Origin of the sequence: Streptomyces sp. 2A115, assembly GCF_052245575.1 — a bacterium.
Taxonomy (GTDB): Bacteria; Actinomycetota; Actinomycetes; order Streptomycetales; family Streptomycetaceae; genus Streptomyces.
Map to the genome: position 1 here is coordinate 1 of NZ_JBQQCG010000043.1, position 94,756 is coordinate 94,756.

A 94,756-nucleotide genomic window follows, 5' to 3' on the forward strand; every position below is an offset into this window, starting at 1 on the left:
GTCACCCGGGGTCAACTCGGCCAGCCTCTCGGCGACTTGAACGTACTCCTCGTACGGCGTCACCGTGAAACAGGTGTGGGTGAAGTCCGCCAGTTGCGCGGACGCGCGGCGTACAACCGCCTTCGCGCTGTTGCCGACCGAGGTCGTGGCAATGCCGGACGCGAAGTCGATCAGCGAGTTGCCGTCCACGTCCTCCAGCACGCCGCCTCCGGCGCGCGTGACGAACACCGGCAGTGTCACGCCGACGCCGTTGGCGACCGCCGCCGACTTGCGAGCCAGCAGCTGCTGCGACTTCGGACCGGGAATGGACGTGACGAGTCGGCGCTCCTGGGCAAGTTCGCTCATGACGGGCGTACTCCTTCTCCGTGCGGTGTTCGTGCCGTGGATTTCCCGCAGATTAGGCGGAGTTCCGATGGGCCCGCGCACTCCGACAGGGCGCGGTGGCGACATCGTCTTCGACGCGGCGGACGGTTCCCTTGAGTGCTGGCGCGTGCGGGTACGAATGCGAGGGGCAACGGGCGAGGGCTCGCTGGAACACCGCGTCGAACGCCTTCGACAGCGACTCTCCACAACACGTCAGCAACCCCAACCGGCCTGGTTTTCCTGACAGTTGACAGACCTCAGCCATTTCCCAGCGACCGCCTCTTCCGCCAAGCACGAACTCCGCCCGGTTCGCAAGCTCCACTTCGGACAATCGGTGGATGGTTGTCGTACGTGATGGAGCATGTACGAATTCCGAAGTTCGTCTCTAGCGTTGCTGCCCATGAGGCATCCGGGAAACTCCGCAATCCGGCTTGGACCCAGGTGATCTCGAAGAATCGAAACCGGCACGGAATCCGTAGCTCGCCTGCCTCCAGCAAGGCCACTCAGGCGCGTGCCTGCCTCTGACCTGCGGTAACGCCAATGTGTCGGACTCATAACGCTTGACCTGCTCATCGAACAAGACACGCAACGGAAACAAATCTGTTCGACAGTCGTCGTCGCGGTTCCGAAAAGCGGAACAGTTCAAAAGATCTAGAAATTTTTCCACGATTCGTGTCCCCGAATCCGGTCCTTCGCGCAACCCATAGGTATTGGCTCGCGCACAAAGCAGCAGGAGTTGCAGTGATATACAACCGGTACAGATTTATTGGCTCCGGCGTCGCACTGACCAGTGTCGCGCTGGTCTCCGCCTGTGGTGGCAACAGTGCGTCAGGCGGCGACAGCGGGACCGGCGCGATCAAGATCGGTGTGGTCGCGCCGCTGTCCGGAGACTCCGCCTCCGCCGGCACGGACATCGTGAACGCCGCCAAGCTCGCGGCCAAGGAGATCAACAAGGACGGCGGCCTGCTCGGCGGCCGGAAGGTCGAGCTGGTGGTCGTCGACGACGCCTGCGACGCGCAGACCGGCACCGCCGCGATGCAGAAGCTGATGTCGCAGAAGGTGGTGGCCGTGGCGGGCGGCTACTGCTCGGGTGCCGCCATCGCCGAGACCGTGATCACAGACAAGCGCAACGTCCCGTTCATCGCCGACGCGCAGACGAACGTGCAGATCACCGACCGCGGCCTCAAGCACGTCTTCCGCACCATCGGCCGTGACGACAAGCAGGGCGAGTTCGCCGCGAAGTACCTGGTGGAGTCCCTCAAGGCGAAGAACGTCGCGATCATCCACGACAACACGGCCTACGCGAAGGGCCTCGCCGAGGCGGCCAGGAGCAGCCTCGGAAAGCTCGGCGGCAAGGACGTGTACTTCGACGCCATCACCCCCGGCGCCAAGGACTTCACCTCCTTCCTGACCAAGGTGAAGAGCACCGATCCCCAGGCGATCTACTTCACCGGCTACTTCGCCGACGCCGGCCTGGTGCTCAAGCAGGCGCGCGAGCTGGGCATCACGGTTCCGATCATCGGCGGCGACGCGACCCAGGACGCGACCGTCATCAAGACCGCCGGCTCGGCATCCGAGGGCTTCGCCACCACGACCGCCCCGCTGCCCTCCTTCATCAGCTCGGCCGCGGGGTTCGTCACCGCGTACAAGAAGACGTACGACACCGACGCGGGGCCGTTCGCGCCCTACGAGTACGACGCGATAAAGGTGATCGCCGACGCCATCGGACGGGCGAAGTCCGCCGACTCGCAGAAGATCACCGACGCGCTGCACGCCACCAAGGACTACGCGGGCATCACCGGCACGCTCAACTTCGAGCCGAACGGCGACCGGAAGAACGCGGTCTATGTGACCGCCGTCGTGAAGGACTCCGAGTTCGTCCCCGGCAAGACCCTCGACGCCTCGGGCGCGTGGGTCGACGCGGGCTGACCGGGCCGGCGCACAGACCGACATGAACGAATTCCTTCAGTACACGCTCAACGGCCTGACGGTCGGGGCGTTCTACGCGCTGGTCGCGTTGGGCTACACGATGGTGTACGGGATCATCCGGCTCATCAACTTCGCCCACGGCGACTTCTTCATGGTGGGCGGCTTCCTCGCACTGGGAGTGCTCAGCCTGCTGGCCAACGGCGGCATGCCGGCCGGTGTCCTCGTCGTGGTCGCGCTCGTCGCGGCCACGGCGGTCACCGGCGCACTCGGTGTGGCTTCCGCCCGTATCGTCTACCTGCCCCTGCTCAAGGCCCCGCAACTGTCGCTGCTGGTCTCCGCCCTCGGACTGTCGCTCGCCGTCGAGTACGGCACCGCGCTGTCGCAGGGCACCGGCTTCAAGAGCGTCCCGCACATCGGCTTCCTCTCCGCCGAGAACGCGATACAGCTGACCGACAGCGTCCGGCTGACCTACGCCCAGCTGGGCATCTTCGGTGTCAGCGTGGTGCTGATGGCCGCGCTGTTCTTCTTCGTGCAGCGCACCGTCACCGGCACCACGATGCGCACTCTGGCGATGGACCAGGACGCCGCACGGCTGATGGGTATCAACGTCGAGCGCACCATCCTGCTGACGTTCCTCATCGGCGCCGGGCTCGCCGGCACGGCGGGCACCATGTACGCCCTGTACTACCCGCAGGTCAACTTCCTGATGGGCTTCCTGCTCGGCCTGCGCGCCTTCACCGCCGCCGTCATCGGCGGCATCGGCAACATCCCCGGAGCCATGGTGGGCGGCGTCATCATCGGGCTGCTGGAGTCCTACGCCACCGGCTATGTGTCCGGGCGGTGGACTGACGTGGTCGTCTTCGGCACGCTCATCGCCGTACTCGTCGTGCGACCGAGCGGTCTGCTCGGCGAGCGCGTGGCAGAAAGGGTGTGACAACGATGCGTGGACTTCTGGACTCACCACGGTTCAAGCTGCCCTCCCTGGCCGTGTTCGCCGTGATCCTCCTCGCCTTCCCCAATCTCGCGGGTGACTACTGGACCGACGTCGGCGTCAAGGTGCTGCTGTACGTCGTCCTCGGCTTCGGCATCAATGTCGTGGTCGGCTACGCGGGCCTGCTCGACCTCGGCTACTCGGCGTTCTTCGCCATCGGCGGCTACACCACGGCCATTCTGGTCGGCAACTACGACGTCAACTGGTGGCTCACCCTGCCGATAGCGATGCTGGTCGCCGCCATGGGCGGCTTCATCATCGGCTATCCCACGCTGCGGCTGCGCAGCGACTACCTGGCGGTCGTCACCCTCGGTTTCGGCGAGATCGTCCGGGTCACCGCCCAGAACCTGGAGTTCACCGGCGGGCCGGAGGGAGTCATCATCCCCTCCCGCCCGGTGCTCTTCGGCTACTCCTTCGACGACACGCTCAGCATGTACTACCTCGTGCTGGCGATCGCCGTCGTCGTGGGTCTTGGCGTCACCAGCCTCGCCCGCTCGAAGATCGGCCGCGCCTGGGAGAGCGTCCGTGAGGACGAGAAGGTCGCCGAGGCGGTGGGCGTGCCCTCCATCCGGGTCAAGGCGCTCGCCTACATCGTCGGCGGCGTGATCGCCGGCCTGGCGGGGGCCTTCTTCGCCACCTACATCGGCATCGTCAACCCGACCAGCTTCACCTTCCTCACCTCGGTGCTGATCCTGCTGGTGGTCCTCATCGGCGGACGCGGCAGCCTGGTCGGGGTGTTCCTCGGCGCGCTCGTCGTCCAGGGCATGCCGGAAGTGCTGCGGGGCATCGGCGACGAGTGGCGGATCTTCCTGTTCGCCGTGCTCCTCATCATCCTGATGTTCATACGGCCACTGGGCCTGTGGCCCGCGCGCACCCGGCGCGGGGCGCGGCTCGCGGACTCCGCGCAGGAACCGCCACTGCCGCAGACCGCCGTGACACCTGGCGAGCCGCTGCTCGAAGTACGCGGCCTGACCATGCGGTTCGGCGGGCTGCTGGCGCTCAACGATGTGGCCTTCACCGTTGGACGCGGAGAGGTCCTCGGCGTCATCGGACCCAACGGCGCGGGCAAGACCACCGTGTTCAACTGCGTGACGGGCGTGGTCGAGCCGACCTCCGGAGAAGTCCTCCTGGGAGGTGAGTCACTGATCGGGCGCCGTCCCCACGAGGTCGTACAGCGGGGCATGGCCCGCACCTTCCAGGGTGCGCGGCTCTTCGGCGACATGAGCGTCGTCGAGAACGTCCTCGTCGGCATGACCTCGCGGCTGAAGAGCGGCGTACTGACCTCACTGCTGCGGCTGCCCGCCCAGCGCCAGGAGGAACAGCGCGCCGGTCGCGAGGCCCGCTACTGGCTGGAGTTCGTGGGCCTGTCCGACAAGGCCACGCGCCTCGCACGCGAGCTGTCGTACGGTGATCAACGCCGCCTCGACATCGCCCGCGCACTGGCGAGCAATCCGCTGGTGCTGCTCCTGGACGAGCCCGCCGCCGGAATGAACCCCAGCGAGAAGACCGAACTCATGGAACTCGTCGCCCGTATCCGGGACCGGGGCGTCACCGTCGTACTCATCGAACACGACATGGCCTTCGTCATGGGACTGTGCGAACGGGTGCTCGTCATCGAGACCGGTACGCGGCTCACCGAGGGGCTGCCGGCCGAGGTGCAACAGGACCCCCGGGTGATCGAGGCCTACCTCGGGGTGGACGAGCACGACGATGAAGACGCCGAGGGCGCCGGCATCGGCCCCGACGCGTCCACCGCCCCGACTCTCGCGAAGGGCCACTGAGATGGCATTGCTCGAAGTCACGGACCTGGATGCCTCCTACGGTGCGATCGAAGCTCTGTCCGGGGTCTCGCTGCGGGTGGAGCCGGGAGAGATCGTGGCGATCCTCGGCGCGAACGGCGCAGGCAAGACGACGCTGCTGCGCACCCTCACCGGGCTGCACCGGGCGAAGTCGGGCAAGGTCCTGCTCGACGGACAGGACATCACTCGTACGCCGGCGCATGACGTCGTGGGCATGGGCTTCGGCCATGTTCCGGAAGGACGCCGGGTGTTCGCCGCACTCGAAGTCGACACGAACCTGACGATGGGTGGCTACCTGTCCCGCAAGGACACCGCGGCGCTGGCTCAGCGACGACAGCAGGTGTACGAGCTGTTCCCGCGCCTCGCCGAGCGGCGCGACCAGCTCGCGGGCACACTGTCCGGCGGCGAGCAGCAGATGCTCGCGATCGGCAGGGCCTTGATGAACGCACCGCGGTTCCTCGCCCTGGACGAACCGTCGCTCGGCCTGTCCCCGCTGTTCACCCGCAACATCTTCAAGATCGTGCGGCAGATCCGGGACCAGGGCACAGCGGTCCTCCTCGTCGAGCAGAACGCCCGCCAGGCGCTACGGCTCGCCGACCGGGCCTACGTGCTGGAGACCGGCCGGGTCGCACTGGAGGGTCCGGCCGCGGAACTGGCCGCCGATCCGCGGGTGAAGGCCGCCTACCTCGGCGGCACCGCGGAAGCCCCGCCGCAGGACGCGGTCGTCGACAGCGCCTGATCAAAAGCGCCGGGAACCCCGTCGGGGTTCCCGGCGCCTCTCATACCAGGCTGGCTACTGGCACTGCGGCACTGCGGCACTGCGGAAACCGTAGCTCGCCTGCCTCTACAAGACCCTGCAGGTGTGCGCCCGCACCTGACCTGCGGTAGCGCGTCTGGGAACCGCCAGTCCGATTCTCGAAGCGCACACGCACAGCCGCATCCTGCCCATCGCCCTGTCCCCAACTTTCAGGTGGGACGAACGAAACCCCCCTGGATCCTCGAACTACCCCTTTAGCCAAGGATGTTCATGAGTACGACGCACGGCAAGAGAGCCCTGTCGCCCGGCACCCGCGAGCAGACTCATCGCTCGGACGGTCTGCAGGCCGGACTCAAGAACCGCCATCTGTCCATGATCGCCATTGGCGGGATCATCGGTGCCGGCCTCTTCGTGGGCTCTGCCTCGGGCATCGCCAAGGCCGGACCCGGCATTCTGCTGTCGTACGCCCTGGTCGGTGCTTTGGTCGTCTGCGTGATGCGGATGCTCGGCGAGATGTCCGTGGCCAACCCGGCGTCCGGTTCTTTCTCCGCCTACGCCGACCGGGCGCTCGGCCGCTGGGCCGGGTTCTCGATCGGCTGGCTGTACTGGTTCTTCTGGGTCGTGGTGCTCGCTGTCGAGGCGACCGCGGGTGCCGTAATCCTCGAAGGATGGATACCGGCCCTCCCGCAGTGGGCCTGGGCACTTGTCGTGATGGTCGTTCTCACGGCCACGAACCTGGCATCGGTCGGCTCCTTCGGCGAATTCGAGTTCTGGTTCGCGGGCATCAAGGTCGTCGCCATAGCGGGGTTCGTCGTCATCGGCGGACTGGCGGCCTTCGGTGTGCTGCCCGGCTCGGACAACCCGGGGGACGGCTTCGTCAACCTCACCGCGCATGGCGGTTTTCTGCCCAACGGCGCTGACGCGATCCTCTCCGGCATGCTGTTGGTGGTCTTCTCGTTCATGGGCAGCGAGATCGTCACCCTCGCCGCCGGTGAGTCCGAGAACCCGCAGCGTGCGGTCACCAGGGCCATCAGCAGCGTGATCCGGCGGGTCGGCTTCTTCTACCTGGGCTCGATCCTCGTCGTGGTCTGTCTGTTGCCGTGGAATGATCCGGCGATTACGGAAAAGGGCTCGTATGTCGCGGCCCTGGACGAGATCGGCATCCCGCACGCCAGCCAGGTCATGAACGCCGTCGTGCTCACCGCTGTCCTTTCCTGTCTCAACTCCGGTCTCTACACCGCCTCCCGGATGGCCTTCTCGCTCGGCCAGCGCGGCGACGCGCCCAGGGCCTTCGCGCGCACGACCATGCGGGGTGTCCCGCAGGCCGCGATCCTGGCCTCCGTCGTCTTCGGCTTCGTCGCCGTCGGCTTCAACTACCTGTGGCCGGACACGGTCTTCCAGTTCCTGCTGAACTCCTCGGGCGCGGTCGCGCTCTTCGTGTGGCTGGTCATCTGCTTCTCGCAACTGAGGATGCGGAGAATCATCCTCCGCGAGAACCCGGAGAAACTTCTTGTCCGGATGTGGCTCTTCCCGTACCTGACGTGGGCGACCATCGCGGTCATCACATTCGTCCTCGGCTACATGCTCACCGACGACAGTGAGGGCGGTGGACGGATCCAGGTGCTGCTGTCGGTGCTGGTTGCCGTGCTGGTTGTGGTGGTCTCACTGGTACGGAGCGGTATCGGCCGAAACGCCAACGACGAAGTTGTCAGCCGCTGGTAGGTGCCGACGTGCGTTCAGCGGAGCCCCGGATGCTGCGGCGTCGGTATCCGGGGAGCCCACCACAGGAAGAACCGGAGCCCACTACAGGAAGAAAGTGACGGCATGTCCGCCTTCAGACGACGCAAAGGCAACTCTCCTCGCCTGGCCCCCGAACTCGACGACGTAGTCCTGGGCCGGGTGCGGCGGCGCCTTGACATCAGCTGGGCCCGCGGCGAACTCGACACCACGGTCATCGCACTGATGGAAAAGGTGATCCTGGACGCAGGGCAGGACTGGGACCGTAAGGCGCACCGCCTCGGAGTGCTCACCGAGGCAGCCGGGCGGGCACTGCCACAGATCTGGCTGCGCCAGGCCCCGCAGGACCCGGGAGCACTCCTGCTGCACGCCTGGTCGGAGGTGACGCACGCGCGGGCGCAGGGAACGCACGTGGACCTGAGCAGCATCCGGGAGGCCTGCTTGCGCGCGGCCGAGCTGATACCCGCCGACCCCACCCCCTGGACCGTGCTCCTGGCCGCGATGAGATGTGAGCAGGAACCTTACGGCGAGGTGGGGCCGGTCTGGCGGGAGATCAAGGCCCGGGATCCGTGGAATCGGGAGGCGCATCTTCAGGCCTTGGGCTATCTGTCACCGGACGAGTGCGGTTCCACCGGGCAGGTGCTGGACCTCCTCGACGGCATCCGTTCAGTGATGCCGGCCAGGGCTCCCACGGTCGGTTTGGAAGTCACCGCGTTCGTTCACGCCTACCAACGCGCCGTTTCCGCCGGCGGCATGGCGGCGCTGAACGCCGGGGACCACTGGAGCCGACCTGATGCGGCCGCGGCACTGAGCCGAGCGGCGCGTGACTGGCCGCTCCCTGGATTCCTCGGCCACGCGGCGGCACTGGCGGATCTCAACGTGCTGGCCTACGCGTTGGTCAAGGCCGCCCTGATGGACGAGGCCGTTGTCGTGCTGCGCGCCACGGCAGGCATGGCGACGCCTTGGCCATGGAACGCGGAGGGAGACCCCCTGGAACGTTTTGCGTACTGGCACGGCGCGATCTCACGCGCCCGGCCCGCGACCAGCCGACGATGACCGCGCGGCTACCAGGCCTCCTTGTCACTCACAACGGGCCGGAGGCTGTTACGCGTGAAAGCGAAGTCAAAATGCGGTCTCCGAGGTACCGGCCGAGCAGGTCTTCGACGTCATGGAGCAGTTCCGGCCGGATCGGCTCTGCCAGCTCCTCCCGGTTGCGCAGGTCGATCACCGCGCGACGACCGATCTCCTGTGGCCCGTCCTGCGTAACCATCATGGATGGGCGTTGATCGACAAGGACCGCCAAGATCCTCAAAGGACTCATAATCCGTCGGCCGTGGGTTCGAGTCCCACCCGCCCCACCTCAGATGTGCCCTGACCTGCGGAAACGTTCCTCGTGAGGTGTGGGAGCGTCAACTTTGCCTCAACGGATGGAATCCGCCGCTCGCGAGTTTGGCGCCAGGTCGGTCTGCCTCAGCTGATGTTCGTCCGACCTGCACGGATGTGCGCGGGCATAGAGCCGGTGAGGACTGCTCGGGTCGGCCATGCCCCGAGAGGGTGATGCACTGAGGCCGTCCTGAGGCCGACGGTATCGGGATCGCCATGCCATGACACGGGCGTTCCGCGATGCCGGGCCCGGTTGGCCGTCCTCACCTCGCCGATCTCGCTCAGCGGTGCTCGAACGCCGGAGACGATCACTTCTGTGATCACCACCTCCTGCCGATCGACCGGCGGCGGCGCCCTCCCGGACGGCCCGCCTGTTGACCATGGTGGGACGACGTGGAAAGCTGGTCCTACCAGTTGGTCCTACCGATGGCAGAGTGCGAGGAGTCCATGGCGTCACAGCAGTCGCAGGGCCGTCGGCGCAAGCCGGAGCTCGTCGCGGAGGCGTTGCTGGCGAGGATCCGGGAGGGAGAACTGCCGGTCGGCCGGCGACTGCCCTCGGAGCGGGATCTGGCGAGCGAGTACGGCGTGAGCCGGAATGCCATTCGTGAGGCGCTCGCCGTGCTCCAGCTCAGTGGCCATGTCGAGACTCGGCTCGGGGACGGCAGCTATATCGCGCAGCCGGAAGGCCCGGCCCGCGACGAGAACGACGCCGGGCTCGTCGCCGCGCTGAACATCACCGAGCTGCTGCAGACACGCGAGGCGCTGGAGCTTGCGAGTGCCCTGACGGCGATCCGCAGGGCGACCCGATCGGACCTGCTCAAGATGGATGCTCTCGTGGCGGAGATGGAAGAACATCTGGAGCAGGACGACTACGAGAGCTATCTGCGCACCACGATGGACCTGCACCGGGCGGTCGCCGCAGCATCGCGTACGCCGCTGCTGGTCACCCTGGTCAAGGAGCTGACCACAAAGCACCAGAGCCACGAATGGCTGCTGCACACCCGGTACACCCCGGCGATCGGCGCGTATTCGCTGGATGTGCACCGGGCGCTGGTCAGGGCGATCCGTGACAAGGACGTGGTCGCGGTGTACGAGGCGACGAGCCAGCATTATCACGACTATCCGGTGTTGCAGGGGCTGGGCCAGGGGTAGGGAAGGCCCCTGGGCCCGGCCGGTCTCACCGGTTGGCCGGGGCCACGGGACGCACCAGGTTCTCCGGGCTGAGAATCTCGGCCAGTTCCGCTTTGGTGAGCAGTTGCCGGGCGATCACCAGGGACAGGACGCTGCGACCGGTGACCAGGGCCTCGGCGGCGATGCCAGTGGCGGCGGTGTAGCCGATGTGCGGGTTGAGGGCCGTGATCACGCCGATCGAGTACTCGACGCCACGGCGCAGGTGTTCGGTGTTGGCGGTGATACCGGCGACGCACCGGTCGGCCAGCGTGTGGCAGGCGGCCGTCAGGTGGCTCAGTGACTCGAAGAGGCTGTGAGCGATGACCGGCTCGAAGGCGTTGAGCTGGAGCTGGCCCGCTTCCGCGGCCATGGTCACGGTGAGGTCATGGCCGATGACCCGGAACGCGACCTGGTTGACCACCTCGGGGACGACCGGGTTGACCTTGCCCGGCATGATGCTGGACCCCGCCTGGACCGGGGGCAGTCCGATCTCCGACAGACCGACCCGTGGACCGGACGACAGCAGGCGCAGATCGTTGCAGATCTTGGAGAGCTTGACCGCGATGCGCTTGAGTACGCCGGAGAGCGTGACGAACGACCCGGCGTCCTGGGTCGCCTCGACGAGGTCGGCGGCGGTGCTCACCGGCACCTGGGTGATCTCCCGGAGCCGCTGGCAGGCGAGTTCGGCGTAGCGGGGATGTGCGTTCAGCCCGGTACCGATGGCGGTGCCGCCGAGATTGATCTCGGTGATGAGGGCGGCGGCCTCCGTCAGTCGCTCGGCGTCCTCGCGGACCATGACCGCGTAGCTGCCGAATTCCTGGCCGAGGGTCATCGGGACGGCGTCCTGCAGCTGGGTCCTGCCCATCTTGACGACGTCGGCGAATTCCTCCGCCTTGGCCGAGAAGGCCGTGGCCAGTGCTCCCAGCGCCTCTCGGAGGTGCTGGACCAGTGTGTACAGGGCCAACTTGACCGCCGTGGGGTACACGTCGTTGGTGCTCTGGCCCATGTTGACGTCTTCGAGCGGGTGCAGGTGCAGGTAGTCACCGCGGGGCCGACCGAGGCGTTCCAGGGCGCGGTTGGCGATGACCTCGTTGGCGTTCATGTTGGTGGAAGTGCCGGCCCCGCCCTGGATGACGTCCACCGGGAAGTGCTCGTGCAGCCGGCCGGCCCGGATGTCCTCGCAGGCACCGACGATGGCCTCGGCCTTGCCGGGGTCCAGGAGGCCGAGTTCGCGGTTGGCTTCGGCGGCTGCCTGCTTGACGCATGCCAGCGCGACGACCAGTTCCGGGTGGTGACCGACCGGGATGCCGGTGATGGGGAAGTTCTCGGTGGCGCGCAGGGTGTGGACGCCGTAGTAGGCGTCGGCGGGGACGTCTCGATCACCCAGCAGGTCGTGTTCCCTGCGGTCGTCGGCCGGTGTGGTCACGGGGTCGCTCCAGGTGGTTCGGGGAAAGGGGTGGGTGCGTCAGACGGCACTGCGGTGCGGAAGGGTCCGCAGTCCCCGGCGCAGGAGGGCGGCCAACCGGTCGACGTCGTCGGCGTTGTTGTACAGGCCGAAGGAGACCCGGATGCCGTCGCGTACGGAGGAGAGCCGGGCGCCCTCGGCGGCGAGGAAATCCGCCCACGGTGATGCGGGCAGGTCCAGGACGTGGATGTGCGAGCGGTGTGCGCGCTCCCGCGGCCCGACCAGGGCGATGCCGAGGTTGTCCAGGTGCGCGATGAGATGGTCGCCCAGATCCAGTACGTGCCGCTCGATGTCCCGGACGCCCAGGACTTCGATGAGATCCAGCGCGGCGGCGAGCGCGTGGATCGCCGGGAGGTTGAAGTTGCCGATCTCGAAACGCCGGGCGTCGCTGCGTGGCTCCACACGTCCCGCTCCGACGACGACGTGCTCGTCGGGGTCGGCGACACCGGCCAGCGCCATGTAGGTCGGTCGCAGCCCCTTTGCCCCGTACGGAGTGCAGAGCAGACCGAGCCCCTGGGGCACCAGCAGACCCTTGTGGCAGCCGGCGGCGAGCGCTGAGACCCCCAGCGCGCGGGCGTCGACGTCGAGGACGCCGACGGACTGCATGGCGTCGACCACCACCTCGGCCCCGTGTGCGCGAGCGAGTCGGGCGATGCCCCCCACATCGTTGCGCTGACCGTTGTGGAACATCACATGCGAGAGGGCGATCGCACGGGTCCGGTCGTCGACGTACGCGGCGAAGGTGTCGGCGTCGGCCCACTTCTTCCGCCTGTCCGGCGGGACCATCCGCACCTCGAGCCCGTCCGGTTGCCGGTTGAGCCAGGCGTACGCGACGTTGGGGTGTTCGCCCTCGAGGAGCAGGACATTGTCACCCGGCTCCACGTGGAAGCCGTGGGCGGCGATGTTGATGCCTTCCGAGGTGTTCTTGGTGAAGGCGATCTCGTCGGCGCCTACTCCCAGGAAGGCCGCCAGTCGCGCACGTACCTCCGTCAGCCGTGCCAGCCAGCGCTTCTTCGGGCCGGCGGACTCCAGTGCCTCGTCATAGAAGGCGTCGAGGGCGGTACGGACGGGCACCGACAGGGGCGTCTGGTGAGCGGCGTCCAGGTACAGGAACTGCTCCGCCGCCGGGAAGTGGGAACGCAGGGGCGCGCTTGCTGTGGCACTCACTGAGCGATCTCTTTCCTCTGCTCCGGGTCGGGCGCCTCGCAGATTGGCCCAACCGGTAGGACCAATCCTGCACACGGTCTCCTTGGAGGTCAAGGGTGATCTCCAGGCGTTCGATCGAGGGGCGGGCGAAGGGCCCCTTGATGAGCCTGCTCAGGGCTGTTGTGAAGCGGATCCGCGCGCCTGTTGTGCAAACCGTTTTGGGTTCCTAGATTGGCCGCACCGGTAGGGCCAAAGGCTTTCAATTGGCGCCTGCTTCCTGGTTGAGGCGAGAGAGAGCACCGTCAGGGTTATTCGAGTTTGGTCAACTTTGACCGGACCCGTAACGCAAGCGTCACGGGCAATTCGGCGGCGACTCTTGACAGGCTCAACCGCCAGACCTTCCATTGGTCCGACAGGTTGGACCAAAATTCTTCCGGTCCCACCACTGCCGGTGACCCGTCCTCTTCACAGCTAGGTAGGAGCTCATGTCTTCCTTGGAGAACCACCAGGCCGTCGCTGTCGGCGAGGCACCTGCGGGTGGGAACGGCCGGCCCCCGCTGCTGTCCCTCCGCGGGGTCAACAAGCACTTCGGGGCGCTTCACGTCCTGGCTGATGTCGATCTGGACGTCGCCAGGGGAGAGGTCGTGGTGGTGATCGGCCCTTCCGGTTCGGGAAAGTCGACGCTGTGCCGCGCGATCAACCGACTGGAGACGATCGGGTCGGGGAGCATCACCCTGGACGGGAGCGAACTGCCCAGTGAGGGCCGGGAGTTGGCCGCACTGCGGGCCGACGTGGGCATGGTCTTCCAGTCCTTCAACCTCTTCGCGCACAAGACCGTGCTGGAGAACGTGACGCTTGGTCCCGTCAAGGTCCGCAAGACGGCGAAGGCCGCGGCGGAGCAGCGTGCCTTCGAGTTGCTGGAACGCGTCGGGGTGTCCGCCCAGGCCCACAAGTACCCTGCCCAGCTCTCAGGTGGGCAGCAGCAGCGGGTCGCCATCGCTCGTGCGCTGGCCATGGACCCCAAGGTGCTGTTGTTCGACGAGCCGACCTCGGCCCTGGACCCGGAGATGGTCAACGAGGTCCTCGATGTCATGACGTCCCTGGCCCGCGAGGGCATGACCATGGTCGTCGTCACCCACGAGATGGGCTTCGCGCGCCGCGCTGCCGACCGGGTGGTCTTCATGGCCGACGGCCGCATCGTCGAAGAGGCGCGGCCGGACCGCTTCTTCTCGGCGCCGAAGAGCGAACGCGCCAGGGACTTCCTGTCCAAAATCCTCAGCCACTGATCCCGGGCCCCTGCCCACCATGCCCTCCTAATCACTCAAGGGGAACACGATGACCCAGTACAGACACGCCCTCACGGTGGTGGCAGCGACCGCCGCCCTGGCCCTGGGCCTTTCCGCGTGCGGAAGCGGATCGGAGAACACCGCCGGCTCGTCCCCGGCCAAGCCCACGTTCACGGCCGGCACCACGATGGCCAAGCTGTCCGCCGCCGGCAAGATGACGATCGGTACGAAGTTCGATGTGCCGCTCTTCGGTCTCAAGGGCCTGGACGGCAAGCCGGCCGGCTTCGATGTGGAGATAGCCAAGATCATCGCAGGCGAACTCGGCATCGCCCCCGGAGACATCACCTGGGTCGAGACCCCGTCCAAGGTCCGGGAGGAGTATCTGGAGCAGGGCAAGGCCGACCTGATCACCGCGACCTACACGATCAACGACGAGCGCCGCAAGCGGGTGACCTTCGCCGGTCCTTACTACAACGCCGGCTCGACCCTGATGGTCAAGAGCGACAACAAGGACATCACCGGCCCGGAGTCGCTCAAGGATGCGAGCCTCAAGGTGTGTACGGCCACCGGGTCCGTCGACTCCGAGAACATCAAGCAGTACCTCAAGGACCCGGGCAAGCAACTGGTCCTGTTCGATGTCTACAGCAAGTGCGCCGACGCCCTGCGCACCGGCCAGGTCGACGCCGTCACCACCGACAGCGCCATCCTGCTCGGCTTCGTCTCGGCCTCCAAGGGCAAGTTCAAGACCGTCGGTGAGACCTTCTACGACCAACCCTTCGGCATCGGCATCAAGAAGGGCGACGTCGAGTTCTGCGAGTTCGTCAACGACGTGCTCACCGACGCGGAGAAGAACGGCAGCTACGCGAAAGCATGGAAGGACTCCGTCGGCGACGCGGCTCCGGAGGTCCCGCCCCTTCCCGACCTCGGCCCTTGCGAGTGACCCGCGCCTAGCTGTGCGATTCGGAGCAGACACATGAACGTGATCGTCGACAACGCGGGTCTCTTCTGGTCCGGTTGGCTGAAGACCATAGAAATCTGCATCTACGCGGCCGTCGGCTCGCTCGTACTCGGTATGGCCGTCGCCGTGGCCCGGGTCTCCCCGGTACCGCTGCTGCAACGCCTGGGCGCCCTGTGGGTCCAGTGCGTGCGCAACTGCCCCCTCACCGTCGTGCTGTTCTTCATGGCGTTCGGTCTGCCCGAAGTCGGCCTTCACGGCAGCTACTTCTGGTTCGGGGTGGCCGGGCTGATCTGCTACACGTCCGGCTTCATCTGCGAAGCCGTACGCAGCGGGATCAACGCGGTCCCGGCCGGTCAGGTCGAGGCGGCGCGCGCCATCGGCCTGCCGTTCGGCGCGGGCCTGCGGCTGGTGGTCATGCCGCAGGCCCTGCGATCGATGGTTCCGCCGCTGGGCAACGCCCTGATCGCCATGATCAAGAACTCGGCGATCGTCGGCGCCTTCGGCGTCGGCGGCGAACTCTTCAGCGTGGCCGACACTTTGACCTCGTCCCGGGGCCTTCCCGCACTGCCCACCCTCACCGGCGTCGTCGCCGGATACCTCCTGCTGATCCTGCCCTTCGGATTCCTGCTCAGCCGTTTGGAGCGCAAGGTGGCGATCGCCCGATGACCGCGACCCATGTCCTGTACGACGCCCCGGGTCCGCGCACCCGCCGGCGGATTCGCCGGGGCACCGCCGCCCTCCTGACGGCGCTGGCCGCCGTGCTGGCCCTCGTCGTCGCCAGGCTCTCCCGGCAGGGGCAGCTCGACGAGGCCAAATGGAGTCCCCTGGTCAACCCCTCCGACCCGCAGTTCGGACTGGTCTGGGACTTCCTCGGTGGCGGCCTGACGGCCACTCTGCAAGCGGCCGCCGTCTCCATCGTGCTGTCCCTCGCCCTGGGCAGCATGCTCGCCGTCACCCGGGTCACGGCCGCGGCGTGGTACCGCTGGGCGGTCGTGGGGTTCATCGAGCTCTTCCGCGGTGTCCCTGTGGTGCTGTCCGTCTTCTTCGCCGCCCGTGTGCTGCCGGAGATCGGCATCGACCTGCCGACCATGTGGTTCCTCGTCATAGGCCTGACGCTCTACAACTCGGTCGTCATCGCCGAGGTCATCCGCGCCGGCATCCAGGCCCTGCCCAAGGGGCAGGCGGAGGCCGCGTACGCCATCGGTCTCACCCGGGGCGCCACCCTGCGCCTGATCCTGCTCCCGCAGGCCTTCCGGATCACCCTCCCCGTGCTCATCGGGCAGTTGGTGGTCGTCCTGAAGGACACGTCGCTGGGCTTCATCATCAGCTACGAAGAGCTGCTGCGCCGGGGCCAGATCGCCGTCCAGACGCTGGAGAACCCGCTGCAGATGTTCTTCGTCATCGGGACCATCTTCATCCTGGTCAACTTCAGTCTCTCCAAGCTGGCCGAAGCCGTGCAGCGCCGGCTGTCGCGGCCCAGGCGCAGAAGCGATCCGCCCCCCGTGGCGGCCACCGCGACCGCTACCTGAGCCGGCGTGGGTTCCTGTGGGGGTGCGGTGAAGGAGCCGCGCCCCCACGGGAGGCCCGCGACGCCGGCCAACGGCTACCCCGGCCTCGCCCACACCGCCGGCTTGCTTTGGCTCGCCTCCCGGCCGAGGCCAGCGCGCTGACCCGGACCGGCATGGTGGTGGGCACGCCGGGGTTCATGTCCGCCGAGCAGCTGACCGGCAAGCCGGTCGGACCGGCCAGCGATGTCTTCTCGTTGGGGGCGGTGCTGGCTTTCACCGCCACCGGGGCCGGGCCGTTCGGGACGGGCTCGGCGCACGCCCTGAGTTTCCGTGTCGTGTATGAAGAGCCCGACCTGCATCAACTCCCGCCCGCCCTGCGGGCTGTGGTGGCCCGCTGCCTGGCCAAGCAGCCCGATCAGTGACCCACCGTGGCCGCGCTGCTGCACCAGCTGGCCTAGGCCATGAGCGACGAGCAGCCCGTCGCCCACACCCCCCACCCAGCCCGACTGGCTCCCTGAACCGGTCGCTGCGTCGGTGCACGCGCGCCGTCACCGCGCCTCGGCCTCAGGCTCCACCACTCGCATTGCCTGAGACGTCCGAGGCCTCGCCCACAGACCTCGTGCCGGCAGGACGCGGTGGCCCCTCAGCGCGCCCGGCATCGACCCGGCTGAGGGAGCGGAGCGGCTTCGTCCTCCCGCTGCTCGCCGAGCGGCTCCCGCTCCGGTCGTCCGCGAACCCCGTGGGACGCCCGACCGGGATCGCCCGCAGACGGGCCCTGCTCGGCCTCGGAGGCGCCACCGCCGCGGGACTCGGCTTTGCCGGCTGGAAGATCGGTGATGGCGGCTCCTCCACCAGAGAACCCGACTCGGACCCCACCCTCACTGCCCCGTCCGGCGAGCAGCGGTGGAGGTTCGCCACCGGCGGCAGCGTGTCGTCATCGACGGCCGTCGCCGACGGGGCGGTGTAGATCAATGTCTACGGAGACCTGTGCGCGGTGGACACCGCCACCGGAAAGCAGCGGTGGTCTCCCACCGGCAGCGGCGCAAACTTGTCGCGGGCTGTGGCCTGGACGAAGGCGGCGCGGGCGGGCTGGGTGGGGTGCTGCAGGTCCCCGGTGGCCTTCCACAGGCATTCGAGCACGTGTGCGAAGTCGGCGATGATGTCGATGTCCACGCCGCGTTCCGGCGGCTTGTTTTCCAGGCATTCCAGCTGGTGGTTGGCGCCGTCGACCAGCACGATCCAGCGGCGGCCGTGCGGCGGGTCGCGCTTTTCGGCCTGGTCGAACTGCATGGTGACCATGGCGGCGGTGGAGCGCTCCAGAGAGGCGTCGATCTGGCGGCGCGCGGTGGGCGGCCTGCTCCTGGCGCCGTCCGTAAACGTCCCTTTGCTTGAAAGCTTCATGGCTGCTGCGGCCGGAGCGCTCGTGCTACCCGCGTTCCAGACTTCGCCCTCTCCGTGACCGATACGGTGACAGATTCGCTTGCAGCTCGCTGTCCTTAGAGTCTGGCGTGGTCAGCGCACTCGCGCGCGCACCGCGGGAGACGACATGGCGACCGCGATCACCGAAACCGGAAGCCAGGACAGGACCCGCCGGGTCGGCACGCCTCCTGCGCACAGAATGCGTCGCCGTCTCAGGAGGAGCGCGACACGCGCGGGCGCCCGAAACCGTCGACCACAGCCGACTCACCGGAGGACCACATGGGCACGCCGCGAAGTAGCTCGCAGCCCGCAGGACACATTGCCGTCGAGGGCCACGCCGGGGTGCTTGTCGCTCGTATCGACGGAGGCCCGCATGCGTTGTTCGATCCCGAGATCTCCGAGCAGCTGAAAGAGTTGGTCGATCGTGCAGACCGCGATCCGGGCATCCGCGCGGTCGTCTTCACCGGTACGCATCCTGACCGCTTCTTGAGTCATTCTGATGTGCGCTGGCTGCAAAAAGGTGGCACTGGATTCCCGCCGATCAACACGCGCATGGCCAAGCTCGTAGCGCGCATGGCGAGACTCATCAACCGAGTACCGGTTGTCAGAACGCTCGCGGGGATGACCCGGCTCAAGACACTTCTGCAGCTCGACAGCTTCCATGCCACCTTCCTGAAGATGAATGCAAGCGGCACCATCTTCGTTGCGGCACTCAACGGTTCGGCACTTGCCGTCGGCGCGGAACTGGCATTTGCCTGTGATCTGCGCATCATGGCAGACGGGGAGCATGTCATCGGCCTGACAGAAGTCCTGCTCGCACTGACACCGGGTGGTGGCGGCTCTCAGCGACTGCCTCGTCTGATCGGTACTCAGCAGACGTTGGTCGCCGTTCTCGAAGGTAGGCCGTTCACGCCTGCGGAGGCTCTCTCGCTCGGCGCGGTCGACGAAGTGGTGCCACAGGAAAAGGTCCTCGCACGGTCGATCGAGCGCGCAGAGTATCTGAGCCTACGCTCGAAGAAATCTCTCGGAGCCATCAAGCGATCCATCTACTTCGGCAGCTCCCTGTCGCTCGAGGACGGCTTGCAGTTCGAGCACGCCGAGTTCCTGGTCAGAGATCAATCGAAGGAAGCTCAGGGGCGGATGCTTGACTACATCGCCACCACGGACGGCACTGGCGAGCTCCCTCTGATGAATCGTGAGACGTACGCGCGAGCACTCGCCGCCGGGCGACTCGGAGGTAGCCCGAGCGAGTAGATCGGGTCGATGTGGTGACCCCGTCTTGATCGGCGGTTCATCGCCTCGACGCCGTTGCTGAAGCCAGTGGCGGGACACATGCGGAACGGTGCGACGGGCCGAATAGCTGACGCGTGTCGGGGCGGCGATGACGGCGAAGCCGTACGAAATGTGGAGCGCCGCCGCCGTTGACAGCAGGTTGTCTCCAGTGGAGGTGACGGTGGAGATGTCGATGGAGACCACGGGGCGGCTGTTGAACGTCGCCGGTACCTGCCGACGACGGCATGCGTGTCAGTCCCGGCAGCTGTAGTTGTTGATCGTCCGCCCTGCACATCACGGGTGACCGAACTGGGGCGCCGCCGGATCCCTTCACCGTCTTCCGGGCGTGGAGCTGACGGTGTCTCCTCCACGCGGTGTGCTGCCCATAAGTGGGCGGTTCCCTTGCGGTGCCCGGGGGTTCCCGACGCCTTCGGCGGACAACTGGCGCCGGCGCTTCTCTTCTGGTGGGTGTCGTCAGGGCCCTCGCCCCAAGCGGCCGCTCCGTCCCGGGTAACGAACACCTGCAACGCCCGACGCGCCGAGGTCCGGCGCCGTGCCCGCGGGGACGTAAGTGCCAGGGTGTCGGACAGCTCCACCGGGGCCTCCCCAGTGACGGACTCCGGGGAGTCGCAGGTGAGCGCGGACCGATCAGCCCGGCCGAAGGTCCGTCGGTCAGCCCCGGAGCTGCCATGAGCATGGAGACCGGCCAGCCGCCAATGCCGCACCTTTTGAAGCGACACCCGGCCACCTCGATGATCCACCGCTCCCGGCTTGCACTTCCCCCAGGCAATTCTTGCTTTCACTGCCGAAGATCACTTGCCAACCACTCGTCTCGATGCTTAGAATTACGATCATAATTCGATGGGCTCTGGAGGCCGCAATGACTGCAACAACTCGGCCGGTGGCACTCGTGACAGGCGCGTCCACCGGTATTGGAAAGGCGGCCGCCCTCGCGCTCGCCGCAGCGGGTTTCGAGACGGTGGGAACGAGCCGGAAGACGTCGGGAGCCGACCGCCGTGACGGCGTGACGTTCCTCGCCCTCGACGTGGGCAGCGACGATTCGGTCGCTGCCGCGGTCGAGCAGGTGATCGGGCGGTTCGGGCGGATCGACGTTCTCGTCAACAACGCGGGCATCGGCTCCTCGGGCGCCGACGAGGAAAACTCTCTCGCGCAGGCCCAGCGCCTCTTCAACATCAACGTCTTCGGTGTGATGCGGATGACCAAGGCCGTTCTCCCGCACATGCGTGCCCAGGGAAGCGGGCGCGTCATCAACATCTCGTCCGTCCTCGGGTTCCTCCCCGCGCCCTACATGGCCAACTACTCGGCGTCCAAGCACGCACTCGAGGGGTACACCGAGTCCCTGGACCACGAGATCCGTGAATACGGGGTCCGGGCCCTTATCGTCCAGCCGGGCGGTACCAAATCCTCGTTCGAGGCGAACACCGTCGAGCCCGACATGCCCATGCAAATCTACGCGGAGCAGCGGCGCATCGCCGACAAGCTGGCGGTGGCGGTCAACGAGGAAGGCGACGACCCCGACGTCGTCGCGAAGGCGATCGTCGCGGCCGCCACCGACTCCAAGCCGAAGGTGCGGTACACCGCCGGCAAGAGCGCCCGGCTCCTCAGCGCGGCGCACCGTATCCTTCCCGCCGGGGTCTTCGACGGAGCGATCCGCAAGACCAACAAGCTCGCCGGCTGAGACCTGCAGACAGTGAACCACCCCGGTTCGGATGGAGACTCCGGACTGTTCCGAGTTGGCTGGAGTCGAGTTGTTTGGTTTCCGGCTACTGGTGGGGTGGGTGAGCATGCCCAGCGCGGAGTGTCTGCGCTGTCGGTTGTGGAAGATTTCCAGGTACTCGAAGAGTGCGGTGGACAGCTCGTCGGGTCCGCCACCGTCTGCGGTTGAGCAGTTCGACCTGGACCTGGGCCCAGAAGGACTCCGGGCAGCAGGCCGGAGGCCCTCGCGCGCTGGGTGAATGCCCAGGAGCCGAACTGCACTCCGTGGTCGGAGTGGATTATGGTGCCGCCCGGCTGCGGGGAGCGGTTGCCGATGGCCATGGCCAGGGCGTTGGTGGTCAGCGCCGCGGTGGGTGAGGCGTCGATCGACCAGCCCACCACGCGCCGCGAGAACGTGTCCACGACGACCGCGCAGTACACCTTGCCCTCAAAGGTGGGGTGCCCGGTGATGTCGGTGACCCATAGCTGGTCCCGGGCGTGACGGGTGAAGTTCCGCTCCACCAGGTCGGCAACCGACGGGGTCACGTGCTTGGAGCGGGGGCACCGGTTGCGGCGCCGCTTTCCTCATGCGGCAGCCCCGAGGTGTTGTGCATCGCCGAAGGCGAAGCGGAAGCCGATGCGGAAGGCGCCGGCATGGCGGATCGGGGACCAACGGCCTGCTCTCGCGCTGAGACGATCGTCCACAGAAGTGCTGCACAGAATGCTGCGCAGAAGTGTTGGCTTTGGCCGTCTAAGCTGCTGAAACACGCACTGCTTCTCAGGAAATCGGACACGGCTCGTGTTTTGGCGGGTCTGCACACACGGACAGGGGACGACGCATGGCGGCACCGCAGGACCGATGGAGCGCCTTGCTGGACTTGCTGACGCGCGACGGGCGGATCGAGGTCGAGGCCGCCGCGGAAGTACTGCACGTCTCCGCCGCCACGATCCGACGCGATCTGGATGAGCTGGCACGCCAGCAAATGGTCACCCGTACCCACGGCGGCGCCGTGATCAACGCCATCGCGTACGACCTACCGCTCCGCTACAAGGCCGCGCGCAACGCTCCGGAGAAGGAGCGGATCGCCAGCGCGGCGGCGGGCCTGGTGAAAGCGGGTGCCGTGGTGGGTCTGAACGGCGGCACCACGACCACCGCGGTCGCCCGGGCGCTGGCCATCAGGCCCGAGCTGAGCACGGAGGGCGCCGGGCCCTCGCTGACGGTCGTCACCAACGCGCTGAACATCGCCAACGAACTGGTCGTACGCCGACATGTGAAGCTCGTCGTCACCGGGGGAGTGGCCCGCCCGGCTTCGTACGAGCTCACCGGACCGCTTGCCACCGGGATGCTCGCGCAGATCACGCTCGACCATGCCTTCATCGGCGTTGACGCGATCGACGTCCGGCACGGGGCGACGGCCCAGGACGAGGGCGAGGCCGGCATAAATTGGGCCTTGGCCCGCCGTGCCGAACGGGTGATCGTGGTCGCGGACTCCTCCAAGCTGGGTCGGCGGGCCTTCGCCCGGATCTGCCCGGTGGAAGACATCCATGTGCTGGTGACCGACAAGGCGGCGGGCCCGGAGCTGACCGAGCCCTTCGCCGCTGCGGGTGTGGAGATCGTCCGGGCCTGAGTTCGTCCGGGCCTGAGCCCGCCCGGCCCTGAGTCCGCCAGTGCTGAGCCCGCCCAGTCCTGAGTCCGCCCGGGAAAGGGCGCAACGGATGGGCCCGGCAGGTCACTTGACGGTCACTTGATGCCCCCGGCCGTCAGACCGCTGATCAGATAGCGCTCCACGAAGACGAACAGGACGACGACCGGCACGATCGCGATCAGCGACGTGGCGAAGAGGTACTGCCACTGTTCCTGGTACGCCGTGACGAATCCGGGGATGGCCTTGGTCAGCGTCGTCCGGTCGCCGGACGAGGTGATGGTGAGGGCGACGACGTACTCGTTCCATGCCCCGATGAACGTGTAGACGAGCGCGGTCACCACTCCGGGCAGCGCCAGCGGCAGGGTGACCCTGACCATCGCGCCCAGCCGGCCGGCCCCGTCCATGTACGCCGCCTCCTCCAACTCCTTGGGGATGCTCGCGAAGTACGCGTTGAGGATCCAGATGCAGAACGGCAGGTTGAACGCCGCGTTGACCAGGATCAACCCCTCCGCGGTGTCGGTCAGATCGAGGCTGACCATCTCCCGGTAGATGCCCACCAGCAGTGCGGTAGGCGCGAACATCTGGGTGACCAGCACCAGCAGCAGGAAGGCGCCGCGCCCGCGGAACCGGTGGCGAGCGGTGTAGTACGCGGCGGGCAGCCCCACGGCGAGTGCGAGGAGCGTGGACATCCCGGCGACGTACAGCGAGAACAGGAGCGCGTCGGAGACCGGTGGATCCTTCAGCGACCACACGTCGGCGAAGTTGGACCACTCCCACTGCCGCGGCAGATAGGACGGCGGCGACTTCATCAGCTCCGGCGTCGGCTTCAGGGCAGTCAGCAGCATCTGCAAGTACGGCGCCAGGAATATCAGCGCCACCAGCCAGCCCACCGCAGTGAGTATGACGGTGCGCAGCCGGAGCGGACGCCGCCGCCGGGCCGTAGCGGATCGGGATGCTTCGGATTGGGACGCTTCGGATTGGACTGTGGTGGATCGGGCCGTGACGGCGGACATCAGCCGGTCTCCTCTCGCCTGCGGACGACGCGCAGATACACCAGCACGACCAGGAGGATCAGCGCGAAGTTCACGACGGCCATGGCCGCCGACTCGCCGACGGCCTGGTTGTCGAACGCGAGCTTGTACATATAGGTGGTGGTCGTGTCGGTGGCGAAGCCGGGACCGCCGCGGGTCATGGCCCAGATGACCGGGAAGGAGTTGAACACGTTGATGACGTTGATGACGGCTGCGACCAGCAGGGAGGGGCGCAGCAGCGGCAGTGTGACGGAGAGATAGGTGCGGGCCGGTCCCGCGCCGTCCAGGCGGGCCGCCTCGTACACCTCGGCGGGGATGGTCCCCAGACCGGAGAGGATGACGAACGCGGTGAACGGCAGGGAGACGAAGACCGCCACGGCCATCATCCAGGCGAACGCCTGGGCCGGGTGGGCCAGCCAGTTCACCGGTTTGTCGAGGATTCCCATGTCCATCAGTACGCGGTTGACGACGCCGTAGAAGTTGTTGAGCATCCAGCGCCACGTCAGCGCCGTCATCAGGACCGATGCGGCCCAGGGCACGATCAGCGCCCAGCGGACCATCCGGCGCCCGGGGAAACGGGAGTTGAGCAACTGCGCCAGTGCCAGCGAGACGGTGATGGTGACCGTGACCACGCCCACCACCCAGACCAGGGTGCGCAGCACCACGCCCGGCAGGTCAGGCTCGGCGAACAGCTCGGCGTAGTTGTCGCCACCCGCGAAGCCGCGGGTCAGTCCCGTGGAGCTGATGTCCATCAGGGACGTGCGGACCATCTCGACGACGGGCCAGATGACCACGGCCAGGATCAGCGCGAGCGCGGGGCCGAGCCACAGCAGAGGCTCAAGTGCCCGCAAGCGGCGGCCGTTCCCGGTGTGGTGGGAACCGCGCGCCGGTGCCGCCGGCGTCCGTTCCTCCCCAGCCCCAGCCCCAGCCCCGGCGGCGGTGCGCGTGGTGACGTCGTCCTGTACGGCCACCCCGTCAGCCGTCCTTCTCGGCGGTCTCCTGGATTTCGCCCAGGACCTTCTTGGGCTCGGCGCCCGACACGGCGGTGCCGATGCGCTGCTTCACGGCGCCCTCGACGGTCGCCCAGTTCGGGTTGTCGGTGGGTGCGAACCGCGCGCCCGACAGCGCGTCGACGAACGGCTTGTAGTAGGCGGAGTCCGAACTCAGCGCGTCACCGGCCGACTTGGTGACCGAAAGGAATCCCTCGGTGGACAGGAACTTTGAGGCGTTCTCCTTCTGGTAGAAGAAGTCGAGGAACTTGTTGACGGCTTCGCGGTTCTTGTCCTCGTCCTTCTTGAAGGCCACCAGGTAGTCCTGGACACCGAGCGTGTTGTGCGTCGTACCGTCCTTGCTCGGCAGCGGTGCGACGCCGTAGTTGAGGTTCTCGTCGACCGTGTCGATGAAGCCCTTGCGCATGAAGACGGCGCCGTTGAGCATGCCGATCTTCCCCTGGGCGAACTGGTTGAAGACGTCCTTGCGGTTGGTGGCCTCGGGGTTGGGCTGGGTCAGCCCGGCCTTCGTGAGCTTCCGCAGGTAGTCCAGCGTTTCGACGTTGGCCTGCTGGTCGACCGTCCACTTACCCGACTTGTCGGTCCAGCCGCCGCCGTTGTTCATCGCCCAGATGTAGAACTCGGCCTGGGCCTCCTCGGCGCCGAGCGGCAGGCCCAGCGGGATGTCGCCGGCCTTCTTTATCTTCTCGGCGGCGTCCTCCACCTCAGCCCAGCTGGACGGCGGCTCGGAGATCTTGGCCTTGTCGAAGATGTCCTTGTTGTAGAAGAACAGCCGCGCGCTGGAGATGAACGGCAGGCCGTACTGGACGCCTTCGTACTGCGCCTGATCGGCGAAGAGCGGCAGGAAGTCGTCGAGCACCTTCGGCGACACGATGTCCTTGGCCTGGTAGATCAGGTCGTCGCGGGCGAAGTCGGAGAACTTGTTGTAGTTGAGGACGTCGGGTTGCTGCCCGGTCTGGACGTACGTCTTGACCTTCGAATCCAGCTGCTCCCAGTCGACGACCTCCAACTCGACCTGGTAGCCGGGGTTTTCGGCCTCGAAGACCTTGATGAGGTTCGCCCAGTAGGGCTGGGTGTCGTCGTCGTACTTGGCGGCCACGAATCTGATCGTTCTTCCGTCGGAGCCGCCGTCGCCGGACGAACCTCCCTTGCCGCATCCACTGAGGACCAGGGTGAGGGCCACACCTGCTGCGATACCGATGAGGTGCCGTTTCACGGAGTACCACCTTCGCTGCAACCTAGTGATTGTTTGTGCTCGAAACTCGCTAACTTCAAGCAGTAATCACCATCATGCCCAACAGGTTGCGCATGATGTCAAGGCCTGCCTCTGGGTGCCGGCATGGGCCGATCGCCCTCCCGGGGCCCGGATCGGGCGGCTCGATGGTTCGGTGAGCCGACCGCTGTCGCTCCCGGGCGGCCTGCCGAGGGGTATCGCCCGAGTTGGCAGCCAGCCCTGGCCGCGGCGCACGCAAGTCCCGCCTCCGTGGCAGACCTGGGCAGAGGGGATGGAGTCCCCTGAATCGGGCGCGGTTCACGCAGAATTTACAGCCGTTTTCCCCGGGTCCGCCTCCTCCTCGAGCAGGGCGCGGACCCGGCAAGGCGACTGTCACCAGGGTCGACAGTGACCGGTGGTGCTACCGAGAAATCATGGAAGCGAATGTTGACAGCTGACGTTTCTAGCCAGAACATGAGCAGAAATGAGCATGATCTTGCCGTGCTGGTCCCGCGAAGCAACGCCCCGCCCCGCAGGAGGACGTGAGTGCGCACCCAACCGCTCAGACGGCGCAAAACTCGTAGTCTCGGAACGCTGTTGGCCGCCTCGCTGGCCCTGACGTTCATACCGCCCGTCACCGAACCCCTCACCACAAAGGCCCAGGCGGACACCGTCGACCGGCCGAAGGTGACCCAGAGCGCGGACGGCCTCACCATGTCCGTGCCGGGCACCAGGAACACCCCCGGCTACTCCGTCGACATCGCCACCGACGAACTCGCCCTCACCACCGAGCGCTCCGGAAAGACCGTGCTCGGCACCGTGGGCGGCGACACCGGAGGACTCCGCTTCCGCTCCGACGAGAAGTGGGAGCACGCCACCACGGTCACCGACTGGACGTGGCAGAGCGGCGTTCTCACCCTCACCACCGACACCACCCTTGACGGTGCCACCGTCAAGGCCAGGCTCACGCCCGAGGCCGACCGCTACCAGCTGGACTGGGACGTCGAAGGCGGCAGTCCCGACCAACTGGGCCTCGCCTACGACCTGTCGTCGGCCGGCCACTGGTACGGCCACGGCGAGGCGGAGACTCCGCAGGGCGGTCCCGGCGTCAACCAGCCCTGGCCGCTCGACGCCGGTGAGGTCGACCACGAGACCTTCGGCCCGGCGTCGTACAACATGATCGACCCGTTCTGGTACACCTCCAAGTCGACCGGCCTCTACGTCGACACCGGGGATGTCATGGACGTGGCGCTCAACAAGGGCAAGGACGGCCTCGGCACCTTCACCGTCGAGTCGCCCGACACCTACAAGGCCACCGTGTTCGTCGAGTCGACCCCGCTTGAGGTCTACCGCGACTACATCGGCATCGTCGGCAAGCCGACCAAGTCCGACGCCCCGTACGAGCAGTACGCCAAGCCGCTGTGGAATTCCTGGGCGCAGTTCTACACAAAGATCGACCAGGAGAAACTGCTCGACTACGCCACCGACCTCTACGACAACGGTCTGGACGGGCACACGATCCAGCTCGACGACAAGTGGGAGTCGAACTACGGCAATCTCACCTGGGATCCCAAGACCTTCCCCGATCCCAAGGGCCTCTCCAAGAAGATCCACGACATGGGGTTCGACTTCGGCATCTGGGTCACCCTGTGGATCAACCTGGACTCCGACAACTACCAGTACGCGGTCGACAACGGCTATCTGCTCATGGACGCCAAGGACACCAGTAAGCCGTGTGAAGTGACCTGGTGGAACGGCCAGGCCGGGATCATCGACCTGGCCAACCCCGACGCCAAGGCCTGGTACGAGGGCAACCTCAAGAAGCTGATGGACGCGTACGACATCGACGGGCTGAAGTTCGACACCCGCTTCTTCGACGAGAAGTGCGCGCCGCGCGAGGGCCACCAGGCCACGGACTACCAGAAGTTGGGTACGCAGCTCGCTGACGAATTCGACCTTCAGGGCGCAGGCATCCGGGTGCACTGGAACCAGACGGCCCACGAGGCGGGCTTCGTCACCCGTCAGGTCGACAAGGGCACCGGCTGGGACTCCCTGCGCGCCTCCGCCACCCAGAACCTGGCCATCTCCACCATCGGCTACCCGTTCGTCGAGTCCGACATGATCGGCGGCTCCGGCGGCCAGCCGGCCCCCTCGAAGGACGTACTGGTGCGGTGGGCGCAATCCGCCTCGCTGATGCCGCTGATGTACGCCTCGACCTCCCCGGTGGACACCAACGACACCACCACCGGGCAGAAGGTGGACTACGACCAGGAGACGGTCGACCTCTACCGAGAGGCGATCGAGACCCACGAGAAGCTCGCCCCGTACATCTGGGACCAGGTGCAGAGCACCTTGAAGACCGGTGATCCGATCATGCGGCCGCTGTTCTTCGACTTCCCCAAGGACGAAGCGAGTTACACGGTCACCGACGAGTGGATGCTCGGCCCGGCGGTGCTGGCCGCGCCCAAGCTGAGCACGGGCGCCACCCGCTCCGTCCATCTGCCGCCGGGCACGTGGTACGACGTGAACCAGGGCACCGTGATCCGTGGCCCCAAGACCCTGAAGGGGTACGCGGCGCCGCTCGGCGTCACCCCGGCCTTCGTCAACCTCAAGGCCAAGGGCGCCGCCAAGGCCGTCAAGGCACTCAAGCGCGACGACGCGCCGGCCGCCTCCGTCCTGATCACTCCGGACGCCCCGTCCACCGACGCCGGTAAGCCGTTCGAGGTGACCACCGAGGTGACCAACTGGAGCACCGGGACCCTCAAGAACGCCAAGGCGGCCCTGGACCTGCCCGACGGCTGGAGTGCCAAGCCGACCGGCCCGACCACCGCGAACTCCCTCAAGAACGGCGCCACACTCACCACCGCCTGGACGGTGACCCCGGCCGACGACGCCCGCTGGGCCAGCCACGACCTCACCGGCACCGCAACCTACAACGGCGGTGACGGTTCGCAGAAGGTGTCCGACACCGTGCGGGCGCAGGTGAAGGCCGCCCCGGGCAGTGTGCAGGAGCCGTACCTCACGGCCGATACGACCTCCGGGGGCGCCCAATACGCCCAGGGCGGCGACCAGTTCGCCATCTGGGCGGGCGGCCAGGACCTGTCCGGCTGGAAGGACGAGAAGGGTGTCATCTACCGCGACGACGCGGCGGGTGAAAAGGCCACCGTCCAGGCCCAGTTGGTCTCCCAGGACAGTGCCTCACCGGTCGGCAAGGCCGGCGTCGCCCTCGCCAACGACCTGACCGCGCCGGAAAAGGGCGGTTACGCGGTGCTGGTCATGACCGAGCAGTACGGCCTGGAGTTCATGACCGACAGCGACGGTGACGGGAAGCTCGACACCTGGGCGGGCGGTGGCTCCACCTACCACCCGGCGTATCTCAAGCTGACCCGGGACGGCGCCACCTACACCGCGTACGCGAGCAAGGACGGCGAGAACTGGTCCACCGTCGGCACCGCCGAGGTCGCATCGGCCTCGGGCAGCGGCGACGCGGGGATGGTGGCCAGCGCGGCCAACGCCAACCACCCCGGCGAGAACATCGAAGCCGTCTTCAGCGGCTTCTCCGTCACCTCCTGACACCACAGGCGCGCCATCGAACCCCATCGGCGCCATTGGCACCCCCCGTTTCCCGGCAGGCCTACCCACTCCCCTGGGGGCCTGCCGGGGACCTCCCCGCACAGCCGTGAGAGAGGGAACGCATCCCCATGGCACGTACGTCCTCAGTTGTCGCCGGCTTCGTCGCGGGTGTCGTCGTGGCCGCGAGCACCACCGCGATCGCCGTCACCGGTACGACGACCACCGGCTCCGACCCCAATTCCAAGGCCACCACCACCTGGCTGACCGTCAAGGTCGCCGACGCCATGGGAACCAGGGACACCATCACCTGGGTTCCCACCGGCTCCTTCGCCGGCTCCGCGGAGGAACGGGTTCCGCGCTACCCGATGACCGCCATCCAGGGCAAGGACACCAAGGAGCTCAAACTCTCCGCCGTGCGCAACGAGCAGGTCTCCGCGCAGCTGGCGATCGCCTCCGGCAAGAACCTCGACGACGTCAAGGCCGTGGTCGGCGACCTCACCGGGCCCGGCGGCGCGAAGCTGTCCGGCGCCGACACGGACGTCCGGTTCGTCAAGTACGTGCCCGTGCAGCGCTCCAAGAGCGAGGTCGACTGGTCCGCCACCATCGACCAGGTCAGCTCCGGCAAGGAGGTGTCCGGCGACCGCAACCCCGACGTGGTCGGCGACGCGCTCGAGGAGCGGTCCTCCGTGGACGTGCCCGCGTACGCGGCGCAGCCGCTGTGGTTCACCTTCCAGATCCCCGAGTCGGCCAAGCCCGGCACCTACACCGGCACGGTGAAGGTCAACGCCGACGGCCGCACCCAGACCACCTACCCGCTGACCATCGAGGTCGCGGACGCGAGCGTGCCCGACCCGAAGTACTACGACTTCTTCCTCGACGTATGGGCGCAGCCCGAGACGATGGCCAAGAACCACGGCGTCAAGCTCTGGTCCGACCAGCACTGGAAGCTGATCGAGAAGTACAACCGCGACCTGGCCTCGCGCGGCCAGAAGGTCATCAACACCACCATCGTCGACAACCCGTGGCACCACCAGTGGTCGCTCGGCACCCGGGAGTCGCAGACCGCCACGCCGTACACCAGCATGGTGGGCTGGACCTGGAACGGAAAGACGTTCGAGTTCGACTTCGCCCGCTGGGACAAGTACGTCCAGGCCGCCAGACGCGCCGGTCTCGGGCCCGACATCGGCGCCTTCTCCATGCTGGCGTTCCAGGACCAGGAGCACCTCACCTACACCGACACCCGCACCGGCAAGACCGTCTACGAGAACGTCGATCTCGGCGGGGACCGCTGGCGCGAGGCATGGGGAACGTTCCTGCCCGCCTTCGAGAAGCACCTGAAGGCGAAGGGCTGGCTGGAGGACACCTGGCTGTCCTTCGACGAGCGGCCCATCAGCACGATGACGGTCGTCAAGGACTTCGTCCACGAGGTGGCGCCGGTCTTCGACGACCGTATCTCCGTGGCCGGTTCGATCAGCACCGAAGGCGTCGCGTCCAACCTGTCCGTCGACTGGGGCGGCATCGACGCGATGACGAAGGAGAAGGTCGCGGAGCGGCGCAAGGCCGGCAAGACCACGACTTTCTACGTGTACGGCGCCCCGGCCCATCCCAACACGCTGTCGTACTCGCCCGCCGTCGAGTCGCGGATGCTGCCGTGGATCTCCGCCCAGCGGAACCTGGACGGTTTCCTGCGCTGGTCGTACAACAGCTGGACCAGCGACCCCTTCAAGCAGCCCGTACACATCTTCACGCAGGGCGACGAGTACCTGGTCTACCCGGGCAAGGACGGCCCGATGTCCAGCATCCGCTGGGAGCAGCTGAAGGAGGGCATCGAGGACTACGAACTCATCGCCCAGCTGCGGAAGAAGGACGGCGGCGCCGACAGCGACGCCCTGACCGAGGCCCTCACCACCGCGACCCGGAACCTGGACGGCCGGACGAAGGACGTGAGCGACATCGAGACCGCGCGGGCGGCCGTCGTGAAGGGGCTGACGTCATGAGGGGCAAGTGGAGATCACTACTGCTCGCCGGAGCTCTCTCTGTCATGCCCCTGACCAGCGCAGGGGCTGCCGCGGCACCGGTTCAGGCGGAGCCGAAGGCCCCGCACACCGTCACCTACGACCAGTACTCCGTGCGGGTCGACGGCAAACCCCTGTACATCTGGGGCGCCGAGTTCCACTACTTCCGGCTGCCCAGCCCGGATGCCTGGCGCGATGTCCTCCAGAAGATCAAGGCGGGCGGATTCAACGCGGTCTCGCTCTACTTCGACTGGGGCTACCACTCGGCCAAGCCGGGCAGTTACGACTTCACCGGCACCCGTGACGTGGAGCGGCTGCTCGACGAGGCCGAGCGCGCGGGCCTGTATGTGATCGCCCGCCCGGGCCCGTACATCAACGCGGAGGTCTCCGGCGGCGGCATGCCCGCCTGGCGCAAGACACAGGCCGGCGTGAACCGCACCTCCGAGCCGGAGTACCTGAAGGCGGCCCGGGAGTGGATGAGCCGGATCAACCCGATCATCGCGCGGCACCAACTCACGCGCGGCACAGGCAACGTGATCCTCTATCAGGTCGAGAACGAGTACCAGGGCGGTCGCGAGGACGCCGACTACATGCAGACCCTCATCGACTGGGCGAAGGAAGACGGCATCGACGTGCCGACCTTCGTCAACGACGGCGGCGCCAACCAGAACTGGGTCAGCGGCAAGGGCGCCCCGGACATCTACGGCTTCGACGCCTACCCGCAGGGCTTCGACTGCAAGGACCCCGACACCTGGAAGAACCTGCCCGACTACTCGTACGTCAACGAGTGGAAGCCCGAGTCCCCGCTGATCATCCCGGAGGCACAGGGCGGCGCCTTCGACCCCTGGGGCGGCACCGGATACCAGGACTGCGCGAAGCTCACCGGCACCGACTTCACCCGGGTGTTCAGCAAGATGAACATCGCCGCCGGGGTGAGCGGCCAGTCCTTCTACATGACGTACGGCGGCACCAACTGGGGCTGGCTCGCCGACCCCAACGCGGTCTACACGTCGTACGACTACGGGGCCCCGATCAACGAGTCCCGCCAACTGACGGACAAGTACCAGGAGTTCAAGCGCCTCGGATACATGGTCAACTCCGTCACCTCGCTGGCGCGGACCGACAAGGCCGAGGCGCCCGCTCCTTCCGATGAGGCCCTGCGCGTCGACCGGCGCGTCAACCCCGATGACGGCACCCAGTTCTTCACGGTCCGGCACGCCGACACCCGGGTGAAGGACAAGGACGAGACGACCCTGTCGCTGAAGGGTGCGGACGGCGACTACCCGCGCGTACCTCAGGAGGGCACGGTCACCGTCGACGGCCGCGACGCCAAGCTCCTCGTCGCGGGCTACGACTTGGCCGAGGACCAGCGACTCGTCTACTCCACCTCGGAGATCATGACGCACGCCCGGATCGGCGACCGGGACGTGGCGCTGCTGTACGGGCGCGACGGCGAGGCGGGCGAGACCGTACTGCGGTACGCCGAGCGGCCCGAGGTCACCGTCCTCGACGGCGATGTCACCACCACCTGGGACGCCGAACGCGGTGACCTGCGCCTGAACTACACGCACAAGGGCCTGGCCCGGGTGCTGGTGAACGGCATGGAACTGCTGATCGCCGACACCGCCGAGACCGCCCACTGGTGGCAGCAGGACACCGCCAAGGGCCCGGTCCTGGTACGCGGCCCGTCCCTCGTCCGTACGGCCGAACTGGCGGACGGCACCCTGAAGTTGACCGGCGACTCCACGAAAGCCGCCAAGATCGAGGTCATCGCGGACGCCAAGACGGTGACATGGAACGGCCGCAGGGTCGCCGTCACCCAGGCCCCGCGCCCGGTCGAGCTGCCCGCGCTGACGACGTGGAAGTACAAGGAGGAGGCACCGGAGTCCGCCCCGGGTTTCGACGACTCCTCCTGGACGACCGCCGACCGCCTCACCGCCAACAACCCGGAGCTCGCCGGGTCGCTGCCGGTCCTCGCGATGGACGAGTACGGCTACCACCACGGAAACGTCTGGTACCGCGGCCGGTTCAAGGCCACGGGACGGGCGACCGCGCTCGCGCTGAACGCCAACACCGGCCCGACCGGCCAGTACGCGGTCTGGCTCAACGGCCGCTACCTCGGCACTTCCGGCGACGGCGCGCACACCTTCGACATCCCGGCGGACACGTTGAAGGCCGGCGCAGACAGCACAGACAACGTCCTCTCCGTCCTCGTGGAGAACGCGGGCCACAACGAGGAATGGGGCCACGACTACTCCAAGGAGCCGCGCGGTCTGCTCGGCGCCGAGGTGGTCGGCGGGGCCTCCACCGTCACCTGGAAGATCCAGGGCAGCCGGGGCGGCGAGGACCCGGTCGACACCGCCCGGGGTCCGTACAACAACGGCGGGCTGTACGGGGAACGGGCCGGCTGGTCGCTGCCGGGGTATCCCGACGGCAGCTGGAAGAGCGCCCGCCTCTCGGAGCAGGCCGGGAAGACCGGCCCCGGCGTGCGCTGGTACCGCACGTCCGCCCGGCTCGACCTGCCGCAGGGCCAGGACAACGCGATCGCACTCGATCTCGCCGAAGCCGAAGGCGGCAGTACCGGCTACCGCGCCCAGATCTTCGTCAACGGCTGGCTCATCGGCCGCTACCTGCCGGACACGGGGCCGCAGACACGGTTCGTCATACCCAAGGGCATCCTGCGTGAGCAGGGCGGCAACACCATCGCGCTGGCCGTGTGGTCCACCGAGGCCGACGCCGGTCCCGGTTCCGCCAAGCTCGTCGACCTCGGCGCCACGGCGGGCGGGATCAAGGTCGGTACGGTGGCGGCGCCCTCGTACGACGCCGGGACCTACGCCATGCCGACGGCGGGCGCCCATGTCACCGTCGACGCGGAACCATTCCTGAGCACCGGTAGCGCCACCAAGGTCCCCGTCACACTCAGTGTGCCGAAGGACGCGCCGACCGCCCGGGACGTCGAGCTGGCGCTGAAGGTCCCCGACGGCTGGACCGCGACCACCGACGAACCCACCCGTTTCGCCCGGGTCCGGCCCGGCGACACCGTGACCGCGGCCTACACCGTGACTCCGCCCGGCGACCCGGTCCACTACGCCGTCCTGTCCGCGACGGCCAAGCTGACCCAGCCCGGCCGCCCAGGCACCGTCACCGGCGAACGGGCCGTGCAGGTGCCGCCGCCGGGACTGTCCGCCGACGCATATGTCAGCGACCTGACCCTGGTCAAGGCGGTCAACGGCTGGGGCCCGGTGGAGAAGGACGCCTCCAACGGGGAGTCCGCGGCGGGCGACGGGCGGACGCTCTCGGTCGGCGGCACCACCTACGACAAGGGCGTCGGCGTACACGCGAACAGCCAGATCCGGGTCTACCTCGGCGGCGGCTGCACCCGGTTCACCGCCACCGCCGGGGTGGACGACGAGGTCGGCGACGGCGGCAGCGTCTCCTTCCAGGTGATCGCCGACGGCCGCTCCCTCACCACAACCCCTGTGGTGCGCGGTTCCGAGGGCGGCACCGGCATCGACGTGGACCTGACCGGTGCCCGTTGGCTGGACCTGCTGGTCGACGGGGACGGCGATGTCTCCTCGGACCACGCCGACTGGGCCGACGCGAAGCTGACGTGCGGCGGTGGTGCCTGATGCCTACGGTGAGACGAACCGTCCGCAGCGGCTCGGCGGCGCTGATCCTGGCCGCCCCGCTGCTCGGTGCGACCCCCGCGACGGCCGGCCCACCCGGGCCGATCGCCGTCGCGACACCGGACTACGAACTGCGCGTCGCCACGGACCGGTTGGCCCTCACCACCGTACGGGCGGGCCGGACCGTGCTGGCCACGGCGCCCGGGGCGTTCCGGTTCCGGATCGGCGGCGACTGGCACCTGGTCCGGGAGGTCACCGGCAGCACCCGTGAGGGCAACACCCTGCGCGTCACCGCCGCCACCGACCTGCCGGGCGTCACCATCGCCCTGAAGATCACGCTGCGCTCGGACCGGTACGACGTCGACTGGTCCCTGTCCGGGGCCACCGCCGATGTACTCAGCACGGCGTACGACCTGAGCAGTGCCGGGCACTGGTACGGCCACGGCGAGAACAGCGACCAGACCGTCCAGCCGTGGCCGCTGGACTCCGGGCAACTGGTGGACACCGGGTTCAGTCCGGCGTCCTACCAGGTGGTTTCCCCCTTCTGGTACACCTCCGGCGCCACCGGGCTGCGGGTGAACACCGACGACCCGATGGACGTGCGGATCAACTCCGGTGGCAACGGCCTCGGCGAGTTCACCGTCACCGGGAACCGGCCCGCCGCCTCCACGGTCTTCGTCGAGGACACCCCCGCCGAGGTCTACCGCGACCACATCGCGCTGGTCGGCAAGCCCGAGCGCTCCGACACCTCCTACGAGCAGTACGCCACCCCGCTGTGGAACTCCTGGGCCCAGCTGTACGGCGAGCAGACCCAGGAGAACGTACTCGCCTGGGCCCGCGCGCTGGCCGGCGCCGGGCTCGGCGGGCACGCGCTTCAGGTCGAGGAGAGCGTCATCGCCGCCGACTTCGGCGAACGCTTCCCCGATCTCCCGGGCCTGTCCGAGGAACTGGGCCGCCTCGGCTTCGACCTCGGCATGTGGACGGGCCTGTACATGCCCGAGACCGCCGCCGACTTCTCCGAAGCCGTCGACAACGGATATCTGCTGAAGGACCCGTCCGACCCGACCAAACCGTGCCTGTTCACCTGGTGGAACGGCCGGCAGACCGGGCTGATCGACCTGGCGAACCCGGCCGCGCGGCAGTGGTACACCGACGATCTCAAGGCGCAGACAGGCGAGTCGGGGGTCGCCGGGTTCAAGTTCGACACCGCCTTCTTCGACGACCGGTGCGCCCCCTATCCGGGGGCCACCCGCGCCGACTACGTGAAGTACGGCACGGAGCTGGCCGACGAGTTCGACCAGCAGGGCGCGGGGTTGCGGGTCGCATGGAACGCCGCGCAGGACAAGGGCTTCGCCACCCGGACGGCCGACAAGCCGACCACGTTCTCGGGGCTGCGCGCGGCCGTCTCGGCCAACCTGGCGGTCTCGACGATCGGTTACCCGTTCGTCGAGACCGACATGATCGGCGGCTCGCTCGGTTACCCGCCGCCCACCAAGGAGGTCCTGGCCCGCTGGGCGCAGGCGGCGTCCCTGATGCCGCTGATGTACGCCTCGACCTCGCCCACCGGTGTACGGGACGCGACGACCGGCGAGTGGGTCGGCTACGACCGGGAGACGGTCGACCTCTACCGGGAGGCGATCGAGACCCACGAGAAGCTCGCCCCGTACATCTGGGACCAGGTGCAGAGCACGCTGAAGACCGGTGATCCGATCATGCGGCCGTTGTTCTTCGACTTCCCGAAGGACGAGGCGAGTTACACGGTCAGCGACGAGTGGATGCTCGGCCCGGCCGTGCTCGCCGCGCCCAAGCTCGACGAAGGCACCACCCGGGACGTCTTCCTGCCGTCCGGAACGTGGCGCGACGTCACCAACGGCCAGGTCGTCCGCGGTCCCGTGACGCTCAAGGGATACGCGGCCCCGCTCGGGGTGACCCCGGCGTTCGTGAACCTCAAGGCCAAGGGCGCCACCAAGGCGTACCAGGCGCTCGCGCACACCAGCGCGGAACGGTAGGGGCGGCACATGCATGGGATACGCGGCAGGCTGGCGGCTCTGCTCCTGGCAGTCTCGGCCGTCGTGGCGGGGACGGTGGCGCCTGCCCAGGCCGGTGGTCCGCAGGACGACCGGCGCGCCTGGACGGGGACCTGGGCGACGGCGGCCAGCGAGCACTTCGAGGTCTCCGGGATGTCCGAGGTGACGGTACGGATGCCGGTGCACACCAGCGTCGGCGGTTCGTCCGTACGCATCCGGCTGACCAACGCCTACGCCACCGACCCGGTGACGATCGGGCACGCGACCGTGGGCCTGCGCGACGGCGGTTCCGCCGTGGCGCGCCCGTACGACCTGCGGTTCGGCGGAAAGCGTGCGGTCACCATCCCGGCGGGTGGCCAGGCGGTCAGCGATCCGGTCGGCCTCGCCGTGCCGGCCCTGGCCGACCTGGTGGTCAGTCTCCATCTGCCCGGCCAGGTCACGCACATCACCGATCACTGGTGGGCGCAGCAGACCGTGTACTGGACGGACTACGGGGCGGGTGACCACGCGGGCGACACCGCCGGTGACGCCTTCACCTGGACCACCACCAGCTGGCCCTTCCTCAGCGGCGTCGATGTGACCGCGCCGAGGACCGGGTCGGTCGTGGCGCTCGGCGACTCGATCACCGACGGGTCCTTCTCGACGGCCGACACCAACCAGCGCTGGCCCGACCTGCTGTCCGCCCGCGTCAACGCCTGCCGGCCCGGCGCCGGGGTGCTCAACGCGGGCATCACCAGCAACCGGATCACCGCCGGTACCGCGACGAATCCCTCGGCCCTGGACCGTCTCGAACGGGACGTGCTCTCCCAGCCGGGGGCCAGGACCCTGATCCTCTTCGAGGGCATCAACGATCTCGGCGGGGCGAGTGCCGAGCAGATCATCGCCGGGATGACGGAGATCGCCGACCGGGCGCACCGGCGCGGGATGCGGGTCGTCGGCGCCACGATCACGCCGTACAAGGACTTCACCTGGGGCGGCTGGAGCGAGGAGACGGAGGCCCGGCGGCAGCAGGTCAACGCGTTCGTCCGGGATTCCGGCGGGGTCTTCGACGACTACGCCGACTTCGACAAGGCGGTACGGGACGCGGCGGACCCGCGGCGGCTCGGTGCGGCGTACGACTCCGGTGACCATCTGCACCCCAACGACGCCGGGATGAAGGCCTTCGCCGACTCCATCGACCTGACCGCGCTCGGCCTCGGCCGCGGCTGTTCCTGAGGAGAACCCGTGCTTGGACATGTTCGTGGACATCGACCTGGACACCTGCGTGGACGCCGAAGATGCGCAGCCCTGACCGCGACCGTGGTGGCCGTCCTGGCGGCCCTGCTCCCGGCGACTCCGGCCGAGGCCGAGGCCGAGCCGGGGGAGTGGACAGGGACTTGGGCGACCGCGCAGCACGCCTCGTACGACCCGGGCACCTCGGAGGTGACCGTCCGGATACCGGTGCGGGTGAGCGCCGGCGGGTCGAGCGTACGCATCCGCCTGACCAACGCCTTTACCACCGAGCCGGTGACGATCGGGCACGCGACCGTAGGCCGCGGTGACGGCGGCTCCGGCGTCGCGAAGCCGTACGAGCTGCGGTTCGGCGGCGAGGACGAGGTGACGATCGCCGCCGGAGAGCAGGCGGTGAGCGATGCCGTCCGGATTCCCGTGCCGGCCCGCAGCGACCTCGTCGTCAGCCTGTACTTCCCCGGCCGGCTCACCCACATCAGCCAGCACTGGATGGGTCTCCAGACCGTCTACTGGACGCCCGACGGCGGCGGCGACCACGCCTCGGACGCCGATGGGGCGGCCTTCACCAGGACCGATTCCACTTTCCCGTTCCTGACCGGAGTCGACGTACAGGGCGGTGACACGGCCGGCGCCGTGGTGGCGCTCGGCGACTCCATCACCGACGGCGCGTCCTCCACGGCGAACGCCAACCGGCGCTGGCCCGACTACCTGGCGGGGCGGCTGTCGGCCTGCTCGTCCACCGCCGGAGTGCTGAACGAGGGCATCAGCGGCAACCGGATCACGGCCGGTGTCGACGGCAACCCGTCGGCGCTGGACCGGCTGGAACGCGATGTGCTGTCGCAGCCGGGCGCCCGGACCGTGGTCCTCTTCGAGGGCGTCAACGACCTCAGCTGGGGCGGTGCCACCGGCGACCAGGTGATCGACGGCATGAAGGAGATCGCGCGCCGCGCTCACGAACGCGGACTGCGCGTGATCGGCGCGACGGTCGTCCCGTACCGCGGCTGGGGCGACTGGTGGACCGAGGCCAAGGAGGCCGACCGGCAGAAGGTCAACGCATTCGTACGCGACGGCGGCGTCTTCGACGACTACGCCGACTTCGACAAGGCCGTACGGGACCCGGACGACCCCACCCGCTACGCCGCCGCGTTCGACTCCGGTGACCATCTGCACCCCAACGACACCGGCATGAAGGCGTTCGCCGACGCCGTCGACCTCACCACCCTGGGGGCGGCCCGGGACTGCCCGTCGGCCCGCGTCCGGCTCACCCCGTACCGGCCGACCCTGCAAGCCGGCGGCGACGGCACGGAAATCACCTCGACCGTCACCAACACCGGCCCCGCGAAGGTCACCCAGGTCAGCACGCGCCTCGATCTCCCCGACGGCTGGTCCGCCGAACCCGCCGGCAGCACGCGGACACGCTCCCTCGCCCCGGGCGACAGCGCCACCGTCACCTGGACGGTGACCCCCGCCGCCGACGCGGCCTGGGGCACCCACGAGATCGGCGTACGCACCTCCTTCGTCCAGGACGGCCGCACCCGGCACGACTCCGACAGCGTGGACGCCACGGTGGCCCCCGCTCCGTCCGAGGTGCGGGCGCCGTATCTGACGACCGCCACCACCACCGAGAAGGCCCAATACGCCCAGAACGGCGACCAGTTCGCCATCTGGGCGGGCGGCCAGGACCTCTCCGGCTGGAAGGACGAGAAGGCGGCGGTCTACCTCGCCGACGCCGCGCCGCCGTCCGGCACTGTGACCGCCCGGGTCGTCGGTCAGACCGGCAGCGGCCCCTCCGCCAAGGCGGGCATCGCCGTCGCCAACGACCTCACCGCGCCGGAGGCGGGCGGCTACGCGGTGCTCACCATGTCCGCGCGGTTCGGCCTGGAGTTCCTGACCGACAGTGACGGCGACGGAAAGCTCGACACCTGGGCCGGCGGCGGCAGTTCGTACCACCCGGCCTGGCTGAAGCTCGTCCGCGACGGCTCCGCCTACACGGCGTACGCCAGTTCCGACGGCGCCGCCTGGCAGCAGGTCGGCACCGCCACCGTGCCGTCCGCGAGCGGCACCGGCGACGCCGGGCTGGTCGCGAGCGCCGTCAACCTCAACTACCCCGACCAGATCACGACAGCGCTCTTCGACTCCTTCTCCACGCACGAGTGAAAGGCACATTCATGGCAGTCGACCGCAGACACTTCATGACCACCGCGGCCGCCCTCGGCGGCGCGGTGCTGCTCGCCCCGCCCGGCACCGCCCAGGCGCTCGCACAGGGCGCTGTGTCCGGCACCCCGGGCATCCCCGACTACCAGCCCACCAAGGCATCCCTCGACACCCACCCGGTGCCGCGCTGGTACAAGGACGCCAAGTTCGGCATCTTCGTCCACTGGGGCATCTACTCGGTGATCGCCGGCGCGACGCCGAGAAGCGCCTCCGAGTGGTACCTCTGGTACCAGAGCACCAAGGACACCGCCGAGTGGAAGTACCACCGCGACACCTACGGCGAAGATGTCACCTACGACGACCTCATCCCGCAGTTCAAGGCCGAGAAGTACGACCCCGACGCCTGGGTGAAGCTGTTCGAGCAGGCGGGCGCCGAGTACTTCGCACTGACCAGCAAGCACCACGACGGATTCGCCCTCTACCCCAGCAAGGTGACGGACCGTCACTCCGTGGCGTACGGCCCGAAGCGCGACCTCGTCGGTGAGCTGATGACCGCGGCCCGCAAACGCGGCACCGTGCGCCCGGGCCTGTACTACTCGCTCGGCGAGTACTTCAACCCGGCGATCGGCCGGCCGATGCGCAACTTCTACACCGACAAGGAAATCCCCATGACCGGCTACAAGCCGGTCGAGGACTACATAGGCGACTACGAGCTCAAGCAGCTCTACGAGATCATCGACCGCTACGACCCGGAGCTGCTGTGGGCGGACGGACAGTGGTTCCGGCCCACCGGCGAACCGCCGTGGCGCAGCGAAGAACCCATGGCCCACTACTACAACCAGGCCAAGAACCGTAAGTACCCCAAGGGCGTGGTGATCAACGACCGGTTCGACACCCACTTCGACTTCGCGACGTACGAGCAGCGCACCAACCCCACGATGGATCCGCAGAAGTGGGAGTGCTGCATGACCATGGGCTACTCCTGGGGCTACAACAAGCACGAGCCGGACGAGGACTACAAGACCTCCGAGTTCCTGATCCAGCTGCTCGCCGACGTGGTCAGCAAGAACGGCAACCTGCTGCTCAACATCGGCCCCAGGCCGGACGGCACGATCCCCGAGATCATGCAGGAGCGGCTGCGGGACATAGGCGCCTGGCTGAAGGTCAACGGCCCGGCGATCTACGGGTCGACGCCCTGGGTGCGGGCGGAGGAGGAGGGCGGCTCGCTCGGCATCCGCTACACCGTCTCCCCGGGCAAGTTCAACATCATCGTGCTGGGCGCGCCCAGCGGCACCCTCTCGGTTCCTGGCGACATCCCCATCAGCGCCACCTCCCGGATCCGGCTGCTCGGCACGAGCGGCAGTCTGAGGTGGACCCGCGGTGACGGAAAGATCAACATCACCGTTCCGTCCTCCCTGCCCAGCGACATCGCCAACGTCTTCACCGTCGACTGGGCCCGGTGACCGGCATGGGAATCAGTAACGGTACGCAGTTCGACACCCTGGGGCCCACGCTCACCGTCACCACGGAACCCGCCGAGCCGGCCGGTGGTGACACGGTCACCGCCACCGCGGTCCTCACCAACGACTGCCCCTTCCCGCTCCGCAACGCCGTGCTCCACCTGATCGACCCCGGCGCCACCACGGCGGCGAAGACCATCCCGCTCGGCGACCTGCGGCGCGGCGCGAAGACGACCCGGCGCTGGGAGACGGCGATGCCGGCCGACGTGGCCGGGAACGTGGCGTTCACCGCGCACGTGGTCTTCGACGTCGACGGGCGCAGCAGCGACTGCGCGCGGTCCGCGAAGACGTTCACCGTGCCCTACGAGCCCAATGAGGTGCGGGACCCTTACCGGACGTTCGCCACCACCGACGACGCCGAGTTCGGCCAGTACGGCAGCCAATTGGTGATCTGGGCGGGCGGCCGCGACTTCTCCGGCGGCACCGACGAGAAGGGCGGCATCCTCCTTCCCGGCTCCGCCGCCGAGTCGAGCGTGGTGCAGGTCAAGACGGTCAGCCTCACCGGCAGCGACAACCCCACCGCCAAGTACGGCATCGCCGTCGCCAACGACCTCACCGCCCCGGAGAAGGGCGGCTACGCCGTACTCACCATGTCGAAGTCGTTCGGCCTGGAGTTCATGACCGACAGCGACGGAAACGGGCGGCTCGACACCTGGGCCGGCGGCGGCGGCTCCACCCACCCCGCCTGGCTGCGCCTGGTCCGCGACGGCACCACGTACACCGCGTACTCCAGCGTCAACAACGGCCTTTCCTGGACCGAGATCGCGAGCGTGAACGTCCCCTCGGCGAGCGGCGCCATGGACGCCGGCGTCGTCGCCAGCGCGGTCAACGTCAACTACCCCGGCACGACCGTCCAGGCGGTCTTCGACCACTTCACGGTGGAGGAAGCATGAGCCCCTACCGCTCCGAGGAGGACTTCCTCACCCCGCCCGTCTCGATCACCGTCGAGCCGTCCGTCCCTGAGCCCGGGCAGGCGCTGACACTGACGGCCGAGCTCACCAACACCGCGCGGATCGCGCTGCGCGGCACGGTGCTGTACCTCTCCGTGGACGGTTCCGGCCAGGCGCCTTTCGTCCTCGGCAAGGTGGCGCCCGGCAAGTCGGTGATCCGTACCTGGAAGACGCGGCTCTCCGACGACGCCGAGGGTGTGGTCCCGCTCATCGCGCACGCGCTCTTCGACGTGCACGAGGACGGGTCCGACTGCGCTCGCGCCACTTCGCGGCTGCGACTGCCGTACAGGTCGTTGGCCAGTGCCTTCGACAACGCCGGCATCTCCTCCGACGACGCCACCACCACCGCCGACATCGACGGCTCGCGTTCCAGCCTGTCCGCCGAGGCGCTGGCATCGGTCGGACTGACTCCCGGGGCCTCGGTCACCTACGGCGGGACGGCCTTCACCTGGCCGGACACCGAGCCCGGGGCCAAGGACAACGTGGTGTCCTCCGGGCAGACCGTACGGCTGGCCGGCTCCGGCTCGCGGCTGGCCTTCCTCGGCACCTGCACCTGGGGCGACGGCAAGGGTCCCGGGAAGGTCGTCTACGCGGACGGTACGGAGCAGGCCTTCTCCGTCGAGGTCCCCGACTGGTACTGGGCGAACCCCGCGGCCGCGGTGGTCCTGCCGTACCGCAACACCCCCTCGGGCCAGGACAGGAACCCGATCAGCCTCTACACCTTCGGCGTCGAGCTGGAGGACAAGGAACTGCACTCCGTCGTGCTGCCGAAGGTCAGCGACGGCCTGGCGAGCGGTGGCCCCGCGCTGCACATCTTCGCGATGACCGTCGCCTGACCGAGAAGTTTTGAGAGGACATCCATGACAGGCAATCAACACCTCAGCCGCAGACGCCTGCTGACCGGGGCGGCCGCGTTCGGCTCAGTGGTGCTGCTGACGCCGCCGCCAGGTGCCCACGCCGCACCAGCGGCCGCGGACGCGAAGCCGTTCAACACGACCCCCGCGTCGGTCGCGGTACGACGGCTGCTGCCCGACCACCACCGGCAGGTGACGCTGCGCGCGCCGGCCGCCGGCAGCGCCGACCGGTTCAAGGTCACCGGCCGGGCCGGGGCGATCACCGTGGAGGGCACCAGCCCGGCGGTGCTGCTCACCGGCCTCAACACCTATCTCGCGCGGGTGGCGAAGGCCGACATCTCCTGGAACGGCGACCAGCTGAACCTCCCCAGGCTGCTGCCCGCCCCCGACGGGGAGATCGCCGGATCGGCCAATGTGCCGCACCGGTTCGCCCTCAATGACACCAACGACGGCTACACCGGCCCCTACCGGGACTGGGACGCGTGGGAGCGCGAGCTGGACGTGCTCGCGCTGCACGGCATCAACAGGGTGCTGGTCTACACCGGCGGCGACGCCGTCTACTACGACACCTTCCGGCAGTTCGGCTACTCGGACACCGAGATGCGGGCGTGGATTCCGGCACCGGCCCATCAGCCGTGGTGGCTGCTGCAGAACATGTCGGGGTTCGGCGGTCCGGTGTCCCGGCAGCTCATCGAGCGCCGGGCCGACCTCGCGAGGAAGATCGCCGACCGGGTGCGGGACCTGGGCATGACCCCGGTCCTGCCCGGCTACTTCGGTACGGTGCCGGACGAGTTCGTCGCCAAGCACGGCGGGGACGCGGCCGTGGTCCCCCAGGGCGACTGGGGCGCCTTCAAGCGACCCGACTGGCTCGACCCGCGCACGACGGCCTTCGACGAGGTGTCCGCCGCCTTCTACCGGGCCCAGTCGGAGCGGTTCGGCGACAGCACGATGTACAAGATGGACCTGCTGCACGAGGGCGGCAACCCCGGTGACGTCCCGGTGGACGAGGCCGCGGCAGCCGTCGAAGGGGCGCTCCAGAAAGCCCACCCGGGCGCGATCTGGGCCATCCTGGGCTGGCAGTCCAACCCGTCCAAGGCGCTGCTCGACGGGGTCGACAAGTCCCGGATGCTGATCGTGGACGGCCTGTCCGACCGCTACACCACCGTCACGGACCGGGAGAGCGACTGGGGCGGCACCCCGTACGCCTTCGGCAGCATCTGGAACTTCGGCGGCCACACCCCGATGGGCGCCAACGCCCCGGACTGGGTGGAGCAGTACCCCAAGTGGCGTGACAAGGAAGGCAGCGCGCTCGCCGGGATCGCGGCGATGCCGGAGGCCGCCGACAACAACGCGCCCGCGCTCGCGCTCCTCACCGACCTGGCGTGGACACCCGGCACCATCGACCTCGACGACTGGTTCGCCGCGTACGCCGTGTCCCGGTACGGAGGCGAGGACCCGCACGCCGTCGCCGCCTGGAAGACGATCCGCGACACCGCGTTCAACATGACCCGCAAGGACGCGTGGAGCGAGGCGCCCGACGGCCTGTTCGGCGCCCGGCCGAGCCTGGGCGCCAACAAGGCCGCCGCCTGGGGCCCGGAGGCCGACCGCTACGACACCACGGTCTTCGACGCGGCCCTCACCGAACTGCTCCAGGTCGCGCCGCGGCTGCGCGACAGCTCCGCCTACGCCTACGACCTGGCCGACGTGACCCGTCAGGTGCTGTCCAACCGCAGCCGCGTGCTGCTGCCGCGCATCAAGGGGGCGTACGAGGCCGGTGACCGCGCCGGCTTCGACCGGCTCACCAAGACGTGGCTCAACTGGATGAAGCTGATGGACAAGGTGCTGGCCACCTCCCCGCAGCACCTCCTCGGACGGTGGCTGGCGGACGCTCGGGCATGGGGCGCCACCAGGGCCGAGAAGGACCAGCTGGAGTACGACGCCCGGTCGATCATCACCACCTGGGGTGGTCGGGAGAGCAGCGAAGAAGGGCTGCACGACTACGCGAACCGGGAATGGGCGGGTCTGGTCGGCGGCCTGTACCTCACGCGCTGGAAGACGTACTTCGCCGACCTGTCCGCCGCGCTCGCGGACGGCCGGGAGCCCACCGAGATCGACTGGTTCGCGCTGGAGGACCGCTGGGCCCACCAGCACGACAGCTACCCGGTGAAGACGTCGGGCGACATCCACAAGCTGGCCCGGCAGGTACGGGACATCCTCGTCGCCGATCCCGACCAGGTGACGCTGACCGCGTCCGCCGACCGGGGCGCGGTGGCGGAGGGCCGCCCCGTCACGGTCACCGTGGCGTTCACCAACCGCAACGGCTTCGGACCGGCGACGGACGTGACGCTGTCCCTCGACGCACCGGAGGGCATGACCGCCGAGCCGGCCGGGACGACCACCAAGGCGTCGGTCGCCCCGGGCGAGACCTTCTCGGCGACGTTCACGGTCACCCTCACCCAGGCCACCGGCGCGCTGATCTCCCGGGTCCCGGTGAGCGCGTCCTACCGGACCGGCGGCACGCGCGGCTCGGCGTTGGCGGGCGTCCGCCTGATGGCGGGCACCGGGGTGGGCGACCCCTACCGGAGCGCCTCCTTCAACGACGCGGTCTTCGGCCAGTCCGGGGACGCGATCGCCATCGAGGGTGCGGGCGCCGACCTGTGGGGCGGTACCAACGAGTTCGGCACGGTCTACCAGGCCGCCGCCTTCGGGGCATCCTCGACCGCCACGGTCCAGGTCACCTCGCAGGACACCACCGGAGGCTGGGCCCGCGCCGGGCTGATCGTCCGCAACGACCTCTCAGAGAACGGCAACGGCTCGGCCGGGTACGTCAATCTGGCGGTGACTCCGTCCAACGGCTGCGCGCTGTCCTGGGACTCCGACGGCAACGGCCGGTTCGACGCCATCGAACTGGCCGGTTCCCTGGCCGCCCCGGTGTATCTGCGGCTGACGCGCTCCGGCGGCACGTACACCGGCGAATGCAGCCGTGACGGCGTCTCCTGGACCAAGGTCGGCACCGCCACACCGGGCGGCGTCGCCGACACCCAGGACATCGGCGTCTTCATGACGGCCGCCAACGGCTGGACCGGCACCCGCGGGATCGCCGGCTTCGAGGACTTCTCCGTCGACTGAGCGGCCGAGCCGGGCCTGGCCGGGGCCGCATCACGCGTCTCCGGCCCGGCCGTCGCCGGATGTGCCGGGGCGCCGGCGCTCAGACGTGTCGCGGGATCCGCGAGAGGTGTGCGTCCGCCGGCCTCTGGGCTCCGAACCGCGGCCCGTCACCCCGTGACCCCGGCATGGGCCAGGCAGCGGGCCAGGTCCGAGCGTGAACGGACGCCCAGCTTGCGGTAGACGCGGGTGAGATGCGCCTCGATCGTCTTGCGGGACAGGAACAGCGACGCGGCGGCCTCCACGTTGCTGAGTCCCTCGCCGATGGCGCGCGCCACCTGGAGCTCCTGCGGCGTGAGCAGGGCCACCGGTGGCGGTTCGGTCCCGTGGATTGCGGTGCGGTGCCCGGTTGCCGCGACCTCCGCCTCGGCTCGGACCGTCCACGGAACCGCGCCAAGCGCGGTGAACGTCCGCTGTGCGAGCAGCAGCGGTTCCCGTGCCGCGGACGGCCGCCGGAACCGGCGCAGCACCTCTCCTCCGACGAGCCGCGTCCGAGCGCACTCGAAGGCCATCTCCTTGCCGGCATGGACGCGTTCCGCGACGGCGAGCCAGTCGGCGGCCTCCTCGGCGGACCGCGCGAGCATCACCCGGCAGCGGGCGTGCGCGGCCGCCGGCCACGCGAGACCGGTCGCCGTGTCGCGCTCCCGCAGCCAGTCCGCGACGGCGACGGCCCCCTCCCTCGCCCCCGTACGCAGACTGGCCTCGGCGAGGTCCGCCACCCACGGCATGAGGGAGGGATTGACCAGCCCCATCTCGTCCGCCAGGGCGAACGCCGCCTCCAGATGCGTACGCGCCGTTTCCGGATCACCGGCGGCGAATGCGCACGTACCGAGGGCACCGCGTGCGAACAGGGCCAGCCCGCGCAGCCGACCACCGCACCAGCGCTCGTACCGCGCCACGCGCTCCAGGCAGTCCGCGAAGTCGCCGCGCAGGGCATCCAGCCGCGCGAGCTGGACCAGCGCGTGACCCGTCATCGCCAGATGCCCGAACTCCTCCGCCCAGCGCAGCGCCTCGGTGGCGTCCGCGCGGGCCATCGGCCAGCGTGACCACATCTCCACCTCGCACCGCGCCAGCAGCGCGTACGGCAGGAGCGCCGGGGAGTTGTCGCGCCGCATCCCCTCGATCACCGTGTCCAGTACACGGCGGGCGGGGTCCCCGTCGCCGGTCCAGGACAGGCCCTGCGCGATCTCCATCGTCACCTGACGTTCCTCGGGGCCGGGTCGGCCGCGCGTCTCCTCCAGCAGCGCGAGCAGGGCGGTACGGCCTTCGCTCACGTCGCCGCCCAGAGTCTGTGCCCGGGCGCGCATGACGGCGGCGTGCCGACGCTGGGCGCCGCGCGTGCCCTCCGCCAACTCCTCGCAGCGGGCCGCGATGTCGCACGCGCCGCGCATCCGCCCGTCCATCGTCGCGGGCATCACCGCGGCCCCGTACAGCTGACAGGCGCGTGAGCGGTCCACCGACTCCACCGTGCGGGCGGCGCCGACCAGCAGCTGGTGCGCGCGGCGCGGATCTCCGAGCCAGGTGCAGGCCCGGCCGCGCAGCAACTCGATGTCCGCGGTGAGCAACGGGTCCCGGCTGTGCGACAGCGCCTGTTCGCACCACTCGGCGGCGTCGCGCGTCGTACCGCCGTAGAAGGCGTCGTGTGCGGCTTCGAACAGTCGGCGAGCCGCGTCCGCGGGGTCCGGCGACAGCTCGGCGGCACGGCGCCAGGCGGGCGCGGCAGCCGCCAACGCCCCGCGCTGCCGCGCCTGCCGGGCGTCGGACACCAGGCGAGCGGCGACCGACTCGTCCGGACCAGGGGCGGCCGCGGCCAGGTACCAGGTCTGCAGTTCCCCCGAGCTCAGAGCGGCCAGTCTCCGGTACACCTCCAGCCGCCGGACCGTGGCGCACTGTGCCAGCACCACCGGCCGCAGCACGGGATGCCGCAGCTCGCACGCGCCGTCCCGCATCCGCACCAGCCCGGCGGCCTCGGCCGCGTCCAGATCGGCGGTCGTGAGTCCGTCCGATGCCAACGCCCGTTGCAGCAGGGGCCATTGCGGGGTTCGACTGGCGGCGACATACACCAGCGCCTCTCGACTGCGCGGGGGCAGTATGCGCAGCTGTCCGCGCCACGCGCGCTCCACCAGCGGCCCGGGTGCCTCCCACGAGTCGTCCCACGGCTCGGCACCACACGCACGGTTCCGGGCGAGCGCCGCCGCGTACTCCACCAGGACCAAAGGGTTGCCGTGCGCCAGCCGTACGATCCGGCCCGCCGCCGGATCCGCCCGGTCGAGCGACTGCCGCCGTAACAGCGTCCAGCACTCGTCCTCCGTCAGCGGCCCCAGCGCGGCGTGCGGCACGCTCTCCTGGATCCCGTCCTCCACCTGCCCACTGCGCGCGGCCATGACCAGGGCCACTCGCTCCGTGGCCAGCCGCCGGGCCACGAACTGCAAGACCTGGCGAGACGAAGGATCGGCCCAGTGCAGGTCGTCGACGAGGACCAGCAGCGGCCGCGCCTCCCCGGCCGCGGCCAGCACGCCGAGCGCGCCCGCGCACACCGCGTACGGGTTCGGCTCGGCCACATCCGCGAGCGCCAGACAGCCCTCCACGGCTCGGCGCTGGGCCGACGGCAGCTCGCCGAAGTGGCGGCGGAGCGGCAGCAGCACGTCAGCGAGCACCGCGTACGGCAGTACGGCTTCCGACTCCACTCCGCAGGCCCACAGCACCTGGGCGCCTTCGTGGCGGGCTGCCGCGTGGCGCAGCATCATGCTCTTGCCGATTCCTGGTTCACCGCTCAGCAGCAGAGCGCCGCCCCGCTCGGGCAGGGCGTCCACCAGGCCGTTCACCAGGTCTCGTTCGGCTTGCCGGCCGACGAGGGCGACGGGACGAGGGAGGGACGTCGCCTCGTCGGGTAACGCAGGAACCACGCAGTACGGTCCGGGTGTCGCGGCGAGCACTGGTCCGTTCACATCCAACGGTCCGTGCGTCGAGGCGAGCGCCGGTCCGTTCACACCCAAGTCGCCGCCCGGTACGCGGACCGGGTCGCGTGCCGCTCCGCCCGTCGGCACGCCTGTCATCGCTGTTTCTTCCATGACGCCCCCGTACAACTGCCGCTCCCCTGCGGCCGTACCTCATGCCACCAGGGTGCGCCCGGGAGGGTGATCGGCGTGGGTGGTGTCGGGGAGTTTTACCGACAGACCGGGCAGGGGCCGACACGTCGGACAGTGAAGCCGCGACGCCGGACAGTGAAGCCGCGACGCGGTCGCACGGTCTCCCGTGGCACAGGGGAGGGGCCGGCAGGCCGGAGACGGCCGAGGTCACCGACCGTGGCAGAGCGCACTCCTGCCGTACGGGGGTCCGCATGACCGACGCCCCGCGGAGATCGGGTCACTCCGCGTCTCCGGGCAATGAGGCTACGGCGGCCTCCGTACGGCGCGGTCGCGCCGGTGAGCCCTGGCGCGTAGGCCCTGCCATGTGCATCCGGCGCCGGTCACACGGCGGATGGCGTAGGCGTTCTCGTGGAACGCGCTGCCGGAGAACGCGGGAGCGCGTGTTCGGGCGGAGGTAGGGAGTTCCCCGATGCCGTGGTGTGACCGTTCGGGAATGCTCGCCTGTTCCGAGACGGGAAAGGGGCACGGGATGGCTGAGCAGGGACAGTTCCCGCGGGTGATCACGAATCTCGCGCACGGCGGTCATGCGATTCTCGACAGTGCGGGCCAAGGCGAGGAGATGAGTCCGCTGAGCGCGGTGGTTCAGGAGCCCGCCACCACCGCGGCCCATACGGGTACCACTTCCTTCGACTACTTGTTCTCCCGCCTCGCGGACGAGTTCCCGGCACACCACCTGCCGGAGGACGACCACGAAAAGGTCGTCATAGCCCTGCTCGAACTGGGCAAGGCGATGGTGGAGGCCCAGGACGAGGTGCGCGACCCGCAGCTCAACTCACCGATTCCGCCGATCTACACGTACTGGGGCCAGTTCGTCGACCATGACCTGACGGCCGCGACCGACAACGACACGAAGATCAACATCACCGATGAGACCCTGCCGCCCATCGAACCGGGCGAGGTGATCGAGAAGCTTGAGAACCTGCGGATCCCGGCGCTGAACCTCGACTCGGTCTACGGCGACGGGCCGTTCGCGGCACCGGCGGCGGACAAGGACGCCGTTCCCTACGACGGGATCAAGTTCCGGCTGGGCCTGCTCTCGCCGCTCCCCGACGGCGGGGGCGTACTGATCCCCCCGGTCGACGACATGCAACGGGACCTGCCGCGGAAGGATGGCCGCAGCCCGCTCGTCGGCGACGCCCGCAACGACGAGAACCTCGTGGTTGCCCAACTGCACGTGGCGTTCCTGCGGTTCCACAACGCTGCGGTCGACTGGGTGCGGGACAACGAACCCGAGTGGGAGTCGGACGCCGAGATCTTCCTGCGGGCCAGGAACCTCACCCGGTGGACCTACCAGTGGCTGTGCGTGCACGACTATCTGCGCACGGTGGCACGTCCCGACGTCGTCGACCGTGTGGACACCGCGGAGGGAAACCTGCTCGACATGGACCGGCGCGGCACCTACATGCCCATCGAGTTCTCGGTGGCGGCCTTCCGCTTCGGCCACAGCATGGTGCGCGGTGCCTACGACTGGAACCGCAACTTCGGTCGCCCGGGCAACATTGTCATCGGAGCAGCCAGCCTGAACCTGCTCTTCCAGTTCACCGGCAAGGGCGGGTTCTCCGACTCGGAGCCGACGCTCCCGGCGAACTGGCCGGTGGAGTGGGACCGGATGGTCGACAGGAACAGCCAGTTCGCCAACCGCTTCGCGCGGCTCATCGACACCAGGCTCGTGCCACCGCTCGGTGATATGCGCAACGAGGGCAACCCCCCTCCGGAGATGTCGGAACGGATCAGCAAACTCCTCAAGCACCTCGCTCAGCGCAACCTCCTGCGCGGTTACCGGCTGGCCGTCCCCACCGGCCAGGCAGTGGCCGCGGAGCTCGGAGTCGCACCCCTCAGCCGCGCGGAGCTCGAGCAGGGCAGCAGCGCCGAGGTCAAGAACGTCCTTGAGACGGGCGGCCTGTTCGACAGGACCCCCCTGTGGTTCTACGTGCTGAAGGAGGCCGAGGTGAGGGAGCTCGGTCGTCGGCTCGGAGAGGTCGGCAGCCGCATGGTCGCCGAGACACTCATCGGCCAGATCCGCAAGGACCCCGGTTCGTACGTCAACCAGGCGAGCTGGAGCCCCGCGCGGGGCGTCCTGCTCCCGAGCGGCCGGCCGGTGCGCACGATCGCGGACTTCCTCCGATTCGCCGGCGTCCTCTGACGCGCCGGCACCCTTTGAGCCGTGCCCCCATGCCCCCGCCGACCTGCATCGGCGGGGGCGCACGTGTGCTCCGTGGAGATTTCCCCGAAGGCGGCCACTGACGAGGGCAGGCACTCACGAGCCAGGCGTGACGACCACATTGGGAATCAGCGATTGCGGATCCGTTGAACACAGGCCGTAGCCCACTGCGTACTCCTTAGGAACGTCAGGGCAAGGGTTTCAGCGAGGGATGGCCATGGGCGACGCGGGTGCCGCTGCAAACGGGTTGGTTGCCGGGAGGTACCGCCTCCACGAGGTTGTCCACCGTGAAGTGAACAGCGTCTGCTGGTATGGCGAGGACACCGAGTGCGCGCGGCCGCGATTGCTGACGCAGGCTCAACTTCCGCTCGATGGAGGGATGGACTCCTTACGCGGGACTGTCGGGCGGATCATGCGCACGTCCGAGGCCATGGGACTGCTGTGTCCCGGCGGGGTGGCGACCGTCATCGACGTCGTGGAGGAGTTCGGCACGCTGTGGACGGTCGTCGAGTGGATCGACGGCGTGCCCCTGGGTGAACTCCTCGATCAGCAGGGCGCGTTCAACTATGTACGGGCCGCTCGCATCGGGCTGGACCTCCTCGACGTGCTGGAGCTCGCGCACGGCAGGGGCATCACCCATGGCGAACTCAGCCTCGGCCAGGTGTTCGTGCGCGATCACGGTGGCGTGGTCGTCACCGGCTTCGGCCTGGCGGGCGGCGACCCCCCGGTGCGACTCGGCGCGCCGGCATACGCATCCCCGGAACAGGCACGCGGTGAGCCGTGCGGTCCGCCGGCCGACCTGTGGACACTGGGTGCGCTGCTCTACACGATGACCGAGGGGCGTCCCCCCTTCCGCGACCGCGGCCGGCCGGAGGCCACCCTCAAGGCGGTCGAGCGGCTGCCGTCGCGTTCGCCGCGGCGTGCCGGCCCGCTCGCCCAGACCATGCAGGGGCTGCTTCGCAAGGACCCCCGCGAACGGATCACCGGCCCGGTCGTCCGTGAAGCCCTCACCAGGATCGTCAGCGAGGATCCCGAGGCGGTGCAGAAGACGGATCCACGGGCACGGCTGTCGGTTCGCTTCCTCGGGGGCAAGAACCGGGGCGGACCGAACTTCGGCCGCGCGACGTTCATCGCGGCCGCGGCCGCGGTCGCCGCCGTCGCCGTGACGGTCACCGCCCTCGCCGCGACCCTCGAACGCCCCGGTGCCGATTCCGCCGATTCCGCCGAATCCGGCGCGACCGCCTCTCCCACCGCCTCCGTCGTCCCTCCCGGCGACAGGACCGACGACACCACGGCGCCGCCCCGCACCGCCGGCCCCACCGCGTCTCCCTCGGCCGGCCGCACCAAGTCCCCCTCGGCCTCCGCCCCCGCAGCCCCCGTATCCCCCTCATCCCCCTCGGCCTCCGCCACCGCGGGCCTGCCGGCCGGCTTTCGCGTCTACAAGGCACCAGAGGGCTTCGCCGTCGCCCTCCCCGAGGGCTGGAAGCGCCTCAGCACCGGCGCCGACGACCTCTCCTACCGGGTCGTCTTCGGTGCCGACGACGACCCACGGGTCCTGGCCGTCACCTACAGCACGCGCGTCGGCAAGGACCCGGTCGCCGTGTGGCGGGACGACGTCGAGCCCTCGCTGCGACAGCGGTCCGGATTCGACAGGTTGGGCGACATCCGAGCGACGACCTACCGGGGTCACAAGGCGGCCGACATGGAGTGGCTCGCCGAGTCCCAGGGCAAGCGCGTGCGCACTTTTGGCCGGGGTTTCCTCATCGGGGGCGGCCGGGGTTTCTCGATCCGCTGGACGACCCCGGCCGCCGACTGGGACAACCCGGACAATCAGCAGGCGTTGAAGACCGTACTGAAGACGTTCCGCGAGCCGTCGGACTAGATCAGAGGCCGAACGACCACCGCCACACCAGTCCCGCCCCTCGTTTCAGGGCGACCGCAGGGCCACCAGGAGTTCGGTGGCCATCCGGTGAGCGGTGGCCTCGGTCTGTTCCGCGATGCGGTGGAAGGTCTCCTGGGCCGACCGGGCCGGCCAGTCGGAGGGCAGGTGCCGGGCGGGCAGCCGTGGATCCGTACGGATGATGTCGAGCCATTCGCTGATCATGCGCAGCCGGGTGCCCAGCGGGTCGCCGGAACCGGTCTCGAGCCAGGCGCTCCAGCGCTTGTCGAAGTCGGCGTACCGGGCGCCGACGCTGTCCAGCTCCCAGGTGTCACGGATCATCAGGCCTATGTCGGTGGCCTCGCCGGCCGTGGCGTGGAAGGTCTTGACGTGGGCCGCGAGGCCGAGTTCGGAGACGAGTTCGGAGACGTCGATGTCACCGGGTGCGATCCACAGGCCGCTGTACAGGGCGCCGAAGCCCGACCAGGTGAGCCGGGAACGCAGATCGTGCCGCTGGCGCTGCCAGGACTCGGGCAGTGAGAAGCCGAGCAGCGTCCAGGTACCGTCCCAGTCGTCGTTGACCGCGCCGGTCTCCCAGAGGCGTTTCTTTCCGTCCCACAGGATCTGTGCCGCCTGTTCGGTCAGGCCGAAGTACATCCTGCGTCCCTGGCGCTGACGCTGCAGCAGACCTCGGTTGACCATGCGCGTGAAGGTGGACCGGACGGCCTGTTCCCCGACTCCGGCGCGGGCCAGCACTTCGATGATGCTGCCCGAGTACACGTATCCGGATTCCTGCTCCAGAACGTAGCCGCCGAAGAGGGCAAACATGAGCGACTGGGGGCGCAGTTGCGGTCCGGTGGGGGCTTCCTCGGCGGCCTGCGGGGTCTCGTCGTGCACGTCGGACAGGGTACGGCCGCCCGCTGGGGACCTGGCGGGCCGTCCGGGGCCGGCCCCGGTGCCGGTCGGAGGGACGGGCGAGGTCATGGGGACGGGGGTAGGGCGTGCAGCGGGCAGGTGGGGTAGGGCCGGCTCTCGCGGCGCGGGCGTTGAGGCCGTCGGGATCGGCCTCGTTCCAGGGGCCGCCGACCTGGACCGGGCCGCACAGGGGACGGCCGGGCCGCCGGGCCGCCGAGTGCGCGGGTTCTCGTGCGGGGCTTCACAGATGGAACTCCCTCTCGGTGGGGCGAGGACGCGGCGGGGCGGGCCGTGGCCACGGCCCGCCGGCGCGTGCGACCGGGGGTTTCAAGGGGGTTGCGGTGCAGGCGTCGAAGCTGTCGGAGCCTCTCTTGTCCGGAGTACTGACAGCGCGAAGATAGGTGTGTAGATTGCGGCCGTCAAGAAAGTGCACAACATTCGGATGGGCTGACGAGTCGCGACACGACAGCCGTGGTTACTCCCCACCTCTGCTGCCGCGTCGTCGCAGGTCCGCGCGTCCGGCGGCCGGGCTCCGGGAGCGTCCGACACCGAGACCGGGCCGGAACCCGACTCGGTGTCGGTCGCAGATGCGTTCCCGGAGTCCGCAGGCCGCCGCGCGACTCGTTCCGTCACCTCGGATTGTTCCCACGTTCACAGTTGCTTCCGTCAGGAGGGGCCCATGCAAAGGCGCATTCTCGGTCTTGCCGCAGTAGTGATCACGGTCGTCGGCGCGGCCGGATGCGGGTCGTCCGACTCAGGGTCGAGTGATTCGTCGCCCGCGGGCGACAGCAAGACCACTCAGGTCAAGGTCGGCATCATTCCCATCGTCGACGTGGCCCCGCTCTATCTGGGTCAGAAGAAGGGGTTCTTCAGCAGCCGCGGCATCGAACTGGAGATGGTGAGCGCCCAGGGCGGCGCGGCGATCATCCCCGGTGTGGTGAGCGACCAGTTCCAGTTCGGCTTCAGCAACACCACGTCGCTGATGATCGCCCAGGTCAAGGGCGTGCCGGTCAAGTCCGTGGTCAACGGTGCGGCCTCCAACGGCAAGGTCGGGGCCGACGTCACCGGTGTGGCGGTGAAGAAGGACAGCTCGATCAAGTCGGCCAAGGACCTCGCCGGGCAGACGGTGGCGGTGAACACCCTGCAGAACATCGGGGACACCACGGTGCGCGAGTCGGTCCGTCAGGCCGGCGGCGACCCGTCGAAGGTCAAGTTCGTGGAGATACCGTTCGACCAGATGCCGGCGGCACTGGACGACGGGCGGGTGGACGCCGCCTGGATGGGCGAGCCCGCGACGACGATCGCCAAGGGGCAGGGTGCCCGCGTCGTGGCGTCGCCGTTCGCCGAGACCGACCCGAAGCTCACCGTGGCGACGTACTTCACCTCGACCAAGCTCGCGCAACAGAACCCCGACCTGGTCAAGAAGTTCACCGCGGCCATGACCGAGTCGCTGCAGTACGCCTCCGACCACCCGGACGAGGCCCGCCAGGTCCTCACCACCTACACGAAGATCAGCGGCGACGTCCTGAAGAACCTCACCCTGCCCAGCTGGCCGGCGGAGATCGACATGGCCTCTCTGGAGAAGCTGGCCTCGCTCGGAGAGAAGGACGGCCTCTTCGGCGACAAGAAGCCCGACCTGGACGCCCTGTTCTCATGACGCGCTCCGAAATCGCCCCTGTGGTGGCGCAGACCGCCGGGACCGACACCGGTCCCGGCGGTGCCCCCGCCCTCGCCCGCGCCCACCGCATCCCGGACCGGGCCGTCACCCCGCTGCGCGGCCTGGCCGGCCTGGCCGGGCTCGTCGCGGTGCTCGAAGTGCTGCCGCACACCGGCCTGGTGTCGGCCGACTACCTGCCGCCGGCCTCGGTGACCGTACGCGCTCTGTGGCACCTGCTCGCCGAGCAGGCGTTCTGGACCGCGCTCGGCGACACCCTCACCGGTTGGGGCCTTGGCCTGGCGATCTCCGCCGTGGCGGGCGTGGTGGCCGGACTGGTCATCGGCTCCGTGCCCGTGCTGCGCGCGGTGACCGCCTCCACCATCGAGTTCCTCCGCCCCATCCCGTCCGTCGCGCTGATCCCGGTCGCGGTCCTGCTCTACGGCGCCGACCTCAGGTCGAAGCTGCTGCTCGTGGTGTACGCCTCCTTCTGGCAGGTGCTCGTCCAGGTCCTGGCCGGCATCCAGGACGTCGACCCGGTCGCGAACGACACCGCCCGCAGCTATCGGCTCGGCACCTGGGGGCGGCTGCGCCACGTGATGTGGCCCACCGCGCTGCCGTACGTGATGACGGGCGTACGGCTGGCCGCCACCGTGGCGCTGATCCTCGCGGTCACCGCCGAACTCGTCATCGGCGCACCCGGTCTCGGCCACGAGATCGCCGTCGCGCAGACCTCCGGGGCCGTGCCGCAGGTCTACGCCCTGGTCCTGGTCACCGGGCTGCTCGGCGTCGCCGTCAACCTGGTGACCCGGGCGGTCGAGCGACGGGCGCTGCACTGGCACCAGTCCGTACGCATGGAGGTGGCCGCATGACCGTCCTCACCGTCCTCCGACGCGGCCTGCTCGTTCTGGGCCTGCCCACGCTCCTCTTCGCCGTCTGGTGGTACACCACCGCCGACAGCACCGACTTCTACTTCCCGCCGCTGGCCGACATCCTGGAGAGCTTCGGGCAGGTCTGGACGGGGGAGCGGCTGCTGTCGGACGCCGTACCGAGTCTGCTGCGCCTCGCGGCCGGCTACCTCCTCGCCGTGGTCGTCGGCGTGGGACTCGGCCTGGTGGTCGGTATGCGGCGGGCCGTACGGGACGTCCTGGAACCGGTCCTCGAACTCTTCCGGGCCATCCCGCCGCCCGTGCTCGTGCCGGTGATCATGCTGTTCGCCGGCATCGGCGACACCATGAAGGTGCTCGTCATCGTCAGCGGCTGCATGTGGCCGATCCTGCTCAACACCGTCGAGGGCGTCCGCGCCGTGGACGACGTACTCAGCGACACCTGCCGGTCCTACGGCATCACCGGCACCGCCCGCCTGCGGCACCTGGTGCTGCGTGCGGCGAGCCCGCAAATCGTCACGGGCATGCGCCAGGCCCTGTCGATCGGGATCATCCTCATGGTCATCAGCGAGATGTTCGCCGCCAGCAACGGCCTGGGCTTCACGATCGTGCAGTTCCAGCGCTCGTTCGCCATCCCCGAGATGTGGAGCGGTGTCCTGCTGCTCGGCATCCTCGGCTTCCTCCTGTCCCTCCTCTTCCGATTCGCCGAGAACGGCGCCCTGGCCTGGTACCACGGCCTGCGCCGCGCTCAGCGCAATCCCTGACCGACCGACCGGACTCACTGACTGACCGTCCGCCGCGCCGGACCCGTGCACCAAGGAGGCGTCGATGCTCGACGTACGAGACCTGCAGAAGATCTACACCGGTCGGCACCGCAACGTGGAGGCGTTGCGGAGCCTCAGCTTTCACATCGACGCCGGCGAACTGGTGTGCATGGTCGGGCCGTCGGGCTGCGGCAAGACCACCCTGCTGAAGTGCATGGCGGGGCTGCTCGCCCCCACCCGGGGCGAGGTGCGCCTGGAGGGCCGGCCGGTCGCCGGGCCCCCGGCCGGCATGGCCGTCGTCTTCCAGGAGTACGGCCGCTCCCTGTTCGCCTGGATGAACGTCCGTGACAACGTCGCCCTGCCACTGCGCCGCAAGAAGCTGGGCAAGGCACGTGAGCGGGAACTCGTGGACCACGCCCTTGAGGTGGTCGGCCTGGGCGACGCCCACCAGGCCTACCCGTGGCAGCTGTCCGGAGGAATGCAGCAGCGCGTCGCCATCGCCCGCGCCGTCGCGTACGAACCGAAGGTCCTGCTCATGGACGAGCCCTTCGCGGCCGTCGACGCACAGACCCGCGCCGAACTCGAGGACCTCATCCGGCGCTTGTGGCGCGACCTGGGCGTCACCGTCCTGTTCGTCACCCACGACATCGACGAGGCGGTCTACCTCGGCCAGCGCACCATCATCCTGTCCAAGTCGCCGACCATCGTGCAGGAGGACCTCACCATCGACCTCCCCGACGAGCGCGACCAGCTGCACACCCGCTCCAGCGCCCGCTTCGCCGAACTGCGCGCCCACGTCTACGAGCAGATCCAGCGGGCCAAGCACCACAACGGCGACACGGACGCCCAAGTCATGGACCGGACACCCGAGCCGGCGCTGCAGAAGACCGAACACTGAGGGGCCGCACACGGGTGGGACGTCATCGGCTACTTCTTCCGCGCCACGTAGACGGTGTTGGTCGCGATGCCGTCCTGGAGCGGGTTGTCGAAGTCGACGACGTGGGCCTCGGGCGCGGCGAAGACCTCCGCGAGTGTGGAGGTGAACTGCGCGTCCGGCGGGTCGTTGGACCAGAGGGCGAAGACGCCGTCGGGGTGGAGGTGATCGGCAAGGGTGCGGAGCCCTGACGGCTGGTAGAGCGCTGCGTGGCGTGGATTCAGTACGTGGCGCGGCGAGTGGTCGATGTCCAGCAGGACGGCGTGGAAGCGGCGGCCCGGTGACCGCGGATCGAGGCCGACGGGATCGCCGACCGCCGCGAAGAAGTCGCCCTTGACCAGTCGGCAGCGGGGATCCGATGCCAGGCGGGCGCCAAGCGGCACCAAATGGCGCTCGTGCCAGTCGATCACCTCGCCGAGTGCCTCGACCACGATCAGGGACCGGACCCGGGAGTCGTCCAGGGCGGTCTGGGCGGTGTACCCGAGGCCGAGCCCGCCCACCGCGACGTCGAGATCGGCATCGGGCAGTTGTGCCAGTCCGAGTCGGGCCAGCGCGATCTCTCCCGCGGTGAAGAGGCTGGACATGAGGAACTCGTCCCCAAGCTTCACCTCGTACACATCGGTCTCCGACGCCGGAAACCGCCGACGCCGCAGACTGATGTCCCCCAGAGGTGTCGGGCTCCAGGCGATCTCTTCGAAGCGCGCGCTCATGCATGCACCTTTCTCTGCCCTGCTCACTGCCCTGCCACGGGTTGGGGGTTCTCCGTCCGCCACGGTTCAAGCGGCGGCGACCCGGCCTTGCTCGCCGTACGCCGAGCCGGGCGACGCGGCCTTGCTCGCCGTACGTCGAGGCCGGGTTTCGAAGCCGACGGTCGTCCCCGGCTCAGGCGTCGATGATGACGGGGATGATGAGGGGCTTGCGGCGGTAGGTCCGGAACGCCCAGGACGCCACGGCACGGGCGATGAGCTGTTCGAGCTGGTGCGCGTCGCCGACGCCCTCCTCGGCCGCGGTGGCCAACGTCTTCTCGATCACCGGGATGACCGGTTCGAAGGTGGTGTCGTCGTGGACGAATCCGCGGGCCAGGAAGTCGGGGGTCTCGGCGAGGGCTCCGGTGTCGGCGTCCACGATGGCGACCACCGTCACGACGCCTTCGTTGGCGAGGGTGAGGCGGTCCTTGAGGGAGGCCTCGGTGGCGCCGCCGACTTCCATGCCGTCCACATAGACGTTGCCCGCGGGCACCTTGCCGGTGATCGAGGCGCGGCCGTCGACGAGGTCGACGACGACACCGTCCTCGGCGATGACCACCCGGTCGGGATCGACGCCCGTACGGATCGCCAGGTCGGCGTTGGCCCGCATGTGCTTCCACTCGCCGTGCACGGGCATGACATTGCGCGGCTTGACGATGTTGTAGCAGTAGACGAGTTCACCGGCGCTGGCGTGCCCGGAGACGTGCACCTTCGCGTTGCCCTTGTGGACGACATGGGCACCCCACCGGGTCAGCCCGTTGATCACCCGGTAGATGGCACTCTCGTTGCCCGGGATCAGGGAGCTGGCGAGCAGCACCGTGTCTCCCTCGCCGATACGGATCACATGATCACGGTTGGCCATCCTGGACAGCGCGGCCATCGGCTCGCCCTGGGATCCGGTGCACACCAGAGTGATCTTGTGGTCGGGGAGCTTCTCCAGTTCCTTCATGCTGACCACGAGGCCGGACGGAACCTTCAGATAGCCCAGGTCGCGGGCGATACCCATGTTGCGGACCATCGACCGGCCCACGAAGGCGACCTTGCGGCCGTGCTGGTGAGCGGCGTCAAGGACCTGCTGGATACGGTGCACATGGCTGGCGAAGCTGGAGACGATCACGCGGCGTGGCGCGGTGCGCAGGACCTGCTCGATCGCCGGGTTCAATTCGCGCTCGGAGACGGTGAAGCCGGGCACTTCGGCGTTGGTGGAGTCGGTCAGGAAGAGGTCGACGCCCTCCTCGCCGAGGCGGGCGAAGGCGCGCAGGTCGGTGATGCGCTCGTCCAGCGGGAACTGGTCCATCTTGAAGTCGCCGGTGTGCAGCACCATTCCGGCACCGGTCCGAATCGCGACCGCGAGAGCGTCCGGGATGGAGTGGTTGACCGCCACGAACTCGCAGTTGAAGGGGCCGAACCCGCGCCGGTCGCCCTCACGTACCCGCACCGTGCGCGGCCGGATGCCGTGCTCCTTGAGCTTGGCCTCCAGGAACGCCAGCGTCAGCTTCGAGCCCACGACAGGGATGTCGGACCGCTCGCGCAGCAGATACGGCACGCCCCCGATGTGGTCCTCGTGCCCGTGGGTCAGCACCACGGCCACGACGTCGGCCAGGCGATCCCGGATCGAGGTGAAGTCCGGCAGGATCACATCCACGCCGGGCTGGGTCTCCTCGGGAAACAGCACGCCGCAGTCGACGATGAGCAGCTTGCCGGCGTACTCGAAGACGGTCATGTTGCGGCCGATCTCACCCAGGCCGCCCAGGGCGATGACCCGCAGCCCCCTTTCGGGCAGCGGCGGGGCGGCGGTCAGCTCTGGATGCGGATGGCTCATACCGTGACGTTACCGGAGAGTTGGAGGACGTGATCCATTACTGTGCGGTCTCTCTTTTCCGACGAGAGGTGTCCCTCGCAGCGAGTGCCCCGGATCGTCCCGATTACACGGAGGGTCTGCACAGCTCGCGGTGCGGCCTCCTGGCGGGCTTTGGCGCTGGTCCATTCGATGTAGAGGAACCCCCTGTGCCCTCGCCCTCTGCAGGCACTCAAGTCTGACGCGGGACAAATTCTCCGGTCGCCCCGCCCCGCCCGGCACCGCACCGTAAGCGCCTGAACGACAGCCCGGCCAGGCCCCCCGGTTTCACTCGCTGTCACGCGCACCAACTCCTTGGAGTCAGGCCGAGTGTGCGGCGCGCAGCGAGTCGGCGGAGGCACGGGTTGCGTCGGGTGCTTTCCGGCCAGTCTCCGGCGGCCACCACGGAGGGCGGTACGACCTCCGAACCGCGTTCGCCCGAGATCGAGCGCCGCCCCGGCCTCGGTCGGAGAAAGGGTGCCCATGACAACCGTCACGGGCCCGGCGATCGCTGCCGGGCTGACCCGGAGCGGGTCCGGCGACGGCCGCAAAGGTGATGGCGGGCAAGCGGGCAGGCAGGGCGACGGTCCCGCGGCGACAGTGAGAGCGGACACGCCGTGCCGTACGGACCTGGCGGCGGCCCTGTCTGCCGCCGCCCGGGGCGAGCCGGCGGCAGTCGCCCGGTTGACCTCGCTGCCCGTACGCCCGAGGAGACCGCCCTTTCCATCGCGGCGGAGATCGTCGCCGCCCGACGGGGCGGAACGGGCGCTCCACTGACCGGCTCGGGAACGCCGATGCACCGTGAGCGACTCTCTCCACGGGCACCCGCCTTCGCGGTTCGAGGAGAGACAGCGCTCGGCCACCCCCTCACAGCTACAGGTCTCGCCGCGAACGACCCGGAGAGCGTCCTGTGAAACCCGTTGAAGTGGCTGTCCGCCCGCGAGCTCCCCGGGTGGTGCCCGTCCGCTTCCCTCATTCGGCCACCGGCGCCCCCGTGACCTTCAGGCCGCGCAGCCGCCCGGTGTTGTCGAACGACCCGAAGCCCACCCGGCCGGAGGTGAGTGTCGTGTCGACCGCGGTCATCAGGGGCCTTTTCGAGCCGTCGACGTAAACCGCGATCTCACCGGTGCCGGGGCAGTGCACCACCCGCACGCTGTGCCAGGCCGCGTCCGTAATGGCCGGTGGGGCGCCGGTGGTGCCGTTCCACTGGTCCTCGATGCGGACCCGGTCGGCGTCGTTGACGACGAAGATCCCGTTGTGCGGGTAGATCGTGTTGTCCGTCGAGAGGTGGGCGTAGAGGAACTTCGTGTCGGACTGGTACCCGAACACGATGATCACGTCCCGGTTGGTGATCTCGACGGGGGTGTCGATGCGCACTTGGGCGTCGATCCGTACGGAACCGAAGGGCGGGCCCGCCGTGAGCACGGCGTACTCGAACGGACGCCGGGGGCCGGGGCGTTGGACTCCGGCCTCGGCGAGGACCACCTCGCTGCCCGGGAAACGCCACTTGGCGGGGGTGACCGGCGCCCAGTTCCGCGCGTCCATGACGTCGGTGACCCTGGCACCGTCCGTGTCGCAGGAGGCGAACTTCCGTGCCCCGGTGACCTTCCAGATCCTGCCGTTCGCCTTGGAGAGGAGATAGAGCTCGCCGTCGCCGTCACGGCCGAACCGCAGGTCGACCCGGGCGTCACCGGCCAGGTCCCGCATCGACACGCGCTCGCCGCTCTCGTCGTACAGCATGAGCTCGTACAACTGAGCCAGTTCCTCGCTGCCCCGGCGCATGTCCGACGCGTCGGCGTAGAGGAGCCGGCCGTCGACGAGGTCGCCGAAGACGTACTTGCCGCGCAGCTCGGGCACGTCATGGCCGCGGTAGACGAAGCCGCCGACGATGGCGCGTCCGACGTCCGAGGTGCAGTTCCAGCCGGCGGGCGGATCGTGGTCGTAGGCGGCCACCGGGTAGGTGTAGCCGTACTGTTCGTCGTCCTCGGGGAGCGGGAGGATGCGGGCGCAGGGGTCGGTGGCCGCCCGGTCGAACGCGAAGGCGCCCTCGCGTTCGCTCCAGCCGAGGTTGTCGCCCGCGCGCACCTCGTAGACCGACTCGATGGCGTGCTCGCCGATGTGGCCGAGGTACATCCGGTGGCGCCCGCCCGGGTCCCAGCTGAAGCGGTGCGGGTCGCGCATACCGTACGCGTAGATCTCGCCCAGTGCCTCAGGTGTGCCGGTGAACGGGTTGGCCGCCGGGATCCCGTACTTGCCGTTGGCGCTGTCGCTGCCGCGCGGGTCGATGCGCAGGATCTTGCCGTGCGGCAGCGCCAGGCTCTGCGGCTCGGTGTTCCTGGCGCCCCGGCCGCCGTCGCCGACGGCCAGGTAGAGCAGGCCGTAGTCCTTGTCGTGCGGGCGGGCGGTCGGGTTGAAGTCGATCTGCTGGATGCCGTGGATCGTGCCCGCGAATCCGATCCGCAGGAGCTCACGGCGGCTGCCGCTGAAGGTGTCGGCCGCTGGGTCGTCGGCCGTCCACTCGGTGACGACGCCGTGGTAGGCGGTGGCCGCCGCCTGCCGCATGTCGGGCTGGGCGGTGGTGTCGGAGGCACGCTCGGTGTGGACGGTGTAGAACCGGCCGTTCCGCTTGAAGGCGGGGTCGAACGTGACGAAGCCGAAGCCCTGGCCGAGACCGCTGCTGGCGAAGAACGCGGGGGCGAAGGTCGCGGCGACGTCCGCATAGACGCGCGGTGTGCCGCCGTCCTCGACCAGGTAGAGCTTGCCGTTGAGGTCGGGGACCGCCATCCGGCCTGACCCGTCCGGGAGTTCGCTCAGGTAGTTGATACGGGCGTGGCGGACCAGGCGAGGGTCGGTGACCGGTCCGGGCGTTGGCTCGGTCTTCGGGAAGGAGGCGTACTCCTCGACGGTCAGGCCGATGCCGGAGGCCGCCGGCCGCTCGGGTATGGGGTCGGTGATGGGCTCCGCCGCCTGCGCGGTGGGGGCGGGTAAGGCGACCAGGGTGGACAGCACCAGGGCGAGCAGGCTGAGTAACAGGAGCGGTCTGTGTCGGCGGTCGGTGGATCTCGGCATGGTGGTGTCACTCCTTTGTGGTCACCAGGCGGTCAGTCGGTACCGCGGGTGTGGTCACGAGTCGGTCAGTCGGTACTGCGCGCGAATCAGTTCGCCGTCCACGGCGCGGTTCAGGAACATCAGGCTGTCCATGCGGCAGTCGCAGGGGTTGGCCTCGCGCGTGTTCTGCGGGAAGCTGCCGCCGATCTTGATGCCTCTGGGGTCGGTGGGGGAGGTGCGGTGCGGGCCGGGGCCGGAAAGGTCCCAGGGGTCGCCGGGCAGTGTGTAGAAGCCGTCCAGCCGCTCGCCGTTGCGGTACAGCGCCATGGCCCCGGAGGTGAAGTCGAAGGTGGCGGCGAGGAAGACCCATTCGCCGGGCGGCAGCAGGGTGCGCCAGTCCTCGGAGGCGGCGAAGGTCTGGGAGCTCGCACCGTCGATGCGCCGTCCGAGGGCGACGAGCCGCAGTTCCCCGTCGACCTGGATGAGTTCCAGCAGAGCGCGCACCGCGTGCCCGTCGGAGTCGCCGGAGAGGACCCCGGCCAGGCCGATGGCGTTGTACAGGTCGTCCGGGTTCGCCGTGTTGGTGTTGGGGCTCGGGTTCTGGCCGGTCATCTTGAACCACCCCATGACGGTGGTCCCCTTGACCGCGTTGAAGGCGTTCAGCGTCGGCACGCCCGAGGCCGAGTACACGCCCGCCTTCCAGTCGTCGTTGCCCGCCGCGTCCGGTTCGACCTGCCGCACCTGGAGCGAGGTCCTGCTGCCGCGATGTGCGCCGTCGGCCGTGCGCATTCGCGCGCCGCCGTTGACGAGGTCGATGTCGGTGCCGGAGAAGCCGCGGTCGCGTTCCCGCGCACGGTCGCCGGGGACGGGATGCTCGAAGTCGTAGTGGGCGGCGAGGTGGGGTCTGAGACCGGGATGCACGGTGACGGCGGGTGGCGGCCGGCCGTCTTCGCGTGCCCCGGCCGGTGCTGCCGCCAGAGTCGTGAGGGCTGTGAGGAGAGCGGCGAGTGCCGCTCCCGTGTACCGTCCGCGCTCGAACATGTCGCTCGCTCCTTTGCGAGACCGCTACAGGACCGCTCAGCACTCTTCTGCTTGTGTCACCGCTTGTTTGCTGGCGTCACCGCTTGGGTGAGGCCGGTGGCCGCGCGGGCCGCCCTCCGAGGTAGAGCTCGCCGAGCTGCGGATCGGCCAGCAACTCCCGTGCGGGACCGGACATATGGACCCGTCCGAGGTCGAGTACGCAGCCGATGTCGGCGGTCTCCAGCGCGCGGCGGGCGTTCTGCTCGACGAGCAGTACGGCCGTGCCCGCCTCCCGCATCCGTACGATCTGCTCGAAGACGATGCCCGTCGTCTTCGGGTCGAGCCCCATGGACGGCTCGTCGAGCAGCACCACCCTGGGCCTGACCATCAGCGAGCGGGCGAACTCCACCTGCTTCTGCTGTCCGCCCGAGAGCAGCCCGGCCAGACTCGTCCAGCGCTCGGCGACGAGCGGGAAGAGATCGCGCACGAAGTCGACCCGCTCGGCGACGACCGCCTTGTCCTTGATCGTGTACCCGCCGAGCAGCACGTTCTCGGCGACTGTCATCTCCCGGAAGACGCTGTGCCCTTGCAGGACATGGGCGACTCCGGCGGCGAGCAACTGCTGCGGCCCGCGGCCGGTGACGTCCTCGCCGTCGACCAGGACCCGGCCGGAGCGTGGCACGAGCAGCCCGCTGGCGACCTTCAGCACGGTGGACTTGCCCGCGCCGTTCGGGCCGACCAGGCAGACGACGGAACCGGGTGGGACCCGGACCGTCAGGCCGCGCAGCACCAGGGCCGCCCGTCCGTATCCGGCGCGGATGTCGTCGAGTTCGAGAAGGAAGTCAGGGTTGGAAGCGGAGGAAGAGGAGCCAGAGTCAGACGCCAAGGTATGCCCCGAGGACTCGTTCGTCGGACTGGATCACCGAGGGCGGGCCTTCGGCGATCGGCCGGCCGCGGTCGAACACGACGATGTGGTCGCTGAGACTCATCACCAGGTCCATGTTGTGCTCGACGATCAGGAAGGTCCTCCCCTCGGCGTTGAGTTCGCGTACCAGGTCGCAGATGCGGTCGATGAGCGCGGGGTTCACCCCGCCGGCCGGTTCGTCCAGCAGGATCAGCTCGGGGTCGCTCATCAGCACCCCGGCCAGTTCGAGGAGCTTCTGCTGCCCCCAGGAGAGGTTGCGCGCCTCCGCGTTCTCCAGGTGCTCGATGCCCATACGGGCCAGCCAGCCCCGGGCGCGCTCCGTCTCCTCGCGCCTGCGGGCGCCCGCGAGTTGGGCGGCGAGGTTCGCGGGGCGTACGGCGACGAGCAGGTTGTCCAGGACCGTCATCCGGGGGAAGACGCGGCACAGTTGGAAGGAGCGACCGATGCCGGCCCGGGCGATCCGGTGTGGCGGCTTGGCCGTGATGTCCCGGCCCCGGTACGTGGTGCGGCCCGCGTCCGGCCGGATCATGCCGGTGACGCAGTTGAAGAAGGTGGTCTTGCCGGAGCCGTTCGGCCCGATCAGGGCGTTGACCTTGCCGTGCCGGAAGGACACGGTGGCGGCGTCCAGGGCGGTGACTCCGCCGAAGGCCTTGGTGAGCCCGACGGTCGCGAGCCCCGGCTCACTCTCTTCCGCGCTCACTGTCTGACCTCCCTTTTCGGGTCCGGTGATCCCGGCGCGGGCTCCGCCTCGCGCTCGTCGCGCAGTTCGGCCGCGGTGACCTCGCGGATGGAGGTCTCGCCGGTCTTGAAGACGCGGGCGAGAAGGCCGGCGACGGCCGGGATGACGCCGTCCGGCATGAACATCACGACGACGCCGAGCAGGAGCCCGGCGAAGACCAGGTGCAGCGGGGTGTCCCCGTACTCGAGCTTGGAGTATTCGAGCCCGTACCCGACGATCACGGCCCCGAGCAGCGGCCCGTACAGATGGCGTACGCCGCCCAGCAGCGCCATCAGCACCATGTACGCCCCGCTCAGGATCGAGAACTGGAACACCGGGTCGAGGTCGCCGAACCACAGCCCGTAGAGCCCTCCGGCCAGCGCGGTGAACGTCGCTGAGACCACGAAGACGACGAGTTTGTACGTGTAGGTGGGGGTGCCGAGGGACTGGGCCTTGTCCTCGTCCTCGCGGATCGCCTTGAGCCCCATGCCGAACCGGGACCGGTCGATGACCCACCAGGCCAGCAGTGCGAGCGCGAGCAGCGCGAGGAACAGGAAGTAGAAGACCTCGTGGTGCTCGGAGCGCAGCATGCCGGGGAACGGCCGCGGCACGACCAGGCCGCGGGAGCCGCCGGTGAACGAGGCCCAGCTCTGGAACACCAGCAGCAGGATCAGTACGAGCGCGATGGAGACGATGACGAAGGACGCGCCGCGCACCCGCAGGGCGGCGTAACCGACGGGCACGGCGAGCAGGGCCACCAGGGCCGCGGCGACGAAGAGCGCGGCGAAGGAGGGGAGTTCGGCCTTGGTGACGAGCAGGCCGGTCGTGTAGGCGCCCAGCCCGGCGAAGGCGCCGTGGCCGAGGGAGATGTAGCCGGTGAAGCCGCCGACGAAGTTCCAGGAGGTGGACAGCACCGCGTAGTTGAGGATGGCGATGCCCACGGTCAGTTCGTACGGGCTCGGGGCCATGGACGGGAAGGACAGTGCGACGGCGACGCAGGCCAGCAGGGCTCCGAGTTGAAGGGCCAGGCGCCACGGGCTTGTGCGTTCAGAATCTCTGGGCAAGCCGACCCCCGAAGAATCCCTGCGGCCGGACGGCCAAGGTGGCGAAGAGCGCGACGTAGAAGACCGTCTGTGCCCAGGTCGTGCTGAGCTCCAGTTGCAGCAGGCTCTGCATCAGGCCGAGGGCCATCGCGGCGATCGCCGCCCCGGGCACGCTGCCGAGGCCGCCGACGACGATGATCGCCATCAGCGGGCCGATCCAGTGCCAGAGCAGCGACGGGTAGATGGTCGTGTCGAGGGAGAGTGCCGTGCCGCCGACGGCCGCGGTGGCGAGGCCGAGTCCGAAGCCGTACCCGGCGATCCGGTCGGTGTCGATCCCCAGGAGCCGAGCGGCGTCCCGGTGCTGGATCGTGGCCCGCAGTGCCTGCCCGAACCGGCTGTGCTTCATCAGCAGATACAGGCCGAGCAGCGCGGCCGCCGCCAGACCGAACGCGATGAGCTTCACCACCGCGATCCGGGCGCCGAAGAACTCCAGGCTCGCGGAGCTGTAGCCGAGCCGGATGCGGCGCTGGGTGCCGGAGAAGGCGTACCCGAGGAGCCCTTCGATGACGAGGGCCACGGAGAAGGTCAGCAGCACGGACATCATGGTCAGCGTCGCCGGGCGCAGCCGGGTGAGGAGCAGCCGTTGCATGGCCACGCCCGCTACGAAGAACAGCGGGACGGTGACGAGGAGGGTGAGGAGCGGGTCGACGCCGGTCTCCCGGTGGGCGTACCAGGCGAGGTAGGCGGCGAGGATCAGAAACGCGGAGTGGGCGATCATCACGACGCGCATGACGCCGAAGTAGAGGGTCAGGCCGGCCGCCAGGAGGGCGTAGAGCCCTCCCAGCAGCACGCCGAGAACGATGCTCTGGAAGACGAGGCTCGCGGACGGCAGGGCCAGGAGCATGCGGGCATCACCACTTCGGCTTGGGGTGGACCAGGTCTGCTTCCTTCTGTTCCTCCGGCAGTACGATCCGGATCTCGCCGTCGATCCACTGCTGGATCATGTGCGCGCTCTGCGGGCGCCCCTTGTCGTCCCATTTCAGGGGGCCCACGACGGTCTCCACCTCGTTCTCCCGCAGCCAGTCGACGAGCTTCTGCTGGCACTCCTCGTCCTGGGATGCGCACTCGGCGGCCTCGACGGCCGCGGCGACGACCTGCCCGGTGGTGTAGGCGTTGGCCTCGTCCTCCTCCGGCGCCTTGCCGAACTGCTCGGTGTACTCCTTCACGAACTCCTTGTTGCTCGGGTAGTCCGCCTGCTGGGTGTAGCCGGTGGGCGCGAGAACGCCCTCGGTCTTGTTGCCGATGGCCTTTGCGAACTCCGGTTCTGTGGGGGCGGTGGAGAAGGCGGCCATCTTCGGCTGGTAGTTGAGCTGTTGGAGGGCGACGATCAGGTTCACGCCGTCCTGGTACTGCGAGCCGCCCACCACCATGTCGGCCTTGGAGGAGGCGATCTTCGCGGCGATGGAGCCGAAGTCGGTGGTGTTGGGCGGGTAGACCTCGTCGACGACGGTCCTGATGCCGCCCTTCTCCAGCTTGTCCTTGAGCCCGTACGCCGTTCCCTGGGCGAAGGGATCGTCCATCGCGGCGTACGCCACGGTCTTGGGACGCTCGGCCGCCGGCAGGGCCAGGATGTGGTCGGCGAGGTGGTTGTAGTGGTCGTTGGCGACGGCCGGGGCGGCGTAGAAGAGGTTCTTGAAGCCCTGGTCGAAGACCTCCGGAGCGGCGCCGGCCGGCTCGACGAAGAGCAGGCCGTACTCCTCCGCCACCCGGGCCGCGGGCACCACGAGCCGGGTCGAGAACGGGCCGAAGACCAGGTCGACCTGGTCCCTGCCGATCAGCTGCTCGTAGTCGGAGACCACCCGGTCGGCACTGGACTGGTCGTCGAGGATCTTCAACTCCACCTTGCGGCCGAGCAGTCCGCCCTTGTCGTTGACGATCTTCGCCCAGGCCTTGTAGCCGCGCTCCACACCCTTGCCGGGCTCCGAGAAGTCCCCGGTGAGCGGGAGCGAGACACCGATGGTGATGGGGTCGTCGGGTGAGTCCTCCGAGCCGCCGCCCGATCCGCAGCCACTGGCCGCCAATGCCGTGGCGGACGCGAGGGCGGCAACTCTCCATGACAGGCGCTTGGTTGTGCTCATCGCTGGACTCCCCTTGTCCGCAGGCACTGTCCGCCGTTCGAAAGCGCTTTCGCGAGCGCTTGCGTACCATGTAATCCACGTCACATGAGGTTGGACAACCGTCGTGCAAGGACCAGTTCGGAAGGCCCTGTTCAGAGGCGGTGACGTAGGTGCCGAGGCCCCGCTCACGATTACGGCTCGCCGATGTGGCCGAGCGCGCGGGCGTATCGCTGACCACTGCCTCCCGGGCGCTGGCGGGACGGGACGGGGTGCGCGAGGAGGTGGCCGAGCGGGTTCGCCGCATCTCGCGTGAACTCGGCTACGTGGCCAATCCGCATGCGCGCACCCTGGCGGGCGGGACCGCGTCGACCGTGGGGCTGGTGGTCCATCAGATCGACGACCCGTACTTCTCGGAGATCGCGGGCGGGGTCGTGCAGGCGGCGGGCGAACGGAACCTGATCGTCCAGATCTGCCAGTCCGGCCGGAATCCGCAGAACGAGGCACGCCAGATCCGGCATCTGATCGCCCAGCGCGTGGGTGTCATCATCATCGCGGGCTCCGGTTACGTCGACCCCCGTATGGAGGCCGAGTCCAAGGCCGAACTGTCGGCCTTCCAGGACACCGGCGGCCGCCTCACCGTGATCGGCCGGCATTTCCTGGGCGCCGACGCGGTACGCCCCGACAACAAGGAGGGCGCCGAGACCGTCACCGGCCATCTGCTGTCGCTCGGGCACCGCCGGATCGCGGTGGCGGCCGGAGACGTGCGGCTGTCCACTGTCGCCGACCGGCTGGCGGGGGTGTCGGCGGCGCTGGTGCGGGCGGGGTTGTCGTTGTCCGCGTCCGCGCCCTCGTCTTCGTCCCCGCCCTCGTCCCCGCGCTCGTCCTCGTCCCCGCCCTCGTCCTCGTCCCCACCCTCGCGCTCGTCCTCGTTCTCGTTTCCGCCCTCGTCCTCCTTTCCGTCCGAACTACCCGTCGTGCATGCCGAGTTCACCCGCGACGGCGGCCGTGCCGCCGCCGAGCGCATCCTGCGCGACCACCCCGACACCACCGCGATCGCCGCCCTCAACGACGCCATGGCCATCGGCGTCCTTTCCGCACTCCGCGCCCATGGCATACCTGTCCCGCACCGGATGTCGGTCGCCGGATTCGACGACGTGTCGTTCGCGGCGGACCTCGCCCCCGGCCTCACCACCGTGCGCCTGCCCCTTGCCGAGATGGGCCGGCAGGCCCTCTCACTCGCCCTCAGGCCACCGGCCGCCCGGCCCCGCCGGAAGCCCACGGGCCATGCGTTGGTGGTACGCGACTCGACCGGCCCCGCGCCATCGGCGTGAGGCCGGAGCGGTCGCTGATCCCTGGGGGTTCCTGGGGCATCCGCCCGCGACGCACCGGGTGAGTGGCACGCGTCGTCCTCCGCCGTCTCGGCTCGGTTCGGACGGCGGAGGGCCGCGTCGGGCGGTGTGTGGATGGAGCAGCGGTCAGCCGGGCTGGATGCGTCCGCGCCAGGCACCGGATTCGCCGCCGCGGTGCTCCATGTACTCCTTGAAGCGTCGCATGTCACCCTTGACCCGCCGGTCGATCGTCCCGGTTATGTCGGCGGCCTTCTCCGCGACCCCGGTGGGTTCGACGTCCAGCACGAGTTCCACCCGTGTGTGCGTGTCGTCCAGGCGCTCGAAGCGGACCATGCCCTTCTGTCGGGTATCGCCACTGGTGGTACGCCAGGCGATCCGCTCGTCCGGGAACTGATCGATGATCTCGGTGTCGAACTCCCGTTCCACCCCGCCGATCTTCGTGGTCCAGTGGTTGTGGCGGTCATCGAGCTGCCTGACCTCCTCGACCCCCTCCATGAAGTTCGGGAACTCCTCGAACTGCGTCCACTGGTTGTAGGCGGTGCTGACGGGGACCTCGACGTCTACCGTTTCCTTCACCGTGCTCATCAGCGCGCCTCCTTCCTCTCTGCTGAGCTGCCGCAGGGCAGAGGTCCTGCCGCGCGGATCTCGTAGCGCTGCACCGGGTACCCGGTCAGCGCCCGCCTACCGCTGTGTGGACCCGCTGATTCCGCCGACGCCGCCGGTCGGCACCGAGGGTGCCCAACTCCGGCTGGACATCCAGGGTTTACAATCACTCGGCCTGGCGGGCCGATGGACTTGCTAGGGTGTTACTCGTCGGTAGAAAACCGAACGGGGGTACGAGGGGTCGGTGGACTCATCACCGCGGCTCCTCGGGCGGGCGGACGAGACGGACACCCTGGCAAGGGGGCCAGGGCGGCCACGGCTGCTGTGCACACGCACGACGCGGCTCCCGGACTCCGGTTTCCTCGTCCACTGATCCGAACAGGTGAGACTCGTCATATGGCTCGTTCCCTGGTCGACCTACTGACCACGCACGCCTCGCAACAGCCCGATCGCACCGCCTACCGCTACCTCGTCACGGGGGACTGCGGCGGAGAGATCCAGGACATCTCGTACGGGCGTCTGGCCGGCCGGTCCCGAGCCATCGCCGCCTGGCTGCAGGAGCGCGGTCTGGCCGGTTCCCGCGCCATGCTGCTGTACCCGCCCGGCCTCGAGTTCATCTGCGGCTACCTGGGCTGTCTCTCCGCCGGGGTCGTCGCCGTGCCGGGCGTGCCCCCGCAGGGCCGGTCGCAGAACCACCGCGCCCTGACCCGTATGAAGCGCCTGATCGCCGACGCGGACGCCAAGGTGATCCTGGGCGGCCGTGAGGTGATCGCCGCCCTGGGCGCCATGGCGGAACACCTGCCCGAGCTGTCCGAGATCACCTGCGTCGCCACCGAGGACATCCCCGACGACGCGGCCGGCTCCTGGCGCGAACCCGACCTCACCGCCGACTCGGTCGCCTTCCTCCAGTACACCTCCGGCTCCACCTCCGCCCCGCGCGGCGTGGTGGTGACCCACGGGAACCTGCTGGACAACGAGCGGGTCATGACCGAGCGGATGGGCCACACCCCGGACACCATCGCGGAGTACGACCACGAGCTGTTCGTCAGCTGGCTGCCCGTCTACCACGACCTGGGCCTGATAGGCCCGGTCCTGAACACGGTCTACCTGGGCGCGACCGCCACGCTCTTCTCCCCGCTGCACTTCCTCCAGCAGCCGACGCGCTGGCTGAGCGCCCTCAACCACTACCGCCCGCACACCAGCGGCGGCCCCAATTTCGCGTACGAGCTCTGCCTCAAGCACGCCACGCCCGACCTTCTCGACGGCCTCGACCTGAGTCGCTGGAAGGTCGCCTTCAACGGTGCCGAACCGGTGCGGGCGGCCACCCTGCGGCGGTTCACCGAGACCTTCGGCGCGGCCGGTTTCCGCCGCGAGGCCTTCAACCCGTGCTACGGCCTGGCCGAGGCCACGCTGATGGTCACCAGCAGCTCGATAACGGCCCCGCCCACTCTGATCGAGGCCGCCGAGACCGGACCGCACGCCGGCGCGGCGGACGCGGCGGCGGTCGGCTCCGGCCGGCCCGGCTCCGGCACGACCGTGGTGATCGCCGACCCGGAGCGGCAGGAAAAGCTGCCTGACGGTGAGGTCGGCGAGATCTGGGTCGCCGGCGCGAGCGTCGCCAAGGGCTACTGGCGCAACGCCCTCGCCACCCGCGAGACCTTCCGGGCCACACTGAAGGGCCCCGAAGCCGGTGACGTCCGCTTCCTGCGGACCGGCGACCTCGGATTCCTGCGCGACGGCGAACTGTTCGTCACCGGCCGCCTCAAGGATTTGATAGTCATCGACGGACGCAATCACTACCCGCAGGACCTGGAGCTGTCCGCCGAGATGTCCCACTGGGCACTGCGGCCCGGCTGCACCGCCGCGTTCTCCGTGGACGGCGCGGGCAGCGGAGCAGACGGCGGAGCGGAAGGCGGAGTGGACGGCGCAGTCGAGGGTGAGCAGCCCGTCATCGTCGCCGAGATCGCCCCGGAGGCGGTGGGCGAGTCCGAGAAGATCACCGACCTGATCCGCAGCGCGATCGGCGAGGCCCACGGCCTGTCGGTGCGCGATGTCGTGCTGGTCCGCCCCGGCACCATCCCCAAGACGTCCAGCGGGAAGATCCAGCGCCGCGCCTCCCGGGAGGCGTACCTCGCCGGCACCCTCGCCGTGATCGGCGCGCCCGCCATGGGATGACATCGGCCGCCACCGCCACCGCCACCGCCGACGCGCCTGTCCGCGCCGGTGGCGCCAGGACGCACCGTGCGTCGGCCGTACACCGGCCGCATCAGCCGTACACCGTCAGTACACGCGCGTACCAGCCGTATCGGTCGTACGGACACGTATCGGTCGTACGGAACCGCCTGAGCCCGAGTTCACGAGGACACCTGTCTAGATGCCTGCGAACGAGTCCCCGAAGCAGTTCCCCGGGATGTCCGTCACGACCTCCGAGGGCGTACGGGCCTGGCTGGCGTCGGCCGTCGCCGAGGCGGCCGGGCTCGACCCGCTGTCCGTCGACCAGGAGCGGCCGATCGCCGAATTCGGCCTGGGGTCACGCCAGTTGGTGACACTGGCCGCGGACCTCTCCGAGCGGATCGGCCGCCCCCTGGACCCGTCCCTCGTCTTCGACCACCCCACGATCGCGGCGATCAGCGAGGCCGTCTTCGACGACAGGCACCCCGTCGGTGCGGCGGAAGCCAACCCGGCGTCGACGGACCCGGCGTCGGCGGGCGCTTCCGTACGGGCAGGTGATTCCGCACGGGCAGGTGCTTCTGCGCGGGCGGGCGATTCCGTCCGGGCGGACGACGACATCGCGATCATCTCCATGGCCTGCCGCTTCCCCGGCGGCGCCGACGACCCCGAGGCACTGTGGCGGCTCCTGGCCGCGGGCGAGGACACCATCTCCGAGGTGCCCGTGGGCCGTTGGGACACTCAAGGGCTCTACGATCCCGACCCGGAGGCCACCGGCAAGGCGTACACCCTGCGCGGCGGCTTCCTCTCCGACATCGACCGTTTCGACGCGTCCTTCTTCGGGATATCGCCGCGCGAGGCCGCGGCCATGGACCCGCAGCAGCGGCTGCTGCTGCAGACCGGCTGGGAGGCGATCGAGCGCGCCGGGATCGTCCCTGAGACGCTCAACGGCAGCTCCACGGGCGTCTACATAGGCCTGTACGACAGCGGATACCTGGCCTCGGCCGGACTGGGACAGCTGGACGGGCACGTCGGCACGGGCTCGGCGGCGAGCGTGGCCTCAGGCCGGATCGCGTACACCCTTGGTCTCCAGGGCCCGGCGGTGACCGTCGACACCGCTTGCTCTTCCTCGCTCGTCTCCCTGCATCTGGCGGCGCGGGCGCTGGCCGGAGGCGAGTGCGACCTCGCGCTGGCGGGCGGCGCGACGCTCCTGGTGACCCCGCGCGGGCACGTCGAGTTCAGCAGGCTGCGCGGGCTGTCGCCGTCCGGGCGGTGCAGCCCGTTCTCGGCCGACGCGGACGGCGTGGTGTGGGCCGAGGGCTGCGGTCTGGTGCTGCTCAAGCGGCTCGCGGACGCCCGCCGGGACGGCGACCGGGTGCTCGCGGTCGTCAAGGGCTCGGCGATCAACCAGGACGGCCGCAGCCAGGGCCTGAGCGCCCCGAACGGCCCGGCGCAGGAGCGGGTGCTGCGTGCCGCCCTGGACGCCGCCGGGCTCCGGCCGGACGACCTGGACCACGTCGAGGCGCACGGCACGGGCACGCGGCTCGGCGACCCCATCGAGGGCCGGGCGCTGGCCGCCGTCTTCGGTCCTGGCCGCCCGGCCGACCGGCCGCTCGGCGTCGGCTCGCTGAAGTCCAACATCGGTCACACCCAGGCCGCGGCGGGCATCGGCGGCGTCATCAAGACCGTGCTGGCCCTCGGCCACGAACTCCTCCCGGCGTCGCTGCACGCCGAGACCCCGACCGAGCACGTCGACTGGGCGGGCGGCGGCCTGCGCGTGCACAGTGGCGCCCAGGCGTGGCCACGGAGCGGCGACCGGGTGCGGCGGGCCGGGGTGAGCGCGTTCGGGATCAGCGGCACGAACGCGCATGTGGTGCTGGAAGAGGCGCCCGAGGACCTGGCGCGGCCCACCGCGGACCTGCCGGGCACGGAACAGCCCACCGCGGACCTGCCGCGCACCGACCTACCCGCCGCGGACCTGCCCGGAAAGACCCTCTTCCCGCTCTCCGCCCGCACCCTCCCCGCCCTCCAGGGACAGGCCGGCCGCCTCCTCGAAGTGCTCACGGAACAGCCGCGGTTGCCGCTGCCCGCCGTGGCCGGAACGCTGACCCACCACCGCACGCATTTCGAGCACCGAGCCGTCATACAGGCCGGCAACCGCGACGACCTGCTGACCGCACTGCGCGGACTTGCCCGGACACCGCTCGACCTTGCCGAGGGACAGCCCGCCACCGACCTGGTCGTCGGCCCCCAACGGACCCTTCCCCCGGGCAAGTTGGCCTTCGTCTTCCCCGGTCAGGGCGCCCAGTGGGCCGGCATGGCCCGCGACCTGCTCGATCGCTCCCCGGTGTTCGAGGACGAACTCGACCGCTGCGACGCCGCCCTGCGCCCGTTCACCACCTGGTCGGTGGCGGCCGCCCTACGCGGCGACGCGGGCGCCCCGCCCCTGGACCGCGTGGACGTCGTCCAGCCGGTCCTCTTCGCCGTGATGGTGTCCCTGGCCGCCGTGTGGCGGGCCCGTGGCGTTCGGCCGGACGCCGTGATCGGGCACAGCCAGGGCGAGGTCGCCGCGGCCTGCGTCGCCGGGGCGCTCAGCCTCAACGACGCGGCCGCGGTGGTCGCCCTGCGCAGCCAGGCTCTGACCGAGCTGTCCGGCACCGGCGGCATGGCCGTCGTCGGCCTGCCGCACACCGAGGTGCAGGCCCGCCTCGCCGAGCTCGACGGCCGGGTGTCCGTCGCCGCCGTGAACAGCGGCCGTTCGACGGTGATCGCCGGTGAGGTGGAGCCACTGGAAGCCCTGCTGGCCGACCTCGACCGGCAACAGGTGTTCGTCCGCCGCCTGGACGTCGACTACGCCTCCCACAGCGCCCAGGTCGAGCCGGTGCGCGCGACCATCCTCGACGAACTCGACGGCGTCACCACCTACCCGACGTCCGTCGCCTGGTACTCCACCGTCTCCGGCGAGCCGGTCACCGAGGAGCTGGAAGCCGACTACTGGTACACCAACCTCCGCGAACCCGTCCGCTTCGCGCCCACCGTGGAGCGCATGACGTCCGACGGCTACCGGTACTTCGTCGAACTCAGCCCACACCCGTCCCTGCTCACCGCCCTGAGCACCGTCGCCGAGGACTCCGACCACGCCCTGGTCGCCGTGGGATCGCTCCGCCGCGACGAGGGCGGGCCCGCCTGTCTCGACCGGGCCGCCGCCGAACTGCACGTCCACGGACGGCGGATCGACTGGCGGCGCCTGGTCCCCGACACGGCGACAGCGGCGGACCTGCCGACGTACGCCTGGGATCCGGAGCGCCACTGGATCGAGCCCGAGTCCGCCGCCGTCACCCCCGGTCTCTTCGACCGCGCCGCGCACCCGTTGCTCGGCATCCAGTTGCAGTCGGCGGACGAGACCCGCTGGACCTTCCGCAACGAGTGGTCCCCGGCCACCGCCGACTGGCTGCCCGACCACGCCGTGTTCGGACGGACCGTGGTGTCGGGCACCACGCTGATGGAGCTGTGCCGCGCCGCGCTCGCCGTGGCCCGCCCCGACGATCCCGGTGACGTCACCGAACTGCTCCTCCTCTCGCCCCTGACGCTGCCCGAGTCCGGCACGGTCGAGGTGTCCGTCGAGGTGGTCACCGACGGTCCCGTACCGGAGATCACCGTGCACAGCCGTCCGCGCGGCCAGGAGACCACCGGCTGGACCTGGACCCTGCACGCCACCGCGTCGGCGGCCGAGCCCGCTCCGATGACGGCGGGGCAGCCGCCCGTGTGGCCGGAGGCGGCCGAGCCGGCCTGGAGCCCGCGGACGTACGAGCGGCTGACCGGGCTCGGCCTCGGCTACGGCCCGGCCTTCCAGGGCGTACGGTCGGCGGTCGTGACCGGCGACGGCGAGCTGCTGGCCCGCCTCTCGCTGCCGCCCGTGGCCCGCGACGCGGCCGACCCGTACCCGGTCCATCCGGCGCTGCTGGACGCCGCGCTGCACGTGGCCGCCGCGTTCGATGCGCGCGACGCGTCCGACGGCCGGGTACTGCTGCCGGTCGCGGTGGGCCGCTGCGTGCTGCCGCCCGGCGGCGCGACCGACCTCACCGCGTCCGTACGGCGATCGGGCGGCTCCGGTACGGACCTCACGCTGGACGTGACGCTGTGGGACGCCGACGGTCTCCCGGCGGGCCGCCTGGAGGGCGTACGGCTGCGGGCCGCCGAACCGGCGGACCTGAACGGCGTCTCCGCGAACGGCCGGCACCTGTACGAGGTGGCGTGGACGGCCGTACCCGAAGAGCCTGCGGGGGCCTCGGGCACCGAGTGGACCGTCCTGGGCGACCACTCTGACCCGGAGGTCGCGACGGCCCTGCGAGGCTTGGAGGCGGCGGGGATCCAGGTGCTCGGGGCGGGCGCCGACATGCCCCCACAGCTGCCCGAGACCAGCGTCGACGTCCTCGTACGGTTCTGGTCGCGCCCGGCGCCGGGGACCGAACCGGCCGCCGCGGCGCAGGAGTTGGCGGACACCGCACTTGCCGAGCTGCGGGCACTGATCGCCCTCCCGCAGGACGAGGCGCCCGCCCGGACCGTCTGGGTGACCCGCGGGGCGATCGCGGCCGGCGACGGGGACACGGTGCCCGCCTTGGCCCAGTCGGTTCTGTGGGGCCTGGCCCGCAGCGCCCGCACCGAGCACCCGGACCTCGGACTGACCCTGCTCGACCTCGACGGCTCCGATCCGGCGGACGCTCTGCCGGCCGCCGTGGCGTGCGCCGACGAGCCCGAACTCGCCCTCCGCTCAGGCGCGTTGCTCGCCCCTCGGCTGGTGCGCGCCCGTACCGCGAACGAGACGCGGATCCCGGCCGGGGACGGCAACGGCCGCCCCGCCTTGATACCCACCGACGGCACAGTGCTGATCACCGGCGGTCTGGGCGCGGTCGGCCGCCACATCGCCCGCCTCCTCGCCGAACACGGCGTCCAGCGCCTGGTCCTGACGTCTCGCCAGGGATCCGACGACCCGCGCACGGCCGAGGTGACCGCCGAACTGACCGAGCTCGGCGCCGAGGTCGAAGTGGCGGCGTGCGACGTCGCGGACGCGGCGGCCGTGGCCGGCGTACTCGCCCGTATCGGCGACGAATCGCCGCTGCGCGGCGTCGTGCACTGCGCCGGTGTCCTGGCCGACGGGGTGGTCGCCGAACTGACGCCCGAGCGCCTCGCGCAGGTGCTGCGCCCCAAGGTCGACGGCGCCGCCCACCTGCACCGGCTCACCGCCGACGCACCACTCGACCTCTTCCTGCTGGTCTCCTCGGCCGCCGGAGTCGTCGGCAACGCGGGCCAGAGCAACTACGCGGCGGCCAACGTCTTCCTCGACCAACTGGCCCATCACCGGCGGGCCTTGGGCCTGCCCGGTGTCTCGGTCTCCTTCGGCGCCTGGGCAGGCGAGGGCCTGGCCGCCGAACACGCCGACCTGGACCGGATGGCCCGCCTCGGCCACCGCGCCCTCACCCCCGACCAGGGCCGCGAACTCGTCGAACTCGCCCTGCGGCGGGGCGCACCGCACCTGGTCGCCTCGGCCCTGGACCTGCCCCGACTGCGCGAGACCGCGGCCACAGGCGGCACCGCGGCGGCGCTGTGGCGCTCGCTGCTGCCGGCGCCCCGCACCGGCCGGGCCCGCGGCGACGGCCTGGCGGACCGCCTGGCCCGGCTGCCGGAGGCCGAACGCACCGAGCGTGTCCTGGCCCTGGTCCGCGACGAGGCCTCCCGCGCACTCGGCCTGCGCTCGGCGGAGTCCGTCCGCCCCGACCAGCCGCTGCGCGAACTCGGCATGGACTCGGTGACGGCGGTCGAACTCCGCAACCGCATCGGCACCCGCATCGACGCCAAGCTCCCCGCCACCCTGCTGTTCGACCACCCCACTCCAGCCCGCCTCGCCGAGTACCTGCTGACCACCGCACTCGCGGCCGGCGGCCGTACGCCCCACCGAACCGCCCGCGCCGCCCGACCGCGGCAGCTCACCCACACGACGACGACATCGGCGTCCGACGAGCCGCTGGCCGTGGTGGCCATGGCATGCCGCCTCCCGGGTGGTGTGAGCGATCCGGAGGGTCTGTGGCGCCTGGTCGCGGAGGGCCGTGACGCGGTGGGCCCGTTCCCGGCGGGACGCTGGGACGTGGAGTCGCTGTACGACCCCGACCCGGACGCCCTGGGCAAGTCGTACGCCCGCGAAGGCGGCTTCCTGGACGACGACGTCCTCGAGTCCTTCGACGCGGGCTTCTTCGGGATCACTCCGAAGGAGGCGGCGGCCATGGACCCGCAGCAGCGCCTGCTCCTGGAGACGGCGTGGGAGGCGCTGGAGCGGGCCGGGATCGTGCCCGCCGAGCTGGCGGGGAGCACCACCGGCGTGTACGTCGGCATGTTCGGCAGCGACTACCTGTCGGGCTCTCGGCTCGACCAGTTGGACGGGTACGTCGGTACGGGGTCGGCACTGAGCGTGGCCTCGGGCCGGCTCGCGTACACGCTCGGACTCAACGGGCCGGCGCTGACGGTGGACACGGCGTGCTCGTCGTCGCTCGTGGCGACGCACTTGGCGGCCCAGGCGCTGCGGTCGGGCGAGTGCGACCTGGCGCTCGCCGGCGGCGTGACGCTGATGGTGACACCGGGGACCTTCGTGGAGTTCAGCCGTCTGCGGGGACTGTCCCCGACCGGTCGCTGCCGCTCCTTCTCCGACGATGCCGACGGCGCCAGTTGGGCCGAGGGCGCGGGCATGGTCGTACTGAAGCGGCTGAGCGACGCCCGGCGTGACGGTGACGAGGTGCTGGCCGTGCTGCGTGGCACGGCCGTCAACCAGGACGGCCGCAGCCAGGGGTTGTCCGCGCCGAACGGTCCGGCTCAGGAGCGGGTGATCCGGCGGGCGCTGGAGCTGTCCGGGCTCGAGCCCGCCGACATCGACTACGTGGAGGCGCACGGGACGGGGACGACGCTGGGCGACCCGATCGAGGCGAACGCCCTGTCCGAGGTCTTCGGCGACTCGCGTCCTCAGGACCGCCCCCTGTATCTGGGCTCGCTCAAGTCCAACATCGGCCATGCGCAGGCGGCTTCGGGCGTGGCCGGACTGATCAAGGTGGTGCAGTCGCTGCGCCACCGCACCCTGCCGCGCACCCTGCACGCCGGCACGCCCAGCCGGCACGTCGACTGGGACGGCAGCGGGCTGCGGCTGCTGCGGGAGGAAGCGGCCTGGCCGTCGTCGCGGGAGGGAGCGGGGGAGGAGGGGGAGCGGGTACGACGTGCCGGTGTGAGCGCCTTCGGGATCAGCGGAACCAACGCGCATGTGATCGTGGAGGAGGCTCCGCCGATCGAGGTAGAGGTCGGGGCGGAGCCGCCGGGTCAACTCGCCCCGGGCAAACGGTTGTTCGTGCTGTCCGGGCGGAGCGAGGCCGCTCTGCGCGGTCAGGCCGCGCGGCTGGCCTCGTACCTGACCGAGGACAGCGCCCTGCCGGACGTCGCCCACACTCTCGCGCGGCACCGCAGCCACTTCGAGCGGCGTACGGCGATCGTGGCGGGCGACCGGGACGAACTGCACGCCGCACTGGGCGCGTTGGCGACCGGACGGACGCCGCCGATGCCGCCCCGCGAGGAGCAAAGCGGCAAGGTGGCCTTCGTCTTCGCCGGGCACGGCGGTCAATGGCCGGGCATGGGCGTGGAGTTGATGGCCGGATCGGACGCTTTCCGGGAGGAGCTGACCCGTATCGACGAGGCGGTGCGTCGGCACGTCGGCTGGTCGGTGCTCAACGTGCTGCGGGCACCGGAGGAATTCTCCCCGCTCGAACGGACCGAGTTCCTGCAACCGGTGCTGTTCGCGGTCAACGCCGCGTTGGCCGCCGCTTGGCGTGCGCTCGGGGTCGCCCCGGACGCCGTGGTCGGGCACAGCCTGGGCGAGATCGCCGCCGCCTACAGCGCGGGCGCCCTCACCCTGGACGAGGCCGTGACCGTGGTGACCGGGCGCGCCCAGGCGGTCGTACCGCTGGTCGGGCAGGGCGGCATGCTGGCCGTGGAGCTGCCGCGCACGGAGGTCGAGAAGCTGCTCGCGCCGTACGAGGACCGGCTGTTCGTCGCGGCGGTCAACAGCGCCGACTCCACGGCCGTCTCCGGCGACGCCGTCGCGCTGGCCGAACTTCGGCAGGGCCTCGACGAGCAGGAGATACCCGCCCGACGCCTGTCGACGCCGTTCGCCTCGCACACCCCCTTGATGGACCCGCTCCGCGAGGAACTGCTCGACCGGTTCTCCGGCATCGGAGGCACGCGGACACCGACCTCGCTGTACTCGACGGTGCTGGCGGAGCCGGTGCCCGGCGACCGGCTGGACGCCGGGTACTGGCACGCGAACCTCAGCCGGCCGGTCCGATTCGCGGACACGATCCGACGGATGCTGGACGACGGCTACCGCTACTTCGTCGAGCTGAGCCCGCACCCCTCCCTCACCGCGTCCATAGAGGCGGTGGCGGCCGAAGCCGGGATCGACGCGGTCGGCGTCGGCTCCCTGCGCCGCCAGCAGGACGCGCCCGACGTTCTGCTGCGCAGGCTGGGGGAGTTGTACGCGGCCGGGCACACCCCCGACTGGCCGGTGCTGTTCCCGGAGGGCCGCCTGGTCGACCTGCCCACCTACGCGTTCGCCCGCGAACGCCACTGGCTCGCACCCGCCCCCGCCCCCGCGACAGGCGGTTCGCCGCTCCTCGGTACGCACGTCGAGGCCAGTGACGAACCCGACCGGCACACCTTCCAGAGCGAAATAGACCTGCGCGACAGCCGTTTCGCCTACCTGACCGACCACCGGGTCACCGGCGAGGTCTGGCTGCCCGGCGCCGCCTTCCTCGACATGGCACTGGAGGCCGCGGCCGCGGTACGGGACGGCGGCGACGTGCGGCTGGCCGACGTCAGGTTCGTACAGCCGCTGCGTCTGGACGCGGAGAAGCCCGTACGGCTCCAACTGGTCCTGCGGCCCGCCGAGGACGGCTTCCGGGACTTCACCATCGCCTCGGCGGCCGCCGGTGAGCGGCACGATCGGCGTACGCGGTGGGAGCGGCACGTCAGCGGACGCGTCGCCGTCACCCCCGCCGAACGCGCCGGGGAACCCGCCGAACTCGCCGCCGACGCGGGCGAGTCGCCCGGCGCGCTGCGCGAGCGGTGCGCGGAGGAGGTGGACCTGTCGGCTGTCTACGCGCAGCTCAACGCCCTCGGTATCGAGTACGGTCCGGCCTTCCGGAGCCTGGAGGCGGGCCACCGCACGGACTCCGCGGCGCTCGGCCGGCTGGCCGACAGGCCCGCCGCCGGTCATCTGCTGCACCCCGCGGTCCTCGACGCCGCCTTCCACACGGCCGCCTTGCCGGGTGACGCGCCCGGGGGCCGGGCGTTCGTGCCCGTCGGGGTCGGACGGCTGCGGTTCACCGGGCTGCGCGCCATGCCCGTGTGGGTGACCTGCGAGCTGCGTTCCGTGGCAGGCGACACCGCCACCATGGACCTGCGGCTCTGGGACGAGAACGAACAACTCGTCCTGGAGGCGGAGGAGTTCGAGCTGGCCGCGCTCTCCCCGCTGGACGGCGCGCTCTTCGAGACCCGCTGGCAGCCGCGCCCTGTCGCGCAGGAGCCGCCTGCCCAGGGCAGTTGGCTGATCCTGGCCGATGAGACCGGGGTGGCCGTCGAACTCGCCGAGCGGCTGGGCTCCACGGTGCCGCATGTGATCGCCCGCAGGGGCGAGGTGTTCGGCGTGGAGGGCCCCGGTCGGTACGTGCTGGATCCGGCCGATCCGCGGCATCTTGCGCGTCTGCTCGACGAGGCCTTCCCGGACGGGCCGCCCGAGCGGGTCGTCCAGTTGTCCGCGCTCGACGCTCCGGCGATCGGGGATGCCGGCAAGGCCGAGGAGGCGGCTCGGCTGTGCTGCCTGAGCACCCTGCACATGGTTCGGACGCTCGTCGGCCGTCCGCGGAGCGGCCAGGCCCCCCGTCTGTTCGTGGTCGTCCGGGGCACCCAGGCCGCGGGTGACAGCACGCAGGTGACGCACCCTCAGCAGGCGCTCGCCTGGGGCTTCGGTCTCACGGTGGCGCAGGAGTACCCGGAGCTGACGACCACGCTGATCGACCTGCCGTCCAGCGGCGGAGTCGACGCGCTGTGGACGCAGTTGCGGCACGCCGACGACGAACGGCTGGTCGCGCTGCGGGAGTCGGGACGCCTGGTGCCGCGCCTGGCCCGCACCCGCCCGGACGGCGGCGGCAACGGCGAGATCACCCCCGACGGCGTGTACCTGATCACCGGTGGTCTTGGCGGTCTCGGCCGCGTCGTCGCCGAGCGACTGGTGGGCCGCGGTGCCCGCCGACTGGCACTGATGAGCCGGAGCACACCCGACACGGACACCGCGAGCTGGATCAAGGATCTTGAAGAGCGTGGCGTCACCGTGCACCTCGCCCGCGCCGACGTCGCCGACCGTGACGGCCTGACGGCCGCCGTGGACGCCGTACGACGTGCGGCCGGCCCGATCGCCGGAGTCGTCCACGCGGCCGGTGTGCTCGACGACGCCACGCTGGCGAACCTGACGGACGAACGAGTCCTGCGCGTGCTCGCCCCCAAGGTGCTGGGCACCGCCCTGCTCACCGAACTGATCCCGGAAGCCGCGAACCTGGTCCTGTTCGCCTCGGCGGCCGGCCTCCTCGGTTCGGCCGGACAGAGCCCGTACTCGGCGGCGAACGCCTTCCTCGACGCCTGGGCACACCACCTCTCCCGTACCGATCGCCGGGCGCTGAGCCTCGACTGGGGTGCCTGGACGGGCGTCGGCATGGTCGCCGAGTCCGGCACCCGGGCCGCCGAGACCAGCCGATCGGGTCTGGTCGCCTTCTCCCCCCAGGAGGGCGGCGAACTGTTCGAGCGCGTGCTGGCCACCTCCCGCCGCCAGCTCGCACCCCTCGCCCTGGACTGGGGGATGCTGGCGCTCGACCCGGATGCGGCACGCACCCGCCCGATTCTGAGCGACCTGGTCAGCGTCCCGACGGGTGCGGCGGACTCGGACGGCCTCGTCGAGAAGGTGTTCGCGGCGACGACCGACCAGGACCGCGCCGCATGGCTCGAGGCGTACGTACGGGCCCGGGTCGGCGACGTCTGCGGCGGTGTCGTGGAGGCGTCCGCGGCCACGGCCCTCAAGGAGCTGGGCCTGGACTCCCTCATGTTGGTCCGGTTGCGCAACGCCTTCGCCCGCGACCTGGGCGTCGAACTCCCGGCCGCCGACGTGTTCTCGGCGCCGGACATCCGAGGCCTGGCACGGACTCTGGCGGAGGCCCTGCCCGAGTTCCCGCCCGGCCGGGACACCGTGGCGCGGGGTGAGGAGCGGCAGGCCGACGTCACCTCCGAGGTGCCCGGGACCGAACTGCGGCCCGCGACCCGCGATGTCGTACGGCTGCTGCGCAGCGCCCGGCCGGACATGCCGGACGCGGCCCACGCCATCGGCCTGGCCGTACGGCTGACCGCGCCGACCACCCGCGAGACGCTCACCGACATCCTCACCCGGCTCGCCGCACGACACGCGGCCCTGCGCACCGCGATCGTCACCGGAGCCGGGGGCGGGCGGGAACTGCGGGTGGAGAAGGAGCTGGCGGAGCCGGTGCTGCGGTGGACGGCCCTGGCCGCCGATGCCGCCCTTGACGCCGCCGACCGGTTGCGTCAGCTGCTGGAGCCGCCATTCGACCTGGCGAATCCGCCCTTGTGGCGGTTCGAGCTGCTGGACGGCGGTGCGCGGGGCCAGATCCTCGTCTTCGGCGCGCACCACGCGGTGAGCGACCTGCAGTCGCTGCTGCTGGTGGCGGGGGAGATCGACACCGAGTTGTCGGGCACTTCGCTCGGCGACGCCGTCACCAACCGCGACATCGACCTGCTGATCCAGGCCCAGCAGTCGGTCCAGGGGGCCGACGCGAGCGCGGCCGAGTGGCGAGAGGCCTTCCAAGGCAGCGCCCGTCTCGATCTGACGCTCGCCGGGCCGCGCCCGGCCACGCGGTCGTACCGAGCCGGAAGCGTCACCGTGGCGATCCCCGACGGGCTCATGGAGCGGGTGTCGGCACGGGCGAGCAGTCTCGCCGTCACGCCCGCCGCCTTCTGCCTCGGCACGCTGACCGTGCTGCTGGCCCGGAAGCGGGCACGTGAGCGCTTCGTGCTCGCCGTGCCCGTGGACACACGCATCCACGCCGACGCGTACGACGCCGTGGGCTTCTTCGGAGTGCCGGTGCCGTTCCCGGCGCAGGCGGGTGAGGACGAGCGGATCGAGCACGTGCTGCGCCGCACCGACGGCCGCCTCGACCGGGTCCTCGCGAAGGGCGCCATGTTCTCCGACGTTCTGTCGACGCTGGCCCAGCAAGGGCTGTACCGGGCGAACGCGCCGCTCGTCGAGGTGTACTTCAACTACGTGCGTTCCTCGGCGGGCCGCCTGGCCAACCTCGAGGTGCTGCCGGCCGGGACGGGCTACTCCGATCTCGACCTGATGATCACCGTGACCCCGGACGCGGGCCGGATCCGGCTCGACCACAACGTCGACATCCTGGACGCGGCGACCTCCACCGAGCTGGGGGAGGAGTTCCTGCGGCTGCTCGCGGAGGCGGTCGAGGATCCGACAGCGCCGGTTCGTACGGTGCGTACGGTGGCTACGGCGGGCGGGGCCGCCGATGCCCCGGCTGCTCATGAGACCACGACCGTCCCTCGCCGCTCCGTCGCCCTCGCCGCCACCTTCGCCCTCGGCAACCTGCCGCTGATGTGCGAGACGGCGGTCAACGAAGGGGCGGTCGATGAGGGGAAGGGGATGGAGGACGGCGGTGTGACGGTCGCGGAAGGCCCGTACCACCAGGTACTCGCGAGCCTGCGGGACCCGTCCAGCGTCTTCGCCGACCCCGCCACTGCGGTGGGTGTGGTGCTGCTGCGGGCGGTGGACCTGGAGCGGTTCGGCCCGGTGGACGACGCGCTGCTCGCCGAAACGCGCACCGAGTACTCGGCCGCACTGCGAGCCCTGTCCGAGCGGACCCGCAAGCCGCTGATCGTAGGCTTCCTGCCGACCTCACGCGACGACGACCGCCTTGAGCGGTGGGAGCGGTGGGAGCGGTGGGAGCGCGAGCTTGCCGCCGAACTGGCCGAGCTGCCCGGTATCGCGGTGCTCCGCCCCGACGACTGGACCCGGCACCACCTCGTACAGGAACGCTTCGACGAGCGGACCGAGCGGCTGGCCCACCTCCCCTTCACCCCGCGTTTCCAGGCGGCGGTGGCCCTACGACTGGCCGAGGTCGTACGGGCGGTGCGGCGCCCCGCGCCCAAGGTGATCGCGGTGGACGGTGACGAGACCCTGTGGGGCGGCGTGGCCGGAGAGATCGGTGCGGACGCGGTGGACCTGACCGGGCCGCGTGCCCTGCTGGCGCGGAGACTGTTGCGGTGGCGGGCGGCGGGCGCGCTGCTGGCGCTGGTCAGCAACAACGACGAGGACACGGTCCGGGCCGTCCTGGATCGCCCGGACAGCCTGCTGAAGGCGGACCACTTCAGCGTGCTGTCCGCCACCTGGGGCCCGAAATCGGGCCGCCTGGCGCAGGCGGCGCACACGCTCGGCCTCGGTCTGGACAGCTTCCTGTTCCTGGACGACAACCCCGTCGAGATCGCGGGGGTCCGGTCGGCGTCGCCGCAGGTGCTGTCGGTGACCTGCCCGCCGACAGCCGAACTGGAGGATTTCCTGGGCCGGTTGTGGCCGCTGGTCCCGGTGGCGGCAACGGCCGAGGACTCGCTGCGAGCCCGGTTCTACGAGCAGGAGCGGGAACGGGACGCCGTCCGCGAACAGGCCGTTGAACAGGCCGGTTTCGAGGAGTTCCTCGCCGAGTTGGAGCTGGAGGTCGACATCCGGGCCCTGACCGAGGCCGATGTGCCGCGGGCCGAACAACTCGTCCGCCGGACGAATCAGTTCACCCTCCGCGCCCGGTCGGCCGACGGCGGCGATGTCGCCCGGTGGCGGGAGCGCGGCGAGGTGTGGACGGCCGCGGCCCGGGACCGTTTCGGCGACTACGGCCAGATCGGTCTGCTCGCCATCCGACAGGACGGCGACCAACTCGACGTACTGGCCTGGATGATGAGCTGCCGGGCGCTCGGCCGAGGTGTCGAGGAACGTCTCTTGCAGTGGCTGGCCGAGCGGGCCGAGGAGCTCGGCTGCGCGAAGGTCCGGCTGACGGCGGAGCGCACGCCGCGCAACGTACCGGCTCGTCGCCTGCTTGCCGGCCTCGGTGGTGGCGACCAGGAGGACGAGCGGCTGGAGACCGTGGTCACGCCGGAACATCTGCGGGCGTTCCGTTCCTGGAAACGGTAGGCGGCGGCCAGCCTTGGGCCTTGGGAAGCAGTGGCAGTGAGCGGGAGGACAGTGCACATAGTGAAGGGCTCTCATGCGTGACGTGAACGCGGACTCGTCGGCGTACGCCGGACAGCGGGCGACCGGCGAGGCCAAGGCCATCGAGCGGGGCGGGGGCGGGCTCAGCCTGGACGACCTGCTGGCCAAGGTCAGGACGGCCGCCGCACCCACGCCGACCGGCGTCGCTGCGGACTCGGATCCCGGTACGGATTCGGGTCTCGACGCCACCCCGACCGACATCGGTGCTGATCCGGGTGCCGGCATCGCCCAGGCACCCGCCGCCCCGGATGTGGACGGCCTGGCCGCCGCCATCGCCGCCGCGGCGGGTTCGTTTCTGTCCGAGGGACACCTGTCGCCGGACACCGACTTCTTCGACGCCGGGGGCAGTTCCGTGGGCGCCGTGGAACTCGTCGCGGAGCTGGAACGCGAGCTGGGCATGGAGATCGCCCTGGACGACGTGTTCGCCGACGCCCGCCCGCGCAGTCTCGCCCAGCGCTGGCTGTCGGCCGCCGGTCTTGCGGCCACGTCGGGAACTGCGGCGACCGCGGAGACTCGAGCCCCGGTGACGTCGGCAGCCGTGACAGCCGCGGCAACGCCGCCCCCGGCGGCCACCGCGACCGGCACGTCAGCGACCCCGGCCCCGGCGACCATCAACACGGGCACGTCACCGACGCCGGGCGCCCTCCGGCTCTCCGCCGCGACCACCTCCCACCCCACAGCCCAGTCCGCCAACCACTCCACAGCCCGCCCCGAGGACCTCGACCAGATCCTGGCCGACCTCTCCCTCGCCGACCGCCTACCGTGGACCGGCTCGCCCGAGCCGCTGCCGCCCCGCCGGATCCTGTTGACCGGCACCACCGGCTTCCTCGGCAGTCACATGCTCCTCGACCTGCTGCGGTACAGCGACGCCCACGTCTACTGCCTGGTCCGCGCGGCCGACGAGGAGGCGGCCGTGGCCCGGCTCGGCGAGGCGCTCAAGGGCTACGAGCTGCCCTGGTCGTCGGAGATCCGGCGCCGGGTGACCGTGCTCCCCGGCGACATGCGGCGCCCACGCCTCGGCCTGCCAGACGATCTGTGGAACACCCTCGCCCACGAGCTGGACAGTGTCGTCGGCGTGGCGGCGGCCGTGGACTTCCTGCGCGGCTACCAGTCGCTGCGGCAGAGCAACGTCCTCGGTGCGCTGACCCTGGCCGAACTGGCGGCGACCGGCCGGCCCAAGCCCCTGCACCACATCTCCTCGATCGCGGTCTTCAACGAGGTCGGCATCACCGCCATGGGCGAGGACGACCCGCTCGCCCACGCCGACCGCCTCATCGCGGGCTACGACCAGACGAAGTGGGCCGCCGAGGTCGCCCTGCGGCGGGCCCGCGACCACGGACTGGTGGTCACGGCGCTGCGCCCGGGCGGCATCGGCGGCCACACCAAGACCGGTGCCTACAACCCCCAGGACCTCAGCAGCGGCCTCATCTCGGCCTTCGGCCGCTTCCGCACCGTGCCCGCCTTCCGCTACCTGAACGCGGCCCCGGTGGACTGGGTGAGCCGGGTCGCGGTCGGCGTCGTCTGCGAACCCGACGCCTGGGGCTACGACTACAACCTGACCGGCGTGCCCAACACCCTCGACGACGTCGTACGGGACATGGCGCTGGGCGGCATGCACGTGCGCGTCCAGGACTGGGACGAGTGGCGCACCGACGCCCTGGCCCGCCTGGAGGCCGACCCGGTGCCCGAACTCGCCTTTCTGTCCCGGGTGTTGCAGAGTCCCACCGCTCTCAAGCTGTGCGAGGCGACGTTGCAGGGTCCGGCGGCCACCGACGATCGCACCGCCGCGCTCGTCGAGGCGCTCGGTCTCAGGCCCGCGGAACGCTACGACGCCCAGGCGCAGATGAAGACGTTCGAGCGACTCGCCCACGACGGCCTCGCCCGGTTGCCGCACAAGGACGACCAGCCATACCTGTGGTTCTCCGAGACGACCGAGGGCAGCGTCGGCCCGGTCGGCGCCGACGCCGACACTCCTCGCTCGATTCCCCGCTCGACTCCCTGCTCGATGGCGCTCACCCTCTCCATCGCGAGCATGCACCAACTGGTGACGGAGCGCCGGGTGGACGTCAACGGCGAGCTGGTGTGCGCGGCGGTGCACCCCGAGCCGCTGGTCGTGGAGCGGGGCGACGTCTGGATCCGCCCCGAGGAGGGCATCCCCGAGCAGCACGGTATGCGGCACCAACTCCTTTGCTACCGGCTGCTGTTGCGCGACACGGACGGCGGGCGCTGGTGGCTGGAGGGCCGCAAGTACGCGCGGGCCCGCCGCGACGTGTGGCGGCAGACCCGCGCGCTGACCGTCGAGATCGGCCGCGAGGGCGACCCGGCCCACCTGACGGGCGAGGTCGTCGTGCCCGCCGACAGCTACGTACGCGACCAGATCGACGGCATCAAGGTCGACCCACGCCTGACCAGCAGGGAGAAGCGGGCCGCCAAGCTGACCTGGCTCGCCTGGTTCGGCATGGAGATGGGCCGCGGGCTGCTCGGCCCCTTCGCCCGGGCCGCCGCCGATCTGCTCGACCTGCGACGCACCCAGACCTCTTCGGAGCGCAACCGATGATCCACAGGACGACCAACTCCCGGACCAGGCCGACGATCCGCAGGGTCAGGACCACCACGGCCCTGCGCCCCCTCCACCACCGCCTCGACCCGGGGGCCGTCGAAGAGATCCCCTTCCGGGCCGGTGACGGCCTCCGGCTCGGCCTGACCCGCATCGACAGCGGCGAGGCGGACCGGCCCGCCGTGCTGCTCCTGCACGGGCACACCGCGTCCGCCGACATGTTCCTGCTGCCCGAGACCCGCAACCTGGTCGACGTCCTGCTCGACGACGGGTACGAGCCGTGGCTGCTCGACTGGCGGGGCAGTTGCCGGCTGCCGTACAACGAGACCGGCCAGAAGTACACGTACGACGACGTCGCCCTGTACGACATCCCCGAAGCCGTGTCCCACATCCGCCAACGCATCGGCGACCGGCCGCTGTTCGTGGTCGCGCACTGTATCGGCTCGCTCACGTTGTCGCTGAGCATGGCGGCGGGGCTGGTGCCGGGGCTCGCCGGCGTGGTGTCGCAGGGCGTGTTCCTGACGCCGAAGCTCGCGGGCCGCACCTCGCTGCGCATGACGCTGGCCGGGGAACTGCTCAAGTCCCGCATCGACCACATCCCCGTCGACTTCCGCAAGGTGGGCCTGTGGTCGAAGTACACACCGCTGTTCGCGCTGGCCGCCCGGAAGGCGAGCTGCCCGGATCCGACCTGCCAGATCCTGCACAACTCGGCCTGGGGCACCGGCGCTTCGCTGTTCGTGCACGAGCATCTGTCCGAGGCCACCCACAACCGGCTCGCGGAACTGCTCGGTCCCGCGCCGCTGTGGATCCTGCCGCATCTGCGCCGGATCGAGCTGGCCCGCAGCGTGGTCCGCTGGCACGACGGCGACCACCGCTACCGGGCGCTGCCGCCCAACGCGCTGGACGCGGCCGGCCGCATCGACACCCCCGTCCTGCTGCTGGCGGGCAGCGAGAACGGGCTGTGGCTGGACTCCCAGAAGCTCTGCCACGAGATACTCGCTCGCAGGCAGCCGCACTTGGACGTGGCGTACGCCGAGATTCCCGGCTACGGTCACCTCGACACTTTCCTAGGCCGGGGCGCCGCCCTCGACGTGTTCGGGCACATCCTCGACTTCCTCGACAAGCGGCGGTGACGGGCGGCTGCCGGGGCGGTCGGCGACAGCACACTGCAGTACCCGGACCACATCTGGACCACAACCGGGCCCACATCCCAGGAGGCGACGACCCATGCCACAGCTCTCTGTCGACGGCGCGGTACTGACGTACGACGACGAGGGCCCCCGCGACGGGGACGGCGTGCCCCTGGTGTTCATCCACGGCTGGACGGCCAACCGGCACCGCTGGGACCACCAGATGGCCAACTTCGCCCCGAAGCGGCGGGTGATCCGGCTCGACCTGCGCGGGCACGGCGAGAGCGACGGGTCGGCACGGACGATCGAGGAGCTGGCCGCGGACGTCCTCGCCCTCCTCGACCAGCTGAAGGTCGACCGGTTCATCCCCGTCGGCCACTCCATGGGCGGGATGATCGCGCAGACCCTCGCCCTCGCCCATCCCGAGCGGATCGAGCGCCTGGTACTGGTGAACTCGATCAGCCGGATGGCCTTCAGCCGCGGGCGCGGCCTGCTGATGGCGGCATCCACGCTGGTGCCGTTCAAGCTGTTCGTCGCCACCAACATCCAGCGGGCCTTCGCCCCCGGCTATCCGCGCGCTGAGATCCGCGAGTACATCAAGGCATCCTCGGCCACGCCGCGGGAAGTGGTCATGACCCTCTACGCCGCCATGCGGGCCTTCGACGTCCTCGACCGGGTCGGCGAGATCCGCACGCCCACCCTGCTGGTGCACGGCTACCACGACATCCAGCTGCCCGTCGCACAAATGCTGCGGATGGCGACGGCCTACCCGGACGCGGTGATCCGCATCGTGGACGCCGGCCACGAACTGCCGGTGGAGAAGCCGGCCGAACTGACCGCGGCACTGGACTGGTTCGTGACCGACCGAGCTGCTTCGTGACCGATCGGGCGTGAGGCGGACAGCCGCTCTGTGCGAGTGTCATCAGGCTCCGGGCCGCACCCGCGAAGTTCCTCGACGGCCAGGCGTACGGAGCGCCCCGCACCTCCGGCTCGTCCGGGACGGGCACACGGAACCGCGGTGACGGCAGCCCCGCTCCGATCCGACTCGCCGTGACACCACCGATGAGTTCATCCGGCGTCCGTCGTCCTACAGGAGACAGACTGCATCGACCACTCCTCCCGGAGGAACATCATGAGGAAGATCACCGCCGACCTGTTCATCTCGCTCGACGGCGTTGTGGAGGCACCCGACCAGTGGCACTTCCCGTACTTCAACGACGAGATGGGCGCCGCCGTCGGCGCGAGCCTCGGCACGGTCGACACCATCCTTCTCGGCCGCAAGACATACGACACCTTCGCCGGCGCGTGGCCGGAGCGTGAGGCGGCCGGTGGCGAGGACGCGTCCTTCGCCAAGAGCCTCGGCGACGCACGCAAGATCGTCGCGTCGAACCAGAAGCTCGAGTTCACCCGGCGCAACTCCGAGCAGATCGACGGCGACCTCATCGACGCCGTCACCGCCCTGAAGAACGAGCCGGGCGGGAACATCGCCATGAGCGGCTCGGTCTCGGTGGTCCGCCAGCTGCTGGCCGCCGGTCTGCTGGACGAACTGCATCTGCTGGTGCACCCGATCGCCCTGGGCAAGGGCATGCGGCTGTTCGACGAGGGTGAGTCCTCGATCCCGCTGAAGCTGATCTCCTCGGAGACGTTCCAGACCGGCGTGCTGAACCTGGTCTACGCCCCGGCCGAGTCGGCCGGCGACGCCGGTTACGACGAGGCCAAGACCCACCTGCCCCAGCCCGAGCAGTAATCACCTAGGCACTCGGTACTCAGCGCTCGGCGCGACAAATGGCTCGGTCCACGAGGGGGGGGGCGTCCCCCCTCGCAG

59 protein-coding genes and 2 pseudogenes are annotated in these 94,756 nt (G+C 69.8%); 40 read left to right on the forward strand and 21 right to left on the reverse strand.

The window, feature by feature from the left end:
* Window positions 1–345, reverse strand: a 345-nt coding sequence (locus ACTWQR_RS31385) for an aminotransferase class III-fold pyridoxal phosphate-dependent enzyme (protein ID WP_443230589.1), incomplete at its 3' end; no start/stop codon positions are given.
* Between the two features lie 759 nt (window positions 346–1,104).
* Here ACTWQR_RS31385 and ACTWQR_RS31390 point away from each other — a divergent pair.
* The 6 genes from ACTWQR_RS31390 (at window position 1,105) to ACTWQR_RS31415 (ending at window position 8,632) form a co-directional block, all read left to right on the forward strand.
* Window positions 1,105–2,292, forward strand: coding sequence for a branched-chain amino acid ABC transporter substrate-binding protein (locus ACTWQR_RS31390; protein ID WP_443230590.1), 1,188 nt, complete (start codon window positions 1,105–1,107; stop codon window positions 2,290–2,292).
* A 22-nt stretch (window positions 2,293–2,314) separates the two neighbouring features.
* Window positions 2,315–3,226: a branched-chain amino acid ABC transporter permease gene (locus ACTWQR_RS31395; protein WP_257564207.1), complete on the forward strand. Its 912-nt coding sequence runs from the start codon at window positions 2,315–2,317 to the stop codon at window positions 3,224–3,226.
* Window positions 3,227–3,231: 5 nt separating this feature from the next.
* The gene (locus tag ACTWQR_RS31400) at window positions 3,232–5,064 is read left to right on the forward strand and encodes a branched-chain amino acid ABC transporter ATP-binding protein/permease (protein WP_443230591.1); all 1,833 of its coding nucleotides are present in this window, start codon (window positions 3,232–3,234) and stop codon (window positions 5,062–5,064) included.
* 1 nt (window position 5,065) lies between these two features.
* On the forward strand, window positions 5,066–5,821 hold the full coding sequence (locus tag ACTWQR_RS31405; protein ID WP_443230592.1) for an ABC transporter ATP-binding protein: 756 nt from the start codon (window positions 5,066–5,068) through the stop codon (window positions 5,819–5,821).
* A 288-nt stretch (window positions 5,822–6,109) separates the two neighbouring features.
* Entirely contained in the window at window positions 6,110–7,561 is a 1,452-nt protein-coding gene (locus ACTWQR_RS31410; protein ID WP_443230593.1) for an amino acid permease, read from the forward strand.
* A 102-nt stretch (window positions 7,562–7,663) separates the two neighbouring features.
* Window positions 7,664–8,632: a hypothetical protein gene (locus tag ACTWQR_RS31415; RefSeq protein ID WP_443230594.1), complete on the forward strand. Its 969-nt coding sequence runs from the start codon at window positions 7,664–7,666 to the stop codon at window positions 8,630–8,632.
* Window positions 8,633–8,660: 28 nt separating this feature from the next.
* Here ACTWQR_RS31415 and ACTWQR_RS31420 read toward each other — a convergent pair whose 3' ends face one another.
* Window positions 8,661–8,879 carry a hypothetical protein gene (locus ACTWQR_RS31420; protein WP_443230595.1) on the reverse strand — a complete coding sequence of 73 codons (219 nt, stop codon included), beginning with the start codon at window positions 8,877–8,879 and terminating at the stop codon, window positions 8,661–8,663.
* 527 nt (window positions 8,880–9,406) lie between these two features.
* Here ACTWQR_RS31420 and ACTWQR_RS31425 point away from each other — a divergent pair.
* Window positions 9,407–10,111 (forward strand): FadR/GntR family transcriptional regulator, encoded by a 705-nt coding sequence (locus ACTWQR_RS31425; RefSeq protein WP_443230596.1) that lies wholly within the window; start codon window positions 9,407–9,409, stop codon window positions 10,109–10,111.
* Window positions 10,112–10,136: 25 nt separating this feature from the next.
* On the opposite strand, the gene ACTWQR_RS31430 is transcribed toward ACTWQR_RS31425, so the two are convergent.
* The gene (locus ACTWQR_RS31430; protein ID WP_443230597.1) at window positions 10,137–11,555 is read right to left on the reverse strand and encodes an aspartate ammonia-lyase; all 1,419 of its coding nucleotides are present in this window, start codon (window positions 11,553–11,555) and stop codon (window positions 10,137–10,139) included.
* Window positions 11,556–11,594: 39 nt separating this feature from the next.
* Entirely contained in the window at window positions 11,595–12,761 is a 1,167-nt protein-coding gene (locus tag ACTWQR_RS31435) for an aminotransferase class V-fold PLP-dependent enzyme (RefSeq protein WP_443230598.1), read from the reverse strand.
* Window positions 12,762–13,225: 464 nt separating this feature from the next.
* Between ACTWQR_RS31435 and ACTWQR_RS31440 the strand changes: the two genes are divergently transcribed.
* The 6 genes from ACTWQR_RS31440 (at window position 13,226) to ACTWQR_RS31465 (ending at window position 17,459) form a co-directional block, all read left to right on the forward strand.
* The gene (locus ACTWQR_RS31440; protein WP_443230599.1) at window positions 13,226–14,026 is read left to right on the forward strand and encodes an amino acid ABC transporter ATP-binding protein; all 801 of its coding nucleotides are present in this window, start codon (window positions 13,226–13,228) and stop codon (window positions 14,024–14,026) included.
* A gap of 49 nt (window positions 14,027–14,075) precedes the next feature.
* Window positions 14,076–14,966 carry a glutamate ABC transporter substrate-binding protein gene (locus ACTWQR_RS31445; protein WP_443230600.1) on the forward strand — a complete coding sequence of 297 codons (891 nt, stop codon included), beginning with the start codon at window positions 14,076–14,078 and terminating at the stop codon, window positions 14,964–14,966.
* Between the two features lie 33 nt (window positions 14,967–14,999).
* A complete protein-coding gene (locus ACTWQR_RS31450) occupies window positions 15,000–15,650 on the forward strand; it encodes an amino acid ABC transporter permease (RefSeq protein ID WP_443230601.1) in 651 nt (216 codons plus the stop codon).
* Complete coding sequence (locus ACTWQR_RS31455; RefSeq protein WP_443230602.1) at window positions 15,647–16,513, forward strand: amino acid ABC transporter permease; 867 nt, start codon at window positions 15,647–15,649, stop codon at window positions 16,511–16,513. The genes ACTWQR_RS31450 and ACTWQR_RS31455 overlap by 4 nt, the downstream gene beginning before the upstream one ends.
* Before the next feature lie 107 nt (window positions 16,514–16,620).
* Window positions 16,621–16,914, forward strand: coding sequence for a protein kinase domain-containing protein (locus tag ACTWQR_RS31460; RefSeq protein WP_443230603.1), 294 nt, complete (start codon window positions 16,621–16,623; stop codon window positions 16,912–16,914).
* 161 nt (window positions 16,915–17,075) lie between these two features.
* On the forward strand, window positions 17,076–17,459 hold the full coding sequence (locus tag ACTWQR_RS31465; protein ID WP_443230604.1) for a hypothetical protein: 384 nt from the start codon (window positions 17,076–17,078) through the stop codon (window positions 17,457–17,459).
* An 8-nt stretch (window positions 17,460–17,467) separates the two neighbouring features.
* Here ACTWQR_RS31465 and ACTWQR_RS31470 read toward each other — a convergent pair whose 3' ends face one another.
* Complete coding sequence (locus tag ACTWQR_RS31470) at window positions 17,468–17,791, reverse strand: hypothetical protein (protein WP_443230605.1); 324 nt, start codon at window positions 17,789–17,791, stop codon at window positions 17,468–17,470.
* 399 nt (window positions 17,792–18,190) lie between these two features.
* On the opposite strand from ACTWQR_RS31470, the gene ACTWQR_RS31475 reads away from it, so the two are divergent.
* A complete protein-coding gene (locus tag ACTWQR_RS31475) occupies window positions 18,191–19,165 on the forward strand; it encodes an enoyl-CoA hydratase/isomerase family protein (RefSeq protein WP_443230606.1) in 975 nt (324 codons plus the stop codon).
* A gap of 898 nt (window positions 19,166–20,063) precedes the next feature.
* Window positions 20,064–20,882, forward strand: a complete 819-nt coding sequence (locus tag ACTWQR_RS31480; protein ID WP_443230607.1) for an oxidoreductase — start codon at window positions 20,064–20,066, stop codon at window positions 20,880–20,882.
* Between the two features lie 99 nt (window positions 20,883–20,981).
* Here ACTWQR_RS31480 and ACTWQR_RS31485 read toward each other — a convergent pair.
* Window positions 20,982–21,427, reverse strand: a pseudogene (locus ACTWQR_RS31485) (DDE-type integrase/transposase/recombinase); the annotation flags it as partial.
* Window positions 21,428–21,738: 311 nt separating this feature from the next.
* Between ACTWQR_RS31485 and ACTWQR_RS31490 the strand changes: the two are divergent.
* On the forward strand, window positions 21,739–22,527 hold the full coding sequence (locus tag ACTWQR_RS31490; RefSeq protein ID WP_443230608.1) for a DeoR/GlpR family DNA-binding transcription regulator: 789 nt from the start codon (window positions 21,739–21,741) through the stop codon (window positions 22,525–22,527).
* 113 nt (window positions 22,528–22,640) lie between these two features.
* On the opposite strand, the gene ACTWQR_RS31495 is transcribed toward ACTWQR_RS31490, so the two are convergent.
* From ACTWQR_RS31495 to ACTWQR_RS31505, 3 genes are all read right to left on the reverse strand, one after another.
* Complete coding sequence (locus tag ACTWQR_RS31495) at window positions 22,641–23,435, reverse strand: carbohydrate ABC transporter permease (RefSeq protein WP_443230609.1); 795 nt, start codon at window positions 23,433–23,435, stop codon at window positions 22,641–22,643.
* A gap of 122 nt (window positions 23,436–23,557) precedes the next feature.
* Window positions 23,558–24,547 carry a carbohydrate ABC transporter permease gene (locus ACTWQR_RS31500; protein WP_443230610.1) on the reverse strand — a complete coding sequence of 330 codons (990 nt, stop codon included), beginning with the start codon at window positions 24,545–24,547 and terminating at the stop codon, window positions 23,558–23,560.
* A gap of 4 nt (window positions 24,548–24,551) precedes the next feature.
* Window positions 24,552–25,802 (reverse strand): extracellular solute-binding protein, encoded by a 1,251-nt coding sequence (locus ACTWQR_RS31505; RefSeq protein WP_443230611.1) that lies wholly within the window; start codon window positions 25,800–25,802, stop codon window positions 24,552–24,554.
* A gap of 543 nt (window positions 25,803–26,345) precedes the next feature.
* Here ACTWQR_RS31505 and ACTWQR_RS31510 point away from each other — a divergent pair.
* From ACTWQR_RS31510 to ACTWQR_RS31555, 10 genes are all read left to right on the forward strand, one after another.
* Window positions 26,346–29,372, forward strand: a complete 3,027-nt coding sequence (locus tag ACTWQR_RS31510; protein ID WP_443230612.1) for a TIM-barrel domain-containing protein — start codon at window positions 26,346–26,348, stop codon at window positions 29,370–29,372.
* 128 nt (window positions 29,373–29,500) lie between these two features.
* On the forward strand, window positions 29,501–31,369 hold the full coding sequence (locus ACTWQR_RS31515) for a glycoside hydrolase domain-containing protein (protein WP_443230613.1): 1,869 nt from the start codon (window positions 29,501–29,503) through the stop codon (window positions 31,367–31,369).
* A 44-nt stretch (window positions 31,370–31,413) separates the two neighbouring features.
* On the forward strand, window positions 31,414–35,016 hold the full coding sequence (locus ACTWQR_RS31520; protein WP_443230614.1) for a beta-galactosidase: 3,603 nt from the start codon (window positions 31,414–31,416) through the stop codon (window positions 35,014–35,016).
* Entirely contained in the window at window positions 35,016–37,022 is a 2,007-nt protein-coding gene (locus ACTWQR_RS31525; RefSeq protein WP_443230615.1) for a glycoside hydrolase family 31 protein, read from the forward strand. Before ACTWQR_RS31520 ends, ACTWQR_RS31525 begins: the two co-directional genes overlap by 1 nt.
* Window positions 37,023–37,031: 9 nt before the next feature.
* A complete protein-coding gene (locus ACTWQR_RS31530) occupies window positions 37,032–38,255 on the forward strand; it encodes an SGNH/GDSL hydrolase family protein (RefSeq protein WP_443230616.1) in 1,224 nt (407 codons plus the stop codon).
* Window positions 38,256–38,342: 87 nt separating this feature from the next.
* Window positions 38,343–40,427, forward strand: a complete 2,085-nt coding sequence (locus ACTWQR_RS31535; RefSeq protein ID WP_443230617.1) for a GDSL-type esterase/lipase family protein — start codon at window positions 38,343–38,345, stop codon at window positions 40,425–40,427.
* An 11-nt stretch (window positions 40,428–40,438) separates the two neighbouring features.
* On the forward strand, window positions 40,439–41,887 hold the full coding sequence (locus ACTWQR_RS31540) for an alpha-L-fucosidase (protein WP_443230618.1): 1,449 nt from the start codon (window positions 40,439–40,441) through the stop codon (window positions 41,885–41,887).
* A gap of 5 nt (window positions 41,888–41,892) precedes the next feature.
* Window positions 41,893–42,837: a hypothetical protein gene (locus tag ACTWQR_RS31545; RefSeq protein WP_443230619.1), complete on the forward strand. Its 945-nt coding sequence runs from the start codon at window positions 41,893–41,895 to the stop codon at window positions 42,835–42,837.
* Window positions 42,834–43,730, forward strand: a complete 897-nt coding sequence (locus ACTWQR_RS31550) for a beta-glucosidase (protein ID WP_443230620.1) — start codon at window positions 42,834–42,836, stop codon at window positions 43,728–43,730. The genes ACTWQR_RS31545 and ACTWQR_RS31550 overlap by 4 nt, the downstream gene beginning before the upstream one ends.
* 24 nt (window positions 43,731–43,754) lie before the next feature.
* Entirely contained in the window at window positions 43,755–46,877 is a 3,123-nt protein-coding gene (locus tag ACTWQR_RS31555) for an alpha-N-acetylglucosaminidase TIM-barrel domain-containing protein (protein ID WP_443230621.1), read from the forward strand.
* Window positions 46,878–47,023: 146 nt separating this feature from the next.
* Here the strand turns inward: ACTWQR_RS31555 and ACTWQR_RS31560 are convergent, their stop codons facing one another.
* Window positions 47,024–49,984: an AAA family ATPase gene (locus ACTWQR_RS31560; RefSeq protein ID WP_443230622.1), complete on the reverse strand. Its 2,961-nt coding sequence runs from the start codon at window positions 49,982–49,984 to the stop codon at window positions 47,024–47,026.
* A 547-nt stretch (window positions 49,985–50,531) separates the two neighbouring features.
* Between ACTWQR_RS31560 and ACTWQR_RS31565 the strand changes: the two genes are divergently transcribed.
* Both ACTWQR_RS31565 and ACTWQR_RS31570 read left to right on the forward strand, forming a co-directional pair.
* Window positions 50,532–52,205 carry a peroxidase family protein gene (locus ACTWQR_RS31565; protein WP_443230623.1) on the forward strand — a complete coding sequence of 558 codons (1,674 nt, stop codon included), beginning with the start codon at window positions 50,532–50,534 and terminating at the stop codon, window positions 52,203–52,205.
* A gap of 430 nt (window positions 52,206–52,635) precedes the next feature.
* Entirely contained in the window at window positions 52,636–54,105 is a 1,470-nt protein-coding gene (locus ACTWQR_RS31570) for a protein kinase domain-containing protein (protein WP_443230624.1), read from the forward strand.
* 45 nt (window positions 54,106–54,150) lie between these two features.
* Here the strand turns inward: ACTWQR_RS31570 and ACTWQR_RS31575 are convergent, their stop codons facing one another.
* On the reverse strand, window positions 54,151–54,999 hold the full coding sequence (locus tag ACTWQR_RS31575) for a PaaX family transcriptional regulator (RefSeq protein ID WP_443230625.1): 849 nt from the start codon (window positions 54,997–54,999) through the stop codon (window positions 54,151–54,153).
* Window positions 55,000–55,696: 697 nt separating this feature from the next.
* Between ACTWQR_RS31575 and ACTWQR_RS31580 the strand changes: the two genes are divergently transcribed.
* The 4 genes from ACTWQR_RS31580 to ACTWQR_RS31595 all read left to right on the forward strand — a co-directional run bounded on the left by ACTWQR_RS31580 (window position 55,697) and on the right by ACTWQR_RS31595 (window position 59,220).
* Window positions 55,697–56,674, forward strand: a complete 978-nt coding sequence (locus ACTWQR_RS31580) for an ABC transporter substrate-binding protein (protein ID WP_443230626.1) — start codon at window positions 55,697–55,699, stop codon at window positions 56,672–56,674.
* Window positions 56,671–57,543, forward strand: coding sequence for an ABC transporter permease (locus ACTWQR_RS31585; protein WP_443230627.1), 873 nt, complete (start codon window positions 56,671–56,673; stop codon window positions 57,541–57,543). The genes ACTWQR_RS31580 and ACTWQR_RS31585 overlap by 4 nt, the downstream gene beginning before the upstream one ends.
* Window positions 57,540–58,322: an ABC transporter permease gene (locus ACTWQR_RS31590; RefSeq protein WP_443230628.1), complete on the forward strand. Its 783-nt coding sequence runs from the start codon at window positions 57,540–57,542 to the stop codon at window positions 58,320–58,322. Before ACTWQR_RS31585 ends, ACTWQR_RS31590 begins: the two co-directional genes overlap by 4 nt.
* 64 nt (window positions 58,323–58,386) lie before the next feature.
* A complete protein-coding gene (locus tag ACTWQR_RS31595; protein WP_443230629.1) occupies window positions 58,387–59,220 on the forward strand; it encodes an ABC transporter ATP-binding protein in 834 nt (277 codons plus the stop codon).
* A 29-nt stretch (window positions 59,221–59,249) separates the two neighbouring features.
* On the opposite strand, the gene ACTWQR_RS31600 is transcribed toward ACTWQR_RS31595, so the two are convergent.
* Both ACTWQR_RS31600 and ACTWQR_RS31605 read right to left on the reverse strand, forming a co-directional pair.
* Window positions 59,250–59,966 carry a spermidine synthase gene (locus ACTWQR_RS31600; protein ID WP_443230630.1) on the reverse strand — a complete coding sequence of 239 codons (717 nt, stop codon included), beginning with the start codon at window positions 59,964–59,966 and terminating at the stop codon, window positions 59,250–59,252.
* Window positions 59,967–60,138: 172 nt separating this feature from the next.
* Window positions 60,139–61,824, reverse strand: a complete 1,686-nt coding sequence (locus ACTWQR_RS31605) for a ribonuclease J (protein ID WP_443230631.1) — start codon at window positions 61,822–61,824, stop codon at window positions 60,139–60,141.
* 698 nt (window positions 61,825–62,522) lie between these two features.
* On the opposite strand from ACTWQR_RS31605, the pseudogene ACTWQR_RS31610 reads away from it, so the two are divergent.
* Window positions 62,523–62,753: pseudogene (locus tag ACTWQR_RS31610) on the forward strand (hypothetical protein); the annotation flags it as partial.
* A gap of 58 nt (window positions 62,754–62,811) precedes the next feature.
* Here ACTWQR_RS31610 and ACTWQR_RS31615 read toward each other — a convergent pair.
* From ACTWQR_RS31615 to ACTWQR_RS31645, 7 genes are all read right to left on the reverse strand, one after another.
* Complete coding sequence (locus tag ACTWQR_RS31615; protein WP_443230632.1) at window positions 62,812–64,908, reverse strand: PQQ-dependent sugar dehydrogenase; 2,097 nt, start codon at window positions 64,906–64,908, stop codon at window positions 62,812–62,814.
* 54 nt (window positions 64,909–64,962) lie between these two features.
* Window positions 64,963–65,928: a LamG-like jellyroll fold domain-containing protein gene (locus tag ACTWQR_RS31620; protein ID WP_443230633.1), complete on the reverse strand. Its 966-nt coding sequence runs from the start codon at window positions 65,926–65,928 to the stop codon at window positions 64,963–64,965.
* Between the two features lie 76 nt (window positions 65,929–66,004).
* Window positions 66,005–66,793, reverse strand: a complete 789-nt coding sequence (locus ACTWQR_RS31625; RefSeq protein WP_443230634.1) for an ABC transporter ATP-binding protein — start codon at window positions 66,791–66,793, stop codon at window positions 66,005–66,007.
* Window positions 66,783–67,532, reverse strand: a complete 750-nt coding sequence (locus ACTWQR_RS31630) for an ABC transporter ATP-binding protein (RefSeq protein WP_443230635.1) — start codon at window positions 67,530–67,532, stop codon at window positions 66,783–66,785. Before ACTWQR_RS31630 ends, ACTWQR_RS31625 begins: the two co-directional genes overlap by 11 nt.
* Window positions 67,529–68,614 (reverse strand): branched-chain amino acid ABC transporter permease, encoded by a 1,086-nt coding sequence (locus ACTWQR_RS31635; protein ID WP_443230636.1) that lies wholly within the window; start codon window positions 68,612–68,614, stop codon window positions 67,529–67,531. The genes ACTWQR_RS31630 and ACTWQR_RS31635 overlap by 4 nt, the downstream gene beginning before the upstream one ends.
* The gene (locus ACTWQR_RS31640) at window positions 68,598–69,497 is read right to left on the reverse strand and encodes a branched-chain amino acid ABC transporter permease (protein ID WP_443230637.1); all 900 of its coding nucleotides are present in this window, start codon (window positions 69,495–69,497) and stop codon (window positions 68,598–68,600) included. The genes ACTWQR_RS31635 and ACTWQR_RS31640 overlap by 17 nt, the downstream gene beginning before the upstream one ends.
* Before the next feature lie 7 nt (window positions 69,498–69,504).
* Entirely contained in the window at window positions 69,505–70,731 is a 1,227-nt protein-coding gene (locus tag ACTWQR_RS31645; RefSeq protein WP_443230638.1) for an amino acid ABC transporter substrate-binding protein, read from the reverse strand.
* Window positions 70,732–70,880: 149 nt separating this feature from the next.
* Between ACTWQR_RS31645 and ACTWQR_RS31650 the strand changes: the two genes are divergently transcribed.
* The gene (locus tag ACTWQR_RS31650) at window positions 70,881–72,041 is read left to right on the forward strand and encodes a LacI family DNA-binding transcriptional regulator (RefSeq protein WP_443230639.1); all 1,161 of its coding nucleotides are present in this window, start codon (window positions 70,881–70,883) and stop codon (window positions 72,039–72,041) included.
* Window positions 72,042–72,185: 144 nt separating this feature from the next.
* On the opposite strand, the gene ACTWQR_RS31655 is transcribed toward ACTWQR_RS31650, so the two are convergent.
* Window positions 72,186–72,644, reverse strand: coding sequence for an SRPBCC family protein (locus ACTWQR_RS31655; protein ID WP_443230640.1), 459 nt, complete (start codon window positions 72,642–72,644; stop codon window positions 72,186–72,188).
* A 414-nt stretch (window positions 72,645–73,058) separates the two neighbouring features.
* On the opposite strand from ACTWQR_RS31655, the gene ACTWQR_RS31660 reads away from it, so the two are divergent.
* The 6 genes from ACTWQR_RS31660 to ACTWQR_RS31685 all read left to right on the forward strand — a co-directional run bounded on the left by ACTWQR_RS31660 (window position 73,059) and on the right by ACTWQR_RS31685 (window position 94,678).
* Complete coding sequence (locus ACTWQR_RS31660; protein ID WP_443230641.1) at window positions 73,059–74,837, forward strand: fatty acyl-AMP ligase; 1,779 nt, start codon at window positions 73,059–73,061, stop codon at window positions 74,835–74,837.
* Window positions 74,838–75,036: 199 nt separating this feature from the next.
* Window positions 75,037–89,166: an SDR family NAD(P)-dependent oxidoreductase gene (locus ACTWQR_RS31665; RefSeq protein ID WP_443230642.1), complete on the forward strand. Its 14,130-nt coding sequence runs from the start codon at window positions 75,037–75,039 to the stop codon at window positions 89,164–89,166.
* Window positions 89,167–89,239: 73 nt separating this feature from the next.
* Window positions 89,240–91,801 (forward strand): thioester reductase domain-containing protein, encoded by a 2,562-nt coding sequence (locus ACTWQR_RS31670; protein WP_443230643.1) that lies wholly within the window; start codon window positions 89,240–89,242, stop codon window positions 91,799–91,801.
* Window positions 91,798–92,934 (forward strand): alpha/beta hydrolase, encoded by a 1,137-nt coding sequence (locus ACTWQR_RS31675; protein ID WP_443230644.1) that lies wholly within the window; start codon window positions 91,798–91,800, stop codon window positions 92,932–92,934. Before ACTWQR_RS31670 ends, ACTWQR_RS31675 begins: the two co-directional genes overlap by 4 nt.
* Window positions 92,935–93,028: 94 nt before the next feature.
* Complete coding sequence (locus ACTWQR_RS31680; RefSeq protein WP_443230645.1) at window positions 93,029–93,811, forward strand: alpha/beta fold hydrolase; 783 nt, start codon at window positions 93,029–93,031, stop codon at window positions 93,809–93,811.
* 252 nt (window positions 93,812–94,063) lie between these two features.
* Window positions 94,064–94,678 carry a dihydrofolate reductase family protein gene (locus ACTWQR_RS31685; protein WP_443230646.1) on the forward strand — a complete coding sequence of 205 codons (615 nt, stop codon included), beginning with the start codon at window positions 94,064–94,066 and terminating at the stop codon, window positions 94,676–94,678.
* The last annotated feature ends 78 nt before the right edge of the window (window positions 94,679–94,756 follow it).

Excerpts from the sequence above, each read along its gene's own strand:
- ACTWQR_RS31660 (WP_443230641.1), top strand. The coding sequence starts at position 73,059 with ATGGCTCGTTCCCTGGTCGACCTACTGACCACGCACGCCTCGCAACAG.
- ACTWQR_RS31685 (WP_443230646.1), top strand. The coding sequence starts at position 94,064 with ATGAGGAAGATCACCGCCGACCTGTTCATCTCGCTCGACGGCGTTGTG.
- ACTWQR_RS31580 (WP_443230626.1), top strand. The coding sequence starts at position 55,697 with ATGCAAAGGCGCATTCTCGGTCTTGCCGCAGTAGTGATCACGGTCGTC.
- ACTWQR_RS31520 (WP_443230614.1), top strand. The coding sequence starts at position 31,414 with ATGCCCCTGACCAGCGCAGGGGCTGCCGCGGCACCGGTTCAGGCGGAG.
- ACTWQR_RS31550 (WP_443230620.1), top strand. The coding sequence starts at position 42,834 with ATGAGCCCCTACCGCTCCGAGGAGGACTTCCTCACCCCGCCCGTCTCG.
- ACTWQR_RS31645 (WP_443230638.1), bottom strand. The coding sequence starts at position 70,731 with ATGAGCACAACCAAGCGCCTGTCATGGAGAGTTGCCGCCCTCGCGTCC.
- ACTWQR_RS31570 (WP_443230624.1), top strand. The coding sequence starts at position 52,636 with ATGCGCACGTCCGAGGCCATGGGACTGCTGTGTCCCGGCGGGGTGGCG.
- ACTWQR_RS31425 (WP_443230596.1), top strand. The coding sequence starts at position 9,407 with ATGGCGTCACAGCAGTCGCAGGGCCGTCGGCGCAAGCCGGAGCTCGTC.
- ACTWQR_RS31555 (WP_443230621.1), top strand. The coding sequence starts at position 43,755 with ATGACAGGCAATCAACACCTCAGCCGCAGACGCCTGCTGACCGGGGCG.
- ACTWQR_RS31455 (WP_443230602.1), top strand. The coding sequence starts at position 15,647 with ATGACCGCGACCCATGTCCTGTACGACGCCCCGGGTCCGCGCACCCGC.
- ACTWQR_RS31565 (WP_443230623.1), top strand. The coding sequence starts at position 50,532 with ATGGCTGAGCAGGGACAGTTCCCGCGGGTGATCACGAATCTCGCGCAC.
- ACTWQR_RS31480 (WP_443230607.1), top strand. The coding sequence starts at position 20,064 with ATGACTGCAACAACTCGGCCGGTGGCACTCGTGACAGGCGCGTCCACC.
- ACTWQR_RS31525 (WP_443230615.1), top strand. The coding sequence starts at position 35,016 with ATGCCTACGGTGAGACGAACCGTCCGCAGCGGCTCGGCGGCGCTGATC.
- ACTWQR_RS31670 (WP_443230643.1), top strand. The coding sequence starts at position 89,240 with ATGCGTGACGTGAACGCGGACTCGTCGGCGTACGCCGGACAGCGGGCG.
- ACTWQR_RS31605 (WP_443230631.1), bottom strand. The coding sequence starts at position 61,824 with ATGAGCCATCCGCATCCAGAGCTGACCGCCGCCCCGCCGCTGCCCGAA.
- ACTWQR_RS31470 (WP_443230605.1), bottom strand. The coding sequence starts at position 17,791 with ATGGTCACCATGCAGTTCGACCAGGCCGAAAAGCGCGACCCGCCGCAC.
- ACTWQR_RS31515 (WP_443230613.1), top strand. The coding sequence starts at position 29,501 with ATGGCACGTACGTCCTCAGTTGTCGCCGGCTTCGTCGCGGGTGTCGTC.
- ACTWQR_RS31445 (WP_443230600.1), top strand. The coding sequence starts at position 14,076 with ATGACCCAGTACAGACACGCCCTCACGGTGGTGGCAGCGACCGCCGCC.
- ACTWQR_RS31620 (WP_443230633.1), bottom strand. The coding sequence starts at position 65,928 with ATGTTCGAGCGCGGACGGTACACGGGAGCGGCACTCGCCGCTCTCCTC.
- ACTWQR_RS31665 (WP_443230642.1), top strand. The coding sequence starts at position 75,037 with ATGCCTGCGAACGAGTCCCCGAAGCAGTTCCCCGGGATGTCCGTCACG.
- ACTWQR_RS31675 (WP_443230644.1), top strand. The coding sequence starts at position 91,798 with ATGATCCACAGGACGACCAACTCCCGGACCAGGCCGACGATCCGCAGG.
- ACTWQR_RS31680 (WP_443230645.1), top strand. The coding sequence starts at position 93,029 with ATGCCACAGCTCTCTGTCGACGGCGCGGTACTGACGTACGACGACGAG.
- ACTWQR_RS31450 (WP_443230601.1), top strand. The coding sequence starts at position 15,000 with ATGAACGTGATCGTCGACAACGCGGGTCTCTTCTGGTCCGGTTGGCTG.
- ACTWQR_RS31590 (WP_443230628.1), top strand. The coding sequence starts at position 57,540 with ATGACCGTCCTCACCGTCCTCCGACGCGGCCTGCTCGTTCTGGGCCTG.
- ACTWQR_RS31640 (WP_443230637.1), bottom strand. The coding sequence starts at position 69,497 with ATGCTCCTGGCCCTGCCGTCCGCGAGCCTCGTCTTCCAGAGCATCGTT.
- ACTWQR_RS31475 (WP_443230606.1), top strand. The coding sequence starts at position 18,191 with ATGGGCACGCCGCGAAGTAGCTCGCAGCCCGCAGGACACATTGCCGTC.
- ACTWQR_RS31560 (WP_443230622.1), bottom strand. The coding sequence starts at position 49,984 with ATGGAAGAAACAGCGATGACAGGCGTGCCGACGGGCGGAGCGGCACGC.
- ACTWQR_RS31490 (WP_443230608.1), top strand. The coding sequence starts at position 21,739 with ATGGCGGCACCGCAGGACCGATGGAGCGCCTTGCTGGACTTGCTGACG.
- ACTWQR_RS31530 (WP_443230616.1), top strand. The coding sequence starts at position 37,032 with ATGCATGGGATACGCGGCAGGCTGGCGGCTCTGCTCCTGGCAGTCTCG.
- ACTWQR_RS31545 (WP_443230619.1), top strand. The coding sequence starts at position 41,893 with ATGGGAATCAGTAACGGTACGCAGTTCGACACCCTGGGGCCCACGCTC.
- ACTWQR_RS31600 (WP_443230630.1), bottom strand. The coding sequence starts at position 59,966 with ATGAGCGCGCGCTTCGAAGAGATCGCCTGGAGCCCGACACCTCTGGGG.
- ACTWQR_RS31615 (WP_443230632.1), bottom strand. The coding sequence starts at position 64,908 with ATGCCGAGATCCACCGACCGCCGACACAGACCGCTCCTGTTACTCAGC.
- ACTWQR_RS31595 (WP_443230629.1), top strand. The coding sequence starts at position 58,387 with ATGCTCGACGTACGAGACCTGCAGAAGATCTACACCGGTCGGCACCGC.
- ACTWQR_RS31540 (WP_443230618.1), top strand. The coding sequence starts at position 40,439 with ATGGCAGTCGACCGCAGACACTTCATGACCACCGCGGCCGCCCTCGGC.
- ACTWQR_RS31400 (WP_443230591.1), top strand. The coding sequence starts at position 3,232 with ATGCGTGGACTTCTGGACTCACCACGGTTCAAGCTGCCCTCCCTGGCC.
- ACTWQR_RS31440 (WP_443230599.1), top strand. The coding sequence starts at position 13,226 with ATGTCTTCCTTGGAGAACCACCAGGCCGTCGCTGTCGGCGAGGCACCT.
- ACTWQR_RS31585 (WP_443230627.1), top strand. The coding sequence starts at position 56,671 with ATGACGCGCTCCGAAATCGCCCCTGTGGTGGCGCAGACCGCCGGGACC.
- ACTWQR_RS31415 (WP_443230594.1), top strand. The coding sequence starts at position 7,664 with ATGTCCGCCTTCAGACGACGCAAAGGCAACTCTCCTCGCCTGGCCCCC.
- ACTWQR_RS31395 (WP_257564207.1), top strand. The coding sequence starts at position 2,315 with ATGAACGAATTCCTTCAGTACACGCTCAACGGCCTGACGGTCGGGGCG.
- ACTWQR_RS31655 (WP_443230640.1), bottom strand. The coding sequence starts at position 72,644 with ATGAGCACGGTGAAGGAAACGGTAGACGTCGAGGTCCCCGTCAGCACC.
- ACTWQR_RS31405 (WP_443230592.1), top strand. The coding sequence starts at position 5,066 with ATGGCATTGCTCGAAGTCACGGACCTGGATGCCTCCTACGGTGCGATC.
- ACTWQR_RS31410 (WP_443230593.1), top strand. The coding sequence starts at position 6,110 with ATGAGTACGACGCACGGCAAGAGAGCCCTGTCGCCCGGCACCCGCGAG.